This is a genomic window from Streptomyces griseoruber, assembly GCF_001514205.1.
Classification (GTDB): domain Bacteria; phylum Actinomycetota; class Actinomycetes; order Streptomycetales; family Streptomycetaceae; genus Streptomyces; species Streptomyces griseoruber.
Genome location: NZ_KQ948770.1, coordinates 1 through 114,417 on the forward strand (window position 1 = coordinate 1; position 114,417 = coordinate 114,417).

Here is a 114,417-nt window from a genome sequence, read left to right on the forward strand (position 1 = left end):
CCGATTTCCTCGGTGCTTTCCAGGTTCCCGCTACTCGCGTTTCCCTTTCCGGCGGTTCCGACTCTATCAGATCCTTTCGGCGTCTGATTCCCAGTCAGCGGGGGTTGCCTTCCCGGCCCTTCGGCCGTTCCGACGTCTCAAACCTTAGCGGATCCGTTCGGCAGTTCCTAATCGAGCTGCCGGCCCCAAATCGAATTGAATTCGGGCACGCCGAATTCAACCCCGTTGGGAGATCGTGCTGATGGTGTGAGGTGCCGCTGCTGCGGCGGGAGTGTCATCGAAGAACCGTTCCGGCTCCCCGACAACCCGAAGAACTCTACGCGCCCGGCAGAGGTGCGTCAAGCACCCCGTGTCAAGATCTTTTCCGACCGGGTCAGTCCAGGTCGCTGAGCCGCCCGCCGGCGTCCGGCTGGGCGTGCTCCACCCGGCGCAGGAGCCTGGTCAGGACCTCGCCGAGGGTCGCGCGCTCCCCCGCGGAGAGGTCCTGGAGGAGGTCCTCCTCGAAGACCGAGGCCAGGCGCATCGCCTCCAGCCACTTCTCCCTCCCCTCCGGCGTCAGCTCCACGATGACGCGCACCCGGTTGGACTCGTCCCGTTCCCGGGTCACCAGTCCCTCGGCGACCATGCGGTCGATCCGGTGGGTCATCGCGGCCGGCGTCAGACCGAGGCGCTTGGCCAGGTCGCTGGGGCCCAGTCGGTAGGGGGCGCCGGACAGGACGAGGGCCTTGAGGACCTCCCACTCGGCGTTGCTGATGCCCAGCTCGGCGGTCTGGCGGCCGTAGGCGACGTTCATCCGCCGGTTGAGCCGGGAGAGCGCCGTGACGATCTTCTCGACCTGGGGGTCGAGGTCCCGGAACTCGCGCTGGTAGGCGGCGATCTGTTCTTCGAGCGTCGGCTCAGTGACGCCGGGGGTCTCGGCCATGTGCGCAGTATCGCATGCACCTCCTTTGCCTTGAAGTCCTTCGCTATGTACTCTTTAGCTTCGAACTTTAGCTTTGAAGTCTTCACTCCTAACTAGTGAGAGAGGTGAACGTGACCAGGGCCAAGGGCGCAGCGATGCGCCGGATCCACGTGGGCAACGCACTCAGCACGTTCGGGCTCGGTTTCACGGTCCCCTACCTGTACGTCTATGTGGCGCAGGTGCGGGGGCTGGGGGCCATGACGGCGGGGCTCGTGCTCGCCGTCTTCGCCGTGGCCGCGCTGATCGTGCTGCCGTTCGCCGGACGGGCGATCGTGCGGCGCGGTCCACTGCCGGTCCTGCTGGCCGCCCTGGTCACCGCTGCCGTCGGCGCACTGGGCCTGGGGCTGGCCGGTACCGCCACCGCCGTACTGGCGGCGTCGGCGGCGCTCGGCGCGGGACAGGCCGTGATGCAGCCGGCGCTGGCGACGATGATCGTGGACTGCTCGACGACGGAGACCCGGTCGCGGGCGTTCGCCATGCAGTTCTTCCTGCAGAACCTCGGGCTGGGCATCGGTGGGCTCATCGGGGGGCATCTCGTCGACACCACGCGCGTGTCGTCGTTCACGCTGCTGTTCGCGATCGAGGCGGCGATGTTCCTGCTGCTGGTGGTGGTGATGGCGACCGTGCGCGTGCCGTCCGCGCCGCGGGTCGGGGACGCGCCCCGGCAGTCGGCCAGGGGTGGCTGGCGGCAGCTGCTCGGCAACCGGGCCATGGTGCAGCTGTCCGTGCTGGGCTTCGTGCTGTTCTTCGCCTGTTACGGGCAGTTCGAGTCGGGGCTGAGCGCGTACGGGGTCGAGGCCGCCGGGATCTCGACGTCGGCGCTCGGAACGGCGCTGGCCGCCAATACGGCCGTGATCGTCGTCGCCCAGTTCGCCGTACTGCGGTTCGTCGAGCGGCAGAAGCGGTCGCGGGTGATCGCGGCCGTGGGGCTGATCTGGGCCGGGGCGTGGGTCGTGGCGGGGTACGCCGGGCTGGGGCACGGGAGTCAGGAGATGGCGACGGCGGCGTTCGTGTCGACGTACGCGCTGTTCGGGCTGGGTGAGGCGATGCTCTCGCCGACGGTGGCGCCGCTGGTGGCCGATCTCGCGCCGAGCGGGATGGCGGGGCAGTACAACTCCGCGTTCGCCCTGGTGAAGCAGCTCGCGCTGGCCTTGGGGCCGGCGGTGGGCGGGCCGATGGGGGCCTCCCTGCACGCGCCGTACATCGTGACGTTTCTGCTGTTCTCGCTCGGGATCACCTACCTCGCACTGCGGCTGGGGCGGCAGCTGACCGCCGTACAGGATCAGCCGTGGTCGGCGCGGAACCGGGTGGTGGCCAAGGGTGGGGTCGCTGTGGAGCCCGTGGCCGCGGAGGCTCAGGTCTGAGGCGCAGGGCTGGTGAAGGCGGCCGTCGTTCCTGGGAGGGACGACGGCCGCCCTCTTTGTGCGATCAGCGGATCGCGGTCACCAGGGTGGCGCTGAAGGGGAAGGTGGTCGTGTCGGTCGGGAGGTGGGCGCGGATCGTGTCGGCCGCCCGGGTGAGGGCTTCTTCTCCGGCGGTCTCGATCAGCGCCTGGCCCCAGGGGATCGCGGCCAGATGGCCGGGGACGTAGTCCTCCAGTGGGGGCAGGTTGATCGCGAAGGTCAGCTCGCGGATGGCCAGGTCGTGGAAGCCGGCGCCGGTCAGGGCGGTGGTCAGGCGGTCGGCGGTGGCGAAGGCCGCCCTGAAGGCGGCCGCGTTCTCGGGGGTGCCGTACTGCTCTACGGCGCGCTGCTGGGCGACGAAGTAGGGGGAGTCGTCCAGGTGGGACCAGACGGTGGCGGCGAAGCGGCCGCCGGGGCGGGTGACACGGGCGGTCTCGCGCAGGGCCGCGTCGAGGTCGGGGAAGAACTGGGCGCCCTCCTGGCACAGGACGGCGTCGAAGGTCGCGTCGGGGTAGGGGAGGTCGTCGGCGGAGGCGGCGGTGAACTCGATGTCCGGGTAGAGGCGGGGGTGGCACGCTACGGCGATCTCGAGCATGCCCTGGTTGACGTCCGCGCCGGCGACGCGGCCGGTGGGACCCGCCTGGGCGGCCGCGGCACGGGCCGCGAAGCCGGTGCCGCAGGCGAGGTCGAGGACGGTGGCGCCGGGAAAGAGGTCCGCGGCGTCCACGAGTGCGGTGACGAAGGGCGCCATGAGGGGCGCGACGTAGTGTTCGTAGCGCTCGGGGGCGCTTCCCTTGAGGTGAAAGCCCGTTGCGTCTGCCATTGGGAAGCAATTAGCACCGGGGAACGGATTCGCCTAGGTCGTCGGCAGGACGAACTCGCACCACACCGCCTTTCCGCCGCCCGGGGTGCGCCGGCTGCCCCAGTGCGAGGCGATGGTGGCGACGATCGCGATGCCCCGGCCGGACTCGTCGCCCGGTTCGGCGCGGCGGCGGCGCGGGAGATGGTCGTCGCCGTCGGTGACCTCGATGATCAGCCGGCGGTCGGTGCGGCGCAGGCGCAGCCGCATGGGCGGGGTGCCGTGCTGGAGGGAGTTGGCGACGAGTTCGCTGGTGGCGAGGACGCCCGCGTCGTGGAGGTCGCTGGGGAAGCGCCAGCTGGTGAGGACGCCGGAGGCGAAGGCACGCGCGCGTGGGGCGGCTTCGACGCCGCCGAGGAGTTCGAGGGCGGCGTTGCGGAAGAGTTCGCTGTCGGCGCCGGTGCGGGCGGGGTGCTGGAGGACCAGGACGGCCACGTCGTCGTCGTGGTCGGCGGTGACGCCGGCCGAGCGGACCAGGCGGTCGCAGACGACCTGGGGGGTGCCGGTGGCGCCGGCGAGGGCGCGCTCCAGGGCGGCGATGCCTTCGTCGAGGTCTTCGTCCCGGCGTTCGACGAGTCCGTCGGTGTAGAGGACGGCGGTGGAGCCGGGGCCGAGGGGGATGGAGCCGGAGGCGTGCATCCAGCCGCCGGTGCCGAGGGGCGGGCCGGTGGGTTCGTCGGCGCGCTGGACGTGTCCGGTGTCGTCGCGGACCAGGATCGGGAGGTGGCCGGCCGAGGCGTACACCAGGCGGCCCTCGTTGGGGTCGTGGACGGCGTACACGCAGGTGGCGATCTGGTTGGCGTCGATCTCGGTGGCGAGGCCGTCGAGGAGGTTGAGGACCTCGTGCGGGGGGAGGTCGAGGCGGGCGTAGGCGCGTACGGCGGTGCGGAGCTGGCCCATGACGGCGGCCGCGCGGACGCCTCGGCCCATGACGTCGCCGATGACGAGGGCGGTGCGGCCGCCGCCGAGGGTGATGACGTCGTACCAGTCGCCGCCCACGGCGGCCTCGGTGCCGCCGGGCTGGTAGGTGGCGGCGATCCGCAGGTCGTCCGGTTGTTCGAGTTCCTGGGGGAGGAGGGAGCGCTGGAGGGTGACGGCGGTCTCGCGCTGGCGGCGCTCGCTGGCGCGCAGGCGTTCGGCGGCCTCGGCGTGGTCGGTGACGTCGGTGGCGAATACGAGGACTGCGCTGCCTGCGGTGCCCGCGCTGCCGCCGCTGCCCGTGCTGTCGGTGTCGCCCTCGGCCACGGGGGTGCAGGTGAAGGTGTAGTGGCGGCCGTCGGGGGCCTTGCGGGACTTCAGGGTGCGGGGCTTGCCGCTGCGCAGGGCCTGGTCGAGGAGGGGCATGAGACCGAGGTCGCGCAGTTCCGGGAGTGCCTCGGCGGCCGGTTCGCCGCAGGGGCGTGCGCCGAAGGCCGCCGTGTAGGCGTCGTTGACGTAGGCGAGGCGGTGGTCGGGGCCGTGGACGAGGGCGACGAGGGCCGGGACGCGGTCGAGGACCTCACGGACCGGGAGTTCGTCGACGGTGGGCACGGGCGGCGGCTCGTCGGTCAGTTGTTCGGCGCGGGCCGCGGGTACGGAGCCCTCGCTCCGCCGGTCCGTGGTGGTGACCGTGTGCTCGGCCCGCGCGGCGGCGCGGCGCTGAGTTCCGGGGAGCCGGGAGCTCCAGCGCGTGAAGTTCACGAATCCTTGCCTCGTGTAGTCGTCGTCGGCCGGCTCCGGGACCGGCCTGGGCTCCGGGGGCCACGCGGCGGTGGCCGCACATTGTTGCAGCACCCGGGGTGTGGAGCACTGGGGAACAGCCTCGTGAGTGTGGGCCATGAGCAGGGAGCAGTCTGGCAGGGTGGCCGCGGTCCGGGCCGACATTCGTCAGACGTGGGGGCGGTCGGGGGAGTTCCTGTATCGGGTCAGGACGACCCCTTCGGGTCGTCGGAGGACTCGTCAGAAGGCTTTCCCCCGGCAGCGAGTTCGAACTCGGCGCGCGGGTGTTCGAGAGATCCCAGGGAGACGATCTCGCGTTTGAAGAGCCCGGAGAGGATCCATTCGGCGAGTACGCGCGCCTTGCGGTTGAAGGTGGGCACGCGGCTGAGGTGGTAGGCGCGGTGCATGAACCAGGCGGGGTAGCCCTTGAGCTTGCGGCCGTAGACGTGGGCGACGCCCTGGTGGAGGCCGAGTGAGGCGACCGAGCCGACGTATTTGTGGGCGTACGTCTGGAGGGGTTCGCCGCGCAGGGAGTGCGCGATGTTGTCGCCGAGGACCTTGGCCTGACGGAGGGCGTGCTGGGCGTTGGGGGCGGTCTCCGCGCCGGGTTCGGCGGCCGTGACGTCGGGGACGGCGGCCGCGTCTCCGGCCGCCCACGCGTGCGTGACGCCGTCGACGGTCAGCTCGGGGGTGCATTTCAGCCGACCTCGTGCGGTGCGGGGGAGGTCGGTGGCGGCGAGCACGGGGTGGGGTTTGACGCCGGCGGTCCACACGACCGTACGGGTCGGGAAGCGGGCACCGTCGCTGAGGACGGCGACACGGTCGACGCAGGACTCCAGGCGGGTGTTCAGACGGACGTCGATGTTGCGGCGGCGCAGTTCACTGACGGTGTAGCGGCCCATGACCTCGCCGACCTCGGGCAGGATCCGGTCGGAGGCCTCGACGAGGATCCACTTCATGTCCTCGGGCTTGACGTTGTGGTAGTAGCGCGTGGTGTAGCGGGCCATGTCCTCCAGTTCGCCGAGCGCCTCCACGCCGGCGAAGCCGCCGCCGACGAAGACGAAGGTGAGGGCGGCGTCGCGGATCGCGGGGTCGCGGGTGGAGGAGGCGATGTCCATCTGTTCGATGACGTGGTTGCGCAGGCCGATGGCCTCCTCGACGGTCTTGAAGCCGATGGCGTGGTCGGCGAGGCCCGGAATGGGGAGCGTGCGGGCGATGGAGCCGGGCGCGAGGACGAGTTCGTCGTACGTCAGCTGCTGGGCGCCGGTGCCCTCCTCCTCGGTGGCGAGGGTGGTGAGGGTGGCGGTGCGTTTGGCGTGGTCGACGGCGGTGACCTCGCCGACGACGACCCGGCAGTGCGGCAGGACGCGGCGCAGCGGGACGACGACGTGCCGGGGGGAGACCGCGCCGGCGGCGGCCTCGGGGAGGAACGGCTGATAGGTCATGTACGGCTCGGGGGTCACGACGGTGATCTCCGCGTCGCCCCGGGCGAGTTCCTGTTTCAGATTCCGCTGGAGCCGCAGTGCCGTGTACATCCCGACGTAGCCACCACCGACAACGAGAATGCGCGCACGTTCCTTCACCATCCCATGACGCACCCGGCGCCGGATTTTGTCCACAGCCCCGACCATTTGTGTGACCGCCGGTCGAGCGGACGCGGGGTTGGCCGAAACACCGGCGTGCGGGGCAGGTACGCAGGTCAGAGGGTGTGCGCCGGGGTGCGGGAGGGGGTGCAATCGGGACGTAAACGACCCGTACTCCGATCGGGGGGCGCTCCGTGCGGAACCTGCCCCTTCTGAATTGACTGCCTCTCAACTATGTTCGTGTCGACGGGGTGTCAGGGGGAAGCGCGCTCCACGGGCCCGCGACGGGTGGGTCCGGGAAGCGGTCCCCTGTTCCACGCGCCCCGGAATTCGATGGCGGGGAGAGTCTCCGGGGGGAGACGTCATTACCGGGGGATCATTCATGCATATTCAGGACACGCATTGGTCGTCCGCCTCCGCGCTCGCGCATGGCGGCGGCGTGAGCGCGGCGGTGGGCAACGGACGCGGGGACGGCCCGCGGACCACGCCGCTGCGCGTGGACGCACAGCGCAATCTCGAGCACGTCCTGCGGGCGGCGCGCGAGGTGTTCGGCGAGCTGGGTTACGGCGCGCCGATGGAGGACGTGGCGCGGCGCGCGCGCGTGGGCGTGGGGACCGTGTACCGGCGCTTCCCGAGCAAGGACGTCCTGGTGCGGCGGATAGCCGAGGAGGAGACGTCCCGGCTGACCGGCCAGGCGCGCGCGGCGCTGGGCCAGGAGGACGAGCCGTGGTCGGCGCTGTCGCGCTTCCTGCGGACCTCGGTGGCCTCGGGTGCCGGGCGGCTGCTGCCGCCGCAGGTGCTGCGGGTCGGCGCCTTCGCCGAGGACGGTACGGAGGGTCCGGGGTCCGGGGAGCCGCGGGTGCCGCAGCAGCGGACCCAGCCGGGCGGCGGTGAGCTGCGGCTGGTCTCCGAGGACGGTGCGGCGACGGGCGGCTCGGCGGGTTCCGTGGGCTCCGTGGGCTCCGTGGGCTCCGTGGGCTCCGTGGGTGACGATGCCGGAGCGGCGGCGCTGCTCGAGGTGGTGGGCCAGCTCGTGGAGCGGGCGCGGGCGGCGGGTGAGCTGCGGCCGGACGTGTCGGTGTCGGACGTGCTGCTGGTGATCGCGACGGCGGCGCCCTCGCTGCCGGACCCGGCGCAGCAGGCGGCGGCGTCGGCGCGGCTGCTGGACATCCTGCTGGAAGGGCTGCGTTCGCGGCCGTCCTCCTGAGGGAGGGGTCACGGGTCGCTCGAAGGGGTGAGCGGGGCGGGTGCGGGGCAATGCTCTCGCTCCGCCCCGCACCGCTCACGCATTCGGGACAATTCATCCTGGCGGCCCAACTCGTGCCCGCAGGGCGACAGTTGCACCTTCCCCGTACGGGTGAAGGTCAGTACTGGAATGCGACAGGTCCCCACGGACGAGTGGACGGCCCGTCCCGTCCGGTCCTGACCAAAAGCCAATATGGCACCCTGACCCGGTGTCGGGACCGGTAGGGCAGGCGGCGGGGGCTTTCCGCGATGAGCGTTGACGGGCGGGACGAGCAGGTACCGAGCCAGGGCAGGCGCACTTCCCCGGCCGGCGGGGTCCCCGCGCAGTGGGAACGCTCCGACGACGGCGTCCTGCCACCGCCCCGCGATCTGCCGGCCGCCGACACCGATCTGATCGCCCGGATGCGTGGGGGCGACGACACGGCGTACGAGGAGCTGTACCGGCGCCATGCCGACGCCGTGCGCCGTTACGCGCGCACCTGCTGCCGGGACGCCCACACGGCCGACGACCTCACCGCCGAGGTCTTCGCCCGCATGCTCCAGGCCGTACGTGGCGGCGCCGGGCCCGAGTACGCCGTCCGCGCCTATCTGCTCACCTCCGTCCGGCGCGTCGCCGCGGGCTGGACGCGGTCGGCGAGGCGCGAGCAGCTCGTGGACGACTTCGCGCTGTTCGCCGCCCAGGCCGGCCGCGCCTCGGAGCCCTCCGACGACACGGCCTCCATGGGCTCCATGGGCTCCTTCGGTTCCGGCCTGGACCTCGGCGCCGAGGTGCGCGCTCTGCACGAGGCCGAGCAGTCCATGGCCATGCAGGCCTTCCGCTCACTGCCCGAGCGCTGGCAGGCCGTGCTGTGGCACACCGAGGTCGAGGACGAGTCGCCGAGCGAGGTCGCGATGCTCTTCGGCCTCGACGCCAACGGCACGCGCGTGCTCGCCAGCCGCGCCCGCGAGGGTCTCAAACAGGCCTACCTCCAGGCGCACGTCAGCGCCACCCTCACCAGCGACGAGGAGTGCGCCCGCTACGCCGACCAGCTCGGCACCTACGCCCGCCGCCGGTTGCGCACCCGGGCCGAGCGCGGGCTGCGCAAGCACCTGGAGGAGTGCGCCAGGTGCCGGCTCGCCGCCCTGCAGATCGAGGAAGTGGCGAGCAGCATCCCCGCCGTCGTACCGGTCGCCGTGATCGGCTGGTTCGGCGCCGCCGGGTACGCCAAGGCCCTCGGGCTCATCGCCGGGGGTGCCGGGGCCGGGGCGGCGGGTGCCGCGGGCGCGGCCGCCGCCGCGAGCGGGAGCGCCACCGGCGGGGCGGCCGGAAGCGGCGGCGCCTCCGCCGGGGCCGGCGGCAGCGCGGCCGCCTCGGAGGGGCTGGGCGCGCCCGTGAAGGCCGGGATCGCCGCCGGTGTCGTCGCCGTCGCGGCCGCCGCGCTGGCCCTCGCCCTCGTCGGCGACGAGAGCCCCGCCAAACCGCCCGGGGCCGCACCGGCGGCCTCCGTGCCCGTGGCCCGCCCGCAGGACCCGACGCCCGCGCCGACGCGTACGACGAAGTCGCCCGAGCCGGAGGAGCCCGTGGCGATCGTCCCCGCCGCGGCCCCGCCCCGCACACCCGACCCCACCCCGCGCCGGACATCCGCACCGGCCCCGGCCGCCACACCCCCGCCGGCCCCCACCCCTACCCCGACGCCTCCACCCGCCCGGACCCCGACCCCGGCGCCCACTCCCCCGCCCGCCCCGGCGGTCTACCCGCTGAGCGAGCTGTCCTTCGACGTCAACGGCGACGGCACCACACCCGAGATCCGGCTGAGCGGCAGCGATTGGGTGTGGCAGCGGTACGGGGTGTCCATCGCCGGTCGGCAGTACGCGCGCGGGGTGACCGTCCACGGCCGGTCCTCCGTGACCGTCGACCTCAACCGCGCCTGCACCTCCTACGACGCGCTGGTCGGCCTCGACGACCTGACGCTGGACCTCGGTGAGGCGACCTTCTCCGTCTACGCCGACGGGGCCCGCCTGTGGACGTCCGGGACGGTGAAGGGCGGTGATCCCGCCGTGCCCGTCCATGTGGCCCTCGGCGGCCGGGCGACCGTCCGGCTGGTGGTCGAGCCGCACAGCCCCTTCGACGGGGTGGCCCTCGCGGACTGGGCCGAGTCGAAGTTCAGCTGCGCGTAGCGGACGGCGGGCTCACGGCCGGCACCGGGTGGGCCCGTACGGCCTCGGCGAGCTCCTTCTGGACCTCGGTCACCGTCAGGTCGGCGCCCCGGGCTCGCTCGGCGGCGTGACGCTCGGCACCCAGGGCCCGGCGGGCCTGCGACTCCGCGCGTTCGGCGCGCTCGCGCCGCAGGGCGGCACGGGGGTGAGGGCCGCGCAGCCGGTCGGCCGCGGCCAGCAGCCCGACCGTGCGGGGGAAGTCCCCGAGCCGGGCCAGCTGGTCCGCCGCCCCGTCCACGACCGCCGAGACGATCGCCTCGGTGCACTGGTCGGCCACCGCCCGGCGCAGCCCCTCGGCGAGCATCGGCAGGGCGTGCTCCGGGCCGGACTCCCGTGCGGTGAGCTCCGCGTCGAGCAGGGTCAGGGCGGCGGTGAACTGCGGCGGCAGAGTGCCGTGCCGCACCGTCACGAGAGTCGCGTCGCACAGCTCGCGCGCGCGGACGACGTCCCCCTCCTCCAGCGCGATGCAGGCGCGCAGCAGGATCACGAAGGCCTGGGCGTCCGCCACTCCCTGCCGGTCGGCGGCGGCACCCGCCTCGTCCAGGACGGCCATGGCGCCGGGGAGATCGCCCGAGCGGTAGGCGATCTCCGCGAGCCGGGCCATCAGGAACGGCGCCTCGGCGTACGCGCCGACCTCGTAGGCGAGCCGCAGCGCCTCCTGGTACTCCGCCTCCGCCTCCGCGAACCGGCCGCGCGCCATCTCCGCCTCCGCGGCCGCGCTGCACACCTGGGCCAGCATCCAGCGGTCGCCGACCCGTCGGCTGATCAGGCGCAGCTCCGCCAGGTCGTCGTCCACGCCGTCCATCCCGCCGGGGGAGTCGACGACCATGTGCGTCCGGAACATCAGGGTGCAGCCCAGCTCCCAGTCGCCGCCGTGAGCACGGCAGTTGGCGACGGCCGCGTCCAGGAGGCCGCGGACGTCGAGCGTGCCCCGCATCTCGAAGGCCGCCGCCACCGGCCAGACCAGCCCGGGCATCCGGGCCGCCGCCGGGCCGCCCGGCTGGAAGCCGGCCCGCAGGCGCAGGAGGTACGCCCGGTAGCGGGGGTCGCCCTCGACCTCTCGGGGCTCGGACTCGGAGAGCAGGAACACATGCAGCATCCGCAGGTCCATCCGCTGCGCGTGCCTGGGGTGACCGCCCGATGCGCCGTCGTCACCCGGATCACCCTCGGCGTCCGGCCGATCGGCGGCGTCCGGCCCGTCCGCGGTGTCCGGCTGGGTGAGGAAGGCCTCGACCGGGTCGACGGCGGCCATGCGGGCGGCGAGGTCGGCGGGGACGGGGAGGGAGCGGCAGGTGAGGGCGGGTGCGGTCGGGGAGGGGTGCGCGGTGTCCGTCGGCGGGGCGGGAAGGGCGTCCAGGGCCGCGCCGAGGCGCAGGGTGCGGTCGGTCCAGGCGGCGCCCTCCTGGCGGTAGTTGCGCAGCCACCAGAACCAGCCCATGGCGAGGCAGAGGGCGGCGGCCTCCTCTTCGTCGGCCGCGGTGATCGCGCGCTGGGTCGCCACCCGGATGTTGTCCAGCTCGGTCTCCAGGCGGGAGATCCACGGGAGTTGCTCGGCGGAGCGGAGCAGGGGGTCGGCGCGCTCCACGAGCGCGCGCACCCATGCGCGGTGCCGTCGCTCGGCCGCCACGCGCGCGTGCGGGGCCTCCGCGGCACGCTCGACGGCGTACTCGTGGATCGTCTCCAGCATGCGGTAGCGCATGCCGTCGCCGCCGTCCGCACCGTCACCATCGGGCGGGTGCGGGGCCGCCAGGACCAGGGACTTGTCCACCAGCGCTCCGACGAGGTCGGCGACCGCTCCGGTGCACACGGCCTCGGCGGCCTCCAGGTCCCAGCCGCCCGCGAAGACGGACAGCTCGCGCAGCAGGGTCCGCTCCGCTTCGTCGAGCAGGTCCCAGGACCAGTCGACGACGGCCCGCAGGGTCTGCTGGCGGGGCAGGGCCGTGCGGCTGCCGGAGGTGAGGAGGCGGAAGCGGTCGTCGAGGCGGTCGGCGATCTGCCGGGGGGTGAGCAGCCGGAGCCGGGCGGCGGCCAGCTCGATGGCCAGGGGCAGTCCGTCGAGCCGTCGGCAGATCTCCGCGACCGCCTGCTCGTCCCGGTCGGACGCGGCGGCGGCCGCGGTGGGGCGGACGGCCGCGGCGCGCTCCCTGAAGAGGCGGTGCGCCTGGTCGGGGAGGAGGGGGTCGACCGGGCGGACCGACTCGCCGGGGACGCCCAGGGGTTCACGGCTGGTGGCGAGGATCGTGAGCCCGGGGCAGCGGGTGAGGAGGGTCTCGGCGAGGGCGGCGGCCGCGCCGATGACATGCTCGCAGTTGTCAAGGATCAGGAGCCGGCCGCGCGTGGCGCAGTACTCGACGAGCAGGGCGACCGGGTCGTCCTGCGGGGCCGCCAGGTCGGTGGCCATCAGGACGGTCTCGCGCAGACCGAGGGCGCTGACCACCGCGCCCGGTACCGCCTCCGGCCGGTCGAGCGGCGCCAGCTCGACCAGCCACGCCTGCGGGAGCCCGGCGGCGGCTTCCTCGGCGAGGCGGGTCTTTCCGGAGCCGCCCGGTCCGGTGAGGGTGACGAGGCGGGCCCTGTGCAAGTCCGAACGGATGGCGTCGATCTCGGGTTCCCGGCCCACGAAAGAGGTAAGACGCGGACGGATGTTGCCGTGTCGCTCGGGCGGTGGGGGCGGTGTCCGGGGCCGGTGCTCGGGGCGGGCGAGGAGTTCGGCGTGCAGGGCGCGCAGTTCCGGGCCCGGGTCGGCGCCGAGGGCGTCGGCGAGGGTGCGGCGGGCGGTCTCGTAGGCGGCGAGGGCGTCGGCGGCGCGGCCGGTGTCGCGCAGGGCGCGGATGAGGAGGGCGTGCAGGGGTTCGTCGTACGGGTGTGCGGCGACGAGTGCGCGGAGGCGGGGGACGGCTTCGCGGGCGCGGCCGAGGAGGAGGTCGGCCTCGGCGCGGGCGCGGACGGCTTCGGCGTGGAGCGCCTCGGGGCGGGCGGCCGGGGTGCGGTCGGGGAGGTCGGCGAGGGCGGGGCCGCGCCACAGCGCGAGGGCGTCGTCGAGGGTGCGGGCGGCGGTTTCGGGGTCGCCGCCCTGCTGGAGGGTGGTGGTGGCCTCGCGTACGAGGCGTTCGAAGACGTGGAGGTCGACGTCGGCCTCGGTGGCGGTGAGGCGGTAGCCGCCGGGGGTGGAGGTGACGGTGTCCTTGCCGAGGGTGCGGCGGAGGCGGCCGACGAGGGCCTGGAGGGCGGCGGGGGCGTCCTGGGGCGGGGCGTCGGGCCAGATCTCGTCGATGAGGGTTTCGGGGGGTGTCGGGTGGCCCGGGCGGAGGGCCAGGGCGGTGAGGAGGGCGCGGAGGCGGGGGGCGGTGAGGGGTATGGGGGTGCCCTGGTCGTCCTCGGTCTGGGTGACGCCCAGGATGTTGAACCGCACGGGGTCATTGTCGCCGGGGGGTGGGGTGGAGGCACGGGGTTTGCGCTGCGGGGAGTGTTGGGCCCGGGGGGCGGGCTGGTGAACGTCGGCTCCTGGTGGCCCGGGGTCGGTGCCGGCCGGGGGGTGGGTTTCGCTCGCCCGCGTCGGCGGGGTGCCGCTGCGCCCACCCGTGCCGCCCCGGCGGCACGACGGCACGCGGCTGTGGGGCAGAGGTGACGGCAGCCCCAGGGGCGGTCCCCGGCTCAGCCTCCGGAGGACACCGCTCGGCGTTGGGGTGCGATTCCCGCCGGTACCGCGCGGGCGCGGGCCGGGGTGCCGGTCCAGCAGGTGCCTCTGCGGGAGAGGAGGCGGCGGAGCCAGAGTTCGAGGGAGATCAGGTCGGCGAGGCCGTCCAGGGGGAGGGGTTCGCCGGAGGCCGCCGCGCGGACCGCCTTGCGGACGACCCGCGCCTCGATCAGGCCCGCCTCCGCGAGGAGGGGCGCGTCGAAGAGGGTGAGGAGGGGGTCGGTGGCGAGGCGGAGGCCGTTGCGGGCGGTCGTGGCGGTGGTGCCGTGGGCGGGGGCGCCCCAGCCGGGCGGCAGGTCGGTGATGCCGGCGCCCTTGAGGACGGTCCGGAGGATCGCGGCACGCGCGCCCGGCTGCACGCGCAGGGTCTCGGGGAGGGCGCGGCAGGCGCGGACGACCTGGTTGTCGAGGAAGGGGGCGTGCAGGCGCTGGGAACGGATCTCGGCGGCCTGTTCGAGGATGCGCAGGTCGGCCGCGTGCCGGGTGAGGGCGGCACGCGCGCGGTAGTCGCCCGGACGCTGGCCGGGGCCGACGCCGGCGCGATGAGCCGAATTCTGCAGAAGAACCGATACTTCAGCCAAGGCCTCACCCGTCAGCCAGCGTGCCGCGGGGCCGGGGCCGGCCCAGGTCAGCGCCGCCAGCGAGGCACCGACCGCGCCTCCCGGGTCGTCCTCGAAGCTGCGGTGCAGAAGGCGGTCGGCGAGGTTCTCGACGCCCGCGCGGTACGGCGTACGGGCGAGTCTTCGGGCCGCGCCGTACACGCGCGCGGGGACGAGCACCGAGCCGTCCGCCTTGGTGAGGGCCGCCACGGGGCGGACCAGATGACGGCGTTTGCGGTCCATGAGCAGGTCCGCGAGGCGGGCCGGGTGGGCGTCCAGGACCTGCCGGGCGCCGTAGCCGGTGAAGTGGTCGGCGCTGCCCGCCGCGAGGCGCGCACGATGGCGGGCGGCGGTCACCAGGCTGGGGCCGGGTTCGTCGGTCAGCGGGCCGTCCAGGTCGGCGTACGGCAGGGCCTCCTCGGCACCGGTCACGACGACGTGGTGCAGGCGGGGGTTGGCCGCCAGGGCTCCGGCCCGTTGCAGCTCCTCCTCACGCGCGCGTGTCGTCAGGTCGTTGAAGGTGACCGCCAGCAGCCGCTCCCCCGCGCCCGTGCCGTGGCCGAGGACGGTGCCGGGCATGCCGGGCAGGCCGGCCGCCAGCAGGGCCAGCGTGCCGGAGGCCGGGCCGCCGGAGAGGTCGGCGCCGATGCCGGGGACCGGCATCCCGCGTGCGGCACGCCGTTCGGCAGGGCCCATTCCGGGCACGGGACCGGGATCGATGTCGGGCACGTGTCTGGGCGCGGACAGACGCGCGCGTACCGCGTCTACGAGCGCGTCGCGCACTCCGTCGACCGCGCTGTCCGGGTCGGCCGGCGGTGCCGCCACGGCGAGGGACGCGACCGGGTCGTACCCGGCGATCTCACGCGCCCCGGCGCGCAGGATCAGCGCATGCCCCGGCGGAACGCGCCGCACGCCGTCGTACGGGGTGGAGTCGTGCAGGGCGGCAGGGACGTCCGGGGCGGCCAGGAGCGCGGCCAGGTGGCCGAAGTCGAGGTTGGCCTCGATGAGGTCGGCGAGCGGCAGCGCGGCCGTGGCGTAGGCGGTTCCGCCTGCCCAGGGGGTGTGGAAGACCGGGCGGGCGCCCGCGAGGTCGCCGCAGACGGTGACCCGGCGGCCGACCTGGACGACGGCGGTGTAGCTGCCGGGCCACGCCGTCAGATGGCGGAGTGCGCCCCCGCGCGCGGCGAACAGTCCGACGCGCAGCTGCTCGTCACTCGCCCCGCAGGTGCCGAGGACCGCGATCCGGGTCTGGGCGTCGGCCTTGACCACCCGTACCTCGTCGGGGCGCCAGTCGCCGACGGCCCACAGCGGGTCGGGGTCGCCCCACAGGAGTTGGGAGCCGACGGGGTGCAAGGTCTCCCCGTCGTAGCCGACTTGGCCGCCGTAGGTGTCGCCGCCGTCGTAACGGCCTTCGTCGCGGCCGCCGTACCCGACGGCCCCGCCCAGCGCACCCGCGGCGGTGCTGCTCCATCCCACCAACCACCGCATCGACGCCTCCACGGGCCGTGGACAACCGAGTGCACCGTACGAACGGTTCACCATGCTGCCACGAAGAACGCGCCACAGAGGGAGGCGGCGCCGCTTGTGATCCGGGGAGTGCGCCCGCGTCGACGCGTCGGCGCCGGCCTGCGCGGCCTTGGCTACCCCGGTGTCTGCGGCATGAATGCGCCCCCGGTACGCTCCCCCAAGACGCCCTGTGCGCCCTCGATTTCCATGGTCGGAGGCGTTGTCACCCATGGAACGCAGGGTCGATTTTCGGCCAAATCCGGCGCGGGCGAGTCCCCTTGACCGTCCCGCGTGCAGGCTCCGCACACGCTCCGTGCACGCGCGCGTACCCGTCACGAGCCGCGCCGGCCCGGGAGACGGAAGGCGCCTCCCGGACCGCTCCGCCGCCCGCGGGGATGAAGGCGGCGGTGTCCCCCAGCCCACTGGATCCAGTACAGCGGGCCGACCCACGCACGACCCATGGAACCGGTCCCGCGATGGCCGGAGAAGAGCGCACACGCAGGCGCACGGCCACACAGCGGGAGCACGCGGCGACGGACCGTGCCGAGGCCCGCACTTCCGTACGGACCACAATCCCGCCAACCGGCAGAATGCCCCTTAACGCTTGGGATGCGGCGAACTACGCTGGGTTTACGAATGCCGCGTGGTTATGCCAGAGCGGCAGCCGGATGTGTCGAGGGGTGGCGCAATGTCCAGGGAGCAACGCGGGCCGAACGAAAAGCTCGGCGCCGTTCTCGCCCTCGCGGGAATCAGCAACGCAGGACTCGCGCGTCGCGTCAACGACCTTGGCGCTCAACGCGGGTTGACTCTTCGCTACGACAAGACGTCCGTGGCGCGCTGGGTGTCGAAGGGCATGGTGCCGCAGGGCGCCGCGCCGCACCTCATCGCGGCCGCCATCGGGCAGAAGCTCGGCCGCCCGGTGCCGCTCCACGAGATCGGCCTGGCGGACGCGGACCCCGCGCCCGAAGTGGGCCTCGCCTTCCCCAGGGACGTCGCCCAGGCCGTGCGCTCGGCGACGGAGCTCTACCGCCTCGACCTGGCCGGCCGCCGGGCCGGTTCGGGGGGCATCTGGCAGTCCCTGGCCGGATCATTCGCAGTAAGCGCATACGCAACGCCCGCGTCGCGCTGGCTGATAACCCCGGCCGACAGTTCGGTGGCGCGTGAGGCCCACTCCCTGGAGGGGACCGGCGCACCGCTCAAAGTCGGCCACAGCGATGTGCAGAAGCTGCGGGAGGCCGCCGAGGACGCCAGACGGTGGGACTCCAAGTACGGGGGCGGGGACTGGCGTTCGTCGATGGTGCCCGAGTGCCTGCGGGTGGAGGCGGCACCGCTGCTGCTGGGCGCGTACTCCGACGAGGTCGGGCGGGCCCTGTTCGGGGCGAGCGCCGAACTGACCCGGCTGGCGGGGTGGATGGCCTTCGACACCGGTCAGCAGGAGGCCGCTCAGCGGTACTACATCCAGGCGCTGCGGCTCGCCCGCGCGGCGGCGGACGTACCGCTCGGGGGGTATGTGCTGGCGTCGATGTCGCTCCAGGCGACGTACCGGGGCTTCGGCGACGAGGGCGTCGACCTCGCGCAGGCCGCCCTGGAGCGCAACCGGGGGCTGGCGACCGCCCGCACGATGAGCTTCTTCCGGCTCGTCGAGGCACGCGCGCATGCCCGCGCGGGGGACGCGCAGGCCGCCGGGGCGGCCCTCAAGGCGGCGGAGAGCTGGCTGGAGCGGGCACGGGAAGGGGATCACGACCCTTCGTGGCTCGGGTTCTATTCATATGACCGGTTCGCCGCCGACGCGGCCGAGTGCTACCGGGATCTGAAGGCGCCACGGCAGGTGCGGCGCTTCACCGAGCAGGCTCTGTCGCAGCCGACGGAGGAGTTCGTGCGGTCGCACGGGCTCAGGCTGGTCGTGTCCGCGGTCGCCGAGCTGGAGTCGGGGAATCTCGACGCGGCGTGCGAGCAGGGGGTGCGGGCGGTGGAGGTGGCCGGGCGGATCTCCTCGGCCCGGACCACCGAGTACGTGAAGGATCTTCTGCATCGGCTGGAGCCCTACGGGGACGAGCCACGGGTCGTGGAGCTGCGGGAGCGGGCTCGGCCGCTTTTGATGGCTCCGGCCTAAGGATCTTGTCGCGCGGTTTCCCGCTTCCCTGGCCGGTACTGCCGTCACCTCGGTTTGAAGGCTCTGTCAGTGGTGCAGTGCACTATCGAGGGTGGAGGTGGTGCAGGTGGTGGCGTACGACTGTGACGTGCTCGTCGTCGGCGGGGGCATCGTCGGGCTGTCCACGGCGTATGCGATCACGCGGAGTGCGCCGGGGACCCGGGTCACGGTGCTGGAGAAGGAGCCGGGGCCGGCCCGGCATCAGACCGGGCGCAACAGCGGGGTGATCCACAGCGGGATCTACTACCGGCCCGGCTCGCTGAAGGCGCGGTACGCGGTGCGCGGTGCCGCGGAGATGACCAAGTTCTGCGCGGAGTACGGCATCGCGCACGCCGTCACCGGCAAGCTGATCGTCGCCACCGAGCGGGACGAGCTGCCCCGGCTGCACGGGCTCGTGCAGCGCGGCCGGGAGAACGGCATCCCGGTGCGGGAGCTGGGCACCGCGCAGATCGCGGAGTACGAGCCCGAGGTGCGGGGCCTCGCGGCGATCCATGTCGGGACGACCGGGATCTGCGACTACACGGCCGTCGCCCACCGGCTCGGGGAGGCGTCCGGGGCGGAGATCCGGTACGGCGCCGAGGTGGTGCGGATCGACCGGCGGCCCGAGCGGGGGGTTGCCGTGCTCACCGCGCGCGGGGACGTCGTGCGGGGCCGCGCGCTGGTGAACTGCGCCGGGCTGTACTGCGACGAGATCGCGCGGATGACCGGGGACGAGCCAGAGGTGCGGATCGTGCCGTTCCGGGGCGAGTACTACGAGCTGGCGCGGCCCGACCTGGTGCGGGGACTGGTGTATCCGGTGCCCGATCCGGCGTTCCCGTTCCTCGGGGTGCATCTGACCAGGGGCATCGACGGCGGGGTGCACGTGGGCCCCAATGCCGTGCCGGCGCTGGCCCGCGAGGGGTACGACTGGGGAGTCGTACGGCCCCGGGAGGCGCTGGCGACGGCGGCGTGGCCCGGGGTGTGGCGGATGGGACGCCGGCACTGGCGGTACGGGGCCGGGGAACTGCGGCGGTCGGTGTCCAAGGGGGCGTTCGTGCAGGCGGTGCGGCGGTTGTTGCCGGCGGTGCGCGAGGCGGACCTGGTGCGGGCGGAGGCGGGGGTGCGGGCGCAGGCCGTGCTGCGGGACGGCGGCCTCGTGGACGACTTCCTGATACGGGAGGGCGCCCGGGCGGTGCATGTGCTGAACGCGCCCTCACCGGCGGCGACGGCCTCGCTGCCGATCGGCCGGGAGGTGGCCCGCAGGGCCCTGGAGGTGCTGGGGACCCGGTGACCCTGGTGAGCCCGGCGCACGGCAGTAAAATCGACCCCACTGTGTCTGATTCCGTGAACACCCCCGAAGTCCCCCGGCCCGCTCCCGGCGGCGAGCACCACCCGGGCGAGTCCGTCCGGCACACCCGGGCCAAGGGGGAGCCACGCTTCCCCGACGGCCCGAAGGCCGACCCCGCCGGGTCGCACTTCGAGCGGCGGATCAGGAGCTTCCAGCCCCGGCGCAGCCGGGTGACGGCCGGACAGGCCGACGCCCTGCAACGGCTGTGGTCGCGGTGGGGCCTCGACATCGACGGGCATGCCGTCGACCTCGGCGAGCTGTTCGGGAACGACGGACCCGTGGTGCTGGAGATCGGGTTCGGGATGGGTGAGGCCACCGCGCAGATGGCGGCCGCCGACCCGGACACCAACCTCCTCGCCGTGGATGTGCACACCCCCGGCCAGGGCAATCTGCTCAACCTCGCCGACCGGGCCGGAACGGACAACGTCCGGGTCGCCAACGGCGACGCGATCATCCTGCTGCGGGAGATGCTGAAGCCCGACTCGCTCGCCGGGCTGCGCGTCTTCTTCCCCGACCCCTGGCCGAAGAAGCGCCACCACAAGCGGCGCCTCATCCAGCCGGAGTTCCTCAGCCTGGCCGCGACGCGGCTGCGGCCGGGGGCGACCGTGCACTGCGCCACCGACTGGGAGCCGTACGCGGAACAGATGCTGGACGTCCTCACCGCACACCCCGACTTCGAGAACACGCAGGCCGACGGCGGTTTCGCGCCACGGCCCGCGTTCCGGCCGCTGACCCGTTTCGAGGGCCAGGGGCTGGACAAGGGTCATGTGGTGAACGACCTGCTCTTCCGTCGCGTACAGCACGGCGATCGCTGACCGACAGACCGTCCACCACAGTCCCCTCCCTCGTTAGGGTCGATGCCGTGGCCATCAGTCACCCGTTTCCGCCGTACCCACCGCATCCGGGCGCCCCGGCCGAGGACGCCGGGAAACGGCGAGTGCACTGGTGGCGCAGGAGAGGGGTTCGGTACGGCGCGCTCATCACCCTGCTCGCCCTGTCCGGGCTGGTGATCCTGGCGCTGGTGCGGGAGCAGACCGGCACCGAGGGGTTCCTGGTCGGGCTGGGGCTCGCGGTACTGCCGGTGCCGCTGCTGATAGCCGCCTTCCGCTGGCTGGACCGGGTGGAGCCCGGCCCCTGGCGGAATCTGGTGTTCGCCTTCGCCTGGGGAGCCTGCGCGGCCGCGCTGATCGCGATCGTCGCCAACAGTTTCGCCACCCGCTGGATAGCCACCGCCACCGCGGATCCGTCCGGCGCGGACACCCTGGGGGCGACGGTCATAGCGCCCGTCGTCGAGGAGTCCGCCAAGGCCGCCGCGATCCTCCTCGTGTTCCTCTTCCGCAGACGGGACTTCACCGGGCTGGTGGACGGGGTGGTCGTCGCCGGGATCACCGCCACCGGCTTCGCGTTCACCGAGAACATCCTCTACCTGGGGACCGCGTTCGGCACCGACCAGCTCAGCGGGGACAGCGGCATCGCCTCCGTGACGGCCGCGACCTTCTTCGTGCGGATCGTCATGTCGCCGTTCGCGCACCCCCTGTTCACCGTGCTCACCGGCCTCGGCTTCGGGCTCGCGGCGCGCTCCGGGGACCGCCGGCATCTGCGCCGCGTCCTGTTCCCGCTGGGCGGGCTGCTCCTCGCGATGGGTATGCACGCCCTGTGGAACGGCTCCTCGACCTTCGGCGAGTTCGGGTTCTTCGCGGTGTACGCGTCGTTCATGGTGCCCGCGTTCGGGCTGCTCACCTGGCTGGTGGTGTGGACCCGGCAGCGGGAGCTGCGCACGGTCCGCGAGGAGCTGCCGGCGTACACGGCGGCCGGCTGGCTCACCCCGGCCGAGCCGTACGCGCTCGGCTCGATGCGGGCGCGGCGGCTGGCCCGCGAGTACGCCAAGCGGCATCTGGGGCGGCCGGCCGCGCGGGCGGTCGCCGAGTACGAGGCGTACGCGACCTCGCTGGCGTTCCTGCGGCACCGGGGGCGGGGCGGGCGGGCGGGCGACGACTTCGTCGTACGGGAGCGGGAGCTGCTGAACGAGCTGTGGCGGCGCCGGGAGGTCGCCCGGCCGGCGCTGGACCATGCGGCGCTCATGACGGTGCCTGTGGCACCCAGGCCGGTGTACGGGTACGGCTACGGGTACGGGTACCCGCACGGGTACGGCAACCCGCACGGGTACCCCGGGTACTCCGGGTACGGGTATCCGGCGGGCCCGTATCCCGCCCAGAACCCCTATCGGTCGTAGGGGTGAGGGACGCCTAGGCCGAGGCCGCCGTCAGCCTCGTGATCTCCTCCTCCGTCAGCTCCAGGTCCGCCACCGCCAGCAGGGGCGGCAGCTGGTCCGGGGTGCGGGCGGAGGCGATGGGGGCGACGACCGTCGGCTGGGCGGCGAGCCAGGCCAGGGCGACCGTGGCGACCTCGGTGTCATGGGCCTGGGCGATCTCGTCGAGGGCGGCGAGGACGCGGACGCCCCGCTCGGTGTCGAGGTGCTTGCCGGCGCCCGCGGCGGCTCGCGGTCCCTCCACCGTCGTACCGGGCCGGTACTTGCCGGTGAGGAAGCCGGAGGCCAGGGCGAAGTAGGGGACGGCGGCGAGGCCGGAGCGGGCCGCGAGGTCCTGGAGGCCGCCCTCGTAGGTGTCGCGGGAGACCAGGTTGTAGTGCGGCTGGAGGGCCACGTACCGGGCGAGGCCCTCGCGGTCGGAGAACTCCAGGGACTCCCGGAGGCGTTCGGGCGAGATGTTGGAGGCGGCGATGTGCCGCACCTTGCCCGCCTTCACCAGCTCGTCCAGCGCGCCGATGATCTCCTCGACCGGCACCTCGGGCTTGTCGAAATGGGTGTAGTAGAGGTCGATGTGGTCGGTGCCGAGGCGGGTGAGGGACGCGTCGGCCGCGGCCTTGATGTTGGCGGCGGTCAGGCCCGGGAAGTCGGGGTGCTGGCTGACCTTGGTGGCGATGACGACGTCGTCGCGGTTGCCGCGCTTGTTCACCCACCTGCCGAGGATGGTCTCCGACTCGCCGCCGCTGTTGCCGTCGACCCAGGCCGAGTAGGAGTCGGCGGTGTCGACGAAGTTGCCGCCGGCGGCGGTGTAGGCGTCCAGGACGGCGAAGGAGGTCGCCTCGTCGGCGGTCCAGCCGAAGACGTTGCCGCCGAGGGAGAGGGGGAAGACCTCGAGGTCCGAGGAGCCGAGCTTGCGCAGAGAAGTCATGTCCTACGTCAACAACGGCTTCGGAGCGGCCCATTCCGTCCGCCGTCCCGAAGAAGACGAAGAACGTGTGAACAGGACCGCTCCGAGGAGGACGGCACAGGAGGACGCACCCTTACGGGTTGAGCCCCTTGCTGTGCAGCCAGGCCATCGGGTCGATGCCGTTGGCGGCGCCGTCCGGGTGGACCTCCAGGTGGAGGTGGGCGCCGGTCACGTTGCCGGTGGCGCCCACGCGGCCGATCACGTCACCGGTGGAGACCTTCTGGCCGGCGCTGACGTTGATCGAGGACTGGTGGCAGAACCACAGCTCGGTGCCGTCGTCCAGGGTGAGGATGGTGCGGTAGCCGTAGGAGCCCGCCCAGCCCGCCTCGGTGATGGTGCCGCTGTGGACGGCCTTGATGAGGGTGCCGGTGGGAGCGGCGAAGTCGAGGCCGGTGTGGTAGCCGGAGGACCAGTAGGCGCCGGCCTGGCCGAAGGTCGCGGTGAGCGTGTACGAGGAGGTCGGCAGCGTGTACTGCTTGGCCAGCTCGGCCAGGCGCGCGGCCTCGGCCTTCTCCTTGGCGGCCTGCTCGGCCTTCTCCTTCGCGGCGGCGGCCGCGGCCTTGGCGTCCTTCTCGGCCTTGGCGACGGCGGCCGCCTCCGCCTTGGCCGCGGCGGCCTGGGCGCGGTCGGCGACCTGGGTCTGCTGCGACTCGGCCTGCGCCATGATCCGCTCGCGCAGCGCCTCGCCGGCGTCCGCGGCGGCGGCGCCGCTCCCGTCGGCGGTGTCGGAGGCCTCGGCGCCGAAGCCGGCGAGCGCGGGTGCGGCGTCCTGGCCGGAGTCGTCCTCGGAGATCAGGGAGCCCACGGAGGGCAGGTCCGGCATGGAGATGGAGACCGGGGGCTTGCCGGTGTTGGCGCTGGCCATGCCGCCGGCGCTGAAGGCGGCTATGACGCCGACGCCGAGGACGGTGGAGCTGCGGGCGAATCCGCCGCCGCCGCGCTGCTTGGCGACCCGGTGCTTGCCCCGGACCGGGGCGAGGGACTCCTCGGTGGGATTCCACTCCTCCCAGGGGCCCTCTTCGCTGCGGTAGCTGCCGTAGCCGAAGGTGTCGGAAGAGGAACGCTGGCTCGGCACGAAGGGGGCTTCGGGAGCAGGCCGGTTGGACGCCACGCGGGCGCACTCCTTTCCTTCCGACGCCTACCGGGTTAGCTGACGGGTTCGGAGCGGGAAGGTCTCCTACGCGCGTAAACCGTTCGTGACTCTGCGAGTTCACGGCGGCTTCCGTGCGATTCACCCCAAGGTGGTGGTTCCCCGGTTCCCTTACGGGATTCGACGCGTGCGCACGGAGCCGACTCTTGTGACGGCTGGGACGACCGCGCTGCGTTATCGAACGTTAATAGACCCGGGCGTAGCTTTCCAAGCTCTCCAGCTTGATCAACAACCTTTTTTGGCCTGGACTTTCGGGCCATGACCGGTGAAAAACGGGCGAGTTGCCGGAATTCACAGGACACGCACACCATGCGCGCGTGTTGTCCGGACAACACACCGAGGGCCGGAACCCTTTCGGATTCCGGCCCTCGGCCTTCAGTAGCGGGGACAGGATTTGAACCTGCGACCTCTGGGTTATGAGCCCAGCGAGCTACCGAGCTGCTCCACCCCGCGTCGGTGACACCACTGTATCACCCGGTCAGGTGCAGGTTCGGCACCCTCGCCCGCTCGGCGTACTCCGGGAGTACGACGACGTCCACGCCCTCGGCCGTCAGCAGCCCGTTTCCGTCGGCGGCCGTCACGAAGGTGTCCGGCTCCTGCCAGGCGGTGACCACCCGGCGCACCCCCGCGTCGAGGATGAGCCGGGCGCAGGGCTTCGGGCGGGAGGCGCGGCGGGCGCAGGGTTCGAGGCTGCTGTAGACGGTGGCCGTGGCCAGCCGGGGGTCGGCCGGGTCGAGTTTCGCGAGGGCGGCCTCCTCGGCGTGGACGACGGGGTCGCCGGCCTCGCGGGAGTGGCCGCGCGCCAGTTCCGTGCCGTCGGCGGCGACGATCACCGCGCCGACACTGAAGGCGGTCGCGGAGGGCGGGCACGCGGCGGCGAGCTCGCAGGCGAGGGCCAGCCAGTGGCGGTCGGCGGCGGAGGGGAGCGGGCCGGTGCCGGGGGCGGTGGGCTCGTAGCGCATGAGGACGACGTCCTCGATCCGGCGGGTCTCGGTCAGCCGGAGCCGTCCGCCCTGATAGGCGCCGGGGCCGAAGAGGCGGGGCGCGTCGGGGTCGCCCACGAGGAGGGGGGCGAGGACGAGCTGGACCTCGTCGGCGAGGCCCTGCTGGAGCAGCTGGGTGTGGATCGTGCCGCCGCCCTCGACCATGAGCCGGCGTACGCCGCGCTCGTCGTGCAGGTGCTCCAGGAGGCGGCGCCAGTTCAGGTCGGGGCCGAGCGGGACGACCTCGGCGGCGATGCCGAGCGCGTCGGCGCGCCGGGCGCCCTTGTCCGTCGTGTAGACGACCTTGTCGCCGCCGGTGTGCCAGAAGTTCGCGGCCGGGTCGAGGTCGCCGGAGCCGCTGACGGTGACCTTGAGGGGGTACTCCGCCTTTCCGGCCGCCACGCGCGCGTGCCTGCGGTCGGCGGAGTTCACCAGCAGCCGGGGGTTGTCGGCGCGGATGGTGCCGGCGCCGATCAGGATCGCGTCGACCGAGGCCCGTACCTCGTCGACGCGGTCGAAGTCGGCGGGGCTGGACAGCAGCAGGCGCTCGGAGGTGGTGTCGTCCAGGTAGCCGTCGAGGGAGACGGCGGCGGACAGCAGGACGTACGGGTACGGCATCGGCGCGGCTCCCCGGGTCTTGGTTCAAGTTTGAAACAAACCTACACTGGAGGCATGACGACCCGCTGGCTCACCCCCGAGGAGCAGCGCGCCTGGCGCGCGTACGTCGCCGGCTACCTCCTCCTGGAGGACGCCATCGACCGGCAGCTCCAGCAGGAGGCCGGCATGCCCCATCTGTACTACTCCATCCTCGCGAACCTGTCCGAGTCCCCGGAACGGCGGCTGCGGATGACCGATCTCGCGGAGTCGCTGAAGATCACGCGCAGCCGGCTGACGTACGCGGTGACCCGGCTGGAGAAGGACGCGCTGCTGCGGCGCGAGGACTGCCGCTGGGACAAGCGCGGCAGTGTCGCGGTGCTGACGGAGGAGGGCATGGCGATGCTGGAGCGGCTGGCTCCCGGACATGTGGAGACGGTCCGCGCCGGCCTCTTCGACCGGCTCACCCCCGAGCAGGTCGGCCAGCTGGAGGAGATCTTCACGCAGGTGGTCGGCGGGTTCCAGGACGACGGCGAGGCGCTGCCGGAAGAACTGCCGTGGCGGCGGCGTTCATCCGGATGTTCCGGAAGCCCGTGAACCGCTCGCCAGGCGCTCGTGAACCGCTCGTGAACCGCTTGTGAGCCGGCCCACAATCCCGTTGCTTCAAATTTAAAACATGAGGTAGGGTCTCACCCGGCACACTGCTTCAAATCTGAAGCAGGGCGCCGTACCGACCGCACTCGCCCCGGGAGACCCGCATGCCCGACACCCCCGCCGCCACCCAGCGCGCCCGCGTCCGGGTTCCGCTGCGCTTCCACGACGGCTACTCCGTCGACGCCGAGCTGGTCACCTTCCACGGCCTGGCCGACGGGCAGGAGCACGTCGCCGTGGTGCTCGGCGAGCCCGCGCCCGGCACCGTCCCGCTGGTCCGGCTGCACTCCGAGTGCCTCACCGGGGACGTCTTCGGCTCGGCCCGCTGCGACTGCGGCCCGCAGCTGCGCGAGGCCGTCGAGCGCATAGCCGAGACCGGCGGCATCCTGCTCTACCTGCGCCAGGAGGGCCGCGGCATCGGCCTCTACAACAAGCTCGACGCGTACGCCCTCCAGGACCAGGGCCTGGACACCTACGAGGCGAACGCCGCCCTCGGACTGCCCGAGGACGGCCGCGACTACACCGCCGCCGCCCAGATGCTGCACGCCCTCGGCGTCACCAGCCTGGATCTGCTGTCCAACAACCCCGACAAGGCCGACCAGCTGCGGACGCTCGGCATCGACGTCCACGACCGGGTCCCGACCGGCGTGTTCACCACCCCGCACAACGTCCGCTACCTGCGCGCGAAGGTCCTCCAGACCCAGCACACGCTGCCGCTGGCCAAGCTCAGCGCCGGCTGAACGGGCCGTCCAGGGCGGCCCACTGGAGCAGCATGATGGTCTTCGCGTCGGCGATCCCGCCCGAGCGGACCAGGCCGAGGGCCTCGGTGAACGGCAGCTCCACGACGGTGATGTCCTCGCCCTCGGCCGCCACACCCGCCGTGTCGGCGCCGGGGGCCGAGCCGTCGTAGGGGGCGGCGAAGAAGCCCAGGCGCTCGGTGACCGAACCGGGGCTCATGAACGCGTCGAACACATGCTCCACCTCGTGGACGGTACGTCCCGTCTCCTCGACGGCCTCACGGCGGATCGCCGCCTTCGGGTCGTCGCCGTCCAGCAGCCCCGCCGCGGTCTCCAGCAGCATCCCGTCGGGGTGGCCGTTGACGTAGGCGGGCAGCCGGAACTGACGGGTCAGCAGGACCGTTTCCCGTACGGGGTCGTAGAGCAGGATCGTCGCGCCGTCGCCCCGGTCGTAGGTCTCCCGCCGCTCCCGGCTCCAGTGGCCGTCGTGGTGCCGGTAGTCGAAGGTGGTGCGGCGCAGGACCGCCCAGTCGCAGGCGAGGACCTCGACGTCGAGGATGCGGACGCGCGGGTTCCCGCTGAGGTCGCGGCCGTGGAGGTGCAGGCCGGTGCGGCCGCGGGGGTCGGGGGTGTCGATGCCGGCGGTCATGGGGGCTCCTCGGGTCGCGGGCGGGCTTCGCGCGGAAATTCCATGATCCCAGGGACCGGAGCGCCGTGGCGGCGGCGGTCGGCGACCCGGCCGCGGTCGTACGGGGTCTGCGGCGATGCGCGTACGCGACGTCCCGACGCCACTCCTCAAACACCGCGGCGCCCGCCCCGGCCGAAGCCGGAACGGGCGCCGCACAGCAGGTCGGAGGCGGTATCCCCCGACCACCGTCCGTAGGCCCTGTGGGACTCGAACCCACAACCAATGGATTAAAAGTCCACTGCTCTGCCAATTGAGCTAAGGGCCCAGGCGATGTTGCCTCCCCGAGCATAGCCGGACCCGGCCGTGTCTCCGATCGGGTATCGGGGACACGGCCGCGCCGCGGGGCGGGAACCGGTGAAGATCGGCCGGTCAGGGAGTCTTTCCCGCCCGGGCCGCCTCGCGCGCGGCGGTCCGTTCGTGGTCGGGGTTGAGGAACCAGGTGCGGGCCGAGACCAGCCACCACCCGCCCGCGAAGCCGAGGACGATCAGGACGGCGACCGGGGCGTAGTTGAACGTCTCCCAGGTGACCGGCGAGACCTGCGGCAGCATGAACAGCACGGTGATCACCGCGACCCACGCCACCGACACCACGCCGATCGCCTCCGACCAGCGGCCCAGATGCCACGGCCCCCGCTCGAAGGCGTCGCCCTTGCGGATCCGCAGCAGCGTCGGGATGACGTAGGCGATGTAGAGGCCGATCACGGCGATGGAGGTGACCGCCGCGTAGGCCGTGACGTTGATCAGGTACGGCAGGCCGAGGACCAGCGCGCCGCCCGCCGCCAGCCAGACCGCCGCCACCGGGGTCCGGGTGCGCGGGCTGACCGTGTGCCAGACGTGCGACCAGGGCAGCGCGCCGTCCCTCGAAAAGGCGTAGATCATGCGGCTGTTGGCGGTCACCGAAGCCATTCCGCAGAAGAGCTGGGCACCGATCACCACCAGGAGCAGCAGCTTGCCCGCCGTGGCGCCGAGCGCGTCGAGCAGGATCTGGGCGGGCGGTGCGCCGGTCGGGGAGTCGAGGGCGCCGTCGTAGGACTGGATCGCGAAGGTGAAGCCGAGCAGGAGGACGAAGCCGGCGATCCAGGAGGTCCAGATCGAGCGGACGATGCCCTTGGGGCCCGCCGTGGACGCGTCGTGCGTCTCCTCGGTCATATGGGCGGAGGCGTCGTAGCCGGTGAAGGTGTACTGGGCCATCAGGAGGCCGAGCAGCACCACGTAGACGCCGCTGCCCCAGCCCGTGTTGTTGACGAACTCGCCGAACACGAAGGACGCGGACTGGTGGTGGTCCGGTACGAAGGCCAGGGCGCCGACGATCACCGCGACACCGAGCACGTGCCACCACACGCTCACGCTGTTCAGCAGCGCGACGATGCGGACGCCGAAGGTGTTCAGCAGACCGTGCAGGAGGAGGATCGCGGCGAACAGCAGGACCGTGCGCCCCGGTGTCACCTCGAAGTCGAACTGGAGGTTGAGGTAGGCCCCGAGGAAGGACGCCGCGCCGAAGTCGATGCCCGCGGTCACCGCGACCTGGCCCAGCACGTTGAACCAGCCCGTGAACCACGCCCACGCGGCGGCCGTGCGCGGCGGAGCGAGGCGGTGGGCCCAGAAGTACAGGCCCGCGGAGGTGGGGTACGCCGAACAGATCTCGGCCATCGACAGACCCACGAAGAGGGTCATGAGGCCCACGGCCACCCAGCCCCAGGTGATCACCGCGGGGCCGCCGGTGTTCATCCCGAAGAGGTAGAGGGTCAGACAGCCGGAGAGGACCGAGATGATCGTGAAGGAGACCGCGTAGTTGGAGAACGCCGACATGCGGCGGGCGAGAACCTGCGTGTAACCGAGCTGAGCCAGCCGCTCCTCGTCCGAGAGGCCGCTCCCTGTGCCTTCATCTGTCATGCCCCCAGCAATGCCCGCACGGAGGGGGTGACACACGTCACAACTTGGCTGAAAAGTGGGGTCGGGGTGCCGAAAGGGCCCGTACGACGAGGAGTCGTACGGGCCCTTCGGTCAGCTACCGGCCGGCGTCAGCCGTTGCGCTTCCAGCGCGGCTTGTCGTCGCGGCGGCCGAAGGAGCCGCTGCCACGGTGGTCACCGCGGTGGTCGTCACGACGGGCGAACGGGCGGTCGTGGCCGCCGGCGCGGAAGCCCGGGCGGTCGTCGCGGCGGTCACGGTTGAACGGGCGGTCGCTGCCACGGTGACCGGCACGGTCGTCGCGGCGGAAGCCGCCACGGTCGTCCCGGCGCTCGAAACCACGGTCGTCACGACGCTCGAAGGAACGGCCACCACGGTCGCCGCGGTCGTCGCGGTTGTCGCGGTTGAACCCGCCACCACGGTTGTCGCGGTTGTCGCGGTCGTCACGGCGGAAGCCGCCACGGTCGTCACGACGCTCGAAGGAACGGCCGCCGCGGTCGTCACGGTTGTCGCGGTTGAAGCCGCCACCACGGTTGTCGCGGTCGCGGTTGTCGCGGTTGAAGCCGCCACCACGGTTGTCGCGGTTGTCGCGGTCGTCACGGCGGAAGCCACCGCGGTCGTCACGACGCTCGAAGGAACGGCCACCACGGTCGTCACGGCGCTCGAAGGAACGGCCGCCGCGGTCGTCGCGGTTGTCGCGGTTGAAGCCGCCACCACGGTTGTCGCGGTTGTCGCGGTCGTCACGGCGGAAGCCGCCACGGTCGTCACGACGCTCGAAGGAACGGCCACCACGGTCGTCACGGCGCTCACGGCGCTCGTACGACGGCGTGGACGGCGTGCGCTCCTCGCGCGCGACCCGGTCGATGTCCCGCGCGGCCGGCTGCTCGGGGACGGAGGCCGCCTCGACCGCCGCCTGCACCTCGGCATCGGCCTGCTCCTGCGCCTCGGCCACCGCCGTCTCGGGGTCCTCGCCGCGCTCGCGGGCGACCCGGGCGACCAGTCGGTCCGCCTCCTCGCGCAGCTCGCTCGCGCGGCGCTGCGCCCGCTCGAGCTGCTTGGTGAGGTGGGCGACCTCACGCTCGGCCTGCTGGGCCGCGTTGCCCGCGGACTCCGCCTGGACCTCGGTCATCGAACGGGCGCCGGTGATCTCGGCGACCTCCGGGTCGAAGGCGGCACCGCCCTGGATGATGTGGCGCGCGGCGTCGACGCCCGCGTCCTCCATCAGCCGGAAGATCTGACGGCGCTGGTGCGGCAGGGAGAGGGACACGACCGTGCCCGTACGCCCGGCGCGCGCCGTACGGCCGGCCCGGTGCAGGTAGTCCTTGTGGTCGCCGGCGGGGTCGACGTTGAGGACCAGGTCGATGCCGTCGACGTGGATGCCTCGGGCGGCGACGTCGGTCGCGACCAGGACGTTGACGTAGCCGTCCTTGAAGTCGGCGAGGGTCCGGGTCCGCGCGCCCTGCGTCATGCCGCCGTGCAGCGCGTCCGCCTTCACGCCCGCCTCGCGCAGCTGCTCGGCGACGCGGTCGGCGCCCAGCTGGGTGCGGACGAAGATGATGGTGCGGCCCTTGCGGGAGGCGATCGCGGCGGTGACCGGCGCCTTGTCCTTGGGCTTCACGATCAGGATGTGGTGGGACATGGTCGTGACGGCGCCCTGGGCGGCGTCGACCTCGTGCGAGACCGGCTTGTTCAGGTAGCGGTCGACGAGGGTCTTGATCTCGTTCTCCATCGTCGCGGAGAAGAGCATGCGCTGGCCGCCGGCCGGCACCTGGTCGAGCAGCTCCGTCACCTCGGGCAGGAAGCCCAGGTCGGACATCTGGTCGGCCTCGTCGAGAACGGCGATCTGCACGTCCTCGAGGGAGCAGGCGCCGCGGTTGATGATGTCGCGCAGACGGCCCGGGGTGGCGACGAGGACGTCGACGCCGCGCTCGAGGGCGTAGATCTGGTTGCCCATCGACGTACCGCCGCAGACGACCTTCATCTTCAGGCCGAGGACGTCGCCGTACGGCTGGAGCGCGTCGGCGACCTGCATCGCCAGCTCACGGGTCGGGGTGAGGATGACGGCGCGGGGCTTGTGCTTCTGGGTGTGCCCGCCGGCCAGCGTGGCCAGGGTCGGCAGACCGAAGGAGAGGGTCTTGCCGGAGCCGGTGCGGCCGCGGCCGAGGATGTCCTTGCCGGTCAGGGCGTCCGGGATGGTCGCGGCCTGGATCGGGAAGGGGACCGTCACACCGTTCTGCGCGAGCTTGCGCACGACGCCCTCGGGCAGGCCCAGGTCGGCGAAGGTGATCTCGGGGGTCTCGTCGGCCACGTCGGCCTCGTCGATCTCGTCGGCGACCTCGACGATGTCGACGATCTCGTCGGCGAGCTCGACGTCAGCGATGTTCTCGAGCGCCTCGAGCGCCTCGTTCTCGACGGTCTGGGCGGCCTCGGTGGCCTTGGTGTCCTCGGGCAGGACAGCGTGATCGGTACTGGAAATGGACATGCGTAAGCGAAACCTTCCGGAGTCTCGTCGGCACGCGCCCGTCAACTCCGTGTTCGCATTACGACCGCCTCAATGCGGTCCGCCACGGCAAGGGAGAGTACGCGCCACACGGCGCGCTCTGTGGTGGCGCCGGGCAAATGGGATCAAACGATCTACCACCATACGCACCCTGCCCCACCGAAGGCAAATCAAGCCCCCGGAACACCGGGGAGACCCTCGTCACGTCACCCGGCGGCGCGGGCAACCGTCCCAGGCGCCGCACGGCCCTAGACCGGCGCCCCCGCCTCCGGGGCCGGCTCCCGCTGGATCAGCTGGGCGGCGGTCCCGCCGCCGGTCTCCTCGTGCGCGGCGGACGAGGGTTCGGCGATCGTCGGGTCCGGCACCGGAGACGGCGACTCGGGGGAGGGCGCCGGAGGCTCCGGGGCGGGCGAGTCGGGCGTCGTCGGCTGCTCCTTCGTCGGCGTCGGCTCGCCCGGCTGCACGGTCCGCCCCGGCTTGGCCGGGCCCGCCGACGCCGAGGCGCTTGCACCGGCGGACGGCGAGGCGGTCGCGGAGGCGGAGGCGCTCGCCCCGTGCCGCCCCCGGCTCTTCCCGTGCCCGTGCTTGCCGTCCCCGCCGACGGCGCCCAGGTAGCCGCCGCCCACGCCCGCCGGGCCCCCGTCGGGCTCCGCACCGCCGTGCCGCCCCGCCGAGTGCGACGGCTTGACCGGGCCTTCCGCGTCGTTCCCCACGCTCATGCAGCCGGCGGCGGCGGTCACGGCCAGGAGGGTGGCGGCCAGACGAACGGGTACGTACATGGGGCGCACGGGGCCACCTCCGGTGCAGGCGCAAATGAGTCACCTCACCAACTCCCGCCGCCCGCAGGAGGACACGCGCCCCCTTCACGAAGGGCGCCGGCCGTGGCCGTCAGCCGTAGCCGAGGGCGTGCAGCCGTGCGTCGTCGATGCCGAAGTGGTGGGCGATCTCGTGCACCACCGTCACCTCGGTCTCCGCGACGACCTCCTCCCGGGTCGCGCACATCCGCAGCGTCGGCCCCCGGTAGATCGTGATCCGGTCGGGCAGCACCCCCGCGTACCACTCCCCGCGGTCCGTCAGCGGGGTCCCCTCGTACAGCCCGAGCAGCTCGGGATCGTCCGCCGGCGGCTCGTCCTCGACGAACACCGCGACGTTGTCCATCAGCCGCGTCAACTCCGGCGGAATCCGGTCCAGCGCCTCGGCGACCAGTTCCTCGAACTCCTCGCGCGTCATCTCCAGCACAGGCCCATTGTCGGGTACACCACTCCCCTGGGAGGAGAACCGGTCGGCGCGGACTGCCGACGGGCAGGGCTGGGCCGCCGACGGGACGGACACCGCCCGACCGCATATCCGGACGCACACCCGGGCATACGGCACCAATGGCTCGCGTCCGTGTCCGTTTCCGCGTCCCCCGTACGCGCCCCGCCCCCACCCTGGAACTCGCGCCCCGCCCGCGCTCCTGGTCCCGCACCCTCGGCCTCGTCGCGGTCGTCCTGCTGGGCGCCTGGCTGGGCCTGCTGGTCGTCGGGAACGTACGCGTACCGGTCGGCCCCATGAACACGACGATGACGCTGCGCCCCTCCCTCACCGGCGGCACCAAGATCAACGTCTCCCCGCTGGGCGCCCTCACCCTCGACAGCCACACCGCCCCGCTCCGCCTGGACGTCAACGTCGACCAGCTCGATCCCGCCCGTTCCCAGGCCCTCGTCGACCACCCCGAGCGCCTCTCCGGCCTCCAGGACGAGGTCGCCCACGACGTCGAGCACGGCACCCTCGACCTCGCCGTACGCTCCTGTGTCGCCGTCGTCTCCGGCGCCACCGCCCTCGGCCTCGTCGTCTACCGCCGCCCGCGCCGCGCCCTCACCGCCGGCGGCCTCGCCCTGGCCCTGCTCGCCGCCTCCGGTGCCACCGCGTACGCCACCTGGAACCCCAAGTCGGTCCTCGAACCCCGCTTCTCCGGCCTGCTCTCCTCCGCGCCCTCACTCGTCGGCAACGCCCGCAGCATCGTCACCGAGTTCGACGTCTACCAGCAGGAACTGGCCCGCCTGGTCACCAACGTGACCAAGCTCTACGACGTCACCTCGACGCTTCCGGCCTACCAGCCCGACCCCACCACGGTCCGCGTCCTGCACGTCTCCGACATCCATCTCAACCCCGCGAGCTGGAAGATCATCGCCTCGCTGGTGGAGCAGTACAAGGTGAACGTGATCGTCGACTCCGGCGACACCATGGACCACGGCACGTCCGCCGAGAACGGCTTCCTCGACCCCGTCGCCGACCTGGGCGCGCCGTACGTCTGGGTCCGCGGCAACCACGACTCCCGCGTCACCCAGAGCTACCTGGACCGCATCAAGAACGTGCACGTCCTCGACGACGGCCGCGCCGAGACCGTCGCCGGGCTGCGCTTCGCGGGCATGGGCGACCCCCAGTTCACCCCCGACCGCTCCTCGGTGCCGGGCGCCGGGGCGTCCCAGGAGGCGGCGGGCGACCGTCTGGCGGAGGCGCTGCGCACCGAGACGGCCGCCGGGACCCCGGTCGACGTGGCCGTCGTCCACGAGCCCTCCGCCGCCCGCCGCACCGACGGCACGGTCCCGCTGGTCCTCTCCGGCCATCTCCACCACGAGCAGACGGAGGTGATGAAGAACGGCACCCGGCTGCGCGTGGAGGGCTCGACGGGCGGCAGCGGCCTGCGGGCCGTCGAGGGCGAGTACCCCGACCCCATCGAGGCGTCGATCCTCTACTTCGACCGCGGCACCAAACGGCTCCAGGCCTGGGACGAGATCAAACTGGGCGGCCTGGGCCTGACGACAGCAGAAGTCAGCCGCCACCTCCCGAAGGAAAACCAGCCCGGGGCCTCCCCGGCCCCGCCCTCATCTCCTTCCTCCCCGCCCTCATCCCCCTCCTCTCCGCCCTCATCCCCCTCCTCCCCGCCCCCTTCCAGCCCCTCCCCGTAAACCGTTTTGGCGATCCCTCCCGCCATCCCATATGCTTCTCACGTCCCCGACGCGCTGAGAAGCGCGCAGGCGGGCCGATAGCCCTCATCGTCTAGCGGCCTAGGACGCCGCCCTTTCAAGGCGGTAGCACGGGTTCGAATCCCGTTGGGGGCACGCAACATCGTGTGCGACACTGTCGTACACAACAGCTTGGTCCTGTGGAGCAGTTTGGAGTGCTCGCCACCCTGTCAAGGTGGAGGCCGCGGGTTCAAATCCCGTCAGGACCGCTGAGGTTTCACGTGAAACCTCGTGGCTGGGTAGCTCAGTTGGTACGAGCGATCGCCTGAAAAGCGATAGGTCGCCGGTTCGACCCCGGCCCCAGCCACTCAGATCGAAAACCCCCTCCGGTGATCCGGAGGGGGTTTTCGTCGCTCATGTAGCTCACAGAGAACCTAGGGGGGTTCTTGAGACGCATCGCACGAGGACTGGTCACGGCCGGCGCCGTCCTGTTCTCCACGCTCGCCATGCCCGTCACGGCGCACGCCGTGGGACCGAACGTGCTGCAGGCGTACAGCGACCAGGCCGACTGGTCGGTCGTCGACGTACGGCTCAACTACGGCAGCGAGATCGACAAGGTCACCGTGGATCTCCGCCCGGTCGGCAGCAGCGAGTCCGAGCCGCCGGTCGCCACGGTCACCGACTTCAAGCAGACGTACTACGTCAGCCAGTGGGAGGGCGTCTGGTCCTCCCCGCCCGTCCACCTGGACACCCTCGGTGACTACACGATCGATGTCGAGGCCACGAACACGGCGGGCGAGACCACCGTCCAGAAGGACGCGGGCACTCTGCGCTACCGCAAGCAGCCCGTGTTCACGGACTTCGCGGTCACGCCGACCGAGCCGGACATCGAGCACAGGACGGTCACCGCCACGGGCGCCATGGTGGTCCGCGACCCGAGCACCCGGGAGACCTCGCCCTTCGCCGGCGCCACCGTGAACCTCGACCTCGGCCGCCTCGAGACCACCGCGGTCACGGACGAGAGCGGACACTTCTCCGCCTCCAGGGAGATACAGGAGGGCGGCTGGGCCCGTGCCCAGTACGAGGGCGAGCCGGGCTGGGCGTACAGCCCCATCCGCAGCATCACGCCCAAGGCCGCTCCCACCCGCTTCATCCTCGACAGGACCGATTTCCACCTCACGGCCAACGACCCGCTCAAGGTCGGCGGGACCCTGGAGTACCAGAGCGGCGACCAGTGGAAGCCGCTGGCCGGCATTCCGGTCGAGATGGACTACAAGGACAGCTCCACCTCCCACGCGATCGACGCGACCACGGACGAGAACGGCCGCTTCACCCTGTCCACGTACGCGTACGGCAACACCACCTACGAGGTGGGCTTCCCGCCCTACCCGTACAACGCGTGGATCCAGCGCACCGCGCACGTCGACGTGAACGTGGCCGTCACCTCGACAACGCGCTTCCCCGAATTCACAGCCCGGCTGGACGAGTACGCCAACCTTGAGGTCACCGGCAGCGTCGACGTGGTCGGGAACTACTTCAGCGGCCAGGTGGCCGTCGACATCCAGTACTCGCCCAACGGCAGCACCGGCTGGACCACCAAGAAGACCGTGAAGACCAGCTTCGGCACACAGTTCATCGTCGACGACATTCCCGGGTACACGGACGGATACTGGCGGCTGCGATACGCCGGGTCCACCACGAAGGACATCAAGGGCGGCACCAGCAAGCCCCTGCGCAGAAACCGCTCCCTCACCCGGATCAAGGGCGCGAACGCCTCTCCCGAACCGGTCCGCAAGGGCCGCACGATCACCGTCACGGGCGTGCTGCAGGAGGCGAAGCCCGGCACGACCGCGTGGAAGGCGTACGGCGGCAGGAAGGTGCAGATCCTCTTCCGGCCCAAGGGCACGAACACCTGGTACCTGATGACCACCGTCACCACCAAGACGAACGGTTCCTTCAGCAAGGGCTTCAAGGCCCAGAAGGACGGCACCTGGGTGCCCGTCTTCCTCTATCCCGACAGCAAGCACTTCGTCGGCAGCGGAACCGAGGACTACGTCGACGTTCGGTGACGTCCACGGAGGCGGGTGCGGGGGCGGGTGCGGGAGGCGGGTACGGGAGGCGGCCCAAAAAGGTTCGCCACGTATTTGACCGGGATGAGATCCTGGATCGCGTATGTCTACGCACCCTGCCCCCGCCCTCGGCGCCCTCGCCCCCCGTCTGACCGAGCTGTCCCTGCGCGACGCGCACCGGCTCGGGCGCAGGCTCGAAGGCGCGCGCAAGATCCGCAAGCCGGAGGCCCGTGCCGCCGTCCTCGCCGAGATTGAGGCCGAGGTCGCACAGGTCGAGGAGCGGATGGTCCTGCGGCGCGACCGCGTCCCGGCCGTCACGTATCCCGAGCAGCTCCCGGTCAGCCAGAAGAAGGACGAGATCGCGGCCGCCATCCGTGATCACCAGGTCGTCATCGTCGCCGGTGAGACCGGGTCCGGCAAGACGACCCAGATTCCGAAGATCTGCCTCGAGCTGGGCCGTGGCGTCCGCGGCATGATCGGGCACACCCAGCCGAGAAGGATCGCCGCCCGTACGGTCGCCGAGCGTGTCGCCGAGGAGTTGCGGACGCCGCTCGGTGAGGCCGTCGGCTGGAAGGTCCGCTTCACCGACCAGGTCAACCCGGACGCCACGTTCGTGAAGTTGATGACGGACGGCATCCTGCTCGCCGAGATCCAGACGGACCGCGAGCTGCGCGCCTACGACACGATCATCATCGACGAGGCCCACGAGCGGTCCCTGAACATCGACTTCCTGCTGGGGTACCTGGCGCAGCTGCTGCCGCGGCGGCCCGATCTGAAGGTCGTCATCACCTCGGCGACCATCGATCCCGAGCGCTTCTCCCGGCACTTCGGCGACGCCCCCATCATCGAGGTCAGCGGGCGGACGTACCCGGTCGAGGTGCGCTACCGGCCCCTCCTGGAGGAGGACTCCGAGGACGCCGACCGGGACCAGATCACCGCGATCTGCGACGCCGTCGAGGAACTCCAGGCCGAGGGCCGGGGCGACATCCTCGTCTTCCTCTCCGGCGAGCGCGAGATCCGGGACACGGCGGACGCGCTGGAGAAGAAGCAGTACCGGTTCACCGAGGTGCTGCCGCTGTACGCCCGGCTCTCGCACGCCGAGCAGCACCGCGTCTTCCAGCCGCACACCGGGCGCAGGATCGTGCTGGCGACCAACGTCGCCGAGACCTCCCTCACCGTCCCGGGCATCAAGTACGTCATCGACCCCGGCTTCGCCCGGATCAGCCGCTACAGCCACCGCACCAAGGTGCAGCGCCTGCCCATCGAGCCGATCAGCCAGGCCAGCGCCAACCAGCGCAAGGGCCGCTGCGGACGCACCAGCGACGGCATCTGCATCCGCCTCTACACCGAGGACGACTTCAACGCCCGTCCGGAGTTCACGGACGCCGAGATCCTCCGTACCAACCTCGCCTCCGTCATCCTGCAGATGACCGCGGCCGGCCTCGGCGACATCGAGAAGTTCCCGTTCATCGACCCGCCGGACCACCGCAACATCCGTGACGGCGTCCAGCTGCTCCAGGAGCTGAACGCGCTCGACCCGGCCCAGAAGGACCCGCGCAACCGGCTGACGCAGACCGGCCGCAAGCTGGCCCAGCTCCCCGTCGACCCGCGGCTGGCCCGGATGGTCCTGGAGGCGGAGAAGAACGGCTGTGTCCGCGAGGTCATGGTGATAGCCGCCGCGCTGTCCATCCAGGACCCGCGCGAGCGCCCGGCCGACAAGCAGACCCAGGCCGACCAGCAGCACGCCCGCTTCAAGGACGAGACCAGCGATTTCCTGGCGTACCTCAATCTGTGGCGGTACGTCCGTGAGCAGCAGCGCGAGCGCGGCTCGTCGTCCTTCCGCCGGATGTGCAAGCAGGAGTACCTGAACTTCCTGCGCATCCGTGAGTGGCAGGACATCTATACGCAGCTGCGCACGGTCGCCAAGCAGATGGGCATCCCCCTCAACGAGCAGGACGCCGGCGCCGACAGCATCCATGTCTCCCTGCTCGCCGGTCTGCTCTCGCACATCGGTATGAAGGACGTGAAGGACGCCGGGGGGGAGGGCGGGAGGAACACGGCGAAGAACGAGTACCTGGGCGCGCGGAGCGCCAAGTTCGCGATCTTCCCCGGTTCGGCGCTGTTCAAGAAGACGCCCCGCTTCGTCATGTCCGCCGAGCTGGTGGAGACGTCCCGCCTGTGGGCCCGCGTCAACGCGAAGATCGAGCCCGAGTGGGTCGAGCCCATCGCAGGCCACCTCCTGAAGCGGACGTACAGCGAGCCGCACTGGGAGAAGGACATGGCGGCCGTGATGGCGTTCGAGAAGGTCACGCTGTACGGCGTACCGATCATCGCCCAGCGGAAGGTCAACTACGGCCGGATCGACCCGGAGACGAGCCGCGAGCTTTTCATCCGCAACGCGCTCGTCGAGGGCGACTGGCGGACGCACCACAAGTTCTTCGCCGACAACCGCAAGCTCCTCAGCGAGGTCGAGGAACTGGAGAACCGGGCCCGGCGCCGGGACATCGTCGTGGACGACGAGACGCTGTTCGACTTCTACGACCAGCGGGTGCCCGAGCATGTGGTGTCCGGGGCCCACTTCGACTCCTGGTGGAAGCGCAAGCGGCAGGAGCAGCCCGACTTCCTCGACTTCGAGCGGGAGATGCTCATCCGCGAGTCGGCGGAGGCGGTCACCAAGGCCGACTATCCCGACTCCTGGCGCCAGGGGCAGCTGAAGTTCCGGGTGACGTACCAGTTCGAGCCCGGTGCGGACGCGGACGGTGTGACGGTCCACATCCCCCTCCAGGTCCTCAACCAGGTCACGGACGACGGTTTCGACTGGCAGATCCCGGGCCTGCGGGCGGAGGTCGTCACCGAGCTGATCCGCTCCCTGCCCAAGCCGGTCCGCCGCAACTACGTGCCGGCGCCGAACTTCGCGAAGCGCTTCCTGGACCAGGCGGTCCCCCTTCAGGAGCCGCTCACCACCGCCATGGCCCGCGATCTCAAGCGCATGGTCGGTGTCCCCTTCGAGGCGGAGGACTTCGACTGGGCGAAGCTCCCCGACCATCTGAAGATCACCTTCCGGATCGTCGACGAGCGGCGGCGCAAGCTGGCCGAGGACAAGGATCTGGAGACGCTGAAGCTGCGGCTGAAGCCGAAGGCGCGCCAGGCCATCTCCCAGGCGGCCGCCGCCACCGCCGTACGACAGGGTGGTGAGTCGCTGGAGCGCAAGGGGCTGACGGACTGGTCGATCGGCTCCCTGACCCGGGTGTTCGAGACGCGCCGCGCCGGCCAGCCGGTGAAGGCCTACCCGGCCCTGGTCGACGACGGCGACACCGTCTCCGTACGCCTCTTCGACACGGAGGCGGAGCAGGCGGAGGCGATGTGGAAGGGCACCCGGCGGCTCATTCTGCGCAACATCCCGGTCAACCCTGCTAAGTTCGCGTCCGAAAAGCTCACGAACGCTCAGAAGCTCGCGCTGTCGGCCAATCCGCACGGTTCGATCCAGGCCCTGTTCGACGACTGCGCGATGGCGGCGGCGGACAAGCTGATCGCCGACTTCGGGGGGCCGGCGTGGGACGAGGAGTCGCACCGGAAGCTGTACGACAAGGTGCGCGCGGAGATCGTCGACACCACCGTGCGGACCGTCGGGCAGGTGCAGCAGGTGCTGGCCGCCTGGCAGGCCTGTGAGCGGCGGCTGAAGGGCGTGCGCAGCCCCGCGCTGCTCGCGAACCTGACGGATGTGCGCAAGCAGTTGGACGCCCTGGTGAAGCCCGGCTTCGTGACCTGGGCGGGGCTGCGCCGGCTCCCGGACCTCATGCGTTACCTGGTGGCCGCCGACCGGCGCCTCCAGCAGATGCCGACGGGGGTCCAGCGGGACACCACGCGCATGGAGAAGGTCCACGAGATGCAGGACGAGTTCGCCTGGCTCCTGGAGCAGCTGCCCCAGGGCCGGCCCGTCCCGTCCTCGGTCCTGGAGATCCGCTGGATGATCGAGGAGCTCCGGGTCAGCTATTTCGCCCACGCGCTGGGCACGGCGTACCCGGTCTCGGACAAGCGGATCGTGAAGGCGATCGACGCGGCCGCTCCGTGACGGTCCCTGTACAGAGGGTGAGTTCGACCAGCGGGCTCACCCTCCTGTACAGTCCTTCTCGCAGCACAGCGCAGCACAAAGTGCCGCAAAGCCTGGTCCTGTGGAGCAGTTTGGAGTGCTCGCCACCCTGTCAAGGTGGAGGCCGCGGGTTCAAATCCCGTCAGGACCGCAGTGAAAGAGGCCCGGATCTTCGGATCCGGGCCTCTTTGCGTGTCCGGGTTACGCCCCTGGCCGTGGCCGCATACTCGGCGGCTCCCTTGACGGCGTCACATTCGCTCGGTACCCCAGAACTCGGGGCACGTTCCCCGCGTGGCCCTCCTGGAGGTGGCATATGGCGGCATCGGCTAGGCACGAGACGCGGGCGCTGCTCCGCGCGCATCTGTCGGCCGCGTCGTCGTACGGGCATCTGACCCGCCACTGTCCGATCTGCCACCGGCTGCTGCGGCTGGCCATGGATGGCGCTCCACGGGGCGTACAGGCCCCCGCAGGGGGCTTGGAGGAAGTCCTGGAGGAGGCCTTCGAGGATGCCCTGGAGGACGGAAGCTCCTCGACCGCGTGATCAACGACGGTATCGACAGGGCCGGTTACGGCTCCTCCAATAGCGCAGGAGAACGCGCCGCAACAAGGCCACTGGCATGTGACAGGCATCACGGAATAAGTTTTGGAACCGGGCGTTCTTACCCGTCTCCTACAACTGGTCAATTTAATATGTGCAATTGCACCACTGGGGAGGAAGGCCACGGGACGCCCGGGGACCCCTGTGTCAGGTGCTTCCAGGAACCCCCGCACACCCTCCCCAGAGTCCGACAGGCTCGCTCACAGACCGACCAGATCCGACCGCGCAGGCGCCGTCGTGCGGCCTCAAGCGAACAAAAAAGATCGCGCTGGACCCGGCGGAGTCCAGCGCGATCGACGACGTTCCCGATGGGCGAGGGGCCTGTTGGGGCAGGACCCACGTCGCTTGGAGCTAGGTTTCGGGCGTGCGCACAGGTTGGGGGACCTGGCGTATTGCCCGGTTATTCAGTTGTTCAGGCCTCGCTGCGCTGCTGCGGGATACCTGCCAGCAGCGCGCGGACCTCGGCCTCGCGGTAACGGCGGTGTCCGCCGAGCGTACGGATCGACGTGAGCTTGCCGGCCTTCGCCCACCGCGTGACCGTCTTCGGGTCCACGCGGAACATGGTGGCGACCTCAGCCGGGGTCAGCAGCGGCTCAGCATCAGGGGTGCGAGCGGTCATGAGCGGCCTCCTCGGGAGAACCGAACCTTCTCGGTTCTTTCCTCTAAATTCTGCACCTTGACCCGCGTTGCCCGAAATGGCGGACGCGAGTCGAGTCGGTTATAGGACGAACGGCTTGTCCTCGGCACTACAACTACACCATCCGTCCAGCCGCGTCGGCCAAACCGATGGAATTGCCCCCCAGGTGTTCATCGGCGACGGAAGCCGATGGACCATGCCATAGCGGACAGTCACGCCCCTGTGACGATCAGTCACAGGGGCGCTCAGGAGTCACCAGACCCCCCAAAGCGTGCAATACCGAGATTCCCCCCACCATGGAGCAAAGTAGGCGGACGGAGCCCTCCCCGGACTCCTTGTCCTATTTTGGCACGAGGAGGGGCAAGCTACGCAAGGGCCGTGTACGTGCGGTCCGTCACCCTTGCGACATAAGCCCGGATCGGGGACCTACGTCCCGTCAGTTCCGTGAAGTGCGGTTGACCGTACGCCGTTCGACCCTTTTCGGCCGTGACGCAGGTCACTTTGTGAAAGCGCTGTCGCCTCTGTCACATCGTCAGATCACAACATGCCGGGTCCGACACCTGTACGACGGGGTCCCCTAATTGGCCGAACGGCGGTCCCGGACCGCCCGCCACCGCTCGACGAGCCGCCCGTACGCCTCGCCGGCCGCCGCCCCGTCGCCCACCCTCAGCGCCTCGATGCCCTCGGCGACGTCCGCTGCCGAGTGGTCGCCCTCCAGATGGCCGGCCGGAAGGGTGTGCACGAGGCCGCCGTAGTCCAGTTCCACCAGCGAACGCGGATGGAACTCCTCCAGCCAGCGGCCCACGTCCAGCAGACCGTCGATGAGCGGCCCCTCGTCCATGGCCTCCTTGAGCGTGCGCAGCCCCCGGGCCGTCCGCCGCCGCGCCTGGACCATCGGCGTGCGGTACCGCAGCACGGGCGCGGACTCGCCGGTCCCCTTCTCGTACACCCGCTCCTCGTCGGTGAAGAGCACGAACCAGTTCAGCGGCACCTGCCAGGTCGCCGTACGGATCCAGGGGCGGGCGTCGGGATTGTGCTCCCGCCAGCGCTCGTAGTCCTTCGCCGCCTGTGCCCGTACGACCTCCGGAAGCACCGCCTCCAGAACCGTCCGGGGCAGTTCCTCGCCCAGCTCGGCCAGGGCCTGCCAGCCGCGCAGCCGGGTGCGCCACGGGCAGATGTGCAGCACCCCGTCCATCTCGGCGACGAACGCCTCCCCGCTCTCGTGCACCGGCACCGCCACCGGCGGCGTGGGCAGCAGGTCGGCCAGCGAGCGGCGCAGCTCGTCCTGGCAGGAGGGACGGTCGGGGCGGCGGGCGTAGCGCGTCCAGTGGGTGCGCTCGGGCTCGGGGAAGGCGGCCAGCGGCTCGTACACGCGCAGGTAGGTCGCATAGGGGACGATCACCGAGGACACCTTGGGCACGCCTGCTCCCTCCCCCGCCACCCGGCCGGGAAACCTGATCGGCCCGCGCGCGGGGACACGGGAAATGCCTGCAAATCGTCGCACGGGTGTACTCCGGGAGGAGGTGATCCGGCATCCGGAAGAAGGTGATCCGTACCGGTGCGCGTTCGGCGGGCCGCGCAGGCTCTACGCTCGTCCCACAGGCCCCGCCACCCCCTTGGGCGCCTGCGTCCCGACCGCCGCCAGTTACCCAGGAGTCACCACCGTGACCGACGTAGACAACGGCGTCCTGCACACCCTGTTCCACTCGGAGCAGACGGGTCACGAGCAAGTCGTGCTCTGCCAGGACCGCAAGAGCGGCCTCAAGGCCGTCATCGCCCTCCACTCCACCGCGCTGGGCCCCGCGCTCGGCGGAACCCGGTTCTACCCCTACGCGACCGAGGCGGAGGCCGTCGCCGACGCGCTGAACCTCGCGCGCGGGATGTCGTACAAGAACGCCATGGCCGGTCTGGACCACGGCGGCGGGAAGGCCGTGATCATCGGCAACCCCGACACGATCAAGACCGAACAGCTGCTGCTCGCCTACGGCCGTTTCGTGGCCTCCCTCGGCGGCCGGTACGTGACCGCCTGCGACGTCGGCACCTATGTCGCCGACATGGACGTCGTGGCCCGTGAGTGCCGCTGGACCACCGGCCGCTCGCCGGAGAACGGGGGCGCGGGCGACTCCTCCGTGCTGACCGCCTTCGGTGTCTACCAGGGCATGCGGGCCTCGGCCCAGCACACCTGGGGCGACCCCTCGCTGCGCGGCCGCCGGGTCGGCGTCGCGGGCGTCGGCAAGGTCGGCCACCACCTGGTGGAGCATCTGCGCGCCGAGGGCGCCGAGGTCGTCGTCACCGACGTGCGCGAGGACGCCGTACGCCGCCTGCTCGACCGGCATCCGCAGGGTGTGACGGCCGTCGCCGACACCGAGGCGCTGATCAGGACCGAGGGGCTCGACATCTACGCCCCCTGCGCGCTCGGCGGCGCGCTGAACGACGCGTCCGTCCCCGTGCTCACCGCGCGGATCGTCTGCGGCGCGGCCAACAACCAGCTGGCCCACCCGGGCGTCGAGAAGGACCTCGCCGACCGCGGGATCCTCTACGCGCCGGACTACGTGGTGAACGCCGGCGGGGTCATCCAGGTCGCCGACGAACTGCACGGGTTCGACTTCGAGCGGTGCAGGGCGAAGGCGTCGAAGATCTTCGACACCACGCTCGCGATCTTCGCACGTGCGAAGGAGGACGGGATTCCGCCGGCCGCGGCGGCGGACCGGATCGCCGAGCAGCGGATGCAGGAGGCGGCTCAGACGCGCGGATGGTGAGGTTCCGGTAACGGGTCCGCCGCAGGCGCCCCGAGGGTTTGGTCGGTACCGCCGGGTGGAAAGTTAGAGAGAACTCTCACTCTTCCCGGCGGGTCGGCCGCCGATAAGTGGTTAAAATCGCCACTGACCAGCGAGGACGGGGCGTCTCACAGGTCCTGCGCACACGCGCGTGCTACGGGCGACGTACCGTACGGGCGTGGGCTCAGGTACCGTGGGAGCCCTACGACGGGCTCTCCGAGGAGAGACCGTTCTGGATCATGAACGCGTGTCAACCTGGGGCCAGCGAGCCCCGTCGTTGAGGGGGTCGAGCCATGGGGCGCGGCCGGGCCAAGGCCAAGCAAGCGAAGGTCGCCCGCCAGCTGAAGTACAACAGCGGCGGGACGGATCTCTCACGCCTGGCCGAAGAGCTGGGCGCATCGCCATCGAACATGCCGCCGAATGGCGAACCGTTCGAGGACGATGACGATGAGGAAGACGACGACCCGTACGCACGGTACGCCGATCTGTACGGGGACGACGAGGACGACGAGGACGAGGATTCGTCCCACCAACATCGTCGCGGCGCTTGACCTCGCTGTGAGCATCCACCCGGTCGGTGACTTCGGTCACCGACCGGGTCTTGTGCTGTGCACGGGACCCCGCACCTGCTGTGCACGGGGTCCCCGCACGGCGTTTCAGGCGTAGTCCCCCACCAGTTCCGCACCGGTGGCGTGCTCGCCACGCTCGGTGATCTCGCCGGCGACCCATGCCTCGACGCCACGGTCGGCCAGGGTGGCCAGGGCCACGTCCGCCGACTCCTGCGGCACGATCGCGATCATGCCGACGCCCATGTTCAGGGTCTTCTCCAGCTCCAGGCGCTCGACCGAGCCGGTCCTGCCGACGAGGTCGAAGACCGGGGCCGGGGTCCAGGTGGAGCGGTCGACGGTCGCGTGGAGTCCGTCGGGGATGACGCGGGCCAGGTTGGCCGCGAGTCCGCCGCCGGTGATGTGCGAGAAGGCGTGCACGTCCGTCGTGCGGGTCAGGGCCAGGCAGTCCAGCGAGTAGATCTTGGTGGGCTCCAGGAGCTCCTCGCCGAGGGTGCGGCCCAGGTCGTCGATCCGTGCGTCGAGGGCGAGGCCCGCCTGGTTCAGCAGGACGTGCCGGACCAGCGAGTACCCGTTCGAGTGAAGGCCGGAGGACGCCATGGCGATCACGGCGTCACCCGTGCGGATACGATCCGGGCCGAGCAGCCGGTCGGCCTCCACGACGCCCGTGCCGGCGCCGGCGACGTCGAAGTCGTCCGCACCGAGCAGGCCCGGGTGTTCGGCCGTCTCGCCGCCGACCAGGGCGCAGCCGGCCAGCACACAGCCCTCGGCGATGCCCTTGACGATGGCGGCGACACGCTCGGGGTGAACCTTGCCGACGCAGATGTAGTCGGTCATGAACAGCGGCTCGGCACCGCACACCACGATGTCGTCCATGACCATGGCGACCAGGTCGTGGCCGATCGTGTCGTAGACGCCGAGCTGGCGGGCGATGTCGACCTTCGTGCCCACGCCGTCCGTGGCGGAGGCGAGCAGCGGACGCTCGTAACGCTTGAGGGCGGAGGCGTCGAAGAGGCCGGCGAAGCCGCCGAGGCCACCGAGGACCTCGGGGCGCTGCGTCTTCTTCACCCACTCCTTCATCAGCTCGACGGCGCGGTCGCCCGCTTCGATGTCGACGCCCGCGGCTGCGTAGCTGGCACCAGTTGTCTCAGACATGGCTAGTGAGAACCTTCGTGTCGTACGGCAGGTGTTACGGGCCGTCTACGGGCGGCGGATCGCGTCGGCGGCGGCCGTGGCGGCCGGGCCGGCGGCCAGCTCCGTCTCCAGCAGCTGCTTGCCGAGCAGCTCGGGGTCCGGGAGCTCCATCGGGTACTCGCCGTCGAAGCAGGCACGGCAGAGGTTCGGCTTGGCGATGGTGGTCGCCTCGATCATGCCGTCGATGGAGATGTACGCCAGGGAGTCGGCGCCGAGCGAGGTGCCGATCTCGTCGATGGTCATGCCGTTGGCGATCAGCTCCGCGCGCGTGGCGAAGTCGATGCCGAAGAAGCAGGGCCACTTCACGGGCGGGGAGGAGATCCGGATGTGGACCTCGGCGGCGCCCGCCTCGCGCAGCATCCGCACCAGCGCGCGCTGGGTGTTGCCGCGCACGATCGAGTCGTCGACGACGACCAGGCGCTTGCCCTTGATGACGTCCTTGAGCGGATTCAGCTTCAGGCGGATGCCGAGCTGACGGATCGTCTGCGAGGGCTGGATGAAGGTCCGGCCGACGTAGGCGTTCTTGACCAGGCCGCTGCCGAAGGGGATGCCCGAGGCCTCCGCGTAGCCGATGGCTGCGGGGGTGCCGGACTCCGGGGTCGCTATGACCAGATCGGCCTCGGCCGGGGCTTCCTTGGCGAGCTTGCGGCCCATCTCCACCCGGGACGCGTACACGTTCCGGCCGGCGATGTCGGTGTCGGGGCGGGCCAGGTACACGTACTCGAAGACACAGCCCTTGGGCTTCGCTTCCGCGAATCGAGAGGTACGGAGACCGTTCTCGTCGATGGCGACGAACTCGCCCGGCTCGATCTCGCGGACGAAGCTGGCGCCGCAGATGTCGAGGGCGGCGGACTCGGAGGCGACGACCCAGCCGCGCTCGAGGCGACCGAGGACCAGTGGGCGGATGCCCTGCGGGTCACGGCCGGCGTAGAGGGTGTGCTCGTCCATGAAGACGAGGCTGAAGGCGCCCTTGACCTTCGGGAGGATCTGGTGGGCCGCCTCCTCGATGGTCAGCGGCTTGCCGTCCGCGTCGACCTGGGCCGCGAGCAGCGCGGTGAGCAGGTCGGTGTCGTTGGTCGCCGCGACGCGCGGGGTGCGCCCGCCTTCCTGCTTGGGCAGGTCGGCGACCATCTCGGCGAGCTGGGCGGTGTTGACGAGGTTGCCGTTGTGGCCGAGCGCGATCGAACCGTGCGCGGTGGCGCGGAACGTCGGCTGGGCGTTCTCCCACACGGAGGCACCGGTGGTCGAGTAGCGGGCGTGTCCGACCGCGATGTGACCCTGGAGCGAACCGAGCGAGGTCTCGTCGAAGACCTGGGAAACGAGGCCCATGTCCTTGAAGACGAGGATCTGGGAGCCGTTGCTGACCGCGATACCCGCGGATTCCTGGCCCCGATGCTGGAGGGCGTAGAGCCCGAAGTACGTGAGCTTTGCGACCTCTTCGCCCGGAGCCCAGACACCGAAGACGCCACAAGCGTCCTGGGGGCCCTTCTCGCCGGGAAGCAGATCGTGATTGAGTCGACCGTCACCACGTGGCACGCCACCGAGTGTAGGCGAGATCGACCACTGGTCCGAATTGGGGATACCTGCCGGTAACTGGATCTTGGTTGGTCCGATCCATCGATGATCGACTTGTTTACGCAGGTCAGACGCGCTATACGGCGATCCTGTGACGACCGGTGACGCAACCCGGACGGGCCCGCGCGGTCGCGTTCCGTATGCACGAGTGAGGTGTCGCACACCATTCTGCGTGGACCGGGTCAGGACATCAGCGGCAGGAGCGCTCCCAGATCGGCCCGCTCGCCGCTCGCGCTCACCTTCGCCGCGTCCATGGCCTCGGCCCAGCTCTGCCGTCCGGTCGCCAGCCTGATCCAGGTCAGCGGGTCGGTCTCGACGACGTTCGGCGGAGTGCCACGGGTGTGCCGCGGGCCCTCGACGCACTGCACGACGGCGTACGGCGGGACGCGCACCTCCGTCGCGCCACCGGGCGCCTTGACGGCGAGCGCGTCCGCGAGGAGCCGGCTGGTGGCGGCGAGGGCCTGGCGGTCCAGGGGGACGGCGAGGCCCGGCACGGCGGCGTTGAGGTCATCCGTGTGGACGACCAGCTCGACGGCGCGGGTGACGAGGTAGTCGGCGAGCGGCAGCGCGCCCGCGTTGGTCCGGAGCAGCCGCGTCCCGGGGTGGGTGTCGAGCTGTTCGACGAGGTCGCGCCCGACGGCGGCGAGGTAGCCGTCGAGGTCGGGGTGTTCCCCGGTCAGCCGCCGGGTGAAGTCGTCGATGGCCGCGGAGTGGGCGGAGGTCGCGAACGGCCAGTCGAGCAGCACGGCGTCCTGCTTCGGCGGCTCGGGCAGGGCGAGGGCACGCCCGATGGCGGTGAGCGCCATCCCTATGTGCGCCACCAACTCCCGCACACGCCACTCCCCGAGCCGCGTCGGCAACGCGAGCTGCCCGTCCTCCAGCCCGGCGACGGCCTCCCGCACCTTCCCGAACTGCCCCAACACCGCCGCCCGCGTCTTGGCGGGGTCATAGGTCCGTGCACGCTTTTTGACCGGAGGCATGGCGGCGAGCCTAGCTGTCGGTGAGGGGGGCTCGGCGCGATCGGGCCGTTGAGGTGAGGGAGGGGCTGCCGGCGGGGTCGGGCCGGTGGGGGGAGTGACCGTCGCCGGGATCGGGCCGTTCGGGGAAGAGCCACCGGCGCGATCGGGCTCGCGGGGAAGAGCCACCGGCGGGATCGGGCCGCTGAGGGAAGGGCTGCTGGCGGGGTCGGGCCGGTGGGGGGAGTGACCGTCGCCGGGATCGGGCCGTTCGGGGAAGGGCCACCGGCGCGATCGGGCCGCTGAGGGAGGGGCTGCCGGCGGGGTCGGGCCGGTGGGGGGAGTGACCGTCGCCGGGATCGGGCCGTTCAAGGAAGCCGTTCGAGGAAGAGCCACCGGCGGGATCGGGCTGGCAGGGAAGGGAGGCTCGGCGCGATCGGGCCGTTGAGGTGAGGGAGGGGCTGCCGACTTGGTGTTCCTGTGCGGGGCGGCCGTCATGGCCCTGTGCCTCGTCCTCGCCCTGCGGCTGCCCGGGCCGCGCCCGGCCGGGGGCTCCCCGGAGCCGACGCGGGAACCCGTGGCGGTGCAGCGCCGGGACAGCGGAAAGCCACGCCGTGACGGCGCGCGGGCACGGTGAGGGCCCCGACCGTCTCGGCGATCGGGGCCCTCACCGTCGTACTCCTACCGCACCGTCATGCGGACCCGCCTACGCGAGCAGCGCCGGGATCGTCTCCTCGTGCGCCGTGCGCAGCTCCTCCAGGGAGAGCGCGAACTCGCCCTGGACGTCCACCGTGTCGCCGTCGACCACGCCGATGCGGGTGACCGGGAGACCCCGGGCGCCGCACATGTCGTTGAAGCGGACCTCCTCCGAGCGCGGGACCGCGACGACGGCGCGGCCTGCGGACTCGGAGAACAGGAAGGTGAAGGCGTCGAGCCCGTCCGGTACGACCAGACGCGCGCCCTTGCCGCCGAGCAGCGCCGACTCCACGACCGCCTGGACCAGACCGCCGTCGGACAGGTCGTGCGCGGAGTCGATCATCCCGTCACGGGAGGCGGAGATCAGGATCTCGGCCAGCAGGCGCTCGCGCTCCAGGTCGACCTTCGGGGGCAGACCGCCGAGGTGGTCGTGGACGACCTGGGACCAGGCCGAGCCGCCGAACTCCTCACGGGTGTCGCCGAGGAGGTAGAGCAGCTGGCCCTCCTCCTGGAAGGCGACCGGGGTGCGGCGGGCGACATCGTCGATGACGCCGAGGACCGCGACCACCGGGGTCGGGTGGATGGCGACCTCGCCGGTCTGGTTGTAGAGGGAGACGTTGCCGCCGGTCACCGGGGTGCCGAGCTGAAGACAGGCGTCCGCCAGACCGCGGACGGCCTCCGCGAACTGCCACATGACGGCCGGGTCCTCGGGCGAGCCGAAGTTCAGGCAGTCGGAGACGGCGAGCGGCTTGGCTCCGGTCGTGGCGACGTTGCGGTACGCCTCGGCGAGCGCGAGCTGGGCGCCGTGGTACGGGTCGAGCTTGGCGTACCGGCCGTTGCCGTCGGTCGCGATGGCGACACCGAGGCCGGACTCCTCGTCGATCCGGATCATGCCGGAGTCCTCGGGCTGGGCGAGGACGGTGTTGCCCTGGACGAAGTGGTCGTACTGCGAGGTGATCCACTTCTTGGAGGCCTGGTTGGGCGAGGCGACGAGCTTGCGGACCTGGTCCTTCAGCTCCTCGCCCGTCTGCGGCCGGGGCAGCTTGTTCGCGTCGTCCGCCTGGAGGGCGTCCTGCCAGTCCGGGCGGGCGTACGGGCGCTCGTAGACCGGGCCGTCGTGGGCGACCGTGCGCGGGTCGACGTCGACGATCTTGCCGCCGTGCCAGAAGATCTCGAGGCGGTCGCCGTCGGTCACCTCACCGATGACGGTGGCGATGACGTCCCACTTGTCGCAGATCTCGAGGAACCGGTCGACCTTCTCCGGCTCCACGACGGCGCACATGCGTTCCTGCGACTCGCTCATGAGGATTTCCTCGGGCGAGAGGGTCGAGTCGCGCAGCGGGACGTCGTCGAGGGTGACGCGCATGCCGCCGGAGCCGTTGGAGGCGAGCTCGCTGGTGGCGCAGGACAGACCGGCGGCGCCGAGGTCCTGGATGCCGACGACGAGCTTCTCCTGGAAGGCCTCCAGGGTGCACTCGATGAGGAGCTTCTCCTGGAAGGGGTCGCCGACCTGGACGGCGGGGCGCTTCGACGGCTTGGCGTCGTCGAAGGTCTCGGAGGCGAGGATCGACGCGCCGCCGATGCCGTCGCCGCCGGTGCGGGCGCCGTACAGGATGACCTTGTTGCCGGCGCCGGAGGCCTTCGCGAGGTGGATGTCCTCGTGCCGCATGACGCCGATGGCACCGGCGTTGACCAGCGGGTTGCCCTGGTAGCAGGCGTCGAAGACGACCTCGCCGCCGATGTTCGGCAGGCCCAGGCAGTTGCCGTAGCCGCCGATGCCGGCGACGACGCCCGGCAGGACGCGCTTGGTGTCGGGGTGGTCGGCGGCGCCGAAGCGCAGCGGGTCGACGACCGCGACCGGGCGGGCGCCCATGGCGATGATGTCGCGGACGATGCCGCCGACACCGGTGGCCGCGCCCTGGTAGGGCTCGACGTACGACGGGTGGTTGTGCGACTCGACCTTGAAGGTGACCGCGTAGCCCTGGCCGACGTCGACGACGCCCGCGTTCTCGCCGATGCCGACGAGGAGCGCGTCGGACTGCGGGGCCTTCTCGCCGAACTGGCGCAGGTGCACCTTCGACGACTTGTAGGAGCAGTGCTCGGACCACATGACGGAGTACATGGCGAGCTCGGCGCCGGTGGGGCGGCGGCCGAGGATCTCCACCACCCGCTCGTACTCGTCCTTCTTCAGGCCGAGTTCGGCCCAGGGCAGCTCGACGTCGGGGGTCGCGGCCGCGTGCTCGACCGTGTCCAGAGGCGTCCGGCTCATGCGTTGACCAGCTTCTTGAGGATCGAGGTGAAGAACGGGAGACCGTCGGTGCGGCCGGACCCGACGAGGGGCTCGACGGCGTGCTCCGGGTGCGGCATGAGGCCTACGACGTTGCCGGCCTCGTTGGTGATGCCGGCGATGTCGTTGAGCGAACCGTTGGGGTTGAAGTCCAGGTAGCGGAACGCGACCCGGCCCTCGGCCTCGAGCTTGTCCAGCGTGTACGGGTCGGCGACGTAGCGGCCGTCCATGTTCTTCAGCGGGATGTGGATCTCCTGGCCGGCCGTGTAGTCGGCGGTCCAGGCGGTGTCCGCGTTCTCCACCCGCAGCTTCTGGTCGCGGCAGATGAAGTGGAGGTGGTCGTTGCCGAGCATCCCGCCGGGCAGCAGATGGGCCTCGGTGAGGATCTGGAAGCCGTTGCAGATGCCGAGGACCGGCAGGCCGACCTTCGCCTGCTCGATGACGGTCTCCATCACCGGCGAGAAGCGGGAGATGGCACCGGCGCGCAGATAGTCGCCGTACGAGAAACCGCCGGGCAGGACGACCGCGTCGACCTGGTGGAGGTTCTTGTCCTTGTGCCAGAGGGCGACCGGTTCCGCGCCCGCGAGGCGGATCGCCCGCTGGGTGTCCCGGTCGTCGAGGCTGCCCGGGAAAGTGACGACGCCAATACGAGCGGTCACTTCGCGGCCTCCGCGACTTCCTCCACCTTGACGGTGAAGTCCTCGATCACGGTGTTGGCGAGGAAGGATTCCGCAAGATCGTGGATGCGGGCGAGGGCGGCCTCGTCGACCGGCCCGTCAACTTCCAGTTCGAATCGCTTTCCCTGACGTACGTCGGAGATGCCTTCGAAACCCAGCCGCGGCAGTGCGCGCTGCACCGCCTGGCCCTGGGGGTCGAGGATCTCCGGCTTGAGCATGACGTCGACTACGACGCGTGCCACTGGCACTCCCGGTGGTGTGGTGCTGAGCAGGTTCCTGCGGTGTCTCCGACAGGTGCCTTCAGACTACCCGTACAAAATTTCTACGCGAGTAGAGTTGTAGGAATCTACGTGAGCGTCATCACGATCAGGTATCGGACCAGTGCCTTCGCGAAAAGTTCAGGGAAAGATCCGGGGTGCATCCGTGTTCCCTATTGCGCTGGGACACGCGGAGAGATTTAGTCGGGCTTCACATTCGATTGCCGGGCACTGTACAAATGAATTGGCAATAGCCGATACTTTGCCCCATAACTGGCGGACAGTCGACATCTCCGTGACGTCTTGGCACGTCATCGCAGAGCTGTCGCACGAAGGGACCGATATTCGTGGCGCAGAAGGTCGTGGTCACTCTCTTTGACGACATCGACGGCTCGGAAGCGGCGGAAACGATCGCCTTCGGGCTCGACGGCAAGTCGTACGAGATCGACCTGAATGAAGCCAATGCCAAGAAACTGCGTAAGGCGCTCGCGCCCTACGTGGAGGCCGGCCGCAAGCGGTCGAAGTCCGGCAAGGCGTACAAGCAGACGGAGGTCGCGCCCGACCCGGCGGCCGTCCGGGCCTGGGCCCAGGCCAACAAGATGGAGGTGCCCGCCCGCGGCCGCATCCCCAAGAAGGTCTACGAGGCGTTCGCCGAGGCGCAGTAGCCCGGCGGCCGTTCGAGGCGCTCCCCGCGGGTGTCCCCGGGTCCGTCAGCACGGCCCGGGGACAACCGACTTGCGTTACCCCCCACATGGTCGGCTAATGTCTGGAGCACGCCGCCGGGCGGGGCCGAAAAGCCCAGCTCACGGAGGCCACGCGGGTGTAGTTCAGTAGTAGAACATCCCCCTTCCAGGGGGAAGGCGCAGTGTGCGATTCCTGTCACCCGCTCTGCATCACCGTCCCGACCACTGTTGTGGATCAGGTAGGCTGGTGCTCGCGCCGATCGGTGAGAGCCGGTCGGAGGCAATGCGGACGTAGCTCAGTTGGTAGAGCGCAACCTTGCCAAGGTTGAGGTCGCGAGTTCGAGCCTCGTCGTCCGCTCGGGAATGAGACCCCGGTCCATCGGACCGGGGTCTTTTCGTGTGTTCCCCTTCGGGTGCCGCTGTCACCTGACATTTGTCATACGGAGTGATGACACCTCGCACTGCTGTCGGGTCCTGCCCGGCGGGAGCCTTGAGGCATGGACACGAATGAACACGTGATTGAGGTCACCGGCCTCCGGCGTGTGTACGGGGGCGGGTTCGAGGCGGTCCGTGGAATCTCCTTCCACGTCGAGCGCGGTGAGATCTTCGCGCTGCTCGGCACCAATGGCGCCGGCAAGACATCGACCGTCGAACTGCTGGAGGGCCTCGCGCGCCCCGACGCCGGACGCCTCCGCGTCCTCGGCCACGACCCGTACACCGAGCGGGCCGCCGTCCGGCCGCGCACCGGCGTGATGCTGCAAGAGGGCGGCTTCCCTTCCGAACTGACCGTCGCGGAGACCGCGCGGATGTGGGGCGGCTGTGTGAGCGGCGCCCGGCCCGTCGGGGAGGCGCTGGCCCTGGTCGGGCTCGCGGGCCGGGCGGACGTACGGGTCAAGCAGCTCTCCGGCGGCGAGCGGCGCCGCCTCGACCTGGCGCTGGCCCTGCTCGGCGACCCCGAGGTGCTGTTCCTCGACGAGCCGACGACCGGCCTGGACGCCGAGGGCCGCCGCGACACCTGGGACCTGGTCCGCGCCCTGCGCGCATCCGGTACGACGGTGCTGCTGACCACGCACTACCTGGAGGAGGCCGAGCAGCTCGCCGACCGGCTGGCCATCCTGCACCAGGGGCGCATAGCCGCCTCCGGGACACCCACCGAGGTGACGGCGGCCCAGCCGTCCCGGATCCTCTTCGAGCTGCCCGAGGGGTACTTCGTCGGCGATCTGCCCCCGCTCGGCGAGCTGGGCGTGTGCGGTCACGAGGTCGAGGGACGCGTGGTCCGGCTGCGCACCCGGGAGTTGCAGCGGACGGCCACGGCGCTGCTGGTGTGGGCCGAGCGGGCGCGGGTCGAGCTGCGCGGGCTGGATGTGCGGTCGGCCTCGCTGGAGGAGGCGTTCCTGGGCATCGCCCGGGAGGCGTCGGAGCGTACGAAGACCGAGGGGGCCGCGGCATGAGCGGGAACAGGGTGCACAGCGGGACGGGTGAGAACACGGTGGCGGGTGCCGGGAGCGCAAGCACGAGGGCCGGCGACGCGGTCAGGAGTGCGGTGACGAGCCCGGCGAGCCGGATGGCCGCCCTCGCGCGGGCCGAGCTGACCCTGCTGGGGCGCAGCAGGAGCACTCTGCTCTCGGCGGTGCTGATGCCGCTCGCGCTGCCGTTCAGCTTCAGGCCCCTGATCGACGACATGGATGTGCAGGACGTCGGTCTGACGACCGGTCTGGTGCTGCTGCCGGCGGCGATCGGCTTCTCCCTGCTGTTCGGGGTGTACTCGGCGCTGACCGCCATCTACACCGTCCGGCGCGAGGAACTGGTCCTGAAGCGACTGCGCACCGGGGAGCTGCGGGACACCGAGATCCTGGGCGGCACCGCGCTGCCGGTCCTGGTGACGGGGCTGGTGCAGTCCCTGGTGCTGGTGGCGGCCTCCACCGCCGTGCTGGACATGCCGGCGCCGAAGGCGCCCCAACTCGCCGTCCTGGGGCTCCTGTTGGGTCTGGCCCTCTGCGCGGCGCTGGGGGCGCTCACGGCGGCCCTGACCCGGACCGTGGAGAGCGCCCAGGTCACCCCCCTGCCGTTCGTGCTGGCCTCGATGATGGGCTCCGGGGTGACCGTCCCCCTGGAGATGCTGCCCGACAGGGTCGCCTCGATCTGCGAACTGCTGCCGCTGTCCCCGGCGATCACCCTGGTACGCGGCGGCTGGACCGGCGACCTCTCCGCCTACGAGGCGCTGGGGCCGATATCCACAGGCCTGGCCTGGACCGTGCTGGCGGTGTTTGCTGTACGGCGGTGGTTCCGGTGGGAACCACGGCGCTGAGACGGGGGACGAGGGGAAGACATGCGTGGGCCGGGGGGCTGGTGGCGGGGGAAGAGCACACCGGCGAAGTTCGAGACGTATACGCGGTGGTCGTTCCACTTCTTCGGGGTGAGCGAGATCACCGGGGTCGGTCTGCCGGCCGTCGGCTCCCTGGGGCCCGGGCTCGGCGGCGCGCTGCTGACCCTGGTCACCGTGCACGCCGTGCTCTGCATGCTCACGGTGTCACGGGGGCTGGACTGGACGCGCGGCCGGCGCCCCCAGCCCATACGGCTGCTGTGGACGCTCGCCTCGCTCACCGCCGCCATAGCGGTGGTGGCCATCTTGATCGCCCAACGGGGTCCCGACCGTGAGAGCGTGGACGCGACCGCGGGTGCCGTCTTCGGGGTCGTGCTGGTCGTAGGGGTGGGGGTCCTCACACTCGGCGTGCGTGACCGGCGGCGGGTGTACGCGATAGTGGTCGGCTTCTCGCTCGGCGCGGGAGTCGTCTCCTTCCCGCTGAACGTGTCGCCGCCCGCCGCCGTCCTCAGCATGGTGGGCGTCTTCCTCGGCTCCGGGCTCCTCGCCTTCACCGCGCTCTTCTCCGTCTGGCTGCTCGACGCCGTCTACCAGCTCGACGAGGCCCGCGAGACCCGGGCCCGGCTCGCCGTCGCCGAGGAGCGGCTGCGCTTCGGGCGGGATCTGCATGACGTGATGGGGCGCAATCTGGCGGTGATAGCGCTGAAGGCCGAGCTGGCGGTGCAGCTGGCCGTGCGGGGGCGGCCGGAGGCGGTGGAGCAGATGATCGAGGTGCAGCGGATAGCGCAGGACTCCCAGCGGGAGGTGCGGGAGGTCGTACGGGGCTACCGGGAGGCCGATCTCACGGTGGAACTGGCTGGTGCGCAGGGAGTGTTGACGGCCGCCGGGATCGACTGCGAGGTGCGCGGGGAGACGGACGGGCTGCCCGGCGAGGTGCAGTCGGCGCTCGGCTGGGTGGTGCGGGAGACGACGACGAACGTGCTGCGGCACGGGGACGCGCGGCGGTGCTCGGTGGGGCTGCGGGTCATGGAGGAACGTGTGGTGCTGACCGTGGAGAACGACGGGGCCGAGGCCGCGCGGGACGGTGACGGCGGTGGCGGGTCGGGGCTGGCCGGGCTGCGGGAGCGGCTGCGGCAGGTCGACGGGACGCTGGAGGCCGGGTTCGCCGGGCCCGGGGTGTTCCGGGTGGTGGCCGAGGTGCCCCTGGACAGAACGAGCATGGTGAGCGAGGTCACTTCATGACGGTGCGGGTGCTGCTGGCCGACGACGAGCATCTGATCCGGGGTGCGCTGGCGGCGCTGCTCTCCCTGGAGGAGGATCTGCTGATCGTCGCGGAGGCGGCCACCGGACCGGAGGCGCTGGCGATGGCGCGGGCGCATGAACCGGATGTGGCCGTGCTGGATCTCCAGATGCCGGGCGCGGACGGTGTGAAGGTCGCCACATCGTTGCGGACCGAACTGCCCGGCTGCCGGGTGCTGATCGTGACCAGCCATGGCCGGCCGGGGCATCTGAAGCGGGCGCTTGCGGCGGGTGTACGGGGGTTCGTCCCGAAGACGGTGAGCGCTCAGCGGCTCGCCGAGATCATCAGGACCGTGCACTCCGGAAACCGTTACGTCGATCCGGAGTTGGCCGCCGACGCCATAGCGGCCGGGGATTCGCCGCTGACCTCGCGCGAGGCCGAGGTGCTCGAACTCGCCGCCGAGGGGGCGCCCGTCACGGAGATCGCCGAGCGGGCCGGGCTGTCGCAGGGGACCGTACGGAACTACCTCTCCTCGGCCGTGTCCAAGCTGGGGGCGGAGAACCGGCACGCGGCGGTGCGTCTCGCTCGCGAGCGGGGTTGGGTATAGTTGGCCTCGCGCCACGGCGCAGTGCGGACGTAGCTCAGTTGGTAGAGCGCAACCTTGCCAAGGTTGAGGTCGCGAGTTCGAGCCTCGTCGTCCGCTCCAGTGAAACCCCGGTCCGGTGGACCGGGGTTTTTCGCGTGCGGGTTTTTGCGTGCGGGTTTTGGCGTGCGGGTGTGTGCCTGCGGTTTCTGCATGCCGGTTTTCGCCCGCGCCGGGGGAGCGGTCCGGGTGGGCCCCCGCACGTCACGGGGGCCGTCCGGGTCAGGACCAGGTGAGGCCCGTCAGGCGCTCGTAGGCCTCGATGTACTTGGCGCGGGTCGCGTCGACGATCTGCTGGGGCAGCGGCGGCGGGGGCTGCTCGCTCTTGCGGTCCCAGCCGGACTCGGACGAGGTGAGCCAGTCACGGACGAACTGCTTGTCGTACGACGGCTGGGCGCGGCCCGGCTGCCACTGGTCGGCCGGCCAGAAGCGGGAGGAGTCCGGGGTGAGGACCTCGTCGGCGATGACGAGGGTGTCGCCGTCGAAGCCGAACTCGAACTTGGTGTCGGCGAGGATGACGCCCCGGTCGCGGGCGATGTCGCGGGCGCGGCCGTAGACGGCGAGGGTGGCCTGGCGGAGCTGGGCGGCGGTGTCGGCGCCGACCTGGCGGGCGACCTCCTCGTAGGAGACGTTCTCGTCGTGTTCGCCGACGGCGGCCTTGGTGGCCGGGGTGAAGATCGGGGCGGGGAGTTCGCTGCCGTCGACCAGGCCCTCGGGGAGGGCGAGGCCGCAGACCGTGCGCGACTCGACGTACTCGACGAGGCCGGAGCCGGTGAGATAGCCGCGGGCCACGCACTCGACCGGGAGCATCCGCAGGGACTTGCAGACCAGGGTGCGGCCGGCCCAGTCGGCGGGGGCGCCGGGGGGCAGTTCGGTGCTGAGGACGTGGTTGGGGACCAGGTCGGCGAGCTGGTCGAACCACCACAGGGAGAGCTGGGTGAGGACGCGGCCCTTGTCGGGGATCTCGGTCGGCAGCACCCAGTCGTAGGCGGACATGCGGTCGCTGGCGACCATCACGAGGTCGCCCGCCTCGTTCTGGTACAGCTCGCGCACCTTGCCGGTGTGCAGATGCACCAGGCCCGGCACCTGGAGGGGCTCGGGCTTTTCTACGAATCCGGACACGGTTCCTCCCCGTGGTTCTGTCCTAGGCCTTGATTCTCCCGTACATCGGGATGGAGCAAGGACGGAGGGTCCGTCGACCCCGTGGGGAGGTGTCATGGGGAGGTGTCAGTCGCGCTTGCAGATGCGGTCGAGGAGGTTGGCGGTGGCGCGCTGGACCCGGGGGTCGACATGGCCGGGGCGGTCCAGTGCGGGGGACCAGGCGAAGGTGCCGGAGGCGAAGACGAGGGCGCCCGAGGGGGCGCGGTAGAGGGAGGTCTCCTGGTGGCGCAGGACGCCCTCGTGGTCGGTGTACGGGGAGTGGGCGAGGAGGATGCGGTCCTCGTGGGGCGGGAGCGGGGTGCGCGGGAAGTAGCGGTCGGCCTCGCCCGCGACCAGGCCCTCGATGCCCTCGCCCTCATGGGTTCCGGTGGCCTCCCAGAGCCAGTGGTCGGCGTTGCGCACGATCAGCGGCTGCGGCTCGGGGACCCGGCCGGCGTACTGGATGCCGACCAGCTGCTGCTCGGCGCGGTCGATCTCCCGCCAGAGGACGGACTTGCCGGGGCCCTTGCGTTTTCGGCAGGTGAGCAGCCGGGCGGGGACTCCGGACGGGGACGGGCCCAGCTCCACCTGCCAGTACAGGCTGTTGGCGGAGAGGAAGACCAGGGAGGTGCCGCTGTCGCGGGCGAGTTCGACCGTGCGGCGCATGTTCGTCGACCAGTACTCGTCGTGGCCGGGGAAGACCAGGCCCCGGTAGCGGGTGGGGTCGATCCGGCCGGAGTGCAGATCGCGGGCGTCGGCGTAGGCGAGGTCGTAGCCGTAGCGCTCGGCCCAGCGGATGACGTCGTAGGCGTGGCCGACGTGCAGGGGCAGGCCCGCGCCCGCGTACGGCCGGTCGAAGGAGACCGTGGTCGCGGCGTCGGCCTCGCCGAGGAGACGGCCGTTCCCGTCCCAGGCGTGGTAGAAGCTGGCGCCGGTGCGGCCGTCCTCGGGGTAGAGGTTGTAGGCCTGCCAGGTGACGTCGGGCAGGAGCAGCAGCAGGTCGGCGGGGTGCTGGTCGCGGATCGTGAAGGGGATGTGGGAGCGGTAGCCGTCGGCCGTGGTGAGGACGGCGACATACGCCCCGACACTCCAGTACGAGGGGACCTGGAGCCGCCAGGAGAGCCACCAGTGGTGGCAGGAGACCGTGCGGTCGGCGGTCAGCGGCGGGGGCTGGACGATGCCGGCGAGACGCGGGCTGGTGGTGATCTTGGCGGCGCCGGCCCCGTCGTAGTGGCCGATGCGGTAGATGTCGACGCTGAACTCCTGGGGCGGGTCGACCGTGATGTGGAAGTCGACGGCCTCGCCGGGGGCGACCGCGCCGGTGGAGGTGAAGCCCTTGATCTGGCGGCGGACGTCGTCGGCGGAGCGGGGGACGCCGGACGCGGACGCCGAGCCGGGTGCCGTGCGGGGGCCCGGGACCTTGGGGCCGCCCTCGCCGCCCGGCCTGCGCGCCGGGGCCGGGTCGACGTACCAGGGGACGACCTGGCCCGTGTCGTCGAAGTACGTCTCGCTGCCGCGCAGCCAGGGGACGGGGCCCTGGCCGAACGGATCCGTCACGGCGTGGGCCAGTGCTCCCGACTCCCAGCGGCGGATGTGCTCCGGTCCCGGTGCCATGGCGCTCCCCTCCCTGGTGCCCCCGTGATCGTCCGGCGGTGCGGTCGCTTCGCGCTGAACGCCGACTGACCGGCCGGCAGGTCGGCTGTCCTATGTCGCACGCCCATGCCATGGGCGCGATCGGTCCCAGCACATCACATAACGCGCGCAGACAGTCACTATTCGTTGCGAATTGGCCGAAAGTGGAACCAGGGGGTCCGTTCCGGGCGGGCGGGGTGGGGACGGGTGCGGTCAGGGGTGGCCGGCGGGGCCGGGAGGTCAGCCGAGGCGGACGGGCTTCTCGGGGCGTATGCCCAGTTCCACCAGCCAGGCGCGCAGGGGGGTCCCGTCACCGTCCTCCACCAGGCTGAGAACGCGGGGGGCGAGGTCGGCCACGCGCTCGCCGTCGACGAGGAGGGTGGGGCCGTCGAGCCAGTCGAGACCGGGGGTCGCCCCGACGGTGTCCATCGCGGCGCAGCACACCATCGCCGTGACGTGGTCGGCGAGCAGTTCACGGTCGGTGCGTGGGGGCTGGAGCGGGAAGAGCGGAAGCGCGCCGTCCTCCCAGAGGGGACCGTCGGGGCCGCCCTGACCGCCGCTGGGCACGGGCGGCTTCGCCGCCGTCGCCTCCTCCCGCGCCACCTCCGAACCGAGCCGCGCGGCGAGCGCCGAGCAGCGGGGGTTGGGGGCGGGGAGACCCTCCACGTCGTCGTCCTCGGCGCCCTCTTCGTCCTGGTCGTCCTCGTAGTCCTGGTGGTCCACGTAGTCCTGGTGGTCCACGTGGCCGTCCCCGATCTCGGCGCCGGCGTCGGGTCGGGTGGGAGGTGCGGTGTCCGCGGGGCGCGGGGCGGCGCCTGCGAAGGTTTCGGCGGAGGTGTCGGCGGCGGCGGGAGGCGTCGGGGCCGTGGGGGTGATCGGGACCGTGGGGGCTGTGGGGGCTGTGGGGGGCATGGGGGCCGTGGAGGTTGTGGAGGCCGTCGGAGTCGTGGAGGCCGTCGGGTCCGTGGGGCCGCCCTCGTCCTCGGCGGAGCGGCCCGCCGTCGAGTCACCTGTCGAGTCGCCCCGGTCCGTGAGGGCCTCGGCCGCCGTCGAGTCGCCCGAGTCCGTAAGCGCCTCGGCCCCTGCCGGGCTACCCCGGTCCGCGGGGTCCTCGGCCCCTGCCGGGGCGCCATGGTCCGCGGGGGCCTCGACCCCCGCCGGGGCACCATGGCCTGCATGGGCCCCGGCCCATGTCGGGGCATCGGGGTCCGTGAGGGTCCCGGCCGCCGGCGGATCGTCCCGGTCCGGCAAGGCGTCCCCGATCAGCAGGGATTCCCTGGCCGATGCCCGGCCCGCCTGAGGGGTTGTCGTCGGGGCGTCCGGGTGCGAGGGGCTCGTGGGGGACGTCGGGTCGGTGTCGTCGGCCGTCAGATGGTCCAGGACGCGGGCCAGGGTGGGGCCGGCCGGATGGTGGGACGCGGGGTCGGGGGTGGGGCGGACGCCGAGGGAGTCGAGGACGCGGTGGAGGCGGGCCGCGTCGGTGCGCCACTTGCGGTCGACGACCTCCTCCGGATACTCCTGCCAGTCCACCGGGGACCAGTCCGGGCCGCACTCCGCGGGCCCGCCGTGGAAGAGGCGGGCGGCGAGCAGGGAGGCGGCCTCGTCCACCGCACCGGGCTCTTCGAGCAGGTCACAGGCGGGCCGCTCACCGAGGCGGGAGGCGAATCCCTCGGCCAGGCGGTCCCGGCGGGACAGCTCGGTCAGCGCGGCCACGACACCGGCGTCCAGCCGGGAGGGCCAGCGGCCCATCCGCCAGGCCGGCAGCGCGACCCGGGTCAGCAGCCGGTCCCAGCCCGCGTACGCGAGGCCCACCTGCTCCTGGGCGACGATCCGCAGCCCGTAGTCCACCGCCTGGGCGCGCTCGGCGGCCGCGGCGGCCACACCCCGCTCCATCTCGGCGGCGTGCACCTGGCAGCTGCGCAGCATCAGCCGGCTGGCCCAGCCGATGCCGGCGCAGACCAGACGGGCGGCGGGACATCGCCCGCGGTCGGCGGAGACGGCCACCGCGGCGTCCAGTCCGCGCACGAAGCGCCGGGCCGCGGCTATGTCGGGGTGCGCCGAAGGGCCCGTACCGGCGACGACCGGGGCGAGGACGGCGCGCAGTTCGCCGACGCGCATCCACCACAGGAAGGGGGAGCCGATGACGAGGACCGGCGCCGTCGCCGTACGACGGGGCAGGTGGTGGCGGCTCGGGCCCGCGCCGGCGATCTCGTCGCCGCGCAGCGGCGCGGGCGGACCGTGGGCCGGGTGGGTGCGGTCCTCCAGCCAGCTGTCGCAGTCCGGGGTGAGCGCTATGGCGGAGGGCGCGGGGACGTCGAGACGGTCGGCGAGGTCGCGCACCAGCCGGTACAGATCGGGTGCCGCTTTCTCGGCGACGGCGACCGTGGGGCTGACGGCGGGACGGGCACGGGCGACGACCAGGCCCACGGCCCCGGCGGCGAGCAGGACGACCAGCGCGACCACGCCCACCACCCAGCGGGCGCCGTCCCAGCCCGGGCCCACGAGGTGTCCCGTGGAACCACCGGCGAGCAGGATCACGGCGGCGGCCGCGGGCAGCAGCGCGACGGCGAGCGCCCGGCTGCGGACCCGCAGCACGGCCAGCGCCCGGGCCCGCGCACTCTGCGCGCCCGCCTCCACTCCCATACCGGTCACGACCGGAACTCACCCCCTCACCGTCTCGCGGTCCTGGCTCGCCTGCTCTTGCTCACTCCCCCACTGTGGCACCCGCCACTGACATCGCAATGCCGGTGGGCCAAGTGCCGGAATGCTTGCGCCGCACCCTAGTTGGCGCTCCGGCCTCCGTCAGCCGGATAGCTCAGCGCTCACTCGATGGAATGGCTTTGGGGAAAGGTGAAAGACGGTGGGCAACGATCAGGCCCCGGGTTCCAGGGGTGTCCGCGAGGGATTCCCCAGAGGCCCGGGGCCTGGTGTCTGGTGTCTGGTGTCTGGTGGCCTGGTGGCCTGGGTGGTGCGGTGGGAATGCGGTCCGTTCGCCGGCGTGTTATGCGCCCGCCGCCGCCTTCGCCGCGATGTCCGTACGGTGCTGGGAGCCGTCGAGACCGATGCGCGTGACGGCCTGGTACGCCCGTTCGCGGGCCTCGGTGAGGTCCGTGCCGGTCGCGGTGACGGACAGCACACGACCGCCCGCGCTGACGACCGTCTCGCCGTCCTTCTTCGTCCCGGCGTGCAGGACGTACGCGTGCGGGGCGTCCTCGGCGGCCACCGCGTCGAGGCCGGTGATGGCGTCGCCGGTGCGCGGGGTGCCGGGGTAGTTGTGCGAGGCGATGACGACGGTGACGGCCGCGTCCTCGCTCCAGCGCAGGCGCTCCAGGTCGGCGAGGGTGCCGTTCGCGGCCGCGAGCAGGACACCGGCGAGCGGGGTCCGCAGCCGGGCCAGGACGACCTGGGTCTCCGGGTCGCCGAAGCGGGCGTTGAACTCGATGACGCGGACCCCGCGGGAGGTGATGGCGAGGCCGGCGTAGAGCAGCCCGGAGAACGGGGTGCCACGGCGGCGCATCTCGTCGACGGTCGGCTGGAGGACGGTCTCCAGGACCTCCTCGACCAGCTTCGGGTCGGCCCACGGCAGGGGCGAGTACGCGCCCATGCCGCCGGTGTTCGGGCCCTCGTCGCCGTCGAGCGCGCGCTTGAAGTCCTGGGCGGGCTGGAGCGGGAGGACCGTCTCGCCGTCGGTGATCGCGAAGAGGGAGACCTCCGGGCCGTCGAGGAACTCCTCGATGACCACACGGTCGCAGGCCGCGGCATGCGCCTTGGCCGCCTCGAGGTCCTCGGTCACGACGACGCCCTTGCCGGCGGCGAGACCGTCGTCCTTCACGACGTACGGCGCGCCGAACGCGTCGAGGGCCTCGGCGACCTCCTCGGCGGTCGTGCAGACGTACGAGCGGGCGGTCGGGACGCCGGCCCCGGCCATGACCTCCTTGGCGAAGGCCTTCGACCCCTCCAGCTGCGCGGCCTCCCCGGACGGCCCGAAGACCGGGATCCCCGCCTCCCGTACGGCGTCGGCGACCCCGGCCACGAGCGGCGCCTCCGGGCCTACGACGACCAGCTCGGCGCCGAGCTCCAGCGCCAGCGCGGCCACGGCGCCGCCGTCGAGGGCGTCGACCTGGTGCAGCTCGGCTACCTCGGCGATGCCGGCGTTGCCGGGCGCGCAGTGCAGCGCGGTGACGGCGGGGTCGAGGGACAGGGAGCGGCACAGGGCGTGTTCGCGGGCGCCGTTGCCGATGACGAGGACGTTCACAGGGGTCAGCCTAACGGGAGGGGGCGGGCGCCTTTGTGCGGGAGGCCGAGGGGCGGGGGGCCGGGAGTTCGTAGGTTTCACCGAAGGGGAGCGGTGCGTGCCGCGGTGGGCGTCCTGCTGGACGGTGCCGCCGACCGGCGCTGAAGCCCGGTGCGGGCCCGCCTACTCGTTGGTGTATTCCTCCACCACCGTCGCGCCCAGTTCGCGCACGATCAGTTCGTGGCCGGAGAGGGCCGACTCGTTGAGGTCGGGGTCGTCGTCCTCGGGGATGTCGTCCTCGGGGGCCACCGGTTCCGGGGCCGGGGGCCGGGGCTGGGCGGGGGCGGGGGTCGTGGGGGCCGGGCCCGCCGCCGAACCGGGCTGGGCCGGGGGTACGGAGGGGGACTGGGCCTGGGGGGTGGGGCCGACGGACGGCGGGGGCGGGGCGGACGGGGCGCCGCCGCCGTAACCGCCGCCGGGGCTGCCGTAACCGCCGGGTGCGCCGCCGCCGGTGCCGCCACCGCCGTAACCGCCGGTCGGCGCGGGGGCCGAGCCGCCGGACGGGTCGATGACCGCCTCGATCTTCCACTGGACGTTGAACTGCTCGCCGAGCGCCTGGCGCAGCACGTCCTCGCTGCCGCTGCTCGCGAAGTTGTCCCGGGCGCCGGCGTTGACGAAGCCGAGCTGGAGGGTGGTGCCGTCGAAGCCGGCGATGTGCGCGTTCTGGCTGAGGAGGATCCAGGTGAAGCGGCGGCGGTTCTTGACCGCCTCCAGGATGTTGGGCCAGAGCATGCGGGGGTCGAGGCCCCCGGCGGGGGGTGCGTACGCGGCGGGGGAGGCCGCGGAGGCGGGAGCCTGCGCGGGGGCAGGGGCAGGGGCGGAGGTGGCAGGGGCGGAGGCCGCGGGGGGACGTACCGCTCCCCCGCCCGCGGGAGTGGCCGTGGGCCAGCCGCCCGGCCGGCGTCCGCTGCCGGCGGCGGTGGCGGTGGGCCAGGCGCCGGGGGCGGGAGCGGGAGCGGCGGGGGGCTGGGCGGGACCGGCGTCGGCGGCCGGGGCCTGCGCGGGGGGTGCCGAAGGGGGCGCTGCGGCCGGAGCGGGGGCGGCGGCAGGGGCAGCGGCAGCGGGAGGGGCAGCGGCAGCGGGAGGCATGGCGGAGGGCTGGACCGGGGGCTGGGCCGGCGGCTGGCCCTGGAGCTGGGTCGGCGGCTGCCCGGCGTAAGGGGCCGCGGCTGCCGCGGCAGCCACACCACCGGCACCCCCTCCCGCCCCCGCACCCGCACCACCCCGCACCGCCGCCCGGGCGGCGGCCGCTCCGCCTCCCGGGGGGACGGGGGCGCCGCCGGTCGCGGCCGGGGCGCCATGGGCCTCGGGCCCGGGTACGTACCCCATCGCGGGCATGCCCTGGGCGCCGCCGGCGGCGAAGTTCACGCCGCGCTCGAGGCGGTCGAGGCGGGCCATGACGGACCGCTCGTCGCCGTAGGCGGCGGGAAGCAGCACGCGGGCACAGATCAGCTCGAGCTGGAGGCGGGGTGAGGTGGCGCCGCGCATCTCGGTGAGGCCCTCGTTGACCAGGTCGGCGGCGCGGCTCAGCTCGGCGGCGCCGAAGACGCCGGCCTGGGCCTGCATCCGCTCGATGACGTCGGCCGGGGCGTCGAAGAGCCCCTTCTCGGCGGCGTCCGGGACGGCGGCGAGGATCACGAGGTCGCGCAGCCGCTCCAGCAGGTCGGCGACGAACCGCCGCGGGTCGTTGCCCCCCTCGATGATCCGGTCCACGACCTCGAAGGCGGCGGCACCGTCGCCCGTGGCGAAGGACTCGACGACGGAGTCGAGCAGGGAGCCGTCCGTGTAGCCGAGGAGGGAGGTGGCCATGGCGTACGTCACACCGGCTTCGGTCGCGCCCGCGAGCAGCTGGTCCATGACGGACATCGAGTCACGCACGGAACCGGCACCCGCGCGCACGACGAGCGGCAGCACGCCTTCCGCGACCGGGATGGCCTCCTTCTGGCACACCTGGCCGAGGTAGTCCCGCAGCGTCCCGGGCGGCACGAGCCGGAACGGATAGTGGTGCGTCCGCGACCGGATCGTCCCGATGACCTTCTCGGGCTCGGTGGTGGCGAAGATGAACTTCAGATGCTCCGGGGGCTCCTCGACGACCTTGAGGAGCGCGTTGAAACCGGCCGACGTGACCATGTGGGCCTCGTCGATGATGTAGATCTTGTAGCGGCTGCGAGCGGGCCCGAAGAAGGCCTTCTCCCGCAGGTCACGGGCGTCGTCCACACCACCGTGCGAAGCGGCGTCGATCTCGATGACGTCGATCGACCCCGGGCCGTTGCGCGCCAGGTCGCGGCAGGAGTCGCACTCCCCGCACGGGGTCGGCGTGGGGCCCTTCTCACAGTTCAGGCAGCGGGCCAGGATGCGCGCGCTGGTGGTCTTCCCGCAGCCACGCGGACCGCTGAACAGGTACGCGTGATTGACCCGGTTGTTGCGCAGCGCCTGCTGCAGCGGGTCGGTGACATGCTCCTGCCCGATGACCTCGGCGAACGACTCCGGGCGATAGCGGCGGTACAGCGCGAGAGACGACACGCCTACGAGGTTATAGGCGCCCACCGACAACCGGCCCCGCGCATGATCGGGGCGCGGGCGGGGAAGGACGGCCCATCCGGCGCTCCCGGCCCTGGTTCCCGCCCCGCGCAACGCAAGCGCCCCCCACGCACCCGCCAGAGCCGACCTACCCTTGCTGCCTTCCGGCCCTGGGGGAGTTCAGTCAGATAGCGCCGCGTGAGGGGCTGCCCAAACAGTACCCGATGCCGACGGCCAGGAACGAGTTCGCGAGCACTCCTCTCGGTCATGTAATGTTTCCGGCGGAGGATTCGCCTAGAGGCCTAGGGCGCACGCTTGGAAAGCGTGTTGGGGGCAACCCCTCACGAGTTCGAATCTCGTATCCTCCGCCAGTGCCTCACCGGGCACGATGTCGAAGGGCCCCACCGCTCGCGGTGGGGCCCTTCGTCGTTGTCCGTCTCGGTTTCCGTCTCAGTTCGTCTTCGGGAGCTCCCAGAGCGCGTCGCCGACTTGCTGCGCGACCTTGCGGAGCATGGTCCCCGTCACGTGCATGTACCGGGCGCGCATCCGAGCCGCTCCCCAGGTTCCCAACCCATGATCGAGTCGATCACGACGTCCGGGACGCCGAGGATCAGGAGAACGGTCGCGGCGGTGTGGCGAGCGTCATGGAGACGGCCGTTCCGGACGCCAGCGTCTCTTAGGAGCCGCTTCCAGGTGTGGAAGTCGGTGTTGGGGCTGAGCGGACCGCCGGTGGGTGAGGCGAAGACGTATCCCTTTCCCTCCCAGTCGGCACCGGCCGCGGTCCGCTCCCGCTCCTGGGCTTCCTGGTGCTGGCGGAGAATCTTGATCAGCGGATCGGGCAGGCCGATGGTGCGCCGGCCCGCACGGGACTTGGTGGACTTGTGCTCGCGGCGCGTCTGCTCCTTCTGAGGGCAGTAGCCCGCCTTGCGGCCGCACGGGTTGGCACCGCAGCCGTGCGCGTACCTGGGGCGCAAGCGGTTCTTACGGATGCGGACGTACCCCGCGTCGAGGTCGACGTCCTCCCAGTGCAGCCCGAGCGCCTCCCCTTGCCGCAGCCCGAGCGCCAGGGCGACGACCCAGTGCGCACTGTTGCGAAGCTTGGCCGCCTCGACGAGAAGGCTCTGCACCTCTTCGATCGTGTAAGGCTCGATGTCCTCCTCTTCGAGCCGCGGAGCCTTGGCGATCTCTGCCGCGTTCGTGGCGACGTGCCCGCGTCGTTCGAGGTGCTCGGGCTCCAGGCGGTCAAGTTTGTGCGCGCCCAGGCCGGGGACGAGGTGAACGCGGACGTCGACCTCGTAGCCGTCGTACGTGTTCTCGGAGACGTACGGCTTGGCGATGTTCTCGACCCAATGCTCGAGCCAGGCTCGGAGCGTCCAGCTCTGCCCCAGCCTCCTGAGCTTCTTGTCGTCCCGCGCCCGCTCCATCTCTCGGACGGCCTTGGTCACCTCTGCCTTGGTCTTGCGCTCGAATGTGGCGGCGGTCGGGCTTGCCGTCATCGCGGACGCCGACGGTCACACGGCCGTGCCACTTGCCGTCCTTGCCGAGGTAGATCGACGAGGCACCGTTGGGCTGACGTGTGCGGTTCTTCTCTGCCATGTCGTCCCCTCAGGCCGCTTGGGCGGGTCGGTGGCGCAACTTGGCCACGTAGGCGGGCAGGGCGTCGGCGGGGACTCGACGGAGCCGCCCGCCGGTGACCGACTCGATCTCTCCCGCGAGCACGAGCCGGAAGCACGTCGTACGGCCGATACGGAGCCGCCGGGCGGCTTCCTCGACGGTCAGGAGGACCAGCGACGGGTCGAAGGGTTCCAGCAGGGTGACAGTGGCTTGCGGCTTCTCGAACTCCCAGCCTGCGCGAACGACTTCAAGCCCCGCACGACTGTGTCTAGTCCCAGGTGATGCCCGACGTTCTGGTCCCAGGTGATGCTTGACGGTGGGCCTAGACAACATCGGAAACCTTGTGGGGCTTGTTCGCCTTGACGTGGCGGACGGGAATGTCGGTGGTGCGCCGGATGACGCGGGCCTGGCCGTCCAGGTCGACGGTGATCGTCGTGTCCGACACGTGCACGGTCACCGTCTGGCCTGCGTAGGGGCGGCCGAGGGAGACGGTCTGGCGGCAGACCATGATCGTGCCCACCGCGCTGATCCGCCGCTGCACCCGCACCGCGAGATCAAGGGGCGCCAGGTCGCTCATGGAGGGCACCACGATCAGGGTGTTCGATCCACCGGACGAGACCAGCGCCCCGTAGATGCGGGCCTGGTCGATGGCGGACTTCGCCGCCGCTTCGTTCGGGTACTCAGTGACCTCCAGGGTCCAGCAAGGCCTGCGCGGCGAGCACCACGGCCAACGCGGCAACGATCTTCAGGACGCCGCTCCGCCCTCCCACAGCCGGAGACTCCTGGGCCAGTTGCCTCGCCATCCCTGTCCTCCATCAGCGTCCACAGCCCGGCCCACCCGTTGCTACCGGCCCCCAGCCCCGTCCCTGCGAGGGAGCGACCAAACTGTCGCCGGTTCGCGCCATTCCCTGGGCAATCACCACACGGGCGCGATCGGGCGGCAACCCGGCAGGTGCCGACAGGTGACAGGTGCTCCGGCACCGGGACGATCGCCTTCCTTGATCTTTCGCGGCCACCGGCGGTGCCGTCTCGGGGGAGAAGCTCTGATCAGACGTGCGCTACGTACCAGGTCGTGTATAGGGGCGCGTGGTCGCCACCTGGGCCGTCGTAGGTTGTTCGGCATTCGGCGGCTGAGGTTCAGAGGGGCCCGGAACGCATGGAGTGGGACCGTGCCGCAGATCGGGTGCGTGGCGAACGGGCCTTGACCCCTGATGTTGGACACACGAGACAGTGGATCCTGAGGATCTGAGAACGGACATCTCGTGGTCATGAAGAACTACCCGCCGGAGTTCAAGTCGGACGCGGTCGCGCTGTACGACGGCCTGATGCGACGATCAGGTCGGTCGCCGCCGATCTGGGGATCAATCCGGAGACCCTGCGGAACTGGGTCCGGGCTGCCGGAGCAAGCCGTGCACGGGGACGCCGGACGCAGGAACCGGCCCAGCCGCCGGAACCGCTGGAGGCAGAGAACGCGGCTCTGCGGAAGAAGGTCCGCGAGCTGGCATCAGCCGCATAACCCGTGTTCAGGATTCGGGGTCAAGGCCCGTGGTCGGCAGTAATTACGCTGGTCATGATGGCGCCGAAACCGGATAATACCGCTGGTGGCTGGCAGGCAGACGACAGTGCACACAATGGGGGCTGTCGGAGGGCAGTGGGAGAAGGACGATGGCAGGTGAGGTACACGACATACTGTGCTGGCGAGGCCCGGTCTCGGTGAACGTGTTCGTCATCGGCTCCGGCAACACCCCCTTGCCGAAAGAGGCTTTTCACCTCGCGGGGCTGGTCCCCGACGCCTACCTGCCGTTCCCTCTGTTGGAGCAGCCCGAAGCCGTTGAGCGGCTCGGTCTGGTGTCGTACGACCTCGACTTCGATGACGTCTCGCTCGATCTGCGCGAGTACACGCGAGCAGTACTTCGACGTGTCTGCGCAGGCACCCGGGCAGTGGCCTGGACGGCTTTTGAGGGTACGTTCCACTACGACGACCTCCTCACCGATGAGGTGGCCCACCAGGTCTACGGCTACTGCACGACCGGCGCCGAACCGGTGGTCGAGTGGGACATCGCGGCCCTGCAAGGCGAAGAGTGGCGCCGTGGAATCGCCGGGGCCCGAGCGGCTTTGGACGCCTTGCTGTCCGCCTCGGAGACTGCGAGGCGGGAAGAGCCGCACCGGCCGAGTGTCTAACTGTGTGACAACCCCGACGAACGTCGGCGAACGGGCGCGGACACCCACGGACTGGCGCCGCAGATGATTGGCTCGCCAGTCCAAGGTCCAGCCCCTACCCAAGTTGCTTCGGGACGAAGAGGTCAACGTCCAACGCATCGCCGCCACGCTTCCGCCGGCGCAACTTGCTCTGGTCGACGACATGGCAGCGTGGCCGAGGCCAGTGGGGGTGCAGCGAGGCACACGCGTGCGTGATCGGTCGGCTCACCCGCCATCGTGGCTGACTGTCGTCGGCTGAGCGGCGTTCGCCACGGACACCGAGGAGATCGTCGCGGGGTGGGCGAAGTTCCTGCCGTACAGCGACGTCCGTCAGCTCGCCCATGCCATCGATACCGGTGACCCCATCACCGTCGAGTACGTCGCCACCTCGGGCAACCGGACCGTGCGCACCCTGAGCCGACTCATGCTCGACCCGCCCTACCTGGAAGCCTGGTGCCACCTTCGGGACGCCGAGCGCGTCTTCACCCTCTCCCGCATCCACGGCGTCATGCCCGCGTGAGACGCGAGCTGAACGTACTCGGCGACGCCTTGCAGGCTGTTCACCATGCCCATGCCGTCGGGTCGGCGAAACCGGGGCAGTGCGTCCTCACGCGGGGAAGGCGGCGGGTCGGCAAGTCCACTCGACACCGTCACCAGACTCCGCGTTCGACAGCCACGACCTGGCCGCCCTGCAGAAGCACCGGGCAGCGGTCAGCGGTCAGCCGGTACCGCTCGTAGCGGTCTCGCGCAACGGAACCAGTTGTTCCGGGCTCCAAGAACCGTACGGACCCGAGGAACTGCTCATGCTCAGCGCCTGGCGAAGGACGGGCGCCAGGGCTGAGCTGATTCGGTGGCATTTCTGGTCGCGCGGTGGGTGGTCAGCGGACGTCCACGAAATCGCCGGTGGAGGTCACGGTCGCGGTGGTCGACGTGCCGGCGAACCGGTAGCGGAAGTAGCCGTCCGCGGACGCGGTGACCGTCGTCTTCAGGGAGCCCGTCGAGGACGACGTGACCGTCTTCACGTCGGTGTAGGTGCTGGAATTCTTCTTGCGGTACTGCAGGGTGACCTTCTGCCGGGCGTAGCCCGTGTACTTGTTGGCGTCCCAGTCGGCCCGGGACAGCAGGCCGTTGACCGTGATGGTCCTGCCCTTCCTGACGGGCTCGGGCGAGGCGTTCGTGGTGAGCCGTGCCTCGCGCTGCACCTTGAACGTGGTGGCCGCGTCCCGGTGGATGTAGTCGTAGTCGTTGGCCGAGACCAGCGTGGCGAGCCTCCAGGTCGCCGCCGCGCTGTTGCCGACGAAGCCGGTCGACGCCTGCGGGTCGAACGTCAGCGTGCCCGTGCAGGTCGACCGGGTGGCGCTCACCTTGACGCACGTGATCTCGTCGTCCCAGATCTGCGCGTAGTTCGGATGCGGACCCCAGGCGCTGATGTACGAGGTCTCGGCGATGCCCGAGTCGTCCGACGCGGTCACGGAGACCTTGGCGGACACCACCCTGGTGGCGCCGACCACGACCGGTTTGCCGCCGTTGACGACGACCTTGTCGATCGTGATGTTCCCCGAGCCGCCGTCCGCCGCCCGGGCGGCGGTGGCACCCATCGCGGTGGTGACCAGCGCCGCGCCGGCGCCGAGCAGGGCCAGGCGCATGGTTGCGCGCATCAACATTCCCCCCGGATTCCGTAGTCGATCAAGGGGAGCGTACGGCGTCGGCCAACGATTCACCACGCAGTTTTGTTTCAACACCCTTGTACGGCAGGCCACTTGAGAGCGGGTGAGCGCGCGCCGCGGCGGGAAGACCGTCATCTCCTCCGCCGGCCCGGGCGACCGGGGCAGGCCTCCCTAGGGCGTGTGTCGACCCGTGGGGAAGGCCAGGAGGGCCAGGGACAGGACGAGGACGGTCAGGCCGGTCCAGGAGACGGCCGGGAGGCGCTCGTCGAGGACCGTGACGCTCAGGACGGCGGCCACCGCGGGCTCGGCCAGGGTCAGGGACGTGGCCGCCGACGCGGACGTACGGCGCAGTCCGTGGCCGAAGAGACGGTAGGCCAGGCAGACGGTGAACAGGGCCAGATGGCCCGCCACCGCCGCGCCGCGTGTCGTGGTGATCCACCGCATGTCCACGGACGCCAGCAGCGGCAGGACCAGCAGCCCGGCCGCGCCGAACAGCACGCCCATCACCGCGTCGGAGGAGTGCCCGCGGGTGATCAGGGTGCCGCCGATCAGCGAGTAGACGGCGTAGGACAGTCCGCCGCAGGCGGCGAGGGCCACGCCGGTCAGGTCCATCGGCGTGGTGGCGCCGGTGAGTTCGGGGCCGAGCACCAGCAGGGCGCAGCCGAGCACGGCGGCCGCGGTGGCGGCGGTCCAGCGCGCGGTCGGGCGGGACCGTCCGGTGAGCCAGGTCAGCAGCCCGGCGAAGACCGGCGCGCTACCGAGGGCGATCACGGTGGCGACCGCCACCCCGGTCCGGGCCACGGCCGGATAGAAGGTGACCGGGTATCCGGCCACCGCCAGGGCGCCCAGGACGAGCAGCCACCGCTCGCGCCCCGTGCAGGCGGCGGGCAGGGAACGGGCGCCCCGGGAGCTGAGGAGCAGCAGGGTGCCGCCGAGGGCGAGACCGGCGGAGCCGATGGCCGCCGCGGGCGCGCCGGCGGGTGCCAGGGAACCGGCGGTTCCGGTCGTGCCCCACAGCACGGCCGCGAGCAGGATGGGTGCGGGGCCGCCGAGGAGGGCGGTACGAGAGGAGCGCGGGCCGGCGTCGGACGGGCGCGCGGGGGTCAGGGGGGTGGTGCGGTTCGGCACAGTCGTGAACTTCCGTCGTCGAATGCGTCAGGGAACGGATCCGCGTCGGGCGCACGACGACAACCCCTGACCGAGCCGGGCTCGGTGGGGCCGGGGAAGCGGAACGGCCGTATCAGGCCTCAGATGTCCGCCGGTGTCCGCGAGTGTCCGCGCCCGTCAGGCGCAGAGGGGCGGCAGAACGACGTGCCAGTAGGTGTTCACCCGGCCGATGCTACCCGGGACACCCGGCGGGCGACCGTGGCAACCGGCACCTCCCTCACCGCCCCCCTCACCGCCCCCTCACCGCCCCCTCACCGCTCCACCGGCGCCGTCGTCCCCCCGCGTCACCAGCCGGGGCTCTGACGACGTCCTCCCCGGTCGCGGTGTCGCCCGCTTCCAGGCGGGCGGTGACCTGGGTGACCGCGAGCCGGGCCATACGGGGGTGTCCTGGGCGACGGTGGTGAGGTCGACGTGGGGCAGACGGGCCGGGCGGCTGTCGGCGAAGCCGACGACCGAGATCTCGCCGGGGACGGCGACGCCCGCGCGGAAGAAGGTGCTGAGCGTGCCCGTGGCGCACGCGCCGTTGAAGGCCAGAACGGCGCTGGGCCGGGGGCTGGTGACGCGGAGGACGGTCACCGCGGCGGCGCCGTCCTCCGCGGCGAGCCCGCCGGGCAGGACACGGACCCGGTCGGCCGGACCGGGGCGGCTCATGGCGGTGCGGTGGGCCGCGACGCCGTGCGTATCGCCGATCTCCAGGACCTGGTGTCCACCGGGGCTCCGCAAGCCGACGAGCCGCGCACAAGGGCGTGCGCGGCTCGTCGGTTCGGCGGGGTCTCGACGCCGTCGCGTCAGCGGACGATCTGTACGTCCTTCGTCACGCTCACCTGGTCGATGTCCGTGGCCCGGATCGTCGTCTTCATCTCCCAGGTGCCCTCGATGGGCAGACTGACCTTGCTGGAGGCCCAGTAGCCGCCCTTGTCGACCAGCTTGGCGTCGAGCGGGCCGATGTCCTGGCTGGGCAGGGTGAAGGAGATCCGCAGCTCGGGGACGGTGACGAAACCGCCGTCGGGGCCGTAGACCACGGCCTGGAGGGTGTTGTCGCCGACCGTGCCGGGGTCGAGGGTGACCTGCACCTTGCCGCGCAGTCCGGGCTTGCCGAGGTCGAAGGGGACGATCGTCACGGAGGCGACCGGCAGTCCGGCGGACTGCTGGGTCGTCGCCGCCTCGGCCGCAGCCCGGCCCGGCAGGGTGCCGGTCAGGATCGTCGTGAGGACGAGGACGACGACGGAGACGGCGACCTCCAGCAGGACCGACCGGCGCAGCGCACGGCTGTGCGCGGACTCGGCCGGGGTGAGACGCGGCTCGGTGGACGACGGACGGTCCGACGGAGACGGGGTGCCCTCCGCATCGGCCGCCGACGGCGCCGGGGTGCCTTCGGCGACGGCCGTCGCGGGCTGCTCCCCCGCCGGCTTGTCGGCGGCCTCCTCGTGTGCCGACGTCCCGCCCACGGTCGCCTTCTCCAGAACCTTGGCCTCCACCGTCACCGCCTTCTCCACCGTCACCGCCTTCTCCACCGTCACCGCCTTCTCCACCCGTACCGTCTTCTCCGCCTGCGCGTTCTGCGTGCCGCTCGTCTGCTCCCTCGTCCTGCCCCTCGTCACGTTCGCCTGACTGGTCACCGTCGCCCGGGACCACGCCCCCGCCGCCAGCAGCACGGCGACCGCGACGAGCTTGGCGAGGAGGACCCTGCCGTACGTCGTGTCCGTGAGCGCCGAGAGCGAGCCGAGGCCCCGCCAGGACTGGTAGACGCCCGTCACCACGAGGACGGTCACCGAGATCCCGGCCAGCCGGGAGAAGCGGGTGACCACGCGCGAGGGGACGGAGGCGCGGGGCAGCAGGGTGAGCAGGGCGACCAGGCCGCCCAGCCAGACCGCCATGGCGAGCAGGTGCAGCACCGAGGAGGTCATCGCCAGCGGCACCTGGATGCCGGCCGAGGCGTGTTCGGCGCCCGCCCAGGTCAGCGCGAGGCCCACCGCGAGGGCGGAGCCCAGCACGAGGGCCGCCTTCGACGGCTCGGGGCGGCTGCGCTGCCGTAGGAGCAGGGCCACCGCGGCGGCGAGCAGCAGCAGGCGCGCCGCCAGGGCGAGGCCCGGGCGGCCCTCCAGGGTGCGGAGCAGTCCGGAGGGGTCGAGCGCGTCGGCCGGGCCGGTGCCGGCCTCGTAGGGGGCGCGCAGGAAGAACAGGAACACCGTCGAACCGGCCAGCGTCCAGCCGCCGATCAGCAGCGGCCGGCGCAGCGGGCGGGTGTCCGGCGGGCGGCAGACGGCGACGAAGGCCGCCGTGCCGACGAGGAGGGCCGCCGCGATGTACGCGAGGTAGCGGCCGATGTTGTAGAGGCCGTCGGTCGCCGGGTCCTCGGTGGCGTCGGACGGCAGGACGGCCAGCGTCGGGGAGGCCTTGCCCACGGAGAAGGTGAAGGCGCCCGACACCGGGTGGCTGTCGGCCGAGACCACCCGCCAGGCCACGGTGAAGGTGCCGGTGCCGAGCTTCTTCGGCAGCTTCACCCGCACACGGTCCGAGCGGCCCTCCACATGCCCCGACCCGCCCAGCTTCACCCGCTGGTTCTCGGGATCGAGGAGGCGGAAGGAGTCGTCGAGGAGGCCCACCGACTCGGTGAAGGTCAGGGTGATGCTTCGCGGACTGTTCTTGACGACGCTTCCGTCGACGGGGTCGGTGGAGCGGAGGGCCGCGTGCGCCGAGGCCGGTCCGCCGCCGAGGAGGAGCAGGACCAGCACGGTGCCCAGCAGCACCAGCCCTTGAAGTCGCCTTCGTCCACTGCCGTGTCGTCCGCCATCGCGCCCTTCGCTCACGTCACCGCTCCGAACCGCCCGGGCTGCCCGGGTCTCGAGTCTCGTGTGCTCGGGGATACGTACGGATGGACACGACATCCTTCTCACCCGTTCGGCCCCCCTACCAGGTCGGCCGGGCCGACACTCCGCCGTCCACCACCAGGTCGTGGCCGGTGATCCAGGCCGCCAGCCGTGAGGCCAGGAAAACACAGGCGTCGCCGATGTCCTCCGGCCGGCCCAGCCGGTCGACCGCGACCGCCTCCCGCCATCGCCGCACCCCCTCCGGCCAGGCCTCGGCCAGCCCCGCACGGTCGATCAGACCGGGCGAGACGGTGTTGACGCGGATGCCGTGGGGGCCGTACTCCAGCGCCGCCGCCCGCGCGTGCATCACGACGGCGGCCTTGGCGGCGGCGTAGTGGGCGTGGCCCTCCGCGGGGAGCCGGGCCTCCACCGAGGCGATGTGCGTGACGCTGCCGCCGCCCCGCTCGCGCATGACCTCTGCCGCCGCCTGGGTGACGGCGAACACGCTGGTCAGATTGGTGTCGACGACCGCCCGCCAGTCCGCCACCGGCATCCCGGGCAGCGCCCGCACCGGCTGGACGCCCGCGTTGTTCACCAGCGCGTCGAGCCGTCCCCCGCCCCACTCGGCGGCCCGCGCCACCAGTTCGCGGCACTCGTCCTCGACGGTGAGATCGGCGCCCGGCAGGACGACGGCCCGCTCGCCGGTCCCCTCGATCTCCTCGGCGAGCGCGCGGGCCGCCCCGGTGCTCGTACGGCAGTGCAGGGCCACCGCCGCGCCCTCCTGCGCGAACCGGCGCGCGATGCCCCCGCCGATCCCGCCGCCCGCTCCCGTGATCAGTGCCACCCGGCCCGTCAGCAACGTCATGGACGGCACAGTCCCGCGATCAGCGCGGCCCGGTCCGGATGACGCGCCGTCAGCGCGGCCGCGTCCCCGTGCTCGTAGTCCTCGTAGGTGAAGCCGGGGGCCATGGTGCAGCCGAAGAAGGTCCAGGCGCCCCCGGTCCGCGCCCCCATCCAGGTGCGGGCGGGGACCGTGAGCTGCGGATGCTGCCCGCCGAGCACGTCCGGCCCGAGCACCGCCGTACGCGAGCTTCCGTCGGGGGCGAGGAGCAGCAGCTCCAGCGGGTCGCCGAGGTAGTGGTGCCAGACCTCGTCGGTGGGCAGGCGGTGCAGGGCCGAGAAGTCGCCCGCGGTGAGCAGGGCGACGATCGCGGAACCGGCCGGGCGTCCGTCGGACGCCTCGGGTCCCGCCCAGGTACGCCGGAACAGACCGCCCTCGCGCGGTATCGGCTCGAGTCGGTAGTGGGCGACGAGGTCTTCCGGGGTCAGCGGGGCTCTCACCCCGGAAGGGTATGGGGAAGGGCTACGGGAAGAGCACCTCGCGGCGCAGGAACGCCAGTTGGGCCTTCTTCTCGGGCAGGTACACGTCCGGCAGGTCGATCTCGGGCAGGGTGACCGGCGGCCCGGCCTCGAAGCCCTGCCGCAGGAAGCGGGCGATGGCCTTCTCGTTGCGGACGTCCGGGTCCACCACGACCCGCCGCCGGTCGAGGCCGAGCAGCACGTACGCGGCGAAGGCCCTCATCAGCGCCGCCGACCAGCCGGGCCGCGCGCCCCGCGCACCGGCGGGCGCGAGGAGCACATGGACGCCGATGTCGCCGGACTCCACCTCGTACACCTCGCCGACCCGGTCCTCGGCGGGCTCGTACGTCTGGAGCAGTCCGACCGGGGTGCCGTCGAGTTCGGCGAGGAAGGCGTGGTGGGTGTCGAGGCCGGCCATGTGGGCGTAGGTCTCGGCGACCTGGTCCCGGGTCAGACCGTTCATGCCCCAGAACGCGGCCCGTTCCTCGCGGACCCAGCCGTGCACGACGTCCGCGTCGCCCTCGGCGTCGAGGGGACGGATGCCCACGGTGCCGAAGCCGTCGGCGTGCTCCGTGTGGACGTAGTGCACGTAGTGGGCGTAGTCGGCGTGAACATGCTGGTCAGACATCGCTCTCCTTGGTCAGCCGTGCCCAGTCGGTGACGACCGGGGCCAGCCCGCCCTCGAGCCACAGGGGGAGCTGGTCGTGGTGGTGGGGGCTGTCGGGGTGCCCGCAGGCGCCGAGGGGGACCACCCACAGGCTGTCCTCGCGGCGGGCCAGGTCCCAGACGTAACGGGCGGCCGGGCCGCGCGCGGCGAGGTCGGTCCAGCCGGGCACGGCCGTGGTGCACAGCACGCAGTCGTGGTCGCCCGAGAGGGCCGGTGCCTCGTACGACGGGTCGGGCAGGGCCCGCCAGGGGGCGAGGCGGTGGGTGTCGCCCCAGCGGGCGGGCGGCTGTACGGCGATCTCCTCGACGGCCTCGCGGACCAGCCGGGGCCGGTCCACGCCGTACAGCTCCTCGGCGCGCAGGAGGTGTTCGAGGGCGAAGCCGATCCGGGGCAGCAGGGCCAGCCAGGGGAGGAGGACCTCGGGGTAGGCGGGCGGGGTGGCCAGGGCGGCGAAGGCCGGGTGGGCGGCGAGGCGGCGGACCACGGCACCGCGCAGGGCCGCGTACCGGGCCGCGTCCTCGCTGTCGGCGTCCATGCGGCGGTTCCAGCGCAGGAGGCGTGCGCGCAGCTCGGCGGCGGGGCCGGTGAGGCCGTCGAGGGCGGCGAGGTGGTCGAGGAGCGGTCCGGCGGAGGCGAGGTGGGTGTCCGTGTGGATGGCGGGCATGTCGGAGGCGGACCAGGTGTCCTTCCCGTCCAGCAGGGCGCGGATGCGGTCGGCGCGGTGCGGCGGGGCGAACTCGACGCCCAGGGGGGCGGCCGGGCCGCGCTGGTTGGCCATGACCGCGACACCGTCGGTGAGGCCGGCGCGGGGCGTCTCGTGCCAGCCGGTCCACTCGTGGCCGAGCTCCCAGGCGGGGACCAGCCGGATGCCGTTGGCCTCGGCGCGCACGGGCACCCGGCCGGCGACCCGGTGCAGCAGACCGCCCTCGGTGTCGGCGGCCTGGACGACGTTGACCGGCTCGGCCCAGAGGTCGAAGGCGGCGTCCACGTCGGCGACGCGGCGGGCCCGCAGGAGGGGGAGGAGGGCGCTGAAGCCGAGGTCCTCGGTGACGCGGGGCGGGTAGCGGAGGGCGAGGGCCAAGGGGATGTCGGGGGCGGTGGAGTCGGCGGGGGCGGCGGGGGCGGCGGGGGTGGTTGAGTCGGTGGGGTCAGCGGAGTCGGCGGGGGTGAGGGAGGTGGACGTTTCTTCCGAAGGGTGCGTCACCCCGCTCTCCAACCCCTCCGGGCCCCCGGCGATCACCGGCCCCCGGTCCGTCTCGATCACCTCCACCTCGACCGGCTCCTCCCCGGCCACCTCGACGGTCTCGGTGTGCCGGGCGGCGCGGCGCCAGACTCCGTCCGGGCCGAGGGCCTCGACGCCGGCGCCGGTGCGGCGCAGCCGTTCGCGGTAGAGGTCCTGGTAGTCGGCCATGGCGTTGGTGATGGCCCAGGCGACCGGGCCGGTGTGGCCGAAGTGGGCGATGCCGGGGACGCCGGGGACGGCGAGGCCGACGACGTCGAACTCGTCGCAGGCGAGCCGGATCTGCTGGTAGACGCCGGGATCCTCGATGAACCGGTGCGGATCGCCGGCGATGACCGCCTGCCCGGTGACGGTCCGGGCGCCGCTCACCAGCCAGCCGTTGCTGCCGGAGGTGCCGGGGCCGTCGGTGCCGAACAGGCCGACCGCGTCGGGGCCGAGGTGCCGTACGGCCTCCTCACGCCACAGCTTGGCGGGGAACCCGGCGAACAGGAGGTGGACGGAGAGCCAGACCGCGAGCGGGGTCCAGGGCTCCCAGCGGCCGGGGGCGAGCCCGGTCCGGGTGAACTCCGGGGTGACGTGGAGCCCTTCGTTGACGCCGTCGACGTACGCCCGTACCCACGCGGCGGTCTCCGCGTCCTCGCTCTCCAGCCGGTAGAAGCAGCGGCGGGCGGTGTCGGCGAGGCGGGTGCGGCGGGCGAGGACGTCCCAGGCGACGGCCTCCGGGCCGAGGAAGGCGGCGGAGGTGCCGTGGGCGCGGTGCCGTTCGACCTCCAGCTGCCAGGCCCGGTCGCGGGCCGTGACCAGGCCCTGGGCGCGGGCGAGTGCCCGGGCGTCTGCCGCGCGCAGATGCGGGACGCCCCACGCGTCTCTGTGGATCTCGGTCGTCACCCTGTGGCCCTTCTGCGGTTCCCGTGCATGCGTTTTAGGTTAGCCTTACCTAATCAATCGGTGCAGGAATCGTACGCGAGGGGTGACGGGGTCATGGCGCAGGGGCGGGGCTGGGAGGGCGCGGTCCTCCGGCTGATGCGGGCGAAGGACTTCACACTGACCGTGACCGGCGCGCAGGACGTCACCCCGCGCTTCCGCCGGGTGCACCTGACCGACGGCGGGCTGCTCGCGGCGACCGGGGTCCACCCGACGATGTGGGTGCGGCTGTGGTTCGACAACGCGGGCAGGCCGCACCAGCGGGCGTACACCCTGGTCGACCCCGATCCGGCGGCCGGCACCTTCTCACTGGAGTTCGCCCTGCACGAGGGCGCGGCGAGCGACTGGGCGCGGGCGGCGCGGCCCGGCGACACCGTCGAGGCGACCGTCCAGGGCACCGCCTTCGACGCCCCCGCCCCCGCCCCGGACCGCGTCCTCGCGATCGGCGACCCCGCCTCCCTGCCCGCGATCAACTCCCTGCTGGCCGCGCTGGGCCCGGCCCCCGCGACCGTCTGGTTCGAGGGCTCCGACGGCGAGGGCGACGGCCTCCCCTTCCGCACCGACCCCGCCCGCCACGAGCTGCGGCACGTCCCGCGCGCGGAGCTGGTCGAACGGGTCCGCGCCGAGCTGCCCGCGCAGCTCACGGCCACCGCACACCCGTACGTCTGGATCACCTGCGACACCCGCACCACCCGCACCCTCTCGGCCTACGTCCGCAAGGAACTCGGCGTCCCCAAGGAACGGGTGCACGCACTGGGGTACTGGCGGGCGGACTGAGCGGGGCGGGTGGGGCAGCGGGGCGGATGGGGGCGTACGGGCTGGACACGGCAGGCAGCGGACGGGGGAGGGGTGGGTGCCCCAAACACAGCCGGCATCAGCCGGACAGGGGCCGCGAGCCGGCACGGCAGGCGGCCGAGCAACGAGCGTGCGGGCCGGGCACGGCATGCAGCAGACGGGCAGGAGGCGCGAGCCAAGCACGGCCGACAGCGGGAAGGGCCCGACGCGGCAGACAGCGGAGCAACCGGCGCGCGAACCAGCCGCAGCAGGCAGCGGAGCAACCGGCCTGCAACCCAGCCACAGCAGACAGCGGGCAACCGGCCTGCAACCCAGCCACAGCAGACAGCGGAGCAACCGGCCTGCAACCCAGCCACAGCAGACAGCGGAGCAACCGGTCTGCGAGCCGGGCGTGGCAGGTGTCGGGGTACCGGCGCGCGGGTCGGGGGGCGGTCGGGGATCATCGACGCATGGACGTCACCCTTCACCTCGCCCAGGACCCCGAGGCCGACGAGTTGCTCGGCCGTTCCCCGCTGGCCGCGCTGGTCGGGATGCTGCTGGACCAGCAGGTCCCGATGGAGTGGGCGTTCAAGGGCCCCCGTACGATCGCCGACCGCCTCGGCGCCGACGACCTCGACGCGCACGACATCGCCGCCCAGGACCCGGAGGCCTTCGCCGCGCTGCTCTCCGAGAAGCCGGCCGTGCACCGCTACCCGGGCTCCATGGCCAAGCGCATCCAGCAGCTGTGCCAGTACCTCGTCGAGCACTACGACGGTGACCCCGAGGCCCTCTGGAGGGACGCCGGCACCGGCAAGGAGCTGCTGAAGCGGCTGGAGGCGTTGCCCGGCTTCGGCAAGCAGAAGGCCCAGATCTTCCTGGCCCTGCTCGGCAAGCAGCTCGGCGTACGGCCGGAGGGCTGGCGGGAGGCCGCGGACTCCTACGGCGAGGCGCAGTCCTTCCGGTCCGTCGCCGACATCACCGGCCCGGAGTCGCTGACGAAGGTACGGGCGCACAAGCAGGAGATGAAGGCGGCGGCGAAGGCCGCGAAGAAGTGAAGTAGGGCGTATTCGGGGGCGCGCCGCGTCGGAAAGGCGCCGTCCGCCGAACGGGTGCATCCGGCCTCCACCGTGCTGAACCGTTGGCGTGTCGCGGGCAGATGACCCTCCATGAGCACCGCAGCACGCCTCCCCCGCCGCCGCACCTGGCTGCGGGTGCTCGTGCTGCTGCTCGCCCTGCTCGTCCCGGGCGTACCCGCCGAGGTCTCCACCTCACCCGTCGTCGCCGGCGAGACCGTCGAGTACGACGCCGTGGACACCGCCGTCCGCCCCTCCCCCGGTGACCGGTGCGCCGCCGCCCCCCTGCGCCCGGCGCCCCGGCCTGCCCCGGCGCCGTGCGCACCGGCCCAGCGGCCGCGGCCCGCCCCGCCCGGGACGCCGTACGCCCCGCACACCCTGCGCACCGTGGTCCTGCGCTGCTGACCGACGCCCGCACCCGGTCCGTCAGCACGACGCAAGGAGCACAGCCATGCCCACCGACCCCTACGCCGTCCTGCGCGCCCTGCTGCGCGCGGAGGCCGCCCGCAGCACCGCACCGAAGCCGCAGGTGAAGAAAGCCGAGCAGGAGCGGCCCGTGGTGGAACGGGACCGCTGACCGGCAGGCGGAGGCGGGGCCCGGCGGCGCGAGCCGACCGGCGGGCCACCGTCTCCGCCGGGCCGTGCCGAAGAGGGAGGGTGATCTCGCGCCCCACCTGGGTGCCGAGGACCGGGCGAGGGACTTGAACATGCCGCTGGTGACGACCTGTTCGACGAGCGAGGGCGGCTCGTCGCCGGGCTTTCGCCTCCGAGCGGTCGGGCTGCGCCTCCGCCGACCGGGCGGGCGTCGTGGCTCTCGTGGCTCTCGTGGCTCTCGTAGCTCTCGTAGCTCTCGTAGCTCTCGTGGCTCTCGTAGCTCTCGTGGCCGACGTGGCCGTCAGCTTCTCGAACGCCGTTCCCTGTCCACAGCCTGTGCATACCGCTCGCGCAGCGGGGACTCCCGCACCGCCCGGTCCGGGGCGGTCCCGTCCACCGGCCCCATCAGGGACTCGGGGGCGCGCAGCCGGGTCGCGGCCACCGGGGTGGGGGGCGCCGTTCTCGCTGAGGACCGTGACCACGGCCTCGCCGGTGCCGAGGCCGGTGAGCAGGTCTGGGTGACGAAGAACACGCGACCCCTTTCGAGCGAACCAGCCGGACGGTGCGGGTGATCGACTCCAGGAACTCCTCGGACGCGTCGTCGAACAGCAGTTCCAGAACCGAGACGATCCCGCGCCCGTCGGCCGCCCTCCGCGGGAACTCGCCCGTGTCGAACTCCGGCTCCCCGAAGAAGCCGGCCGCCGCCTGGGCCTCGAAGGCCGTCAGGGACCGCAGGATCACCCCGCCGTGGCGGTGGACGGCCCGCCGATGTTCCTCAGCTCCGCCTTGCCCTCGTCCGAGGCCAGGAAGGCGACGACCGCCCGGGGGTCCTCGAGGTCGACCAGCTCCAGGCCCTTCCGGTCCGCGTGGTGGAAGGCCGAGAGCCGCTCGGCGATCAGCTGGAACGTCTTGGTCTCGCCGGTCCCGGTGGCGCCGGCGACCAGGCCGTGCCGGTTGGGCATGGGCAGCGGGATACGGACCTGTGCGTCGGGCAGACAGCGCCCGTCCCACAGCAGGGAGCCAGATCCAGAGCCGGACCGGAGAACGCGTATCCGGCGGCGATCTCGTCGGCACCCTGCATCAGCGGCCCCCTCGATCCCGGTTTGCCCCTGTTCATCACGGCTTTTCCAGCGTCGCACTCGGCCGCCATGGCTGCGCCCGGAAGGTCTGGGCCGGTAGGCTTTCCGTGTGATCTTCAAGCGCATCGGAAACGGCCGGCCGTACCCCGACCACGGCCGGGAAAGCACCCGGCAGTGGGCGGACGTCGCGCCGCGCCCGGTCCGCCTCGATCAGCTGGTGACCACCAAGCAGCAGCTCGACCTGGAAACCCTGCTCGCCGAGGACTCGACCTTCTACGGCGACCTCTTCGCGCACGTGGTGAAGTGGCAGGGCGACCTCTACCTGGAGGACGGGCTGCACCGCGCGGTGCGGGCGGCGCTCCAGCAGCGTCAGGTGCTGCACGCGCGCGTCCTCGAGCTGGACTGAGGCGCCGCGCCCGCCGTTCCCCGGCACTCCCCGGCGCTCCCGCCATGAGCGGGGTTGGCCCTTTCGGGTTCTTTCCCCCGCCTTGAGCGATGTCGGATGATCGTTTATTAGTCACGGCCGCCCGGGCGCACTACGCTGCGCCCATGAGCATGCTGACTCCCCCCGGCATGGGCGGCAAGTACCGGATCACGGGGGACAAGTACCCCCGCATGCGTCGTCGTCGGCGGCGCGGCAGGCTGGTCGTCGTGGTCGTCGCCTGCGGTGCCGCGCTGGGCGTGGCCGGCTGGGGCACCCTGCAGCTCATCGATGTCTTCACCGGGGGCGGAGGGACGGCCTCCGCGGCCGGTTCCAAGGCCTCCTGCACGGTGAAGTCGGCCCAGGCGAGCCCGTCGGCCTCCGCCTCCCCGGCCGCGCTGCCCAAGCCCGCGCAGATCACGGTGAACGTCCTCAACGCCACCACCCGCAGCGGGCTCGCCAAGACCACCGCCGACGCGCTGGAGAAGCGCGGCTTCAAGATCGGCGAGGTGGGCAACGCGCCCAAGGAGTACGACAAGAAGGTCACCGGCGCGGCGCTGCTGCTCGGCCCCACCGCCTCGCTGAACACCTCGCTGTCGGTGCTGTCCACGCAGGTCGGCGGGGCCGAGCGGCGGGCCGACGCGGGGCGCAAGGGGGCCGAGGTCGATCTGATCATCGGCGACAGGTTCCAGGCGCTCAGCAGTGAGGCGGAGGCGGCGAAGGCGTTGAGCGTGCTGGTGTCGCCGCAGCCGGCGGCGACGACGAAGAAGGCCTGCTAGGGCCCGTCGCCGGGTGCGGGACGGTGGGGGCTCGTCGCGCCCACGCGGCGGAGCCGCAGATGAGCACGGCCCCGCGCCCCTGGTGGAGCCGGGCCGACGGCCCGGACTCCACAGCGGCCCTTCTACTCGGCCGCGCCGTACAGGCGGTCGCCCGCGTCGCCCAGGCCCGGCACGATGTAGCCGTGGCTGTTGAGGTGGTCGTCGACGGCCGCGGTGACGACCGTCACCGGGGTGCCCGCGAGTTCGCGCTCCATGAGCTCGACGCCCTCGGGGGCGGCCAGCAGGACCACCGCGGTCACGTCGTCGGCGCCGCGCCTGATCAGCTCGCGGATCGCGGCGACCAGGGTGCCGCCGGTGGCCAGCATCGGGTCGAGGACGTACACCTGGCGGCCGGAGAGGTCCTCCGGCATACGCGTGGCGTACGTGGACGCCTCCAGCGTCTCCTCATTGCGGATCATGCCCAGGAAGCCCACCTCGGCGGTCGGCAGCAGGCGGACCATGCCGTCCAGCATGCCGAGGCCCGCGCGCAGGATCGGAACGACCAGCGGACGCGGGTGGGAGAGCTTCACCCCGGTCGTCTCGGCGACCGGGGTGACGATGTCGACCTGCTCGGTGCGCACGTCACGCGTGGCCTCGTAGGCGAGCAGGGTGACCAGTTCGTCGGCCAGGCGGCGGAAGGTCGCGGAGTCCGTGCGCCGGTCGCGCAGCGTGGTGAGCTTGTGGGCGACCAGGGGGTGGTCGACGACGTGGAGACGCATGTCCACAACAGTAACCGGGTGGGACCGGCCCGGCGCCCCCGCACCCGGTGAGCGGGCTTGGGCCGTTCGCCTGCATCAAACCGCCCAGGCGGGGGAAAGTGGTGGAGACGGACCCGGGGTGGTGAAGCCTGTGCCTGACCTGCCGAAGCGCGACGCGCCGGAGCCGCCCGAGAGCTCGGGCGTGCCGCGGGAGACCGATGCCGAGCGCCGCCGGCGCCGCGACCGCTTCCTGCGTGAGCTCACCGAGGCCCGGGAACTGCGTGACCGGGTCCAGCCCCGACGCGCCAGAAGCGCCCGTCTGCGTCATGCGCTGCGCATGCGCACATTCCGCTGGTAGCCGAACGATCCCCTCCTGCACGTACGGCACTTGGGACGTTCGGGGAAGATCGCCACCGTCACGGGTGGCACGGGGGGTGGGCGTGCGTGGGCGCACGGGAAAGCCGCGTACGATCCGCAGTGGCCGCAACGAGTGTGCTGGTGAGTTGCCTACGGACGTAGTCATGGACGTGCGATCAAAACCACCGGACACAGGGAGCCGAAGACGTCCCCTGAACGCCTTGTTTCTGCCACGATTCCGAGTGGGTGGGGCTCGGAGCACAGCTCTCTCCGCCCGTAACCTCCGCCGGGGGGACCCCCAACCGGCACGCCTATGACCAGTGGGAGAGTCACGGTGTACTTCGCCGCACTGCTCGCGCGCACCGAAGACGGGTGGGAAGCGAGCGACACAGAGCTCGACGATGTGGAGACCCTGTCGGATCTGGCCGACCTGGCCCGGGAAGCCACTCCCGACGAGGACACGGTGCTCGTGCTCATCGAGCAGGAGGACTCGTGGTTCGGTGTCGTCCGCATCGATGGCGAGGAAGACCCTCGCATCTACGTCTCCGACGCCGCTGCCGCCGCCCGCAGCTCGTACGGCGAGCTGCTGCTCACCGACGAACTGCTCGGAAGGGAGCCGGGTGACGACGACGACCTGGACTCCCTCGACCTCGACGGCACCGAGGACGGAGAGGACGAGGACGACGACGAGGGCGGTGCCTCCGGTTCCGCCGAGGCCGTGCCGCACGGCCCGGTCGGCGACCCCGGGATCCTCGACGACCTCGGCGTCAGCGAGAAGGAGCTGAAGTCGCTGTCCGAGGACGCGCTCAGCGAGATCGCCGACGCCCTCGGCGCCTCGGAGGTCCTGGAGACCGTCCGCTGACCGCAGCCGAGGCGCCGCCTGACCCGGTACGCGATCCCTGGCGGGCCGCCATGCGGCTCGCCCTGGACGAGGCCCGGCTGGCCGTCCGGGGCGGGGACGTCCCGGTCGGCGCCGTGGTGCTGGCTCCTGACGGCACGACGGTCCTCGCGGCCGGCCACAACGAACGCGAGGCCGGCGGTGATCCCACGGCCCACGCGGAGGTGCTCGCCATCCGGCGGGCGGCCGCGCGGCTCGGGGAGTGGCGGCTGACCGGTTGCACGCTCGTCGTCACGCTGGAGCCCTGCACGATGTGCGCCGGCGCGATCGTGCAGTCCCGGGTGGACCGGGTCGTCTACGGCGCCCGCGACGACAAGGCGGGCGCGGCCGGCTCCCTGTGGGACGTCGTCCGCGACCGGCGGCTCAACCACCGGCCCGAAGTCGTCGAAGGCGTTCTCGCCGACGAGTGCGCGGGACTCCTCACGGAGTTCTTCCGCACCCGCTGACGACCTCCACGAATACCGATTTCAAACCACGCCCCCGCGTGCTGTAAGGTCTCCCTCGGTAGCGTGTCCGAGCGGCCGAAGGAGCTCGCCTCGAAAGCGAGTGTGGCGCAAGTCACCGAGGGTTCAAATCCCTCCGCTACCGCGCTTGAGCGAAGGGCTCGGTCCGCTGGATCGGGCCCTTTGCCGTGTCCGCTATCGGCTTCTTGCCGAAGTAGGTCCAGAGCAGGGCGGCGCAGACCGAGCCGTTGAGCAGGAAGAGCAGCCACAGCAGCTTCGGTACGAAGCGCACGCGCTCCGCGGGGGTGCGGACGCAGTCGAGCAGCGCCCACAGCGTGATGGCGGCGACCAGGGCGATCAGGACGAGGGCCGGCAGGTCCATCAGGTGCAGCACGTGTCTTCTCCCTTGCTGGGGCAGTGGCTCGGTTCGGCGTTCACCCCCTCATCGGACGAGGCCTCCCGATCGGTTCACGGACGCGCGAAAAAAGTTCACGGGCACGCCGCACCCGCTCAAAAGCGGTGTGGAAATCGCACTTACGGTTACACTCGCCGCCGTCAACAGGGGCCCAGCGGCCATGACAGGGGAGGCCAGGTGGCGGTGAACGCCAAGAAGATCGCCGTCTACATACTCGTGGTCTTCGCGCTGTACGTGATCATCACGGACCCGTCCAGGGCGGCGGACTACGTCCAGATAGGCTTCGAGGGCATATCGGACGCCGCCAAGGCCATCGGCGACTTCTTCACCTGGCTCGCCAACGGGGCCCACTAGCCGCCGGGCCCAGCAGCACGCATCGGGAGTGCCCATGATCCGCCACCTGGTCCTGTTCAAGCTGAACGAGGGCGTCGAGCGCGACGACCCCCGCGTAGCCGAGGGCGAGGCGGCCTTCCGGGCGCTCGGCGGGCAGATCGAGGAGCTGGCCTTCTGGGAACTGGGCTGGAACATCAGCGAGCGGCCCATCGCCTACGACTTCGCGATCAACTCGGCGGTCGAGGACGCGGACGCCCTGAAGCGGTACATCGAGCACCCGGCGCACCAGGCGGGCGTCGCCCTGTGGCAGGAGTTCGCCACCTGGGTGGTCGCCGACTACCCGTTCTGAGCCGCACCCACAGAGCTGGAGAGCCCCCCGCCGTCCGGCGGGGGGCTCTCGCGTGTCTCCTGCCCCAACTTCTCCCTCAACACGGTGTTATGGGGTGCTTGCACACAGTGCACATGTCTTGTGATGCTATGACCGCTTTTGACGGATGAGTGGATCGATGTCGTTGACCTGACGAAGAGGTGGCGTTGACCGTGTCGGCCAGTACTGCGCCCCCTCAGGAAGAGGCCCCGGCCCCGGGTCCCGAGCGGCGCCGCGGCGCCGACACCCGGGCGCTCACCCAGGTGCTCTTCGCGGAGCTCAAGGAGCTCCAGCCGGGCACCCCGGAGCACAACCGGGTCCGCGGGGCGCTCATCGAGGCCAATCTCCCGCTCGTGCGCTACGCGGCCGCCCGGTTCCGCTCCCGCAACGAGCCGATGGAGGACGTCGTCCAGGTCGGCACCATCGGACTGATCAACGCCATCGACCGCTTCGACCCGGAACGGGGCGTGCAGTTCCCGACCTTCGCGATGCCGACCGTCGTCGGCGAGATCAAGCGCTACTTCCGGGACAACGTCCGCACGGTCCACGTACCACGCCGGCTGCACGAGCTGTGGGTGCAGGTGAACAGCGCGACCGAGGACCTGACCACCGCCTTCGGCCGCACCCCGACCACCGCCGAGATCGCCGAGCGGCTGCGCATCGGCGAGGACGAGGTCCTGTCCTGCATCGAGGCGGGGCGGTCGTACCACGCGACCTCCCTGGAGGCCGCCCAGGAGGGTGACGGACTGCCGGGCCTGCTGGACCGCCTCGGCTACGAGGACCCGGCCCTGGACGGCGTCGAACACCGCGATCTCGTCCGCCATCTCCTGGTCCAACTCCCGGAACGCGAACAGAGAATCCTTCTGCTGCGCTATTACAGCAATCTCACGCAGTCTCAGATCAGCGCGGAACTCGGCGTCTCACAGATGCACGTTTCCCGGCTACTCGCGCGTAGCTTCCAGCGACTGCGTTCCGCGAACCGTATCGAGGCCTAGCGAAACGTGGGGACGCGGGAGCACGGCCGTATGCACAGGCGCACAGGCAGGGCGCACGCATAGGGCGCACGGCTCTGGTTACGTCATCCGATGGGTGTTCGCAAGCAGGAGCGAGTAGTCACCGGTGAGAGCGAATCCCTCACCAAGGCACTTCCCGACATATCTGCGCTGAAAAACCGTCACACCCTCTGTTTCCAGGGCCGATTCGTCACTGTGATGTCGACATGTCACTACAGCGTGTTGCCGACATGTGACATTCTCCTGGAAGCGCGTTTGCCGGGGCTTCGGCTCCGGTATTCAGGTGAGGGCTGACGTTCTCCACTGGCGGAGAACGAACGCCGCGACCGTCCCGCGACCCAAAGGGGGTGGCATGTCCGCAGACCAGGGCAGCTCGAAGGTGCTCACGCTCACGAAGAGCGAGACCGAGCCCGTCGCGTCTGTCGAGCCCGATGTGCTCGACGACGTCACGGCCCTCGAGGCCGCCGCGCCGGCTCCGGCCCTCCCGTCCTCCGGTGCCATCGACACCCGCACCCTGTCCCGCTCCCTGTTCCTGCGACTGGCCGCACTCGACGAGAACAGCCCCGAACGGGTCTACGTCCGGGACACCCTCATCGAGCTCAACCTCCCGCTCGTCCGCTACGCCGCCGCCCGCTTCCGCTCGCGCAACGAGCCGATGGAGGACATCGTCCAGGTCGGCACGATCGGCCTGATCAAGGCCATCGACCGCTTCGACTGCGAACGCGGCGTGGAGTTCCCGACGTTCGCGATGCCGACGGTCGTGGGCGAGATCAAGCGGTTCTTCCGCGACACCTCGTGGTCCGTCCGCGTCCCGCGCCGGCTCCAGGAGCTGCGCCTGGCCCTCACCAAGGCCAGCGACGAGCTCTCCCAGAAGCTCGACCGCTCGCCGACGGTCGCCGAACTCGCCGCGGTCCTCGGCGTCTCCGAGGAGGACGTGGTCGACGGCCTGGCCGTCGGCAACGCGTACACGGCCTCCTCGCTGGACTCCCCGGCCCCCGAGGACGACGGCGGCGAGGGCTCCCTGGCCGACCGCCTCGGCTACGAGGACACGGCCCTGGAGGGCGTGGAGTACCGGGAGTCGCTCAAGCCCCTGCTCGCGAAGCTCCCGCCGCGCGAGCGCCGCATCATCATGCTGCGCTTCTTCGCCAACATGACGCAGTCCCAGATCGGCGAGGAGGTCGGCATCTCGCAGATGCACGTCTCCCGCCTTCTGACCCGGACCCTGGCCCAGCTCCGCGAGGGCCTGATCTCGGACTGAGGTCCGGGACCACGGGTTCCCGACCGGGAGTTCCCGACCGGGAGTTCCCGGCCATGGGTTCCCGACCGGGAGTTCTCTGCCGAGGGTTCCTTACTGACGCACCGTCAGCCACACTGTCGCGATGCGCGCGACACCGGAAGGAACGTCAGAACGGTCACGCGGCCGTCGGCGCGCCCTGTGGGGCCTGTCGGCGGCCGTCGCCGTCGCGGCGGGGGCGGCGGGCGCCCTCGGGGTGTACGGCGGCGGCGGGCACGGGCGGGATTACGTCGCGGTCGGCACCGGCGGGAGACCGCCGTCGGCGGGGCCCACGGGAGGCGTACGGCTGGTGCCGCTCGACGAGCCGGCGGACATCGGCCCGTCCCCGTCACAAGCGGCGAGAACTCCGGGCGTCCCCGGGACATCGGCGGCCGGGCCGCCCTCGACGGGGGCCGACCCACCGGCACGGAGCAAGAGCACAAGCACGGGCACGGGCACGGGCACACCGCCGCAGACCCCGGGCTCTCCTCACCCGGCCGGGACCCCGTCCCCGACACCCACGCCCACCGGGACGACCGGCCCCGCCGCCCTCCTCACGAGCGACCCGGTACGCACCCCGGCCGAGCACCGCTGGTGCGAGGACGTGACGCTGACCTTCCGCAACCCGGGCGGATCCCCGGTGCGTTCGGGCGCGGTCACCTTCGGGACGCACGTCATCGACGCCCTCGGCATCGACTGGTCCACCGTCGAGTCGACGGTGGAGCTCCCCGCGCCCCTCGCTCCCGGTGAGAAGAAGGAGCGGACCTGGACGGTGTGTGTCGAGGCCTGGAGGGTGCCGCTGGGGATGCGGGTGGAGACGCGGGACGTGTCCGTGCGGTGGGAGTAGGGGTGTCGGTTACTTCAGCGCCAGCCAGGCGACCGCCGCCACGATCGCCACGGCGGCGACGATGCCGATGATCAGGCCGATGCGGGGGCCGGCCGGCGCGGGCGCCTGACGGGAGGTGGCCTGGGGGCCGCCCTCGTCGACGAACGCGCGGAACATCTGGGTGCTGCCGGCGGGGTCGTGGTTGCCCTGCGGGCCCTGGGTGTTAGCCATGGCCAGAGACCCTAGCGAAAACGGCGGCGACGGCCCAAGTGGGGGTCCCGCAAAGGCGCCCGCCGGGGCCCTGCACGGGGCCCTACAGGGTGCCCGCCTCCGGCCAGTTCGACCAGTGGGTGTTCGGCGGCAGGGTCGGGCGGTAGCGGGCCGGGTCCCCCGAGTCCAGCACCTCCGCCAGCAGGCGGAACGTCTCGTGGCCGCTGGGCAGGGTGTCCCAGAAGTCGTCGGGGTGGTTCCACTCCTCCAGCCTCAGCAGGAGCGGCAGGCCGGCGGGTATCTCCTCGCGCAGCTCCGTCTCGTCGGCCAGCAGCAGCTCCCGGTGGGCGGGGACCAGCTCCCGGAAGACCTCCTCCAGCGGTGCCCCGGCGCCGGCGGTCACCGTCAGCGGAGTGCCGCTCACCACGAGCGGGACGTCGCCGACGTACTTCTCGGCGCCCTCGGGGTCGATCTCGTCCATGTTGTCCACCCGGTCCAGGAAGGCGCCGTAGCCGGGCCCTGAGCCGGTGAGGCAGTTGCCGTAGCGGTAGAGGACGCAGGACAGGCCCGCCTCGCGCGGGTTGTAGCCGAGGATCTCCACGACCATGGCCCAGCGCGCGGCGTCGCCGAAGAGGTGGAGGCGGACGTCGACCGGGTAGACGTAGCCGTTGTTCAGGTCGGGGAACGTTCCGTTGCCCGCGTGGAGGTCGAACTGGCCGAGGATCGACGAGGTCGTCATCATGCGCCCACCCTAGGGCGGGCCACTGACAATCCCGTGATCAGCCCATCCACCTGCACATTTACCCCAGCAATACGTGCCTTTGCCAAGTTTTTGCGGCACCTCGCCCCCGCTTTATTTGCCTGCAGCAACCAACCACTCTTATGGTTGCCCCAAGCAACGAACAGGGAGGTGTGATGGCCGCGCAGGCGCAGTACGAGGAACTGGCGCGTCAGCTCAGTGCCTTCGGAGTGGTGAAGCGGGACCTCGGGCGGATCATGCCGGCCGTGTGCTCCCCCGGCTCCGCCGCCGTGCTGACCCTCCTCGGCCGCCACGGGGACATGCGCATGAGCAATCTCTCCGAGCTGCTCGCGGTGGACATGTCGGTGACCAGCCGGCATGTCGCGCACCTCGCCGAGCGGGGCTGGATCGACCGTTCCCCGGACCCGGCGGACAGGCGCTCCCGCATCCTGCACCTCACCCCCGAGGGCCGCACGGTGCTCGCCGAGCTCTACCGGCGCAGCGTGGCCCTGCTGGCGGAGCGCCTGAGCGACTGGACCGACGACGAGATCGGCCAGCTCATCCGGCTGATGAGCCGGCTGCGCGCCGGCTTCGGCGACGGCCGGAGCACCCTGCACCGGCCGCCCCCGCCGCCGGCGCCTCCCTCGCGTCCAGCGCCTCCCCCGTTGCACGAGACCACCCGTACACCCGCGTAAGAGAAGGAAGTCCATGGCAACGACCACACCGGCCGGTGTGCGGGCCCACGGCAGGCACGGGGGCGGGCACGACGCCCACGCCCCGATGACGCACCGGCAGATCATGGAGGCCCTCTCCGGCCTTCTGCTCGGCATGTTCGTGGCGATCCTGTCGTCCACGATCGTCTCCAACGCCCTCCCGGAGATCATCGGCGACCTCGGCGGCGGCCAGTCCGCCTACACCTGGGTGGTGACCGCCACCCTGCTGGCGATGACCGCGACCACCCCGCTGTGGGGCAAGCTCGCCGACCTCTACGACAAGAAGGCGCTCGTCCAGATCGCGCTGGTCATCTACGTCCTCGGATCGGCGGCGGCCGGCCTCTCGCAGAACCCCGGCATGCTGATCGCCTGCCGTGTCGTCCAGGGCGTCGGCGTCGGCGGTCTCTCCGCCCTCGCGCAGATCGTGATGGCCGCGATGATCTCGCCGCGGGAGCGCGGCCGTTACTCCGGCTACCTCGGCGCCACCTTCGCCGTCGCCACCGTCGGCGGCCCGCTGCTCGGCGGGGTCATCACCGACACCTCCTGGCTGGGCTGGCGCTGGTGCTTCTACGTCGGCGTCCCCTTCGCCGTGATCGCGCTGATCGTGCTCCAGAAGACCCTGCACCTTCCGGTCGTGAAGCGGGACGTGAAGGTCGACTGGGCCGGCGCGTTCTTCATCTCCGCCGCCGTCTCCCTGCTGCTCGTCTGGGTCACCTTCGCGGGTGACAAGTACGACTGGCTGTCCTGGCAGACGTACACGATGGTCGCCGGGTCGGTCCTGCTCGGACTGGTCTTCGTGTTCGTCGAGTCCAGGGCGAGCGAGCCGATCATCCCACTGCGGCTGTTCCGCAACCGGACGATCACCCTCTCCTCCATCGCCTCGATGTTCGTGGGCGTGGCGATGTTCTCCGGCACGGTGTTCTTCGCCCAGTACTTCCAGCTCGCGCGCGACGAGTCGCCGACCATGTCCGGGGTGCTGACCATCCCGATGATCGGCGGTCTGTTCGTCTCCTCCACCGTCTCCGGGCAGTTCATCACCCGCACCGGCAAGTGGAAGGCCTGGCTGGTCAGCGGCGGTGTGCTCATCACGGCGGGCCTCGGTCTGCTGGGCACCATCCGCTACGACACGGACTACTGGAAGACCGCGGTCTTCATGGCGCTGCTGGGTCTCGGCGTCGGCATGATGATGCAGAACCTGGTGCTGTCCACGCAGAACCAGGTGGAGCCGAAGGACCTCGGCTCGGCCAGCTCGACCGTCACCTTCTTCCGCTCCCTCGGCGGTGCGATGGGCGTCTCGGCGCTCGGTGCCGTCATGGCGAACCGCATCACCGACTACGCCAAGGACGGCATCGCCGGTCTCGGCCCGAAGTACGCCGCGCTCGCGTCCGGTTCCAGCTCCTCCGGCACGATCCCGGACATGGACAAGCTGCCCGCGCCGCTGCGCACGGTCATGGAGGACGCGTACGGCCACGGCATCGCGGACGTCTTCCTGATCGCCTCGGCGCTGGCCCTGCTCGCCTTCCTGATCACGCTGTTCATCAAGGAGGTCCCGCTGCGGACCAAGGGCGCGCTGGCCCACGCGGCGGAGGGGGAGAGCGAGGCGCAGACCCCGGCCGAGGCCGAGGCCGCCGCGCCGACCGAACCGCGGACGCCCAGCTGGGCCGCCGACACCGCCGACACCGCCGACACGCCCGTCCAGGAGTCCGGCGCCGCGGGTGTCCCGGTCAGCGGTTTCGTCCGGGGCGCCGAGAGCACGCCGGTCCCGCGGGCCGCCGTCACGCTGATCTCCCTGGCCGGACGCCAGCTGGGCCGGTCGGTCGCGCAGGCCGACGGCGCCTACGCGCTGGACACGCCCGGGACGGGGTCGTACGTCCTGATCGCCTCGGCGGACGGGTTCCAGCCGCAGGCGTCCACGATCGTCGTGCACGACGAGCCGCTCGCGTACGACATCCTGCTCGGCGGGACCAGCGGCCTCACCGGGGTCGTCCGGGCCACCGGGTCGGGTGCGGGCGTCAAGGACGCGATGGTCGTCGTCACCGATGTGCGCGGCGAGCTGCTGGCCACCGCGGCCACCGGTGACCAGGGCGAGTTCGCCGTCACCGAGCTGGTGCCGGGTGCCGTGACCGTCGCGGTGAACGCCGCCGGGTTCCGGCCGCGCGCCCAGCCGGTCGAGATCGGCGGGACCGGGGTGACCCGGGTGGAGGTCGGGCTGGACGCGGGCGCCCGGCTCCAGGGGGTCGTGCGGGCGCCGCACGGGCCGCTGGCCGACGCGCGGGTGACGCTCGTGGACGCGGCGGGCAACGTGGTGGGCACGGCCACGACCGGCGCGGACGGGGCGTACGCCTTCGCGGACCTGGACGGCGGCGAGTACACGGTCATCGCGACCGGCTATCCGCCGGCGGCCGGCGCGGTGACGGTGGCCGGGGCCGGCGTGGACGGCCATGACATCGAGCTCGCCCACCCCGGCGAGTGACCGACCGGCAATCGCTCCGGCCCGGTGCGGGGTTCGCCCCCGCGCCGGGCCGGTTCCAGTCGAGGAGCAGGTGAGAGGGGACTGACCGCGAGGATCCGCACGCGGGACGGCTGGGCCGTGTCGCACGCGGTCTCCCCCACTCTCGGCTTCGCCCGAGCGGGAGGCACCCCCCATCGGTGACCGACATGACCGGTGCGCAGGTGCTGCGGGCCGAGGCGGACGACGAGGGCGTCGTACGGGACGCGTCGGGGCTCGCGCCGGGGCCGTACACCGTGATCGTCACGGCCGTCGGGTACGGGCCCGTCCACGCGCTCGTCACCGCGAGCGGACGGGTGGACGTGGGCGGTGTGACGCTGAACCGGTGTGCGGGGCCGGTTCACCGACTTCTCGGCGGCGATCCAGATCGCCCCGGACGACGTCACCCGGTCACGGGTGGAGGCGGTGATCCGGGCGGACTCCATCGGCACCGGCAACGGCACGCGCGACACGCATCTGCGGTCGGCGGACTTCCTGGACGTGGCGAAGCACCCCGAGATCACCTACCGCTCGACCGGGCTCACGGTCGCGGGCCCGGACCGCTGGACCGTCCACGGGCGAGCTGTCCCTGCGCGGTGTCGTACGGCCCGTCGACCTGGACCTCGCCCACCTCGGCACCGGCGCCGACCCCTGGGGCGGCACCCGCGCCGCCTTCCGCGCGACGGCCGAACTCCACCGCGAGGACGTCGCGATGAACTACAACCAGGTCGTCCGGGCGGGCATCGCCGCGATCGGTACGACGCCGAGGGTGGGGTCACCTACGGAGGCCGCGCCTCCGCCTAGGCTGACGGCATGGCACCGAACATCGCGACCAACACCGCCGTCTCGCTCGACGAGCTGCTGGAGTTCGTACGACCCCGTCACCGCGCGATCCTGCTGACCCGGCGGGGTGACGGCGGGCCGCAGGGGTCGCCGCTGACCTGCGGCGTCGACGACTCGGGGCGGATCGTCGTCTCCACCTACCCCGAGCGGGCCAAGACGCGCAACGCCAAGCGGGACGAGCGGGTGAGCCTGCTCGTGCTGAGCGACGACTGGGACGGACCGTGGGTGCAGATCGACGGGACGGCCGAGGTGCTCGACGTGCCGGAGTCCGTCGAGCCGCTGGTGGAGTACTTCCGGAACATCGCGGGTGAGCACCCCGACTGGGAGGAGTACCGGGCGGCGATGGTGCGGCAGGGGAAGTCGATCATCCGGATCACTCCGGTGCGGTGGGGGCCGGTCGCGACCGGCGGCTTTCCCGCTCGGCTTGTTTCGGGGGGCTGATCTGCGGGTGCGGGTTCGTTGGGGCTGGTAGCGCCCACGCGGCGGAGCCGCATGTCGGTACAGCCCCGCGGCACTAGCCGGCCTTCGCTGCCATGGCCTCGATGCCTGCGATCAGCAAGTCCAGGGCGTACTCGAAGTCCCTCTCCCACATCTCCTCGACCGTGTCGCCGCCCCGGGCCTCCATGATGTCCTCGCTCTCCTTGACGACGTCGGCGGCCTGGGGGGCCTGGATCACCGTGGTGAGGGCCTGGCGGAAGTAGGCGTCGGGGGTCAGGCCGACGGCCGCGGAGCGGGCGATGAAGTGGCCCTCGATCGTGCCGAAGCCGTACACGAACTGGAAGACGGAGGAGATGGCCGCCGCCAGCCCGTGGGTGGGCAGGCCGGTGCGGCGGACCACCTGCTGGACGGTGCGGGAGAACGCGAGGTTGTTCGGGCCGATGTTGAGGAACGTGCCCGCCAGCGGTGACACCCAGGGGTGGCGGACCAGCAGGGCGCGGTAGGAGCGGGCCAGGGCGCGCACCTGGTCGCGCCAGTCCTCGTCCTCGTCCGCCGGGTCGGGCAGCTCCATGCCCTCGAAGGTCGCGTCCAGGGCGAGTTCGAGGAGGTCGTCCTTGGTGTCGACGTACCAGTACACGGACATCGCCGTCACGTTGAGCTCGGCCGCCAGCCGCCGCATGGAGAACTTGGCGAGGCCCTCCGCGTCCAGCAGCCGTACGGTGACCTCGGTGATCCGGGTCCGGTCCAGCCCGGAGGGCTGGCCGCCGCCCCTGCCGCGCCGCCGTGCCTTGCCCTCCAGCCACACGCTGTGGTGCGGGGCGTCCTTGGCGGTCTCGGCCATGGCAGGGCACCTTCCTCGTCGTCCGGTACGGGGAACTGTGTTCCGGTACTGAGGAAGATGCTAGGCCTGCCCGGGGCGGCCGGTGCTCAGCGCAGGGTGAGCGGGGTCTCGGAGTCGACTCGGGTCAGTTTCTCCGGGTTGCGGACGTAGTAGAGGCCGGTGATGCGGTCGTCCTCGAAACGGATCGCGACGACACCGTCGATCTCGCCGTCCACCCGCAGGACGAGCGCCGGGCTGCCGTTGACCATGGTGAACTCGCTGGTGAGGGTCGCCTGGTGCCGACGAGCGCCGCCGATGACGAAGCGGGCCACCTTGAGGGCGCCGGTGATCGGCCGGGGCGCGGCCTGCCTGAGCCCGCCGCCGTCGCTCAGCATGACGACGTCCGGGGAGAGCACGTCCAGGAAGCCCTGGAGGTCCCCGGTGGTGAGCGCGTGCTGGAACGACTCCAGGGCGGCCCGGGTCCTGCGCTCGGAGACCGCCTCGCGCGGGCGGCGGGCATCGACGTGCCGGCGGGCGCGGTGCGCGATCTGGCGGACGGCGGCGGGGCTCTTGTCGACGGCGGCGGCGATCTCGTCGTAGCCGACGTCGAAGACCTCGCGCAGCACGAAGACGGCCCGCTCGGTCGGCGACAGCGTCTCCAGGACAAGCATCAGCGCCATCGACACGCTCTCGGCGAGTTCGACGTTCTCGGCCACGTCGGGGGTGGTGAGCAGCGGCTCGGGCAGCCAGGGGCCGACGTACGCCTCCTTGCGGCGGGTCAGGGTGCGCAGCCGGTTGAGGGCCTGCCGGGTGGTGATCCGGACGAGGTACGCGCGCCGGTCGCGCACCTCGTCCAGATCGGCGTCGACCCAGCGCAGCCAGGTCTCCTGCAGCACGTCCTCGGCGTCGGCCGCCGAGCCGAGCATCTCGTAGGCGACGGTGAAGAGCAGGTTGCGGTGGGCGACGAACGCCTCGGTCGCCGGGTCGGTGGTGTGATCGTCCATGTTCGGGTGCCTCCCCCGTCCGGGTGCGGCTCAGACCGTGTGTTCGGCGGTTGCCGGAGTGCCGTCGTGCTGGGCCCGCAGCTGCTCCTGGCGGCGCCTGCCTTCCTTGAACATCTTGTGCAGACGGTACGAGCCGGGCTTGCGGGCCTCGTCCGCCAGTTGCTTGACGGTGCCCTTGCAGATGAACTCCTTGACCTTGGCGCCGGACCGGCCGCCGAGGTGGATGCCCTTCGCGGCATCCTCCTTGTCGGCGAACTGGAAGATGCCGAAGCGTCGGCCCAGGCTGATGCACTGGCCGGCGAACCCGATGGTGAGGGTCGCGGGGCGCTCGCCGTCGATCCGGCTGAGGACCGTGTCGGCGGCGTGGGCGCCCAGCGGGCCCGCGGCCTGGCAGCTCATCCGCAGCGGCAGGTCCGAGGGCGCCGCCGAGTCCCCGGCCGCGACGATGTGCGGGTCGTCGACGCTGGTCAGCGTCTCGTCGGTGAGCAGACGGCCGAGGGCGTCGGTGCTCAGGCCGCTGCGTACGGCCAGGTCCGGCACCCCGAAGCCGGCGGTCCAGACGGTGACCTCGCTCGGCAGCTCACGGCCGTCGGCGAGCCGTACGGCGTCCCGGGTCACGGCCGTCACCTTCGTGCCGGGGCCGTCGAGGACGGTCACCCCGAGCGCGGCCAGCCGTCCGGCGACCGAGCGCCGGCCCCGCGGGTGCAGGTAGGGGCCGAGGACCCCGCCGCAGACCAGGGTCACCGCGCGGCCCTGCTCGGCCAGCTCGGCGGCGGTCTCGATACCGGTCGGGCCGGCTCCGACGACGGTCAGCGGGGCCTTCGCGGACGCGGCCTCGACGACCGGCCGCAGTCGCCAGGCGTCCTCCAGGGTGGCGATCGGGTGGGCGAACTCGGCCGCTCCGGGCACGCGCGGGTCGGCGCTGCCGCTGCCCACCGCGTAGACCAGGTGGTCGTAGCGGACGGTGCCGCCGTGCTCCAGCGTCAGGGCGCGGCCGGCCGCGTCGATCCGGGTCACGGTGTCGACGACCAGCCGGACGCGCTCGCCGAGGACCTCCTTGTAGTCGGTGACGGCGGCATGGGTCCCGGCCACGAGCTGGTGCAGCCGGATCCGCTCGACGAAGGACGGGCGCGGGTTGATCAGCGTGACGTTCACGTCGTCGCGGCTCGTCAGGCGGTTGGCGGCCATGACGCCGGCGTAGCCCCCGCCGATCACGACGACTTCGGTGTTCTCGCTCACGGTGTCTCCTCCGGTTCCAGGGGGTTCGGCCACAAGACACCGGGGGCCCGCTCCGTGTGACAGCGGGTGATGCAGGTCACATGAGAGCGGGCTGTTTCTCCTTGTCCGCCCTGCGCAGCAGCCCCGCCGCCACCAGTCCTCCGCCCAGCACGGCGACCGCCCCCACCAGCAGGCCCGCGCCGAGCCCGTCCGACAGCGACTTGCCCGAGGTCAGGGAGGAGCTGAGTACGGCGCCCAGGACGGCGACACCGAGACCGTTGCCGAACTCCGCCAGCGTGCCGTTGACGCCCGCGCCCACGCCCGCCTTCTCGGGCGGTATCGCGCTCATGACCGCGTGGGCCATGGCCGGGTTGGCGACCGCGCAGCCGACGCCGATGAGCACCAGACCGGCCGCGACACCGCCGTATCCCTCGCCGCTGAACGCGATCGAGACGAGCCCGACCGCCATCAGCACCATGCCGGCCAGCACCGCCGGCGGGGCCCCGAGCCGCACGGTCGCCTTCGCCGCCAGCCCGCTGAAGTTGAGCACGACGACGGTCAGCGCCAGCGGCGCGGTGCGCAGGCCCGCCTCCAGGGGGCCGTATCCGAGGACGGACTGGAGGTGCTGGGTGAGCAGGAAGAGCGCGCCGCCCATGCCGAAGGTGATCAGGACGGCCCCGCCGACCGCGCCGGTGAACCGGCGGTCGCGGAAGAACGCCAGGTCGAGCATGGGGTACGGGATCCGGCTCTCCCAGCGGGCGAACAGCGTGAGGACGACGGCGGCGACCGCCGCGCTCACCAGCACCCGGGCCGAGGTCCAGCCGTGGGTGGGGCCGGAGATGATCGCGAGGACCAGCGAGGCCATGCCGATCGTGGACAGGAGCGCGCCGAGCAGGTCGGGGCGGTCGCCCTGGGGGTTCCTGGACTCGGGGACCAGGGCGAGGACCGCCACGAGCGCGAGCGCCGCGACCGGCAGGTTGATCAGGAAGATCGCGCCCCACCGGAAGTGGTCGAGCATGAAGCCGCCGACGAGCGGGCCGGTGGCGAAGCCGAGCGCGTTCACCGCGGCCCAGATCCCGATCGCCCGGGGCTGCTCCTCGGGCGCGAAGATCTGCATCGCCACGGCGAGGGTGGTGGTGAGCAGCAGCGCGCCGCCCACGCCCATGCCGGCCCGGGCGGCGATCAGTTGCGCGGAGGTGGTGGCGAACCCGGCCACCGCCGAACCCGCGCCGAACAGGGCGAGGCCGGTGGCCAGCATCTTCTTTCGGCCGTAGCCGTCGGCGGCGCTGCCCGCGGTGAGCAGCAGACCGGACTGGACGAGCGAGTACGCGTTGATCATCCACTGGATGTCGGCGGTGCTCGCGTCCAGCTCCCGGGTGAGGGAGGGGATCGCGACGTTCAGGATCGTGTTGTCGAGCAGCACGGTGAGCTGCGCGAGACAGATCACGGCGAGGATCAGCCAGCGCCGGGGGTGGGAGGTAGTCACGCTCTACACCGTAGAGTCATTGCTATACACCGTACAACCAAGTTACCTGGTTACCTGGTTACCTGGTCACGAAGAAGAGCGGTGGCTCATGCCACCGCTCTTCTCTCAACCGGCCTTCTCTCAACCGGCCTTCTCTCAACCGGCCTTCGTCAGCTGCTCGCCTTCTGCGTCAGGTCGTAGAAGGTGGCCGAACCCACCGTCACCTTCTTGAAGTTGGCCTCGACCCAGGAGGTGATCTGCGAGGACGTGCCGCTGCTGCTGCCGCCCATGCCACCGCCGGTGCCGCTGCTGATGAAGTAGTGGATCTTTCCATCGGCCACGTACTGCTTGAACTGCGCCAGCGTCGGGGACGGGTCGGTGCCGTTGAAGCCGCCGATCGCCATGACCGCGTCGCCGGTCGCGAGCTGGTAGCTGGCGGCGTTCTGGGCGCCGATCGCGGCCGCGGCCCAGGTGTACTTGCCGGAGTCCGCCTCCAGCAGCTTCTTGGCCTCGTCGGTGACGCTCGCGCCGTTCAGCAGGCCGCCGACGCCACCGCCGCCGCCCATGCCGCCGCCGCCGCCGGTCTGGCCGCCGGGACCGCCCTGCTGCTGGTTCTGCTGGCCCTGGCTGTTGCCGTTGCCGTTCTGCTGGTTCTGGGTGGAGCCGTTGCCGTTCTGCTGGCCCGGCATGCCGCCGCCCATGCCGCCGCCGGGGAAGCCCTGGCCCTGCTGGTTCTGGGTGTTGCCGTTGCCGTTCTGCTGGTTCTGGCCCTGCTGGCCGCCCATGCCGCCGCCGAAGCCGCCCCGGCCGCCGCCACCGCCCGGACCGCCGCCCATCATGGACGCGCCCGACGGGCCCGCCGTGACGATGGAGCCGGTGTGGCCCGTCTGGAGGGTGCTGAGGGTGTACGCGGTCGGACCGGCCAGGGAGGCGACCAGACCGACGGAGGCCGCCGCGAGGGCGAGCTGACGGTTGATCCGGCCCGCGAAGACCAGGCCCAGCGCGGCGGCCAGACCGCCGATCAGGACCAGCCACTTCAGCCAGGGCAGGTAGTCCGAGGTGCGGTTGAGCAGGACGTACGACCAGGAGGCCGCCGCCACGACCGAGGCCGCGAGGGTGATCGAGGCCCACAGCTCGGACCGCTTCTCCCACAGCAGACCCGCGCCCATGCCGATCACGGCCGCCATGTAGGGGGCGAGGGCCACCGTGTAGTACTGGTGGAAGATGCCCGCCATGTAGCTGAAGACGACCATGGTGATCAGCAGCGAGCCGCCCCAGACGAGGAACAGACCGCGGGTGGCCGAGGTGCGCTTCAGCTTGCGGGTGGCCACCAGACCGGCGACCAGCAGGACCAGCGCGGCCGGCAGCAGCCAGGAGATCTGGCCGCCGATCTCGGAGTTGAACATCCGGTCCCAGCCGGTCTCGCCCCACTGGCCGGTGTTGCCGCCGCCACCGCCGCCGACGCTGCCGGTCTCCTCGCCGTTGAGGCGGCCGAGACCGTTGTAGCCGAAGGTCAGCTCCAGGAAGGAGTTGTTCTGCGAGCCGCCGATGTACGGGCGGGAGGAGGCGGGCCACAGCTCGACGATCGCCACCCACCAGCCGCCGGACGCGATCAGCGCACCGGTGGCCAGGGCCAGCTGGCCGAACCGCTTCCTCACGCTCACCGGCGCGCAGACCGCGTAGACGATCGCGAGCGGCGGGAGGATCAGGAACGCCTGGAGCGTCTTGGCGAGGAACGCGAAACCGATCGCGACCCCGGCCCACACCAGCCACTTCGTGCGGCCGTCCTCCACCGCGCGGGCGGTGAAGTAGCAGGCCACGGCCATCAGCAGGGCCAGCATCGCGTCCGGGTTGTTGAACCGGAACATCAGCGCGGCGACGGGGGTGAGAGCGAGCACGGCGCCCGCGATCAGACCGGCCGGGGCACTGAACCGGCGGCGCACGGAGGCGTAGACGACGGCGACCGTGCCGACGCCCATCAGCACCTCGGGGGCGAGGATCGCCCAGGAGTTCAGGCCGAAGATCCTGACCGACAGGGCCATCGGCCACAGCGAGGCCGGGGGCTTGTCGACGGTGATGGCGTTGCCCGCGTCCAGCGAGCCGAAGAAGAAGGCCTTCCAGGACTGGCTGCCCGCCTGGACGGCCGCCGAGTAGAAGGAGTTGGCGTACCCGGAGGCGCTCAGGTTGTACAGGTAGAGGAGGAGGGTGGCGAGGAGCAGACCGAGGAAGGCCGGGCGGGCCCAGCGGGGGTCCTCGGGGCGGCCGCGCCAGAGTCTGCGGAGGAGGGGCTGCTTCGGCTCACCCGACTCGGGGGCCGGGGCGGCCGGCTGCTGCGGCTCCGTCGCCGGAGGGGCAGTGGGGGGCGGGCCCCAGGCCGTCGGTTGGTCGAGATGGGTGGTCATCGGGGGTCCCCCGGGTCGGTGTCGTGAGGGCGCACCGGCTGCAGTCGCATGGTGGCGTCCCTCCAGGTGCCGTCCGCGGCTTCACCGGCGCGGAACTGGGTGGTCTCTTGGGTGGCGGTGGTGTTCCGGTACGGCAAGGCGTACGCCGGGGCCTGGCCCGGCGAGCCGTACGCCGGTGCGGACGGACGGGCCGGGTGCCGCGGCCCGTACGCCGGTGCGGCCGGGTACGGCGTCGGCTGTGCCGGGAGGGGGGAGGCGACCACGGTCGACGCCGGGTCGTCGTCCTCGTTGTCCTCCCGTCGGTCCGAGAACACCCACGCGCGGAAGAGCAGGAAGCGCAGGACCGTCGCCGCGAGGTTGGCGGCGATGAGCACCGCGAGTTCGGTGGAGTGCGCGGGCTGGGTCGTCGCCGCGTTCAGGGCGACGAGCGAGCCGCTGGTCAGCGCCAGGCCGATACCGAAGACGACCAGGCCCTGCGCCTGGTGCTTGACGGCCCCGCCGCGGCCGCGGACCCCGAAGGTCAGCCGGCGGTTGGCGGCGGTGTTGGCGATCGCGGACACCAGCAGGGCGAGCGCGTTGGCGAACTGCGAGCCCGTGAACTGGCGGAAGCCGCTGTAGAGCAGCAGGTAGAACAGGGTGGACAGACCGCCCACGACACAGAAGCCGACGAGCTGGCGGGCCAGCCCCTTGGGCACGTCCTGGATCTCGCGGTCGCGCGGGTCGTCACCGAAGGGGCGCGCGAGCCGGTCGAGCGAGAGGGAGCCGGTGGCGAGGGCCTTGCCCACGCGCCACACGCCCTTGAGGTCGTCGGTGGCGGTCTTCACGATGTGCACCGTGGAGTCCGGGTCGTCGACCCAGTCGACGGGCACCTCGTGGATCCGCAGACCGGCCCGCTCGGCGAGCACCAGCATCTCCGTGTCGAAGAACCAGCCGGTGTCCTCCACCAGGGGGAGCAGCACCTGGGCGACATCACGGCGGATCGCCTTGAAGCCGCACTGGGCGTCCGAGAAGCGGGCCTGGAGCGAGCCGCGCAGGATCAGGTTGTACGCGCGGCTGATGAACTCCCGCTTCGGGCCGCGCACCACGCGCGAGCTGCGGGAGAGCCGGGAGCCGATCGCCAGGTCGGAGTGACCGGAGATCAGCGGGGCCACCAGCGGCAGCAGCGCGTTGAGGTCGGTGGACAGGTCCACGTCCATGTACGCGAGGATCGGGGCGTCCGAGGCCGACCAGACGGTCCGCAGCGCACGGCCGCGGCCCTTCTGCTCGAGCCGGAAGTTCCGGACCTCCGGGATCCGCGTCTCCAGCCGGCGCGCCACCTCGGGGGTGGTGTCGGTCGACGCGTTGTCCGCGATCGTGATGCGGAAGGTGTACGGGAACGTACGCGCCAGGTGGTCGTGCAGTCTCTCGACGCACGGCTGGAGGTCCTTCTCCTCGTTGTAGACGGGGATCACTACGTCCAGGACAGGCGTACCGGCTGTGGCGGCCGGGAGGTGCTCCCGCGCCGGCAGGGTGCCGGGAGAAGAGTCGGTTCGCATGTCAACGACTTTCGTCAAGCGCCCTGTTGCACCCATGTGGTGGCACTGTGTTCGACCTGTGAGTCCAGTTGCCAGTTCGTTTCGGGCGCGGGCTGGGGCACGGCGGGGGCAAGGGCGGGCAAATGCACCGTGAAGACGGTCTGCCCGGGCACGCTGTCCACCGTCACGGCACCGCCGTGCGCGGTCGCCACGGCCTGCACGATGGCGAGACCGAGGCCGGTGGAGCCGGTGGAGCGGGAGCGCGCCGAGTCGCCCCGGGCGAACCGCTCGAAGACGTGCGGCAGCAGGTCCGGCGGAATGCCCTGACCGTTGTCCTGGACGTCCACGCACAGCCAGGGTCCGCGCCGTTGCACCCGTGCGGTGACGGTCGTCCCGGGCGGGGTGTGCGTACGGGCGTTGGCCAGCAGGTTCACGAGCACCTGCTGGAGGCGGGCCGAGTCGGCGGAGACGAGCGCGGGCTCGTCGGGCAGTTCGAGCCGCCAGACGTGGTCGCGGCCGGCCGCGCGGGCGTCGCTGATCGTGTCGATGACCAGCGGTACGAGGTCGGTGTGCTCGAACTGGAGCGGGCGCCCGGCGTCGAGGCGCGCGAGCAGCAGCAGGTCCTCGACGAGGAGGGTCATCCGCCCGGCCTCGGACTCGATGCGGCCGAGGGCGTGCTTGGTGTCGGGGCCGACCTCCTCGCGTCCGCGGCGGGTCAGCTCGGCGTAGCCGCGGATGGACGCGAGCGGCGTCCTCAGCTCATGGCTGGCGTCCGCGACGAACTGCCGGACCCGCATCTCGCTCTCCTGGCGGGCGTGCAGGGCGCCGTGGACGTGGTTCAGCATCCGGTTCAGCGCGGCGCCGACCTGGCCGACCTCGGTGTGCGGGTCCGTCTCCGACTCGGGCACCCGCTCGCTGAGGTTGACCTCACCGGTGTGCAGGGGCAGCTCGGAGACCCGGGTCGCCGTCGCGGCGACCTTGCGGAGCGGTCGCGTGGCGACGTTGACCATGACGGTCCCGGCGAGACCCGCGGCGACGAGACCGGCGACGGTGAGGCTGATCTCGACGATGATCAGGGTGTTGATGGTGTTGTCGACGTCGGAGGTGGGGATGCCGACGTAGTAGCTGCCGTTCTTGCCGTTGATGGACTGGACCAGGTAGGTGCCGAGGCCCGGGATCTCGACGGTGTGGGGCCTCTGGTCCTGTGAGACCGCGCCGAGTGCCTTCATCTGGGCCTCGTTGAGGTCCACCGGGTCCATCCGGGCGACGCCGTCGGCGTCGTTCTTCTTGGTGCCGACCTTGCCACTGGTGATCGAGCCGTTCTCGATCTTGGCCGCAAGGGTCTTCTGCGGTCCCGGGCCCTGGACGACCTCGTCGAGCTTGGTCCCCTGGGGTGCGTTGCTGTCGGTGGTGCCGTTGCCGTTCTTGACACCGCCCTTGCCTCCGGGGCCTCCGACGGGCCCGCCCGAGGCGCGCATGGCGGACTCCTTGAGGGAGCCTTTCAACTGCCCGTAAAGGTGATCCCGAAGGACCAGCGTGGTGACCGTCCCGATCACCGCGCACACCACGGCGATCAGCGTCACGGACACGACGACGAGCCGGGTCCGCAGGGTGCGCGGCTTTCCCGCTCGTCGCTTCTGCGGACGCGGCCGTCGTCGCCCGCTCATGACGCGGCGGGCTTGATCAGGTAACCGGCCCCACGCCGGGTGTGGATCATCGGCTCCCGGCCGGCGTCTATCTTGCGGCGCAGGTAGGAGATGTACAGCTCGACCACGTTGGCCTGGCCGCCGAAGTCGTACGACCACACCCGGTCCAGGATCTGCGCCTTGCTGAGCACACGCCGCGGGTTGCGCATCAGGAAGCGCAGCAGCTCGAACTCGGTGGCGGTGAGGTGGATGTTGTCCCCGGCCCGCGAGACCTCGTGGCTGTCCTCGTCGAGGGTGAGGTCACCGACGACGAGCACGGAGTCGGAGCGCCGGTCGGCGGCACCGGAGCGCCGGATGAGACCGCGCAGCCGGGCCACGACCTCTTCGAGGCTGAACGGCTTGGTGACGTAGTCGTCGCCACCGGCGGTGAGACCGGCGATACGGTCCTCGACGGCGTCCTTGGCGGTGAGGAACAGGACGGGGACGTCCGGCAGCTCACGGCGCAGCCGGCCCAGGACGGTCAGCCCGTCCATGTCGGGCAGCATCATGTCGAGGACGACCGCGTCGGGACGGAACTCCCGGGCGGTCTGGATGGCACCGGTGCCGTCGCCCGCGCTCCGGATCTGCCATCCCTCGTAGCGCAGGGCCATGGACAGCAGTTCGGTGATCGACAGCTCGTCGTCCACCACAAGCACTCGGACGGGGCTCCCGTCCGGCCTCAGCAGTTCGGTGCGCCCCTGGGGCGAGGTCGTGGTCATGGGGAACACCATGTCGGTGTCCTCTGAGAGCACTCTTTCGACAACCTGTGATTTCCCTGAGAAACTCACAGGAGCCTCTCAGGCAATGCCTGGCAACCCCTGACGCCGAGTTGATCTCGGGCGGCTCCGGCCCTGCTCACCGCCCATCGCCCCCGATCAGCCCGGTACGGACCGCCCGGACCCGTGGCTGTGCTCCACCTGGGTAACGCGCAGGCCGTACCGCTCAGTTCCGGCCGGACCCTTCAGAAAAGGCCGTCCTGTGCATGCCCGGCCGCCCTGAACTCCCGCACCGGAAGCCGCACCTCCAGCCCTCCTTCGCAGCCGACCGGAACCAGCCCCCACCCCCTCATCAACCGGGTGTCCAGCACGATCACCCCCTCCCCGCTCGCCAGATGAAGATCGGGCCCGGCCGCGGCCACCAGCTCCCCGCCCACCGCGCCGCCCGCGACCAGCTCGGTCACCTCGCCCCGGGCCGCGGGTGCCGTGTCGAGGCCGAACGCCCGCAGATGGTCGACGCCTTCGAAGGGCGCCCGGGTCAACGACTCCGGCCACTGGGCCAGTTCCACGGCCCGCCCGTGCAACTCCCTGATCTCACGGACCCGCTCCTCCTCGTCCTCCGGGAGCGCGGCCCGCACCGCCCGCTTCTCGGCGTACGGAATCCGGTCCGGCACCCGCAGCGCCGCCCGCAGCAGCTCCTCGGTCCGCCGGGCGGCCATCAGCGGTCCGCTGCCCAGCCAGCTGAAGCAGACCGCCCCCTGCTCCAGCAGCCGCGCCGGCCCCCGCTCGACCGCCGTGATCCCGACCTTGACCAGTCCCGGCCCGAACCACGCCAGATACACCCGGTACGGCCGCGGATCGTCGGCGATCCCGTCCGCGGCGACGGAATGCGCCCGGTCCAGCCGCGCACACTCCTCGCACCGCGCCCCCGTGCTCCTCCCCGACACCGCCGCCCGCACCGGGCACGCATGCCCCCGAGCCCCGACACATCCCCGCACACCCCCTTCCGCGACCGCGAAGGCCACCCGCTTCCCCCGGGACAGCGGACTGCGCCGACCCCCGTCCCACAGCAGCGCGGGACCCTCAGCCGCCCATCGCAGCCCCGCGCACCTCCATGCCCGTGCCATCGCCCACCACGCTAACCTCCGCCTCTGACAACGGGCTCCGACCTGCGGCTTCCCGCCTGGCTTCCCGGCCGGCCCGCCGCGCGGCGGGCCGGCCGGCGAGCAGGCAACCGACGCAGCCCGGATGACCGCGCCGGGCCGACGCGTCCCGCACCCGCATCCCCCACTCCGCCCGGGGCCGCACCCCCGGTGGCTTGCCCCACCCGGTCAGATGCAGCGCCCAGGTGACCAGCGCGCTCACCGCCACCACGGCACCCCCGCCGACCAGCAGAGCGGGGGAGACGGCACACACCCCGACCCCCATCACCGCGGTCCCGGCGGTCGCGATCCCGACGCCGGTCCAGCCGGCGACCGTGTGCCCCTCGTCGTACTGATGACCCGCCATGCCATTCCCTCACCATCTAAGAGGTTGATGTCTTGAACCTCTTACAAGGTAAGAGAAACCGAAAGCAGATAACAAGGACCCAGCACGAACCCTCCGAGAGGAATCCCGCCCGCGATGACAGCCCAGCCACCCCGCCCCCGCCCCGCGGCGACCCCCGCCCAGGCGATCTCGGCCATGGACGACCTCATCGCGGCGAGCATGATCGGCCAGCAGGAGATGGCCCAGCGCCTCGGCCTGAACGTCACCGACCTGACCTGTTTCGGCTACGTCCTCCAGGCGGGCGAGAACCTGCTGACGGCAGGCGAGTTGGCGACCCGGGTGCACGTCACCACCGGCGCGGTCACCGGCATCCTGAACCGGCTGGAACGCGCCGGTTACGTCACCCGGCGCCCCGATCCCCAGGACCGCCGCAGGGTCCGCGTGGCCGCCGTACCCTCCGCCGTGGCCCGGGCGTACGCGCTCTACCAGCCGTACTACGACCGCCTGAACGATCTCTTCGCGGACTACTCCCCGGAGGAGATCGCGGTGCTGGCGGACTGGTTCACCCGGGCGACGGTACTGGCGAACGCGTACCGCGAGGAGCGCCGCGCCGACGAGGGCGGGAACAGGGACGGGGACGGGGACGGGGGCGGACTCGCGGACGCGGGGGACGCGGAGGACGCGGAGGACGCGGGGGACGCGGAGGACGCGGAGGACGCGGGAGACGCCGTATGAAGGCCGCCGGACGGTCTGTTACGGGGTGAAGGAGACGACCGAGGTGTAGTCGGAACCGACATGGAACTCCACCCTCTGGGTCCCGCTCGGTGAGCCGATGCCCCGCAGCGGCAGGGTCCAGGTCCGGGTGGAGCCGCTGACCGACACCGAGGGGCTCGTCCCCAGCTCGCTCCAGCTCCACTCCGTCGAACGGCTCCGGTAGAGGCCGCCGTTCTCGATCATGTAGTCGGCGCCGAGGGCCGAGGGCGACGGATAGGGGAGCTGGTAGCCGGTCGAGGTGTCGCCGTCGGTGTCGACGAAGACGTGGTAGAAGCGGTCCGAGGCGTGGAAGGCCGCCCGGAAGGTGACGGTTGCGGAGGACACGCAGACGGAGTAGTCGGTGATGGGGCCGGAACCCGCGCCGGAGGTACAGGAACTGCCGCTGTCACCGCTGCCCGAGCCGGTGCCGGTCCCCTTGGCGGCCGCCCCGGAGGTGGCGGCCGGCTCGTCCTGGGCGTCCGCGCGGGACGACGTACCGGCGGTGGCGGATTCCGTGGCCGACGACGCCTTCGGCGAGGCGCTCTCGCGGTCCGCCGACGGCGAGGCGGACACCGACACGGAAGCCGAGGCCGACTCGGGCACGCTCGGCGGCGGCCCGTACGTCCCGCCCCCCTGGGTGTGATCGGGCCCGGCACCCGGTACGGCCGCCGAGGACCGACCGTCACCGCCGTCGCGGACGACGAGGACACCGGCGATCAGCGCGGCGACGACGACCGCGACGCCGGCGAACGACGCGGCCCGCGGCAACCGCCGCCGCGCGGCCGGCTCCGCAGCCGGGACGGGAGCGCCGGCACCGGTGCGGCCGTCACCCGCCCCACCGCTCACCGGACTGCGACGGACACCGGGACGGCCGCCCCCGTCCGAACGGGCCACCGCCTCCCCGCCGCCGAGTTCCGCGACGAACGACTCGGCCGCCGAGGACATCACCGCGGGCGAACCCTCCGCCTCCGGCTCACCCCCTGCCGCACCCCGGGAGCCCTCCCCGGAACCGTCCCCGGCCTCCGGCCCGGCGCCCCGGGCGGACGCCGCAGCGATCGCCGACGGTCCCTTGGACCGGCGCGGCAGCGGACCCTGCACTGTTGGGGCGTCCTTCCACGAGAGCTACGCCGAACGCATCGGGCGCCAACGAGCCGCCGATCGTATCGGAGTTCGACACGCATCCAACCCGAAGATTGTTGTCGCCGGATTGCTTCGCCGCGGCGACGGAACCGACGCCTGCGTCCGGGCCCCGGGCTCCCGGTCCCCCAACCCCGCCGCCCCCGAACTCCACCGGGCCGTCTCCGCCTGGCTCCGTGACGACCGGCCGTTCGCCCAGGTGATCTACGCGCCCAGGTGAGCGGTACGCCAGTAACCTCCGGTGCATGACGGTCTATCTGCTGTGGCACGTGGGACACCAGAACGAAGCCGGTGCCGACGACACCACCGTGCACCGCGAGGGCGAGACGGTGTACATCGACGAACAGGACGGCGACGACCCCAAACTCCTCGGCGTCTACTCCACCCTCGACAAGGCGGAGGACCGCATCCACCGAGCCCGCCTCCTGCCCGGCTTCTCGGCCGAACCGGACTGCTTCGTCGTGGAGGAACACACACTCGACGAGGACGCGTGGCCCGAGGGCTTCGTACGCGTCCCTCCGGAACCCCCAGAACCCCCAAAGCCCTCAGAACCTCCGGAGCCCCCGGCCCGGCCCGGCCCGACCTGAACTGACCTGGCCCGGCCTGGCCCGCCGGCCCGGGCACCTCGTGACCAAGGTGGGCGCGACCCGCGACGCACAGGACGCCTCGCCTCCCTCCGGATCGGCACACTCGACCTGGTCAGCCTGCGGCTCGGCAACGCCGAAGGGCCCCGCCCCAGCCCGGCTCGCTCGCCGAGGCGTTCGAGACGACATCGGCCGCTGAACGCTCCGCATGCCATGGCCGCAGAGCCTGTACAGCCTCGTACCGGGCCGCGTTCGGCTGTTCGGCCCATGAGGCGAGGGCCGTGCCGGGCGTCGCAAGCGTCATGGGTCTTTCTGCTGTGACCATGAAGCGTTCATGGAAGGTGATCGCTGACGGTGATCGCTGGAGTGATCGCTGGAGTGATCGACGAGGAGCTCCGGACCGCAGGGCCCGATGCGGCGCCGCCGCGGGCCGCTCACGGGAACGCGCTGGAGGTGACGTGGTGAACTGGCTGACCTCGCTGCCGGCGGTGGTGCTGGTCGTGGGCGGGCTCTTCCTCGCCCTCCTGCTCACGGCCGTGGCGCGGATCGGCGTCCGGGCGCTGGTGCCGGCCGCGGAACAGGATCAGGTACCGAAGATCGCCACGCCCCTGATGCCGTCCCTGGGCGCCGCCTTCGCGATCTTCGCCGCCCTCTCACTGGCCAGCGAGGCGGGCTATGTGCGCGCGGCGGAGGCCCTGGTGAGCGACGAGGCGGCCGCGGCCTCCCGCCTGGCATGGGCGGCGACCAGTCCCCGAGTCCGGTCGGAGCCGATCCACACGGCACTGCTGGACTACTTGCGGACCACGCGTGCCAGGGAGTGGAAGGGCGCGGCAGCGGCGTCCGGTGACGACCCGGCAACCGCTCGCGCGATCGCACGGCTGGAACGGAGTGTGCGCGCCGAGGCGGCCCGGCCCGAGGTGGGCACCACGACCGGCACGGAGCTGGTGGTGTCCCTGGACGGTGTCACCAGCGGTCGTCGCGCCCGCGTCGCCGCCGCCTCGCGGGACGTTCCCGTGCTCTACGTCGTCACGCTCGCGGTCAGTGGACTGGCCTTGATCGTGAACTCCGGCGCCCTGGTCTTCCGCGCCGGCCTGCGCACGTCCCTGCTCGTCGCGGGCGTTTCGAGTGTGGTCGGGCTGAGCCTGGCACTGCTCTTCGCACTCAGCGCTTCCTGGAGCGGACCGTTCGTCGTCAGTGGGCACCCACTCGACGCCGTCGTCGTGGACCTGAGGTCCGGCTTCTTCGAAACGGGGCCGTAGGCGGCAACTCCATTTCCGACCAACCGAGTTGATCATGTCACGGGACTGTGACGGTGCCGTCCTGGATCGACGACCGGCGCATCCATCCCGATCCCGGCGCTCTCTTCATGGTCGAACGGGCGCTGAGGAACCGAACACACCGCGGCGCCGACCAACCGACTACTCAGGGGACTTGACCCATGATCCGCAACCGTCGCAAGGCTCTGCTCGTCTCCGCCGCCCTCTTCGGCGGCACCTTGCTGATGACGGCGTGCAACCAGGGCGCCGACGCCGCAGGCAGTTCCTCCGGCACGACCGACACCACCGCGGTGGCGGACAAGTCCGACGCCAAGGGTGTCAGCGGCACCTTCGCCGGAGGAACGGTGAAGTACCTCGCGTCGGGCAAGTACATCGTCAGCGTGTCCGGCAAGGCGGACCAGCAGTTCTGGATCGGCGACAG

94 protein-coding genes, 11 tRNA genes, 1 other RNA gene, 6 pseudogenes and 1 riboswitch (1 of these 113 only partly in view) are annotated in these 114,417 nt (G+C 71.8%); of the genes and pseudogenes, 55 read left to right on the forward strand and 57 right to left on the reverse strand.

Annotation, left to right across the window (positions count from 1 at the left end; all coding sequences use genetic code 11):
* Positions 1-373 precede the first annotated feature (373 nt).
* Positions 374-922: a MarR family winged helix-turn-helix transcriptional regulator gene (locus tag AQJ64_RS20610; protein WP_055634901.1), complete on the reverse strand. Its 549-nt coding sequence runs from the start codon at positions 920-922 to the stop codon at positions 374-376.
* 110 nt (positions 923-1,032) lie between these two features.
* On the opposite strand from AQJ64_RS20610, the gene AQJ64_RS20615 reads away from it, so the two are divergent.
* Positions 1,033-2,325, forward strand: coding sequence for an MFS transporter (locus AQJ64_RS20615; protein ID WP_240512689.1), 1,293 nt, complete (start codon positions 1,033-1,035; stop codon positions 2,323-2,325).
* 64 nt (positions 2,326-2,389) lie between these two features.
* Here AQJ64_RS20615 and AQJ64_RS20620 read toward each other — a convergent pair whose 3' ends face one another.
* The 3 genes from AQJ64_RS20620 to AQJ64_RS20630 form a co-directional block, all read right to left on the reverse strand.
* Positions 2,390-3,187, reverse strand: a complete 798-nt coding sequence (locus tag AQJ64_RS20620) for a class I SAM-dependent methyltransferase (protein WP_055634903.1) — start codon at positions 3,185-3,187, stop codon at positions 2,390-2,392.
* Positions 3,188-3,220: 33 nt separating this feature from the next.
* Complete coding sequence (locus AQJ64_RS20625) at positions 3,221-4,903, reverse strand: ATP-binding SpoIIE family protein phosphatase (RefSeq protein WP_055634904.1); 1,683 nt, start codon at positions 4,901-4,903, stop codon at positions 3,221-3,223.
* Positions 4,904-5,127: 224 nt separating this feature from the next.
* The gene (locus AQJ64_RS20630) at positions 5,128-6,507 is read right to left on the reverse strand and encodes an NAD(P)/FAD-dependent oxidoreductase (RefSeq protein ID WP_055634905.1); all 1,380 of its coding nucleotides are present in this window, start codon (positions 6,505-6,507) and stop codon (positions 5,128-5,130) included.
* 379 nt (positions 6,508-6,886) lie between these two features.
* Between AQJ64_RS20630 and AQJ64_RS20635 the strand changes: the two genes are divergently transcribed.
* Positions 6,887-7,711, forward strand: a complete 825-nt coding sequence (locus AQJ64_RS20635; protein WP_055634906.1) for a TetR/AcrR family transcriptional regulator — start codon at positions 6,887-6,889, stop codon at positions 7,709-7,711.
* A 287-nt stretch (positions 7,712-7,998) separates the two neighbouring features.
* Positions 7,999-9,906 (forward strand): sigma-70 family RNA polymerase sigma factor, encoded by a 1,908-nt coding sequence (locus AQJ64_RS20640; RefSeq protein WP_059202852.1) that lies wholly within the window; start codon positions 7,999-8,001, stop codon positions 9,904-9,906.
* Here the strand turns inward: AQJ64_RS20640 and AQJ64_RS20645 are convergent.
* Both AQJ64_RS20645 and AQJ64_RS20650 read right to left on the reverse strand, forming a co-directional pair.
* Complete coding sequence (locus AQJ64_RS20645) at positions 9,893-13,357, reverse strand: AfsR/SARP family transcriptional regulator (RefSeq protein ID WP_059202853.1); 3,465 nt, start codon at positions 13,355-13,357, stop codon at positions 9,893-9,895. The genes AQJ64_RS20640 and AQJ64_RS20645 overlap by 14 nt on opposite strands.
* Positions 13,358-13,599: 242 nt before the next feature.
* Positions 13,600-15,729 carry an asparagine synthase-related protein gene (locus AQJ64_RS20650; protein ID WP_059202854.1) on the reverse strand — a complete coding sequence of 710 codons (2,130 nt, stop codon included), beginning with the start codon at positions 15,727-15,729 and terminating at the stop codon, positions 13,600-13,602.
* A 706-nt stretch (positions 15,730-16,435) separates the two neighbouring features.
* Between AQJ64_RS20650 and AQJ64_RS20655 the strand changes: the two genes are divergently transcribed.
* The 4 genes from AQJ64_RS20655 (at position 16,436) to AQJ64_RS20670 (ending at position 21,459) form a co-directional block, all read left to right on the forward strand.
* Positions 16,436-17,860, forward strand: a complete 1,425-nt coding sequence (locus AQJ64_RS20655) for an NsdA family TPR-like regulatory protein (RefSeq protein ID WP_055638960.1) — start codon at positions 16,436-16,438, stop codon at positions 17,858-17,860.
* Between the two features lie 100 nt (positions 17,861-17,960).
* The gene (gene lhgO, locus AQJ64_RS20660; RefSeq protein ID WP_397802717.1) at positions 17,961-19,169 is read left to right on the forward strand and encodes an L-2-hydroxyglutarate oxidase; all 1,209 of its coding nucleotides are present in this window, start codon (positions 17,961-17,963) and stop codon (positions 19,167-19,169) included.
* A gap of 41 nt (positions 19,170-19,210) precedes the next feature.
* Positions 19,211-20,041 (forward strand): tRNA (guanosine(46)-N7)-methyltransferase TrmB, encoded by an 831-nt coding sequence (trmB, locus tag AQJ64_RS20665; protein WP_206189962.1) that lies wholly within the window; start codon positions 19,211-19,213, stop codon positions 20,039-20,041.
* Between the two features lie 47 nt (positions 20,042-20,088).
* Positions 20,089-21,459 carry a PrsW family intramembrane metalloprotease gene (locus AQJ64_RS20670; RefSeq protein ID WP_059202855.1) on the forward strand — a complete coding sequence of 457 codons (1,371 nt, stop codon included), beginning with the start codon at positions 20,089-20,091 and terminating at the stop codon, positions 21,457-21,459.
* A 13-nt stretch (positions 21,460-21,472) separates the two neighbouring features.
* Here the strand turns inward: AQJ64_RS20670 and AQJ64_RS20675 are convergent, their stop codons facing one another.
* The 4 genes from AQJ64_RS20675 to AQJ64_RS20690 form a co-directional block, all read right to left on the reverse strand.
* Complete coding sequence (locus AQJ64_RS20675; RefSeq protein WP_059202856.1) at positions 21,473-22,420, reverse strand: aldo/keto reductase; 948 nt, start codon at positions 22,418-22,420, stop codon at positions 21,473-21,475.
* Between the two features lie 112 nt (positions 22,421-22,532).
* Entirely contained in the window at positions 22,533-23,570 is a 1,038-nt protein-coding gene (locus AQJ64_RS20680) for a M23 family metallopeptidase (protein WP_059202857.1), read from the reverse strand.
* A 9-nt stretch (positions 23,571-23,579) separates the two neighbouring features.
* Positions 23,580-23,745: riboswitch (cyclic di-AMP (ydaO/yuaA leader) on the reverse strand.
* A gap of 243 nt (positions 23,746-23,988) precedes the next feature.
* Positions 23,989-24,062 (reverse strand) — tRNA-Met (locus AQJ64_RS20685).
* Between the two features lie 17 nt (positions 24,063-24,079).
* The gene (locus AQJ64_RS20690) at positions 24,080-25,210 is read right to left on the reverse strand and encodes a dihydrofolate reductase family protein (protein WP_059202858.1); all 1,131 of its coding nucleotides are present in this window, start codon (positions 25,208-25,210) and stop codon (positions 24,080-24,082) included.
* Positions 25,211-25,264: 54 nt separating this feature from the next.
* Here AQJ64_RS20690 and AQJ64_RS20695 point away from each other — a divergent pair, with 54 nt between their 5' ends.
* Together AQJ64_RS20695 and AQJ64_RS20700 are read left to right on the forward strand one after the other, a co-directional pair.
* Entirely contained in the window at positions 25,265-25,783 is a 519-nt protein-coding gene (locus AQJ64_RS20695) for a MarR family winged helix-turn-helix transcriptional regulator (RefSeq protein ID WP_055637708.1), read from the forward strand.
* Between the two features lie 161 nt (positions 25,784-25,944).
* On the forward strand, positions 25,945-26,577 hold the full coding sequence (locus tag AQJ64_RS20700) for a GTP cyclohydrolase II (RefSeq protein WP_055637707.1): 633 nt from the start codon (positions 25,945-25,947) through the stop codon (positions 26,575-26,577).
* Here the strand turns inward: AQJ64_RS20700 and AQJ64_RS20705 are convergent.
* The 6 genes from AQJ64_RS20705 to AQJ64_RS20730 all read right to left on the reverse strand — a co-directional run bounded on the left by AQJ64_RS20705 (position 26,564) and on the right by AQJ64_RS20730 (position 32,910).
* Entirely contained in the window at positions 26,564-27,223 is a 660-nt protein-coding gene (locus AQJ64_RS20705; protein WP_055637706.1) for an NUDIX domain-containing protein, read from the reverse strand. The genes AQJ64_RS20700 and AQJ64_RS20705 overlap by 14 nt on opposite strands.
* Before the next feature lie 231 nt (positions 27,224-27,454).
* Positions 27,455-27,527: transfer RNA gene (locus AQJ64_RS20710), tRNA-Lys, on the reverse strand.
* Positions 27,528-27,631: 104 nt separating this feature from the next.
* Complete coding sequence (locus tag AQJ64_RS20715) at positions 27,632-29,155, reverse strand: amino acid permease (RefSeq protein ID WP_055637705.1); 1,524 nt, start codon at positions 29,153-29,155, stop codon at positions 27,632-27,634.
* Between the two features lie 128 nt (positions 29,156-29,283).
* On the reverse strand, positions 29,284-31,653 hold the full coding sequence (locus AQJ64_RS20720; protein ID WP_055637704.1) for a DEAD/DEAH box helicase: 2,370 nt from the start codon (positions 31,651-31,653) through the stop codon (positions 29,284-29,286).
* Between the two features lie 266 nt (positions 31,654-31,919).
* Complete coding sequence (locus AQJ64_RS20725; RefSeq protein WP_055637703.1) at positions 31,920-32,459, reverse strand: hypothetical protein; 540 nt, start codon at positions 32,457-32,459, stop codon at positions 31,920-31,922.
* Between the two features lie 100 nt (positions 32,460-32,559).
* The gene (locus AQJ64_RS20730; RefSeq protein ID WP_055637702.1) at positions 32,560-32,910 is read right to left on the reverse strand and encodes a metallopeptidase family protein; all 351 of its coding nucleotides are present in this window, start codon (positions 32,908-32,910) and stop codon (positions 32,560-32,562) included.
* 137 nt (positions 32,911-33,047) lie between these two features.
* Between AQJ64_RS20730 and AQJ64_RS20735 the strand changes: the two genes are divergently transcribed.
* The 8 genes from AQJ64_RS20735 (at position 33,048) to AQJ64_RS20770 (ending at position 41,319) form a co-directional block, all read left to right on the forward strand.
* Positions 33,048-34,622 (forward strand): metallophosphoesterase family protein, encoded by a 1,575-nt coding sequence (locus tag AQJ64_RS20735; protein WP_079061809.1) that lies wholly within the window; start codon positions 33,048-33,050, stop codon positions 34,620-34,622.
* Between the two features lie 80 nt (positions 34,623-34,702).
* Positions 34,703-34,775: transfer RNA gene (locus AQJ64_RS20740), tRNA-Glu, on the forward strand.
* Between the two features lie 38 nt (positions 34,776-34,813).
* Positions 34,814-34,888 (forward strand) — tRNA-Asp (locus AQJ64_RS20745).
* A gap of 24 nt (positions 34,889-34,912) precedes the next feature.
* Positions 34,913-34,986 (forward strand) — tRNA-Phe (locus AQJ64_RS20750).
* Between the two features lie 79 nt (positions 34,987-35,065).
* The gene (locus AQJ64_RS20755) at positions 35,066-36,688 is read left to right on the forward strand and encodes a hypothetical protein (RefSeq protein ID WP_244902674.1); all 1,623 of its coding nucleotides are present in this window, start codon (positions 35,066-35,068) and stop codon (positions 36,686-36,688) included.
* Between the two features lie 103 nt (positions 36,689-36,791).
* Entirely contained in the window at positions 36,792-40,760 is a 3,969-nt protein-coding gene (gene hrpA, locus AQJ64_RS20760) for an ATP-dependent RNA helicase HrpA (protein WP_059202860.1), read from the forward strand.
* Between the two features lie 94 nt (positions 40,761-40,854).
* Positions 40,855-40,929, forward strand: a tRNA-Asp gene (locus AQJ64_RS20765).
* 162 nt (positions 40,930-41,091) lie between these two features.
* Entirely contained in the window at positions 41,092-41,319 is a 228-nt protein-coding gene (locus tag AQJ64_RS20770) for a DUF6274 family protein (RefSeq protein ID WP_055631812.1), read from the forward strand.
* Between the two features lie 469 nt (positions 41,320-41,788).
* On the opposite strand, the gene bldC is transcribed toward AQJ64_RS20770, so the two are convergent.
* Positions 41,789-41,995 (reverse strand): developmental transcriptional regulator BldC, encoded by a 207-nt coding sequence (bldC, locus tag AQJ64_RS20775; RefSeq protein ID WP_003949541.1) that lies wholly within the window; start codon positions 41,993-41,995, stop codon positions 41,789-41,791.
* Positions 41,996-42,590: 595 nt separating this feature from the next.
* Positions 42,591-43,433, reverse strand: coding sequence for a DUF8083 family protein (locus AQJ64_RS20780; RefSeq protein ID WP_055631813.1), 843 nt, complete (start codon positions 43,431-43,433; stop codon positions 42,591-42,593).
* 244 nt (positions 43,434-43,677) lie between these two features.
* Here AQJ64_RS20780 and AQJ64_RS20785 point away from each other — a divergent pair, with 244 nt between their 5' ends.
* Together AQJ64_RS20785 and AQJ64_RS20790 are read left to right on the forward strand one after the other, a co-directional pair.
* Positions 43,678-44,772, forward strand: coding sequence for a Leu/Phe/Val dehydrogenase (locus tag AQJ64_RS20785; RefSeq protein WP_055631814.1), 1,095 nt, complete (start codon positions 43,678-43,680; stop codon positions 44,770-44,772).
* A gap of 311 nt (positions 44,773-45,083) precedes the next feature.
* Positions 45,084-45,341, forward strand: coding sequence for a DUF3073 domain-containing protein (locus AQJ64_RS20790; RefSeq protein ID WP_055631815.1), 258 nt, complete (start codon positions 45,084-45,086; stop codon positions 45,339-45,341).
* A 105-nt stretch (positions 45,342-45,446) separates the two neighbouring features.
* Here AQJ64_RS20790 and purM read toward each other — a convergent pair whose 3' ends face one another.
* The 6 genes from purM to purS all read right to left on the reverse strand — a co-directional run bounded on the left by purM (position 45,447) and on the right by purS (position 52,983).
* The gene (purM, locus tag AQJ64_RS20795) at positions 45,447-46,511 is read right to left on the reverse strand and encodes a phosphoribosylformylglycinamidine cyclo-ligase (protein WP_055631816.1); all 1,065 of its coding nucleotides are present in this window, start codon (positions 46,509-46,511) and stop codon (positions 45,447-45,449) included.
* Between the two features lie 45 nt (positions 46,512-46,556).
* Entirely contained in the window at positions 46,557-48,086 is a 1,530-nt protein-coding gene (purF, locus tag AQJ64_RS20800; protein WP_055631817.1) for an amidophosphoribosyltransferase, read from the reverse strand.
* A 221-nt stretch (positions 48,087-48,307) separates the two neighbouring features.
* The gene (locus AQJ64_RS20805; protein WP_055631818.1) at positions 48,308-49,105 is read right to left on the reverse strand and encodes a maleylpyruvate isomerase family mycothiol-dependent enzyme; all 798 of its coding nucleotides are present in this window, start codon (positions 49,103-49,105) and stop codon (positions 48,308-48,310) included.
* Positions 49,106-49,787: 682 nt separating this feature from the next.
* A complete protein-coding gene (gene purL / locus AQJ64_RS20810) occupies positions 49,788-52,046 on the reverse strand; it encodes a phosphoribosylformylglycinamidine synthase subunit PurL (protein WP_055631819.1) in 2,259 nt (752 codons plus the stop codon).
* Positions 52,043-52,723, reverse strand: a complete 681-nt coding sequence (purQ, locus tag AQJ64_RS20815; protein ID WP_055631820.1) for a phosphoribosylformylglycinamidine synthase subunit PurQ — start codon at positions 52,721-52,723, stop codon at positions 52,043-52,045. The genes purL and purQ overlap by 4 nt, the downstream gene beginning before the upstream one ends.
* Complete coding sequence (gene purS / locus AQJ64_RS20820; RefSeq protein ID WP_015659417.1) at positions 52,720-52,983, reverse strand: phosphoribosylformylglycinamidine synthase subunit PurS; 264 nt, start codon at positions 52,981-52,983, stop codon at positions 52,720-52,722. Before purS ends, purQ begins: the two co-directional genes overlap by 4 nt.
* 362 nt (positions 52,984-53,345) lie before the next feature.
* On the opposite strand from purS, the gene AQJ64_RS20825 reads away from it, so the two are divergent.
* From AQJ64_RS20825 to AQJ64_RS20860, 8 genes are all read left to right on the forward strand, one after another.
* The gene (locus AQJ64_RS20825; RefSeq protein ID WP_055631821.1) at positions 53,346-53,663 is read left to right on the forward strand and encodes a histone-like nucleoid-structuring protein Lsr2; all 318 of its coding nucleotides are present in this window, start codon (positions 53,346-53,348) and stop codon (positions 53,661-53,663) included.
* A gap of 151 nt (positions 53,664-53,814) precedes the next feature.
* A tRNA-Gly gene (locus tag AQJ64_RS20830) sits at positions 53,815-53,886 on the forward strand.
* A gap of 80 nt (positions 53,887-53,966) precedes the next feature.
* Positions 53,967-54,039 (forward strand) — tRNA-Gly (locus AQJ64_RS20835).
* A 139-nt stretch (positions 54,040-54,178) separates the two neighbouring features.
* Positions 54,179-55,132: an ABC transporter ATP-binding protein gene (locus AQJ64_RS20840; RefSeq protein WP_055631822.1), complete on the forward strand. Its 954-nt coding sequence runs from the start codon at positions 54,179-54,181 to the stop codon at positions 55,130-55,132.
* A gap of 113 nt (positions 55,133-55,245) precedes the next feature.
* On the forward strand, positions 55,246-55,989 hold the full coding sequence (locus tag AQJ64_RS20845; RefSeq protein ID WP_055631823.1) for an ABC transporter permease: 744 nt from the start codon (positions 55,246-55,248) through the stop codon (positions 55,987-55,989).
* Between the two features lie 21 nt (positions 55,990-56,010).
* A complete protein-coding gene (locus AQJ64_RS20850) occupies positions 56,011-57,246 on the forward strand; it encodes a sensor histidine kinase (protein WP_059202861.1) in 1,236 nt (411 codons plus the stop codon).
* Entirely contained in the window at positions 57,243-57,851 is a 609-nt protein-coding gene (locus AQJ64_RS20855) for a response regulator transcription factor (protein ID WP_055636311.1), read from the forward strand. The genes AQJ64_RS20850 and AQJ64_RS20855 overlap by 4 nt, the downstream gene beginning before the upstream one ends.
* 23 nt (positions 57,852-57,874) lie before the next feature.
* Positions 57,875-57,950: transfer RNA gene (locus tag AQJ64_RS20860), tRNA-Gly, on the forward strand.
* A 159-nt stretch (positions 57,951-58,109) separates the two neighbouring features.
* Here the strand turns inward: AQJ64_RS20860 and AQJ64_RS20865 are convergent.
* From AQJ64_RS20865 to ffs, 6 genes are all read right to left on the reverse strand, one after another.
* Entirely contained in the window at positions 58,110-59,009 is a 900-nt protein-coding gene (locus tag AQJ64_RS20865) for a phosphoribosylaminoimidazolesuccinocarboxamide synthase (RefSeq protein ID WP_055636310.1), read from the reverse strand.
* 105 nt (positions 59,010-59,114) lie between these two features.
* On the reverse strand, positions 59,115-60,641 hold the full coding sequence (locus tag AQJ64_RS20870) for a N,N-dimethylformamidase beta subunit family domain-containing protein (RefSeq protein ID WP_055636309.1): 1,527 nt from the start codon (positions 60,639-60,641) through the stop codon (positions 59,115-59,117).
* Positions 60,642-60,899: 258 nt separating this feature from the next.
* Positions 60,900-63,302: a hypothetical protein gene (locus AQJ64_RS20875; protein ID WP_244902677.1), complete on the reverse strand. Its 2,403-nt coding sequence runs from the start codon at positions 63,300-63,302 to the stop codon at positions 60,900-60,902.
* A gap of 358 nt (positions 63,303-63,660) precedes the next feature.
* Entirely contained in the window at positions 63,661-64,914 is a 1,254-nt protein-coding gene (gene purD / locus AQJ64_RS20880) for a phosphoribosylamine--glycine ligase (RefSeq protein WP_059202862.1), read from the reverse strand.
* Between the two features lie 162 nt (positions 64,915-65,076).
* Entirely contained in the window at positions 65,077-67,476 is a 2,400-nt protein-coding gene (locus AQJ64_RS20885; protein ID WP_059202863.1) for a DNA polymerase III subunit gamma and tau, read from the reverse strand.
* Between the two features lie 109 nt (positions 67,477-67,585).
* Positions 67,586-67,684: signal recognition particle sRNA small type (gene ffs / locus AQJ64_RS20890), an RNA gene on the reverse strand.
* 72 nt (positions 67,685-67,756) lie between these two features.
* Between ffs and AQJ64_RS20895 the strand changes: the two genes are divergently transcribed.
* Positions 67,757-67,844: transfer RNA gene (locus AQJ64_RS20895), tRNA-Ser, on the forward strand.
* Between the two features lie 79 nt (positions 67,845-67,923).
* Here the strand turns inward: AQJ64_RS20895 and AQJ64_RS20900 are convergent.
* The 3 genes and pseudogenes from AQJ64_RS20900 to AQJ64_RS52395 form a co-directional block, all read right to left on the reverse strand.
* Positions 67,924-69,069, reverse strand: a pseudogene (locus AQJ64_RS20900) (tyrosine-type recombinase/integrase).
* A gap of 9 nt (positions 69,070-69,078) precedes the next feature.
* Positions 69,079-69,285 (reverse strand): excisionase family DNA-binding protein, encoded by a 207-nt coding sequence (locus AQJ64_RS50985; RefSeq protein WP_240512927.1) that lies wholly within the window; start codon positions 69,283-69,285, stop codon positions 69,079-69,081.
* A gap of 124 nt (positions 69,286-69,409) precedes the next feature.
* Positions 69,410-69,634: pseudogene (locus tag AQJ64_RS52395) on the reverse strand (IS481 family transposase); the annotation flags it as partial.
* Positions 69,635-70,417: 783 nt separating this feature from the next.
* Here AQJ64_RS52395 and AQJ64_RS52400 point away from each other — a divergent pair.
* From AQJ64_RS52400 to AQJ64_RS52405, 4 genes and pseudogenes are all read left to right on the forward strand, one after another.
* A pseudogene (locus AQJ64_RS52400) lies at positions 70,418-70,603 on the forward strand (transposase); the annotation flags it as partial.
* Between the two features lie 149 nt (positions 70,604-70,752).
* A complete protein-coding gene (locus AQJ64_RS20910; RefSeq protein ID WP_055638033.1) occupies positions 70,753-71,268 on the forward strand; it encodes a hypothetical protein in 516 nt (171 codons plus the stop codon).
* A 328-nt stretch (positions 71,269-71,596) separates the two neighbouring features.
* Positions 71,597-71,806: a WYL domain-containing protein gene (locus AQJ64_RS50995; RefSeq protein WP_276206730.1), complete on the forward strand. Its 210-nt coding sequence runs from the start codon at positions 71,597-71,599 to the stop codon at positions 71,804-71,806.
* Between the two features lie 139 nt (positions 71,807-71,945).
* A pseudogene (locus AQJ64_RS52405) lies at positions 71,946-72,110 on the forward strand (ATP-binding protein); the annotation flags it as partial.
* Between the two features lie 54 nt (positions 72,111-72,164).
* Here AQJ64_RS52405 and AQJ64_RS20915 read toward each other — a convergent pair.
* From AQJ64_RS20915 to AQJ64_RS20950, 8 genes are all read right to left on the reverse strand, one after another.
* On the reverse strand, positions 72,165-72,944 hold the full coding sequence (locus AQJ64_RS20915) for a hypothetical protein (protein WP_055638035.1): 780 nt from the start codon (positions 72,942-72,944) through the stop codon (positions 72,165-72,167).
* Between the two features lie 180 nt (positions 72,945-73,124).
* Positions 73,125-74,081 (reverse strand): DMT family transporter, encoded by a 957-nt coding sequence (locus tag AQJ64_RS20920; protein ID WP_055638032.1) that lies wholly within the window; start codon positions 74,079-74,081, stop codon positions 73,125-73,127.
* Positions 74,082-74,360: 279 nt separating this feature from the next.
* Positions 74,361-74,843: a substrate-binding domain-containing protein gene (locus AQJ64_RS20925; RefSeq protein WP_055634934.1), complete on the reverse strand. Its 483-nt coding sequence runs from the start codon at positions 74,841-74,843 to the stop codon at positions 74,361-74,363.
* Positions 74,844-74,908: 65 nt separating this feature from the next.
* Positions 74,909-76,870 (reverse strand): copper resistance protein CopC, encoded by a 1,962-nt coding sequence (locus tag AQJ64_RS20930; protein ID WP_055634935.1) that lies wholly within the window; start codon positions 76,868-76,870, stop codon positions 74,909-74,911.
* A gap of 160 nt (positions 76,871-77,030) precedes the next feature.
* The gene (locus AQJ64_RS20935; protein ID WP_055634936.1) at positions 77,031-77,795 is read right to left on the reverse strand and encodes an SDR family NAD(P)-dependent oxidoreductase; all 765 of its coding nucleotides are present in this window, start codon (positions 77,793-77,795) and stop codon (positions 77,031-77,033) included.
* The gene (locus tag AQJ64_RS20940) at positions 77,792-78,259 is read right to left on the reverse strand and encodes a cupin domain-containing protein (protein WP_055634938.1); all 468 of its coding nucleotides are present in this window, start codon (positions 78,257-78,259) and stop codon (positions 77,792-77,794) included. Before AQJ64_RS20940 ends, AQJ64_RS20935 begins: the two co-directional genes overlap by 4 nt.
* Before the next feature lie 34 nt (positions 78,260-78,293).
* A complete protein-coding gene (locus AQJ64_RS20945; protein WP_055634937.1) occupies positions 78,294-78,917 on the reverse strand; it encodes a GNAT family N-acetyltransferase in 624 nt (207 codons plus the stop codon).
* The gene (locus AQJ64_RS20950; protein WP_059202865.1) at positions 78,910-81,084 is read right to left on the reverse strand and encodes a penicillin acylase family protein; all 2,175 of its coding nucleotides are present in this window, start codon (positions 81,082-81,084) and stop codon (positions 78,910-78,912) included. Before AQJ64_RS20950 ends, AQJ64_RS20945 begins: the two co-directional genes overlap by 8 nt.
* 93 nt (positions 81,085-81,177) lie before the next feature.
* Here AQJ64_RS20950 and AQJ64_RS20955 point away from each other — a divergent pair, with 93 nt between their 5' ends.
* From AQJ64_RS20955 to AQJ64_RS51765, 4 genes are all read left to right on the forward strand, one after another.
* Positions 81,178-81,897, forward strand: a complete 720-nt coding sequence (locus tag AQJ64_RS20955; protein ID WP_059202866.1) for a siderophore-interacting protein — start codon at positions 81,178-81,180, stop codon at positions 81,895-81,897.
* A gap of 467 nt (positions 81,898-82,364) precedes the next feature.
* Positions 82,365-82,949 carry an HhH-GPD-type base excision DNA repair protein gene (locus tag AQJ64_RS20960; protein ID WP_055639058.1) on the forward strand — a complete coding sequence of 195 codons (585 nt, stop codon included), beginning with the start codon at positions 82,365-82,367 and terminating at the stop codon, positions 82,947-82,949.
* 111 nt (positions 82,950-83,060) lie between these two features.
* Complete coding sequence (locus AQJ64_RS20965; protein ID WP_059202867.1) at positions 83,061-83,372, forward strand: hypothetical protein; 312 nt, start codon at positions 83,061-83,063, stop codon at positions 83,370-83,372.
* A 46-nt stretch (positions 83,373-83,418) separates the two neighbouring features.
* Positions 83,419-83,544, forward strand: a complete 126-nt coding sequence (locus AQJ64_RS51765; RefSeq protein ID WP_280529280.1) for a hypothetical protein — start codon at positions 83,419-83,421, stop codon at positions 83,542-83,544.
* Positions 83,545-83,670: 126 nt separating this feature from the next.
* Here AQJ64_RS51765 and AQJ64_RS46165 read toward each other — a convergent pair.
* A pseudogene (locus tag AQJ64_RS46165) lies at positions 83,671-84,711 on the reverse strand (helicase HerA-like domain-containing protein); the annotation flags it as partial.
* A 38-nt stretch (positions 84,712-84,749) separates the two neighbouring features.
* On the opposite strand from AQJ64_RS46165, the gene AQJ64_RS20975 reads away from it, so the two are divergent.
* Positions 84,750-85,046, forward strand: coding sequence for a type II toxin-antitoxin system VapB family antitoxin (locus tag AQJ64_RS20975; RefSeq protein ID WP_004943146.1), 297 nt, complete (start codon positions 84,750-84,752; stop codon positions 85,044-85,046).
* A 143-nt stretch (positions 85,047-85,189) separates the two neighbouring features.
* Positions 85,190-85,840, forward strand: a complete 651-nt coding sequence (locus tag AQJ64_RS20980) for a LytR C-terminal domain-containing protein (protein WP_240512854.1) — start codon at positions 85,190-85,192, stop codon at positions 85,838-85,840.
* 122 nt (positions 85,841-85,962) lie between these two features.
* Here AQJ64_RS20980 and upp read toward each other — a convergent pair whose 3' ends face one another.
* A complete protein-coding gene (upp, locus tag AQJ64_RS20985) occupies positions 85,963-86,598 on the reverse strand; it encodes a uracil phosphoribosyltransferase (RefSeq protein WP_055637093.1) in 636 nt (211 codons plus the stop codon).
* Between the two features lie 139 nt (positions 86,599-86,737).
* Between upp and AQJ64_RS20990 the strand changes: the two genes are divergently transcribed.
* The 4 genes from AQJ64_RS20990 (at position 86,738) to AQJ64_RS21005 (ending at position 88,420) form a co-directional block, all read left to right on the forward strand.
* Positions 86,738-86,935, forward strand: a complete 198-nt coding sequence (locus AQJ64_RS20990; protein WP_240512855.1) for a hypothetical protein — start codon at positions 86,738-86,740, stop codon at positions 86,933-86,935.
* A 333-nt stretch (positions 86,936-87,268) separates the two neighbouring features.
* Positions 87,269-87,796: a tRNA adenosine deaminase-associated protein gene (locus AQJ64_RS20995; RefSeq protein WP_055637092.1), complete on the forward strand. Its 528-nt coding sequence runs from the start codon at positions 87,269-87,271 to the stop codon at positions 87,794-87,796.
* A 50-nt stretch (positions 87,797-87,846) separates the two neighbouring features.
* The gene (tadA, locus tag AQJ64_RS21000) at positions 87,847-88,278 is read left to right on the forward strand and encodes a tRNA adenosine(34) deaminase TadA (RefSeq protein ID WP_055637091.1); all 432 of its coding nucleotides are present in this window, start codon (positions 87,847-87,849) and stop codon (positions 88,276-88,278) included.
* 57 nt (positions 88,279-88,335) lie between these two features.
* Positions 88,336-88,420 (forward strand) — tRNA-Ser (locus tag AQJ64_RS21005).
* Here AQJ64_RS21005 and AQJ64_RS21010 read toward each other — a convergent pair.
* The gene (locus AQJ64_RS21010; RefSeq protein WP_059202868.1) at positions 88,415-88,669 is read right to left on the reverse strand and encodes a hypothetical protein; all 255 of its coding nucleotides are present in this window, start codon (positions 88,667-88,669) and stop codon (positions 88,415-88,417) included. The two genes, AQJ64_RS21005 and AQJ64_RS21010, sit on opposite strands and share 6 nt — an antisense overlap.
* A gap of 198 nt (positions 88,670-88,867) precedes the next feature.
* On the opposite strand from AQJ64_RS21010, the gene AQJ64_RS49710 reads away from it, so the two are divergent.
* From AQJ64_RS49710 to AQJ64_RS46170, 5 genes are all read left to right on the forward strand, one after another.
* On the forward strand, positions 88,868-89,044 hold the full coding sequence (locus AQJ64_RS49710) for a hypothetical protein (protein ID WP_099054080.1): 177 nt from the start codon (positions 88,868-88,870) through the stop codon (positions 89,042-89,044).
* Positions 89,045-89,078: 34 nt separating this feature from the next.
* Complete coding sequence (locus tag AQJ64_RS21015) at positions 89,079-89,372, forward strand: Dabb family protein (protein WP_055637090.1); 294 nt, start codon at positions 89,079-89,081, stop codon at positions 89,370-89,372.
* A gap of 179 nt (positions 89,373-89,551) precedes the next feature.
* A complete protein-coding gene (locus tag AQJ64_RS21020; protein WP_055637089.1) occupies positions 89,552-90,385 on the forward strand; it encodes an RNA polymerase sigma factor SigF in 834 nt (277 codons plus the stop codon).
* A gap of 370 nt (positions 90,386-90,755) precedes the next feature.
* On the forward strand, positions 90,756-91,661 hold the full coding sequence (locus AQJ64_RS21025) for an RNA polymerase sigma factor SigF (RefSeq protein WP_055637088.1): 906 nt from the start codon (positions 90,756-90,758) through the stop codon (positions 91,659-91,661).
* A 121-nt stretch (positions 91,662-91,782) separates the two neighbouring features.
* Positions 91,783-92,523, forward strand: coding sequence for a hypothetical protein (locus tag AQJ64_RS46170; protein ID WP_079061817.1), 741 nt, complete (start codon positions 91,783-91,785; stop codon positions 92,521-92,523).
* 9 nt (positions 92,524-92,532) lie between these two features.
* On the opposite strand, the gene AQJ64_RS21035 is transcribed toward AQJ64_RS46170, so the two are convergent.
* Positions 92,533-92,733: a hypothetical protein gene (locus tag AQJ64_RS21035; RefSeq protein WP_055637087.1), complete on the reverse strand. Its 201-nt coding sequence runs from the start codon at positions 92,731-92,733 to the stop codon at positions 92,533-92,535.
* An 82-nt stretch (positions 92,734-92,815) separates the two neighbouring features.
* Entirely contained in the window at positions 92,816-93,454 is a 639-nt protein-coding gene (locus AQJ64_RS21040) for a DUF7003 family protein (RefSeq protein WP_206189834.1), read from the reverse strand.
* 173 nt (positions 93,455-93,627) lie between these two features.
* Between AQJ64_RS21040 and AQJ64_RS21045 the strand changes: the two genes are divergently transcribed.
* From AQJ64_RS21045 to AQJ64_RS21055, 4 genes and pseudogenes are all read left to right on the forward strand, one after another.
* Positions 93,628-94,146, forward strand: a complete 519-nt coding sequence (locus tag AQJ64_RS21045; RefSeq protein WP_055637086.1) for a MarR family winged helix-turn-helix transcriptional regulator — start codon at positions 93,628-93,630, stop codon at positions 94,144-94,146.
* An 85-nt stretch (positions 94,147-94,231) separates the two neighbouring features.
* Positions 94,232-96,637: an MFS transporter gene (locus AQJ64_RS21050; RefSeq protein ID WP_055637096.1), complete on the forward strand. Its 2,406-nt coding sequence runs from the start codon at positions 94,232-94,234 to the stop codon at positions 96,635-96,637.
* 363 nt (positions 96,638-97,000) lie between these two features.
* Positions 97,001-97,553 (forward strand): annotated as a pseudogene (locus AQJ64_RS52410) (YceI family protein).
* Entirely contained in the window at positions 97,466-97,936 is a 471-nt protein-coding gene (locus tag AQJ64_RS21055; protein WP_055637084.1) for a PPOX class F420-dependent oxidoreductase, read from the forward strand. Before AQJ64_RS52410 ends, AQJ64_RS21055 begins: the two are co-directional and overlap by 88 nt.
* Before the next feature lie 73 nt (positions 97,937-98,009).
* Here AQJ64_RS21055 and AQJ64_RS21060 read toward each other — a convergent pair whose 3' ends face one another.
* The 10 genes from AQJ64_RS21060 to AQJ64_RS21105 all read right to left on the reverse strand — a co-directional run bounded on the left by AQJ64_RS21060 (position 98,010) and on the right by AQJ64_RS21105 (position 110,266).
* A complete protein-coding gene (locus AQJ64_RS21060) occupies positions 98,010-98,774 on the reverse strand; it encodes a TetR/AcrR family transcriptional regulator (protein ID WP_055637083.1) in 765 nt (254 codons plus the stop codon).
* An 86-nt stretch (positions 98,775-98,860) separates the two neighbouring features.
* Positions 98,861-99,757 carry an RNA polymerase sigma-70 factor gene (locus AQJ64_RS21065; RefSeq protein ID WP_055637082.1) on the reverse strand — a complete coding sequence of 299 codons (897 nt, stop codon included), beginning with the start codon at positions 99,755-99,757 and terminating at the stop codon, positions 98,861-98,863.
* Between the two features lie 30 nt (positions 99,758-99,787).
* Entirely contained in the window at positions 99,788-100,996 is a 1,209-nt protein-coding gene (locus tag AQJ64_RS21070; RefSeq protein WP_055637081.1) for an NAD(P)/FAD-dependent oxidoreductase, read from the reverse strand.
* A 76-nt stretch (positions 100,997-101,072) separates the two neighbouring features.
* Positions 101,073-102,461, reverse strand: a complete 1,389-nt coding sequence (locus AQJ64_RS21075; RefSeq protein ID WP_055637080.1) for an MFS transporter — start codon at positions 102,459-102,461, stop codon at positions 101,073-101,075.
* Positions 102,462-102,610: 149 nt separating this feature from the next.
* Entirely contained in the window at positions 102,611-104,842 is a 2,232-nt protein-coding gene (locus tag AQJ64_RS21080) for a glycosyltransferase family 39 protein (RefSeq protein ID WP_059202869.1), read from the reverse strand.
* The gene (locus AQJ64_RS21085) at positions 104,839-106,377 is read right to left on the reverse strand and encodes a bifunctional glycosyltransferase family 2/GtrA family protein (protein ID WP_055639055.1); all 1,539 of its coding nucleotides are present in this window, start codon (positions 106,375-106,377) and stop codon (positions 104,839-104,841) included. The genes AQJ64_RS21080 and AQJ64_RS21085 overlap by 4 nt, the downstream gene beginning before the upstream one ends.
* Positions 106,378-106,391: 14 nt before the next feature.
* Complete coding sequence (locus AQJ64_RS21090; protein ID WP_059202870.1) at positions 106,392-108,023, reverse strand: sensor histidine kinase; 1,632 nt, start codon at positions 108,021-108,023, stop codon at positions 106,392-106,394.
* Positions 108,020-108,760 (reverse strand): response regulator transcription factor, encoded by a 741-nt coding sequence (locus AQJ64_RS21095; protein ID WP_059202906.1) that lies wholly within the window; start codon positions 108,758-108,760, stop codon positions 108,020-108,022. The genes AQJ64_RS21090 and AQJ64_RS21095 overlap by 4 nt, the downstream gene beginning before the upstream one ends.
* 242 nt (positions 108,761-109,002) lie before the next feature.
* On the reverse strand, positions 109,003-109,884 hold the full coding sequence (locus AQJ64_RS21100) for a DUF2797 domain-containing protein (RefSeq protein ID WP_079061818.1): 882 nt from the start codon (positions 109,882-109,884) through the stop codon (positions 109,003-109,005).
* Positions 109,841-110,266 (reverse strand): HGxxPAAW family protein, encoded by a 426-nt coding sequence (locus AQJ64_RS21105; RefSeq protein WP_059202872.1) that lies wholly within the window; start codon positions 110,264-110,266, stop codon positions 109,841-109,843. Before AQJ64_RS21105 ends, AQJ64_RS21100 begins: the two co-directional genes overlap by 44 nt.
* Before the next feature lie 114 nt (positions 110,267-110,380).
* Here AQJ64_RS21105 and AQJ64_RS21110 point away from each other — a divergent pair, with 114 nt between their 5' ends.
* Positions 110,381-110,980: a MarR family winged helix-turn-helix transcriptional regulator gene (locus AQJ64_RS21110; RefSeq protein ID WP_079061820.1), complete on the forward strand. Its 600-nt coding sequence runs from the start codon at positions 110,381-110,383 to the stop codon at positions 110,978-110,980.
* An 18-nt stretch (positions 110,981-110,998) separates the two neighbouring features.
* Here AQJ64_RS21110 and AQJ64_RS21115 read toward each other — a convergent pair whose 3' ends face one another.
* The gene (locus AQJ64_RS21115) at positions 110,999-112,096 is read right to left on the reverse strand and encodes a hypothetical protein (RefSeq protein WP_059202873.1); all 1,098 of its coding nucleotides are present in this window, start codon (positions 112,094-112,096) and stop codon (positions 110,999-111,001) included.
* A 284-nt stretch (positions 112,097-112,380) separates the two neighbouring features.
* Here AQJ64_RS21115 and AQJ64_RS21120 point away from each other — a divergent pair, with 284 nt between their 5' ends.
* From AQJ64_RS21120 to AQJ64_RS21130, 3 genes are all read left to right on the forward strand, one after another.
* Positions 112,381-112,722 carry a DUF7336 domain-containing protein gene (locus AQJ64_RS21120; RefSeq protein WP_240512606.1) on the forward strand — a complete coding sequence of 114 codons (342 nt, stop codon included), beginning with the start codon at positions 112,381-112,383 and terminating at the stop codon, positions 112,720-112,722.
* Between the two features lie 458 nt (positions 112,723-113,180).
* Positions 113,181-113,978, forward strand: coding sequence for a bestrophin-like domain (locus AQJ64_RS21125; RefSeq protein ID WP_157880919.1), 798 nt, complete (start codon positions 113,181-113,183; stop codon positions 113,976-113,978).
* Positions 113,979-114,157: 179 nt separating this feature from the next.
* Positions 114,158-114,417, forward strand: the 5' end (the start) of a protein-coding gene (locus AQJ64_RS21130; RefSeq protein WP_055633886.1) for a hypothetical protein. Its footprint extends 574 nt past the window's final position; only the first 260 of its 834 coding nucleotides appear in the window; the start codon lies at positions 114,158-114,160; the stop codon falls past the right edge of the window.

Bases quoted from the DNA above. Each gene is read 5' to 3' on its own strand.
- AQJ64_RS20610 (WP_055634901.1), bottom strand. From the start codon at position 922: ATGGCCGAGACCCCCGGCGTCACTGAGCCGACGCTCGAAGAACAGATC.
- AQJ64_RS20620 (WP_055634903.1), bottom strand. From the start codon at position 3,187: ATGGCAGACGCAACGGGCTTTCACCTCAAGGGAAGCGCCCCCGAGCGC.
- AQJ64_RS20630 (WP_055634905.1), bottom strand. From the start codon at position 6,507: ATGGTGAAGGAACGTGCGCGCATTCTCGTTGTCGGTGGTGGCTACGTC.
- AQJ64_RS20635 (WP_055634906.1), top strand. From the start codon at position 6,887: ATGCATATTCAGGACACGCATTGGTCGTCCGCCTCCGCGCTCGCGCAT.
- AQJ64_RS20640 (WP_059202852.1), top strand. From the start codon at position 7,999: ATGAGCGTTGACGGGCGGGACGAGCAGGTACCGAGCCAGGGCAGGCGC.
- AQJ64_RS20650 (WP_059202854.1), bottom strand. From the start codon at position 15,729: ATGCGGTGGTTGGTGGGATGGAGCAGCACCGCCGCGGGTGCGCTGGGC.
- AQJ64_RS20655 (WP_055638960.1), top strand. From the start codon at position 16,436: ATGTCCAGGGAGCAACGCGGGCCGAACGAAAAGCTCGGCGCCGTTCTC.
- AQJ64_RS20675 (WP_059202856.1), bottom strand. From the start codon at position 22,420: ATGACTTCTCTGCGCAAGCTCGGCTCCTCGGACCTCGAGGTCTTCCCC.
- AQJ64_RS20690 (WP_059202858.1), bottom strand. From the start codon at position 25,210: ATGCCGTACCCGTACGTCCTGCTGTCCGCCGCCGTCTCCCTCGACGGC.
- AQJ64_RS20695 (WP_055637708.1), top strand. From the start codon at position 25,265: ATGACGACCCGCTGGCTCACCCCCGAGGAGCAGCGCGCCTGGCGCGCG.
- AQJ64_RS20700 (WP_055637707.1), top strand. From the start codon at position 25,945: ATGCCCGACACCCCCGCCGCCACCCAGCGCGCCCGCGTCCGGGTTCCG.
- AQJ64_RS20705 (WP_055637706.1), bottom strand. From the start codon at position 27,223: ATGACCGCCGGCATCGACACCCCCGACCCCCGCGGCCGCACCGGCCTG.
- AQJ64_RS20715 (WP_055637705.1), bottom strand. From the start codon at position 29,155: ATGACAGATGAAGGCACAGGGAGCGGCCTCTCGGACGAGGAGCGGCTG.
- AQJ64_RS20720 (WP_055637704.1), bottom strand. From the start codon at position 31,653: ATGTCCATTTCCAGTACCGATCACGCTGTCCTGCCCGAGGACACCAAG.
- AQJ64_RS20735 (WP_079061809.1), top strand. From the start codon at position 33,048: ATGGCTCGCGTCCGTGTCCGTTTCCGCGTCCCCCGTACGCGCCCCGCC.
- hrpA (WP_059202860.1), top strand. From the start codon at position 36,792: ATGTCTACGCACCCTGCCCCCGCCCTCGGCGCCCTCGCCCCCCGTCTG.
- AQJ64_RS20770 (WP_055631812.1), top strand. From the start codon at position 41,092: ATGGCGGCATCGGCTAGGCACGAGACGCGGGCGCTGCTCCGCGCGCAT.
- bldC (WP_003949541.1), bottom strand. From the start codon at position 41,995: ATGACCGCTCGCACCCCTGATGCTGAGCCGCTGCTGACCCCGGCTGAG.
- AQJ64_RS20790 (WP_055631815.1), top strand. From the start codon at position 45,084: ATGGGGCGCGGCCGGGCCAAGGCCAAGCAAGCGAAGGTCGCCCGCCAG.
- purM (WP_055631816.1), bottom strand. From the start codon at position 46,511: ATGTCTGAGACAACTGGTGCCAGCTACGCAGCCGCGGGCGTCGACATC.
- AQJ64_RS20805 (WP_055631818.1), bottom strand. From the start codon at position 49,105: ATGCCTCCGGTCAAAAAGCGTGCACGGACCTATGACCCCGCCAAGACG.
- purL (WP_055631819.1), bottom strand. From the start codon at position 52,046: ATGAGCCGGACGCCTCTGGACACGGTCGAGCACGCGGCCGCGACCCCC.
- AQJ64_RS20840 (WP_055631822.1), top strand. From the start codon at position 54,179: ATGGACACGAATGAACACGTGATTGAGGTCACCGGCCTCCGGCGTGTG.
- AQJ64_RS20845 (WP_055631823.1), top strand. From the start codon at position 55,246: ATGGCCGCCCTCGCGCGGGCCGAGCTGACCCTGCTGGGGCGCAGCAGG.
- AQJ64_RS20850 (WP_059202861.1), top strand. From the start codon at position 56,011: ATGCGTGGGCCGGGGGGCTGGTGGCGGGGGAAGAGCACACCGGCGAAG.
- AQJ64_RS20855 (WP_055636311.1), top strand. From the start codon at position 57,243: ATGACGGTGCGGGTGCTGCTGGCCGACGACGAGCATCTGATCCGGGGT.
- AQJ64_RS20870 (WP_055636309.1), bottom strand. From the start codon at position 60,641: ATGGCACCGGGACCGGAGCACATCCGCCGCTGGGAGTCGGGAGCACTG.
- AQJ64_RS20875 (WP_244902677.1), bottom strand. From the start codon at position 63,302: ATGGGAGTGGAGGCGGGCGCGCAGAGTGCGCGGGCCCGGGCGCTGGCC.
- AQJ64_RS20910 (WP_055638033.1), top strand. From the start codon at position 70,753: ATGGCAGGTGAGGTACACGACATACTGTGCTGGCGAGGCCCGGTCTCG.
- AQJ64_RS20915 (WP_055638035.1), bottom strand. From the start codon at position 72,944: ATGCGCGCAACCATGCGCCTGGCCCTGCTCGGCGCCGGCGCGGCGCTG.
- AQJ64_RS20935 (WP_055634936.1), bottom strand. From the start codon at position 77,795: ATGACGTTGCTGACGGGCCGGGTGGCACTGATCACGGGAGCGGGCGGC.
- AQJ64_RS20945 (WP_055634937.1), bottom strand. From the start codon at position 78,917: ATGTCTGACCAGCATGTTCACGCCGACTACGCCCACTACGTGCACTAC.
- AQJ64_RS20955 (WP_059202866.1), top strand. From the start codon at position 81,178: ATGGCGCAGGGGCGGGGCTGGGAGGGCGCGGTCCTCCGGCTGATGCGG.
- AQJ64_RS20960 (WP_055639058.1), top strand. From the start codon at position 82,365: ATGGACGTCACCCTTCACCTCGCCCAGGACCCCGAGGCCGACGAGTTG.
- AQJ64_RS20965 (WP_059202867.1), top strand. From the start codon at position 83,061: ATGAGCACCGCAGCACGCCTCCCCCGCCGCCGCACCTGGCTGCGGGTG.
- AQJ64_RS51765 (WP_280529280.1), top strand. From the start codon at position 83,419: ATGCCCACCGACCCCTACGCCGTCCTGCGCGCCCTGCTGCGCGCGGAG.
- AQJ64_RS20980 (WP_240512854.1), top strand. From the start codon at position 85,190: ATGAGCATGCTGACTCCCCCCGGCATGGGCGGCAAGTACCGGATCACG.
- upp (WP_055637093.1), bottom strand. From the start codon at position 86,598: ATGCGTCTCCACGTCGTCGACCACCCCCTGGTCGCCCACAAGCTCACC.
- tadA (WP_055637091.1), top strand. From the start codon at position 87,847: ATGCGGCTCGCCCTGGACGAGGCCCGGCTGGCCGTCCGGGGCGGGGAC.
- AQJ64_RS21015 (WP_055637090.1), top strand. From the start codon at position 89,079: ATGATCCGCCACCTGGTCCTGTTCAAGCTGAACGAGGGCGTCGAGCGC.
- AQJ64_RS21025 (WP_055637088.1), top strand. From the start codon at position 90,756: ATGTCCGCAGACCAGGGCAGCTCGAAGGTGCTCACGCTCACGAAGAGC.
- AQJ64_RS46170 (WP_079061817.1), top strand. From the start codon at position 91,783: ATGCGCGCGACACCGGAAGGAACGTCAGAACGGTCACGCGGCCGTCGG.
- AQJ64_RS21035 (WP_055637087.1), bottom strand. From the start codon at position 92,733: ATGGCTAACACCCAGGGCCCGCAGGGCAACCACGACCCCGCCGGCAGC.
- AQJ64_RS21040 (WP_206189834.1), bottom strand. From the start codon at position 93,454: ATGATGACGACCTCGTCGATCCTCGGCCAGTTCGACCTCCACGCGGGC.
- AQJ64_RS21045 (WP_055637086.1), top strand. From the start codon at position 93,628: ATGGCCGCGCAGGCGCAGTACGAGGAACTGGCGCGTCAGCTCAGTGCC.
- AQJ64_RS21050 (WP_055637096.1), top strand. From the start codon at position 94,232: ATGACGCACCGGCAGATCATGGAGGCCCTCTCCGGCCTTCTGCTCGGC.
- AQJ64_RS21055 (WP_055637084.1), top strand. From the start codon at position 97,466: ATGGCACCGAACATCGCGACCAACACCGCCGTCTCGCTCGACGAGCTG.
- AQJ64_RS21060 (WP_055637083.1), bottom strand. From the start codon at position 98,774: ATGGCCGAGACCGCCAAGGACGCCCCGCACCACAGCGTGTGGCTGGAG.
- AQJ64_RS21065 (WP_055637082.1), bottom strand. From the start codon at position 99,757: ATGGACGATCACACCACCGACCCGGCGACCGAGGCGTTCGTCGCCCAC.
- AQJ64_RS21080 (WP_059202869.1), bottom strand. From the start codon at position 104,842: ATGACCACCCATCTCGACCAACCGACGGCCTGGGGCCCGCCCCCCACT.
- AQJ64_RS21085 (WP_055639055.1), bottom strand. From the start codon at position 106,377: ATGCGAACCGACTCTTCTCCCGGCACCCTGCCGGCGCGGGAGCACCTC.
- AQJ64_RS21090 (WP_059202870.1), bottom strand. From the start codon at position 108,023: ATGAGCGGGCGACGACGGCCGCGTCCGCAGAAGCGACGAGCGGGAAAG.
- AQJ64_RS21095 (WP_059202906.1), bottom strand. From the start codon at position 108,760: ATGACCACGACCTCGCCCCAGGGGCGCACCGAACTGCTGAGGCCGGAC.
- AQJ64_RS21100 (WP_079061818.1), bottom strand. From the start codon at position 109,884: ATGGCACGGGCATGGAGGTGCGCGGGGCTGCGATGGGCGGCTGAGGGT.
- AQJ64_RS21105 (WP_059202872.1), bottom strand. From the start codon at position 110,266: ATGGCGGGTCATCAGTACGACGAGGGGCACACGGTCGCCGGCTGGACC.
- AQJ64_RS21110 (WP_079061820.1), top strand. From the start codon at position 110,381: ATGACAGCCCAGCCACCCCGCCCCCGCCCCGCGGCGACCCCCGCCCAG.
- AQJ64_RS21120 (WP_240512606.1), top strand. From the start codon at position 112,381: ATGACGGTCTATCTGCTGTGGCACGTGGGACACCAGAACGAAGCCGGT.